The sequence below is a fragment of the Roseococcus microcysteis genome (genome assembly GCF_014764365.1).
GTDB classification, from domain to species: Bacteria; Pseudomonadota; Alphaproteobacteria; order Acetobacterales; family Acetobacteraceae; genus Roseococcus; species Roseococcus microcysteis.
The window spans coordinates 3,674,283-3,783,591 of sequence record NZ_CP061718.1 but is presented as its reverse complement, the minus strand read 5'-3'; the positions used below and the strand labels follow the sequence as shown (position 1 = coordinate 3,783,591).

The 109,309-nt window shown below is 70.3% G+C and carries 112 protein-coding genes, 5 tRNA genes and 4 pseudogenes (2 of these 121 only partly in view); 26 read left to right on the top strand and 95 right to left on the bottom strand.

Annotated features, from left to right (window positions below; all coding sequences use genetic code 11):
• Together ICW72_RS18295 and ICW72_RS18290 are read right to left on the bottom strand one after the other, a co-directional pair.
• On the bottom strand, window positions 1–368 hold the 5' portion of the coding sequence (locus ICW72_RS18295) for a glutathione peroxidase (RefSeq protein ID WP_191083977.1). 181 nt of this gene lie to the left of the window's left edge; the window shows 368 of its 549 coding nt (coding positions 1–368); it begins with the start codon at window positions 366–368; the stop codon falls past the left edge of the window.
• Window positions 361–1,041 (bottom strand): sulfite oxidase-like oxidoreductase, encoded by a 681-nt coding sequence (locus ICW72_RS18290; protein ID WP_223880674.1) that lies wholly within the window; start codon window positions 1,039–1,041, stop codon window positions 361–363. The genes ICW72_RS18295 and ICW72_RS18290 overlap by 8 nt, the downstream gene beginning before the upstream one ends.
• A 214-nt stretch (window positions 1,042–1,255) precedes the next feature.
• Here ICW72_RS18290 and ICW72_RS18285 point away from each other — a divergent pair, with 214 nt between their 5' ends.
• On the top strand, window positions 1,256–1,768 hold the full coding sequence (locus ICW72_RS18285; RefSeq protein WP_184385425.1) for a hypothetical protein: 513 nt from the start codon (window positions 1,256–1,258) through the stop codon (window positions 1,766–1,768).
• 20 nt (window positions 1,769–1,788) lie between these two features.
• Here ICW72_RS18285 and smpB read toward each other — a convergent pair whose 3' ends face one another.
• Together smpB and dapA are read right to left on the bottom strand one after the other, a co-directional pair.
• Complete coding sequence (gene smpB, locus ICW72_RS18280) at window positions 1,789–2,286, bottom strand: SsrA-binding protein SmpB (protein WP_191083976.1); 498 nt, start codon at window positions 2,284–2,286, stop codon at window positions 1,789–1,791.
• On the bottom strand, window positions 2,286–3,167 hold the full coding sequence (dapA, locus tag ICW72_RS18275; protein WP_191083975.1) for a 4-hydroxy-tetrahydrodipicolinate synthase: 882 nt from the start codon (window positions 3,165–3,167) through the stop codon (window positions 2,286–2,288). Before dapA ends, smpB begins: the two co-directional genes overlap by 1 nt.
• 108 nt (window positions 3,168–3,275) lie before the next feature.
• On the opposite strand from dapA, the gene ICW72_RS21145 reads away from it, so the two are divergent.
• From ICW72_RS21145 to ICW72_RS18235, 8 genes are all read left to right on the top strand, one after another.
• Entirely contained in the window at window positions 3,276–5,216 is a 1,941-nt protein-coding gene (locus ICW72_RS21145; RefSeq protein WP_191083974.1) for a lytic transglycosylase domain-containing protein, read from the top strand.
• The gene (locus tag ICW72_RS18265; RefSeq protein WP_408639216.1) at window positions 5,213–5,644 is read left to right on the top strand and encodes a phosphatidylglycerophosphatase A family protein; all 432 of its coding nucleotides are present in this window, start codon (window positions 5,213–5,215) and stop codon (window positions 5,642–5,644) included. The genes ICW72_RS21145 and ICW72_RS18265 overlap by 4 nt, the downstream gene beginning before the upstream one ends.
• Entirely contained in the window at window positions 5,644–6,132 is a 489-nt protein-coding gene (locus ICW72_RS18260) for a CinA family protein (RefSeq protein ID WP_191083972.1), read from the top strand. Before ICW72_RS18265 ends, ICW72_RS18260 begins: the two co-directional genes overlap by 1 nt.
• A gap of 90 nt (window positions 6,133–6,222) precedes the next feature.
• Window positions 6,223–7,206: a S1C family serine protease gene (locus ICW72_RS18255; RefSeq protein WP_184385415.1), complete on the top strand. Its 984-nt coding sequence runs from the start codon at window positions 6,223–6,225 to the stop codon at window positions 7,204–7,206.
• 52 nt (window positions 7,207–7,258) lie between these two features.
• Window positions 7,259–7,561 (top strand): putative quinol monooxygenase, encoded by a 303-nt coding sequence (locus tag ICW72_RS18250; protein ID WP_191083971.1) that lies wholly within the window; start codon window positions 7,259–7,261, stop codon window positions 7,559–7,561.
• Window positions 7,558–8,634 carry an amidohydrolase family protein gene (locus ICW72_RS18245; RefSeq protein WP_191083970.1) on the top strand — a complete coding sequence of 359 codons (1,077 nt, stop codon included), beginning with the start codon at window positions 7,558–7,560 and terminating at the stop codon, window positions 8,632–8,634. Before ICW72_RS18250 ends, ICW72_RS18245 begins: the two co-directional genes overlap by 4 nt.
• Window positions 8,631–9,737 carry an amidohydrolase family protein gene (locus ICW72_RS18240; RefSeq protein WP_191083969.1) on the top strand — a complete coding sequence of 369 codons (1,107 nt, stop codon included), beginning with the start codon at window positions 8,631–8,633 and terminating at the stop codon, window positions 9,735–9,737. The genes ICW72_RS18245 and ICW72_RS18240 overlap by 4 nt, the downstream gene beginning before the upstream one ends.
• Entirely contained in the window at window positions 9,737–10,135 is a 399-nt protein-coding gene (locus ICW72_RS18235) for a Rieske (2Fe-2S) protein (RefSeq protein WP_191083968.1), read from the top strand. Before ICW72_RS18240 ends, ICW72_RS18235 begins: the two co-directional genes overlap by 1 nt.
• A 3-nt stretch (window positions 10,136–10,138) precedes the next feature.
• Here the strand turns inward: ICW72_RS18235 and ICW72_RS18230 are convergent, their stop codons facing one another.
• Complete coding sequence (locus ICW72_RS18230; RefSeq protein ID WP_191083967.1) at window positions 10,139–10,756, bottom strand: response regulator transcription factor; 618 nt, start codon at window positions 10,754–10,756, stop codon at window positions 10,139–10,141.
• Complete coding sequence (locus ICW72_RS18225) at window positions 10,753–13,023, bottom strand: PAS domain-containing protein (RefSeq protein WP_191083966.1); 2,271 nt, start codon at window positions 13,021–13,023, stop codon at window positions 10,753–10,755. Before ICW72_RS18225 ends, ICW72_RS18230 begins: the two co-directional genes overlap by 4 nt.
• A 158-nt stretch (window positions 13,024–13,181) precedes the next feature.
• Between ICW72_RS18225 and gmd the strand changes: the two genes are divergently transcribed.
• On the top strand, window positions 13,182–14,162 hold the full coding sequence (gmd, locus tag ICW72_RS18220) for a GDP-mannose 4,6-dehydratase (protein ID WP_191083965.1): 981 nt from the start codon (window positions 13,182–13,184) through the stop codon (window positions 14,160–14,162).
• Between the two features lie 6 nt (window positions 14,163–14,168).
• Here gmd and ICW72_RS18215 read toward each other — a convergent pair.
• The 4 genes from ICW72_RS18215 to ICW72_RS18200 form a co-directional block, all read right to left on the bottom strand.
• Window positions 14,169–14,244, bottom strand: a tRNA-His gene (locus tag ICW72_RS18215).
• Window positions 14,245–14,321: 77 nt separating this feature from the next.
• On the bottom strand, window positions 14,322–15,389 hold the full coding sequence (locus ICW72_RS18210) for a WD40/YVTN/BNR-like repeat-containing protein (RefSeq protein WP_191083964.1): 1,068 nt from the start codon (window positions 15,387–15,389) through the stop codon (window positions 14,322–14,324).
• A 3-nt stretch (window positions 15,390–15,392) separates the two neighbouring features.
• Complete coding sequence (locus ICW72_RS18205) at window positions 15,393–15,674, bottom strand: MoaD/ThiS family protein (RefSeq protein WP_223880673.1); 282 nt, start codon at window positions 15,672–15,674, stop codon at window positions 15,393–15,395.
• 43 nt (window positions 15,675–15,717) lie between these two features.
• Window positions 15,718–16,911, bottom strand: coding sequence for an aminotransferase (locus tag ICW72_RS18200; protein WP_191083963.1), 1,194 nt, complete (start codon window positions 16,909–16,911; stop codon window positions 15,718–15,720).
• 297 nt (window positions 16,912–17,208) lie between these two features.
• Here ICW72_RS18200 and ICW72_RS18195 point away from each other — a divergent pair, with 297 nt between their 5' ends.
• Window positions 17,209–17,547: a P-II family nitrogen regulator gene (locus tag ICW72_RS18195; protein WP_184385397.1), complete on the top strand. Its 339-nt coding sequence runs from the start codon at window positions 17,209–17,211 to the stop codon at window positions 17,545–17,547.
• A gap of 154 nt (window positions 17,548–17,701) precedes the next feature.
• Window positions 17,702–19,126, top strand: coding sequence for a type I glutamate--ammonia ligase (gene glnA / locus ICW72_RS18190; RefSeq protein WP_191083962.1), 1,425 nt, complete (start codon window positions 17,702–17,704; stop codon window positions 19,124–19,126).
• Window positions 19,127–19,208: 82 nt separating this feature from the next.
• On the opposite strand, the gene ICW72_RS18185 is transcribed toward glnA, so the two are convergent.
• The 12 genes and pseudogenes from ICW72_RS18185 to ICW72_RS18135 all read right to left on the bottom strand — a co-directional run bounded on the left by ICW72_RS18185 (window position 19,209) and on the right by ICW72_RS18135 (window position 38,095).
• Window positions 19,209–19,814, bottom strand: a complete 606-nt coding sequence (locus ICW72_RS18185; RefSeq protein ID WP_191083961.1) for a TetR/AcrR family transcriptional regulator — start codon at window positions 19,812–19,814, stop codon at window positions 19,209–19,211.
• A complete protein-coding gene (locus tag ICW72_RS18180) occupies window positions 19,811–22,876 on the bottom strand; it encodes an efflux RND transporter permease subunit (RefSeq protein WP_223880672.1) in 3,066 nt (1,021 codons plus the stop codon). The genes ICW72_RS18185 and ICW72_RS18180 overlap by 4 nt, the downstream gene beginning before the upstream one ends.
• Before the next feature lie 3 nt (window positions 22,877–22,879).
• Complete coding sequence (locus ICW72_RS18175) at window positions 22,880–23,947, bottom strand: efflux RND transporter periplasmic adaptor subunit (protein WP_191083960.1); 1,068 nt, start codon at window positions 23,945–23,947, stop codon at window positions 22,880–22,882.
• Window positions 23,944–25,422: an efflux transporter outer membrane subunit gene (locus tag ICW72_RS18170; protein WP_191083959.1), complete on the bottom strand. Its 1,479-nt coding sequence runs from the start codon at window positions 25,420–25,422 to the stop codon at window positions 23,944–23,946. Before ICW72_RS18170 ends, ICW72_RS18175 begins: the two co-directional genes overlap by 4 nt.
• Before the next feature lie 160 nt (window positions 25,423–25,582).
• Window positions 25,583–26,998: a M20/M25/M40 family metallo-hydrolase gene (locus ICW72_RS18165; protein WP_191083958.1), complete on the bottom strand. Its 1,416-nt coding sequence runs from the start codon at window positions 26,996–26,998 to the stop codon at window positions 25,583–25,585.
• Window positions 26,999–27,014: 16 nt separating this feature from the next.
• The gene (locus ICW72_RS18160) at window positions 27,015–29,825 is read right to left on the bottom strand and encodes an AsmA family protein (protein WP_191083957.1); all 2,811 of its coding nucleotides are present in this window, start codon (window positions 29,823–29,825) and stop codon (window positions 27,015–27,017) included.
• On the bottom strand, window positions 29,822–33,412 hold the full coding sequence (locus ICW72_RS18155; RefSeq protein ID WP_191083956.1) for a hydantoinase B/oxoprolinase family protein: 3,591 nt from the start codon (window positions 33,410–33,412) through the stop codon (window positions 29,822–29,824). The genes ICW72_RS18160 and ICW72_RS18155 overlap by 4 nt, the downstream gene beginning before the upstream one ends.
• An 83-nt stretch (window positions 33,413–33,495) precedes the next feature.
• Entirely contained in the window at window positions 33,496–34,458 is a 963-nt protein-coding gene (locus tag ICW72_RS18150; RefSeq protein ID WP_191083955.1) for a Bug family tripartite tricarboxylate transporter substrate binding protein, read from the bottom strand.
• A gap of 31 nt (window positions 34,459–34,489) precedes the next feature.
• On the bottom strand, window positions 34,490–35,599 hold the full coding sequence (locus ICW72_RS18145; RefSeq protein WP_191083954.1) for an alpha/beta hydrolase: 1,110 nt from the start codon (window positions 35,597–35,599) through the stop codon (window positions 34,490–34,492).
• Window positions 35,596–35,826: a hypothetical protein gene (locus ICW72_RS20820; RefSeq protein ID WP_223881024.1), complete on the bottom strand. Its 231-nt coding sequence runs from the start codon at window positions 35,824–35,826 to the stop codon at window positions 35,596–35,598. Before ICW72_RS20820 ends, ICW72_RS18145 begins: the two co-directional genes overlap by 4 nt.
• A gap of 83 nt (window positions 35,827–35,909) precedes the next feature.
• A pseudogene (locus ICW72_RS21380) lies at window positions 35,910–36,263 on the bottom strand (class I SAM-dependent methyltransferase); the annotation flags it as partial.
• The gene (locus tag ICW72_RS18135; protein WP_191083952.1) at window positions 36,227–38,095 is read right to left on the bottom strand and encodes an ABC-F family ATP-binding cassette domain-containing protein; all 1,869 of its coding nucleotides are present in this window, start codon (window positions 38,093–38,095) and stop codon (window positions 36,227–36,229) included. The pseudogene ICW72_RS21380 and the gene ICW72_RS18135, both read right to left, overlap by 37 nt.
• 135 nt (window positions 38,096–38,230) lie before the next feature.
• On the opposite strand from ICW72_RS18135, the gene ndk reads away from it, so the two are divergent.
• Window positions 38,231–38,653 carry a nucleoside-diphosphate kinase gene (gene ndk, locus ICW72_RS18130; protein ID WP_191083951.1) on the top strand — a complete coding sequence of 141 codons (423 nt, stop codon included), beginning with the start codon at window positions 38,231–38,233 and terminating at the stop codon, window positions 38,651–38,653.
• Window positions 38,654–38,697: 44 nt separating this feature from the next.
• Here the strand turns inward: ndk and ICW72_RS18125 are convergent, their stop codons facing one another.
• From ICW72_RS18125 to purM, 3 genes are read right to left on the bottom strand one after another with little or no spacing between them, the layout of a single operon-like run.
• A complete protein-coding gene (locus tag ICW72_RS18125; protein ID WP_191083950.1) occupies window positions 38,698–38,856 on the bottom strand; it encodes a preprotein translocase subunit SecE in 159 nt (52 codons plus the stop codon).
• Between the two features lie 13 nt (window positions 38,857–38,869).
• Window positions 38,870–39,550, bottom strand: a complete 681-nt coding sequence (gene purN, locus ICW72_RS18120) for a phosphoribosylglycinamide formyltransferase (protein WP_191083949.1) — start codon at window positions 39,548–39,550, stop codon at window positions 38,870–38,872.
• Window positions 39,547–40,629 carry a phosphoribosylformylglycinamidine cyclo-ligase gene (purM, locus tag ICW72_RS18115; protein WP_269749860.1) on the bottom strand — a complete coding sequence of 361 codons (1,083 nt, stop codon included), beginning with the start codon at window positions 40,627–40,629 and terminating at the stop codon, window positions 39,547–39,549. The genes purN and purM overlap by 4 nt, the downstream gene beginning before the upstream one ends.
• 101 nt (window positions 40,630–40,730) lie before the next feature.
• Here purM and ICW72_RS18110 point away from each other — a divergent pair, with 101 nt between their 5' ends.
• The 8 genes and pseudogenes from ICW72_RS18110 (at window position 40,731) to ICW72_RS21250 (ending at window position 47,547) form a co-directional block, all read left to right on the top strand.
• A complete protein-coding gene (locus tag ICW72_RS18110) occupies window positions 40,731–41,408 on the top strand; it encodes a hypothetical protein (RefSeq protein ID WP_223880671.1) in 678 nt (225 codons plus the stop codon).
• Entirely contained in the window at window positions 41,395–42,003 is a 609-nt protein-coding gene (locus ICW72_RS18105; RefSeq protein ID WP_332308944.1) for a CDP-alcohol phosphatidyltransferase family protein, read from the top strand. Before ICW72_RS18110 ends, ICW72_RS18105 begins: the two co-directional genes overlap by 14 nt.
• Complete coding sequence (locus tag ICW72_RS18100) at window positions 42,003–43,160, top strand: AI-2E family transporter (protein ID WP_223880670.1); 1,158 nt, start codon at window positions 42,003–42,005, stop codon at window positions 43,158–43,160. The genes ICW72_RS18105 and ICW72_RS18100 overlap by 1 nt, the downstream gene beginning before the upstream one ends.
• Window positions 43,157–43,333 carry a hypothetical protein gene (locus ICW72_RS18095; protein WP_191083947.1) on the top strand — a complete coding sequence of 59 codons (177 nt, stop codon included), beginning with the start codon at window positions 43,157–43,159 and terminating at the stop codon, window positions 43,331–43,333. Before ICW72_RS18100 ends, ICW72_RS18095 begins: the two co-directional genes overlap by 4 nt.
• A complete protein-coding gene (locus ICW72_RS18090) occupies window positions 43,330–43,869 on the top strand; it encodes a P-loop NTPase family protein (protein ID WP_191083946.1) in 540 nt (179 codons plus the stop codon). The genes ICW72_RS18095 and ICW72_RS18090 overlap by 4 nt, the downstream gene beginning before the upstream one ends.
• A gap of 10 nt (window positions 43,870–43,879) precedes the next feature.
• Window positions 43,880–46,059, top strand: a pseudogene (locus tag ICW72_RS18085) (RNA degradosome polyphosphate kinase).
• Window positions 46,060–46,063: 4 nt separating this feature from the next.
• Window positions 46,064–46,903: pseudogene (locus ICW72_RS21255) on the top strand (Ppx/GppA phosphatase family protein); the annotation flags it as partial.
• Between the two features lie 137 nt (window positions 46,904–47,040).
• Entirely contained in the window at window positions 47,041–47,547 is a 507-nt protein-coding gene (locus ICW72_RS21250) for a hypothetical protein (RefSeq protein ID WP_332308943.1), read from the top strand.
• Between the two features lie 4 nt (window positions 47,548–47,551).
• On the opposite strand, the gene ICW72_RS18075 is transcribed toward ICW72_RS21250, so the two are convergent.
• From ICW72_RS18075 to ICW72_RS18065, 3 genes are read right to left on the bottom strand one after another with little or no spacing between them, the layout of a single operon-like run.
• Window positions 47,552–48,487 (bottom strand): AEC family transporter, encoded by a 936-nt coding sequence (locus tag ICW72_RS18075; protein ID WP_223880669.1) that lies wholly within the window; start codon window positions 48,485–48,487, stop codon window positions 47,552–47,554.
• The gene (gene gmk, locus ICW72_RS18070) at window positions 48,480–49,121 is read right to left on the bottom strand and encodes a guanylate kinase (protein ID WP_191083945.1); all 642 of its coding nucleotides are present in this window, start codon (window positions 49,119–49,121) and stop codon (window positions 48,480–48,482) included. Before gmk ends, ICW72_RS18075 begins: the two co-directional genes overlap by 8 nt.
• On the bottom strand, window positions 49,111–50,010 hold the full coding sequence (locus ICW72_RS18065) for a YicC/YloC family endoribonuclease (RefSeq protein ID WP_191083944.1): 900 nt from the start codon (window positions 50,008–50,010) through the stop codon (window positions 49,111–49,113). Before ICW72_RS18065 ends, gmk begins: the two co-directional genes overlap by 11 nt.
• Before the next feature lie 39 nt (window positions 50,011–50,049).
• Here ICW72_RS18065 and ICW72_RS18060 point away from each other — a divergent pair, with 39 nt between their 5' ends.
• Entirely contained in the window at window positions 50,050–50,820 is a 771-nt protein-coding gene (locus ICW72_RS18060) for an SDR family NAD(P)-dependent oxidoreductase (protein ID WP_191083943.1), read from the top strand.
• Here ICW72_RS18060 and ICW72_RS18055 read toward each other — a convergent pair.
• The 41 genes and pseudogenes from ICW72_RS18055 to rplK form a co-directional block, all read right to left on the bottom strand.
• Window positions 50,777–51,970 (bottom strand): BaiN/RdsA family NAD(P)/FAD-dependent oxidoreductase, encoded by a 1,194-nt coding sequence (locus tag ICW72_RS18055; protein WP_191083942.1) that lies wholly within the window; start codon window positions 51,968–51,970, stop codon window positions 50,777–50,779. The two genes, ICW72_RS18060 and ICW72_RS18055, sit on opposite strands and share 44 nt — an antisense overlap.
• 33 nt (window positions 51,971–52,003) lie before the next feature.
• Window positions 52,004–52,939, bottom strand: coding sequence for an RNA polymerase sigma factor (locus ICW72_RS18050; RefSeq protein WP_223880668.1), 936 nt, complete (start codon window positions 52,937–52,939; stop codon window positions 52,004–52,006).
• A gap of 54 nt (window positions 52,940–52,993) precedes the next feature.
• Window positions 52,994–53,149, bottom strand: a pseudogene (locus tag ICW72_RS21435) (sigma factor); the annotation flags it as partial.
• Window positions 53,150–53,201: 52 nt separating this feature from the next.
• Window positions 53,202–53,537, bottom strand: coding sequence for a YciI family protein (locus tag ICW72_RS18045; protein WP_191083941.1), 336 nt, complete (start codon window positions 53,535–53,537; stop codon window positions 53,202–53,204).
• A gap of 3 nt (window positions 53,538–53,540) precedes the next feature.
• Window positions 53,541–53,894, bottom strand: coding sequence for a YciI family protein (locus ICW72_RS18040; protein WP_191083940.1), 354 nt, complete (start codon window positions 53,892–53,894; stop codon window positions 53,541–53,543).
• Between the two features lie 139 nt (window positions 53,895–54,033).
• Entirely contained in the window at window positions 54,034–54,456 is a 423-nt protein-coding gene (rplQ, locus tag ICW72_RS18035; protein ID WP_191083939.1) for a 50S ribosomal protein L17, read from the bottom strand.
• A 182-nt stretch (window positions 54,457–54,638) separates the two neighbouring features.
• Window positions 54,639–55,709 (bottom strand): DNA-directed RNA polymerase subunit alpha, encoded by a 1,071-nt coding sequence (locus ICW72_RS18030; protein WP_191083938.1) that lies wholly within the window; start codon window positions 55,707–55,709, stop codon window positions 54,639–54,641.
• Window positions 55,675–56,067, bottom strand: a complete 393-nt coding sequence (gene rpsK, locus ICW72_RS18025) for a 30S ribosomal protein S11 (RefSeq protein ID WP_184385343.1) — start codon at window positions 56,065–56,067, stop codon at window positions 55,675–55,677. The genes ICW72_RS18030 and rpsK overlap by 35 nt, the downstream gene beginning before the upstream one ends.
• Before the next feature lies 1 nt (window position 56,068).
• Window positions 56,069–56,446 carry a 30S ribosomal protein S13 gene (gene rpsM / locus ICW72_RS18020; RefSeq protein ID WP_184385341.1) on the bottom strand — a complete coding sequence of 126 codons (378 nt, stop codon included), beginning with the start codon at window positions 56,444–56,446 and terminating at the stop codon, window positions 56,069–56,071.
• 174 nt (window positions 56,447–56,620) lie between these two features.
• Window positions 56,621–57,274, bottom strand: a complete 654-nt coding sequence (locus ICW72_RS18015; protein WP_191083937.1) for an adenylate kinase — start codon at window positions 57,272–57,274, stop codon at window positions 56,621–56,623.
• Window positions 57,275–57,284: 10 nt separating this feature from the next.
• On the bottom strand, window positions 57,285–58,640 hold the full coding sequence (secY, locus tag ICW72_RS18010; protein WP_191083936.1) for a preprotein translocase subunit SecY: 1,356 nt from the start codon (window positions 58,638–58,640) through the stop codon (window positions 57,285–57,287).
• A 111-nt stretch (window positions 58,641–58,751) separates the two neighbouring features.
• Complete coding sequence (gene rplO, locus ICW72_RS18005) at window positions 58,752–59,231, bottom strand: 50S ribosomal protein L15 (RefSeq protein WP_191083935.1); 480 nt, start codon at window positions 59,229–59,231, stop codon at window positions 58,752–58,754.
• Between the two features lie 91 nt (window positions 59,232–59,322).
• On the bottom strand, window positions 59,323–59,511 hold the full coding sequence (gene rpmD, locus ICW72_RS18000) for a 50S ribosomal protein L30 (RefSeq protein WP_184385333.1): 189 nt from the start codon (window positions 59,509–59,511) through the stop codon (window positions 59,323–59,325).
• Window positions 59,504–60,127: a 30S ribosomal protein S5 gene (gene rpsE / locus ICW72_RS17995; protein ID WP_184385332.1), complete on the bottom strand. Its 624-nt coding sequence runs from the start codon at window positions 60,125–60,127 to the stop codon at window positions 59,504–59,506. The genes rpmD and rpsE overlap by 8 nt, the downstream gene beginning before the upstream one ends.
• A gap of 18 nt (window positions 60,128–60,145) precedes the next feature.
• On the bottom strand, window positions 60,146–60,508 hold the full coding sequence (rplR, locus tag ICW72_RS17990; protein ID WP_184385330.1) for a 50S ribosomal protein L18: 363 nt from the start codon (window positions 60,506–60,508) through the stop codon (window positions 60,146–60,148).
• Window positions 60,508–61,041: a 50S ribosomal protein L6 gene (gene rplF, locus ICW72_RS17985; RefSeq protein ID WP_191083934.1), complete on the bottom strand. Its 534-nt coding sequence runs from the start codon at window positions 61,039–61,041 to the stop codon at window positions 60,508–60,510. The genes rplR and rplF overlap by 1 nt, the downstream gene beginning before the upstream one ends.
• Window positions 61,042–61,053: 12 nt before the next feature.
• The gene (gene rpsH, locus ICW72_RS17980; RefSeq protein ID WP_184385326.1) at window positions 61,054–61,452 is read right to left on the bottom strand and encodes a 30S ribosomal protein S8; all 399 of its coding nucleotides are present in this window, start codon (window positions 61,450–61,452) and stop codon (window positions 61,054–61,056) included.
• 10 nt (window positions 61,453–61,462) lie between these two features.
• Window positions 61,463–61,768, bottom strand: coding sequence for a 30S ribosomal protein S14 (gene rpsN, locus ICW72_RS17975; protein ID WP_184385324.1), 306 nt, complete (start codon window positions 61,766–61,768; stop codon window positions 61,463–61,465).
• A gap of 55 nt (window positions 61,769–61,823) precedes the next feature.
• The gene (gene rplE / locus ICW72_RS17970) at window positions 61,824–62,366 is read right to left on the bottom strand and encodes a 50S ribosomal protein L5 (protein WP_184385561.1); all 543 of its coding nucleotides are present in this window, start codon (window positions 62,364–62,366) and stop codon (window positions 61,824–61,826) included.
• Between the two features lie 128 nt (window positions 62,367–62,494).
• Window positions 62,495–62,815 carry a 50S ribosomal protein L24 gene (gene rplX / locus ICW72_RS17965; RefSeq protein WP_191083933.1) on the bottom strand — a complete coding sequence of 107 codons (321 nt, stop codon included), beginning with the start codon at window positions 62,813–62,815 and terminating at the stop codon, window positions 62,495–62,497.
• Window position 62,816: 1 nt separating this feature from the next.
• Window positions 62,817–63,185, bottom strand: a complete 369-nt coding sequence (gene rplN / locus ICW72_RS17960) for a 50S ribosomal protein L14 (RefSeq protein ID WP_191083932.1) — start codon at window positions 63,183–63,185, stop codon at window positions 62,817–62,819.
• Window positions 63,182–63,445, bottom strand: a complete 264-nt coding sequence (gene rpsQ, locus ICW72_RS17955; protein WP_184385317.1) for a 30S ribosomal protein S17 — start codon at window positions 63,443–63,445, stop codon at window positions 63,182–63,184. Before rpsQ ends, rplN begins: the two co-directional genes overlap by 4 nt.
• A 15-nt stretch (window positions 63,446–63,460) precedes the next feature.
• Window positions 63,461–63,673 (bottom strand): 50S ribosomal protein L29, encoded by a 213-nt coding sequence (gene rpmC / locus ICW72_RS17950; protein WP_184385315.1) that lies wholly within the window; start codon window positions 63,671–63,673, stop codon window positions 63,461–63,463.
• A 5-nt stretch (window positions 63,674–63,678) separates the two neighbouring features.
• Complete coding sequence (gene rplP / locus ICW72_RS17945) at window positions 63,679–64,104, bottom strand: 50S ribosomal protein L16 (RefSeq protein WP_184385313.1); 426 nt, start codon at window positions 64,102–64,104, stop codon at window positions 63,679–63,681.
• A 12-nt stretch (window positions 64,105–64,116) separates the two neighbouring features.
• Window positions 64,117–64,794, bottom strand: a complete 678-nt coding sequence (rpsC, locus tag ICW72_RS17940; RefSeq protein WP_184385311.1) for a 30S ribosomal protein S3 — start codon at window positions 64,792–64,794, stop codon at window positions 64,117–64,119.
• On the bottom strand, window positions 64,795–65,199 hold the full coding sequence (gene rplV, locus ICW72_RS17935; RefSeq protein ID WP_191083931.1) for a 50S ribosomal protein L22: 405 nt from the start codon (window positions 65,197–65,199) through the stop codon (window positions 64,795–64,797).
• A gap of 4 nt (window positions 65,200–65,203) precedes the next feature.
• A complete protein-coding gene (rpsS, locus tag ICW72_RS17930; RefSeq protein WP_184385307.1) occupies window positions 65,204–65,482 on the bottom strand; it encodes a 30S ribosomal protein S19 in 279 nt (92 codons plus the stop codon).
• 4 nt (window positions 65,483–65,486) lie between these two features.
• The gene (gene rplB, locus ICW72_RS17925; protein WP_184385305.1) at window positions 65,487–66,323 is read right to left on the bottom strand and encodes a 50S ribosomal protein L2; all 837 of its coding nucleotides are present in this window, start codon (window positions 66,321–66,323) and stop codon (window positions 65,487–65,489) included.
• Between the two features lie 4 nt (window positions 66,324–66,327).
• Complete coding sequence (locus ICW72_RS17920; RefSeq protein ID WP_191086323.1) at window positions 66,328–66,624, bottom strand: 50S ribosomal protein L23; 297 nt, start codon at window positions 66,622–66,624, stop codon at window positions 66,328–66,330.
• A 35-nt stretch (window positions 66,625–66,659) separates the two neighbouring features.
• Window positions 66,660–67,280 (bottom strand): 50S ribosomal protein L4, encoded by a 621-nt coding sequence (gene rplD, locus ICW72_RS17915; protein ID WP_191083930.1) that lies wholly within the window; start codon window positions 67,278–67,280, stop codon window positions 66,660–66,662.
• 12 nt (window positions 67,281–67,292) lie between these two features.
• Window positions 67,293–67,976 (bottom strand): 50S ribosomal protein L3, encoded by a 684-nt coding sequence (gene rplC, locus ICW72_RS17910; protein WP_191083929.1) that lies wholly within the window; start codon window positions 67,974–67,976, stop codon window positions 67,293–67,295.
• A gap of 10 nt (window positions 67,977–67,986) precedes the next feature.
• Complete coding sequence (rpsJ, locus tag ICW72_RS17905; RefSeq protein ID WP_027285682.1) at window positions 67,987–68,295, bottom strand: 30S ribosomal protein S10; 309 nt, start codon at window positions 68,293–68,295, stop codon at window positions 67,987–67,989.
• 16 nt (window positions 68,296–68,311) lie between these two features.
• A complete protein-coding gene (tuf, locus tag ICW72_RS17900; RefSeq protein ID WP_191083928.1) occupies window positions 68,312–69,499 on the bottom strand; it encodes an elongation factor Tu in 1,188 nt (395 codons plus the stop codon).
• Between the two features lie 50 nt (window positions 69,500–69,549).
• Window positions 69,550–70,026, bottom strand: coding sequence for a 30S ribosomal protein S7 (gene rpsG / locus ICW72_RS17895; protein WP_184385299.1), 477 nt, complete (start codon window positions 70,024–70,026; stop codon window positions 69,550–69,552).
• An 11-nt stretch (window positions 70,027–70,037) separates the two neighbouring features.
• On the bottom strand, window positions 70,038–70,409 hold the full coding sequence (gene rpsL / locus ICW72_RS17890) for a 30S ribosomal protein S12 (RefSeq protein WP_184385297.1): 372 nt from the start codon (window positions 70,407–70,409) through the stop codon (window positions 70,038–70,040).
• Window positions 70,410–70,694: 285 nt separating this feature from the next.
• Complete coding sequence (gene rpoC / locus ICW72_RS17885; RefSeq protein ID WP_191083927.1) at window positions 70,695–74,879, bottom strand: DNA-directed RNA polymerase subunit beta'; 4,185 nt, start codon at window positions 74,877–74,879, stop codon at window positions 70,695–70,697.
• Between the two features lie 85 nt (window positions 74,880–74,964).
• Window positions 74,965–79,152: a DNA-directed RNA polymerase subunit beta gene (rpoB, locus tag ICW72_RS17880; protein ID WP_191083926.1), complete on the bottom strand. Its 4,188-nt coding sequence runs from the start codon at window positions 79,150–79,152 to the stop codon at window positions 74,965–74,967.
• Between the two features lie 175 nt (window positions 79,153–79,327).
• The gene (gene rplL / locus ICW72_RS17875; protein WP_191083925.1) at window positions 79,328–79,702 is read right to left on the bottom strand and encodes a 50S ribosomal protein L7/L12; all 375 of its coding nucleotides are present in this window, start codon (window positions 79,700–79,702) and stop codon (window positions 79,328–79,330) included.
• Window positions 79,703–79,849: 147 nt separating this feature from the next.
• Window positions 79,850–80,365 (bottom strand): 50S ribosomal protein L10, encoded by a 516-nt coding sequence (gene rplJ, locus ICW72_RS17870; protein WP_184385289.1) that lies wholly within the window; start codon window positions 80,363–80,365, stop codon window positions 79,850–79,852.
• A gap of 289 nt (window positions 80,366–80,654) precedes the next feature.
• A complete protein-coding gene (gene rplA / locus ICW72_RS17865; protein ID WP_191083924.1) occupies window positions 80,655–81,353 on the bottom strand; it encodes a 50S ribosomal protein L1 in 699 nt (232 codons plus the stop codon).
• Window positions 81,354–81,356: 3 nt separating this feature from the next.
• Window positions 81,357–81,791, bottom strand: coding sequence for a 50S ribosomal protein L11 (gene rplK / locus ICW72_RS17860; RefSeq protein WP_191083923.1), 435 nt, complete (start codon window positions 81,789–81,791; stop codon window positions 81,357–81,359).
• Window positions 81,792–82,048: 257 nt separating this feature from the next.
• Here rplK and ICW72_RS17855 point away from each other — a divergent pair, with 257 nt between their 5' ends.
• Window positions 82,049–82,930: a DMT family transporter gene (locus ICW72_RS17855; RefSeq protein ID WP_191083922.1), complete on the top strand. Its 882-nt coding sequence runs from the start codon at window positions 82,049–82,051 to the stop codon at window positions 82,928–82,930.
• A 42-nt stretch (window positions 82,931–82,972) separates the two neighbouring features.
• Here the strand turns inward: ICW72_RS17855 and nusG are convergent, their stop codons facing one another.
• The 8 genes from nusG to ICW72_RS17815 all read right to left on the bottom strand — a co-directional run bounded on the left by nusG (window position 82,973) and on the right by ICW72_RS17815 (window position 86,762).
• Complete coding sequence (nusG, locus tag ICW72_RS17850) at window positions 82,973–83,509, bottom strand: transcription termination/antitermination protein NusG (RefSeq protein WP_184385283.1); 537 nt, start codon at window positions 83,507–83,509, stop codon at window positions 82,973–82,975.
• 23 nt (window positions 83,510–83,532) lie between these two features.
• On the bottom strand, window positions 83,533–83,724 hold the full coding sequence (gene secE / locus ICW72_RS17845) for a preprotein translocase subunit SecE (RefSeq protein ID WP_184385281.1): 192 nt from the start codon (window positions 83,722–83,724) through the stop codon (window positions 83,533–83,535).
• Window positions 83,725–83,817: 93 nt separating this feature from the next.
• Window positions 83,818–83,894 (bottom strand) — tRNA-Trp (locus ICW72_RS17840).
• A gap of 56 nt (window positions 83,895–83,950) precedes the next feature.
• Window positions 83,951–85,138: an elongation factor Tu gene (tuf, locus tag ICW72_RS17835; RefSeq protein WP_191083921.1), complete on the bottom strand. Its 1,188-nt coding sequence runs from the start codon at window positions 85,136–85,138 to the stop codon at window positions 83,951–83,953.
• Window positions 85,139–85,212: 74 nt separating this feature from the next.
• Window positions 85,213–85,286, bottom strand: a tRNA-Gly gene (locus tag ICW72_RS17830).
• Between the two features lie 75 nt (window positions 85,287–85,361).
• Window positions 85,362–85,444: transfer RNA gene (locus ICW72_RS17825), tRNA-Tyr, on the bottom strand.
• Between the two features lie 24 nt (window positions 85,445–85,468).
• Window positions 85,469–86,650, bottom strand: a complete 1,182-nt coding sequence (locus tag ICW72_RS17820; RefSeq protein WP_191083920.1) for a polysaccharide pyruvyl transferase family protein — start codon at window positions 86,648–86,650, stop codon at window positions 85,469–85,471.
• A 26-nt stretch (window positions 86,651–86,676) separates the two neighbouring features.
• A tRNA-Leu gene (locus tag ICW72_RS17815) sits at window positions 86,677–86,762 on the bottom strand.
• Between the two features lie 49 nt (window positions 86,763–86,811).
• On the opposite strand from ICW72_RS17815, the gene lipB reads away from it, so the two are divergent.
• Window positions 86,812–87,471, top strand: coding sequence for a lipoyl(octanoyl) transferase LipB (gene lipB / locus ICW72_RS17810; RefSeq protein ID WP_191083919.1), 660 nt, complete (start codon window positions 86,812–86,814; stop codon window positions 87,469–87,471).
• Here lipB and ICW72_RS17805 read toward each other — a convergent pair.
• From ICW72_RS17805 to ICW72_RS17735, 15 genes are all read right to left on the bottom strand, one after another.
• Window positions 87,465–88,418, bottom strand: a complete 954-nt coding sequence (locus tag ICW72_RS17805) for a D-2-hydroxyacid dehydrogenase (protein WP_191083918.1) — start codon at window positions 88,416–88,418, stop codon at window positions 87,465–87,467. The two genes, lipB and ICW72_RS17805, sit on opposite strands and share 7 nt — an antisense overlap.
• A gap of 181 nt (window positions 88,419–88,599) precedes the next feature.
• Window positions 88,600–89,874, bottom strand: a complete 1,275-nt coding sequence (locus ICW72_RS17800) for a DEAD/DEAH box helicase (protein ID WP_191083917.1) — start codon at window positions 89,872–89,874, stop codon at window positions 88,600–88,602.
• 234 nt (window positions 89,875–90,108) lie between these two features.
• Window positions 90,109–90,384, bottom strand: coding sequence for an acylphosphatase (locus tag ICW72_RS17795; RefSeq protein WP_184385269.1), 276 nt, complete (start codon window positions 90,382–90,384; stop codon window positions 90,109–90,111).
• Window positions 90,381–91,082, bottom strand: a complete 702-nt coding sequence (locus ICW72_RS17790) for an ATP12 family chaperone protein (RefSeq protein ID WP_191083916.1) — start codon at window positions 91,080–91,082, stop codon at window positions 90,381–90,383. Before ICW72_RS17790 ends, ICW72_RS17795 begins: the two co-directional genes overlap by 4 nt.
• 9 nt (window positions 91,083–91,091) lie before the next feature.
• Complete coding sequence (locus ICW72_RS17785) at window positions 91,092–93,389, bottom strand: AsmA family protein (protein ID WP_191083915.1); 2,298 nt, start codon at window positions 93,387–93,389, stop codon at window positions 91,092–91,094.
• Window positions 93,386–94,366: an RluA family pseudouridine synthase gene (locus tag ICW72_RS17780; protein WP_191083914.1), complete on the bottom strand. Its 981-nt coding sequence runs from the start codon at window positions 94,364–94,366 to the stop codon at window positions 93,386–93,388. Before ICW72_RS17780 ends, ICW72_RS17785 begins: the two co-directional genes overlap by 4 nt.
• A gap of 93 nt (window positions 94,367–94,459) precedes the next feature.
• The gene (locus ICW72_RS17775) at window positions 94,460–95,341 is read right to left on the bottom strand and encodes an MBL fold metallo-hydrolase (RefSeq protein ID WP_191083913.1); all 882 of its coding nucleotides are present in this window, start codon (window positions 95,339–95,341) and stop codon (window positions 94,460–94,462) included.
• 20 nt (window positions 95,342–95,361) lie between these two features.
• Window positions 95,362–96,231, bottom strand: coding sequence for a 16S rRNA (adenine(1518)-N(6)/adenine(1519)-N(6))-dimethyltransferase RsmA (rsmA, locus tag ICW72_RS17770; protein WP_191083912.1), 870 nt, complete (start codon window positions 96,229–96,231; stop codon window positions 95,362–95,364).
• Window positions 96,215–97,579, bottom strand: coding sequence for a peptidylprolyl isomerase (locus ICW72_RS17765; RefSeq protein ID WP_223880667.1), 1,365 nt, complete (start codon window positions 97,577–97,579; stop codon window positions 96,215–96,217). The genes rsmA and ICW72_RS17765 overlap by 17 nt, the downstream gene beginning before the upstream one ends.
• Before the next feature lie 41 nt (window positions 97,580–97,620).
• Window positions 97,621–100,011 (bottom strand): LPS-assembly protein LptD, encoded by a 2,391-nt coding sequence (locus ICW72_RS17760; RefSeq protein ID WP_223880666.1) that lies wholly within the window; start codon window positions 100,009–100,011, stop codon window positions 97,621–97,623.
• A 114-nt stretch (window positions 100,012–100,125) separates the two neighbouring features.
• Window positions 100,126–101,136, bottom strand: a complete 1,011-nt coding sequence (locus ICW72_RS17755) for an LptF/LptG family permease (RefSeq protein WP_332308942.1) — start codon at window positions 101,134–101,136, stop codon at window positions 100,126–100,128.
• A gap of 13 nt (window positions 101,137–101,149) precedes the next feature.
• Complete coding sequence (gene lptF, locus ICW72_RS17750; RefSeq protein ID WP_191083911.1) at window positions 101,150–102,280, bottom strand: LPS export ABC transporter permease LptF; 1,131 nt, start codon at window positions 102,278–102,280, stop codon at window positions 101,150–101,152.
• Between the two features lie 33 nt (window positions 102,281–102,313).
• Complete coding sequence (locus ICW72_RS17745; RefSeq protein WP_191083910.1) at window positions 102,314–103,747, bottom strand: FAD-binding oxidoreductase; 1,434 nt, start codon at window positions 103,745–103,747, stop codon at window positions 102,314–102,316.
• Window positions 103,748–103,751: 4 nt separating this feature from the next.
• Window positions 103,752–104,351: a cysteine dioxygenase family protein gene (locus ICW72_RS17740; RefSeq protein ID WP_191083909.1), complete on the bottom strand. Its 600-nt coding sequence runs from the start codon at window positions 104,349–104,351 to the stop codon at window positions 103,752–103,754.
• A gap of 5 nt (window positions 104,352–104,356) precedes the next feature.
• Window positions 104,357–105,508: an amidohydrolase gene (locus tag ICW72_RS17735; RefSeq protein WP_191083908.1), complete on the bottom strand. Its 1,152-nt coding sequence runs from the start codon at window positions 105,506–105,508 to the stop codon at window positions 104,357–104,359.
• A gap of 270 nt (window positions 105,509–105,778) precedes the next feature.
• Here ICW72_RS17735 and ICW72_RS17730 point away from each other — a divergent pair, with 270 nt between their 5' ends.
• A complete protein-coding gene (locus ICW72_RS17730; RefSeq protein WP_191083907.1) occupies window positions 105,779–106,654 on the top strand; it encodes a helix-turn-helix domain-containing protein in 876 nt (291 codons plus the stop codon).
• A gap of 7 nt (window positions 106,655–106,661) precedes the next feature.
• Here ICW72_RS17730 and ICW72_RS17725 read toward each other — a convergent pair whose 3' ends face one another.
• From ICW72_RS17725 to ICW72_RS17720, 3 genes are read right to left on the bottom strand one after another with little or no spacing between them, the layout of a single operon-like run.
• The gene (locus ICW72_RS17725) at window positions 106,662–107,303 is read right to left on the bottom strand and encodes a metal ABC transporter permease (protein ID WP_456300169.1); all 642 of its coding nucleotides are present in this window, start codon (window positions 107,301–107,303) and stop codon (window positions 106,662–106,664) included.
• Window positions 107,189–107,545, bottom strand: coding sequence for a metal ABC transporter permease (locus tag ICW72_RS21430; RefSeq protein WP_456300168.1), 357 nt, complete (start codon window positions 107,543–107,545; stop codon window positions 107,189–107,191). Before ICW72_RS21430 ends, ICW72_RS17725 begins: the two co-directional genes overlap by 115 nt.
• 4 nt (window positions 107,546–107,549) lie before the next feature.
• The gene (locus ICW72_RS17720; RefSeq protein ID WP_223880665.1) at window positions 107,550–108,278 is read right to left on the bottom strand and encodes a metal ABC transporter ATP-binding protein; all 729 of its coding nucleotides are present in this window, start codon (window positions 108,276–108,278) and stop codon (window positions 107,550–107,552) included.
• 179 nt (window positions 108,279–108,457) lie between these two features.
• On the opposite strand from ICW72_RS17720, the gene ICW72_RS17715 reads away from it, so the two are divergent.
• Window positions 108,458–109,309 carry the 5' portion of a DUF445 domain-containing protein gene (locus ICW72_RS17715; protein WP_223880664.1) on the top strand. 417 nt of this gene lie beyond the right edge of the window, so 852 of the gene's 1,269 nt are visible here — the first part of the coding sequence; its start codon is at window positions 108,458–108,460; its stop codon lies beyond the right edge, outside the window.

Here is a 109,309-nt window from a genome sequence, read left to right as displayed (position 1 = left end):
CCCCGCACATGGGTCAAGCCCGCCATGGGGAAGGTGATGCCGAACATGGTGTCGCAGAATTCCCGGATACGGTGGGCATCGCCGCTTTCCTGGTTGAAATCCTCGGAGGGGACGCCCACCACCACCAGCCCACGGCCCTCATACTGATCATGCAGACGCTGCAAGGCGGCGTATTGGGGGGTGAAGCCGCAAAAGCTCGCGGTGTTCACCACCAGCAGGACACGGCCGCGGAATTCGGAGAGCGGCAGCGGGCCGCCCTCCAGCGCCTCGAAGCCGAAGTCGAAGGCGGTGGGGTCGGCCAGGGCCGGCACGGCGGCGAGGCTGCCCAGCAGGCCCCCCGCGACCGCCCGCCGTCGTAACTCAGGCATAACGCTCCTCCAGCCAGGGGTCGGCGTTGTTGTGATAGCCGCGCACCTCCCAGAAGCCCGGCCGGTCCTCGGCCAGGAGTTCGATGCGCGTCACCCATTTGGCGCTTTTCCAGAAATAGTAACGGGGGATGACGATGCGCGCGGGGCCGCCATGCACGCGCTCCAGCGGCGCGCCGTTCCAGGTGTGGGCGACCATCGCCTCCTCCGCAGCAAAGACCTCCAGCGGCACGTTGGTCGTGTAGCCATCATAGGAGTGAAAGACGACGAAGCGCGCCTCGGGCTTCGGGCGGGCCAGCATCAGAATGTCGCGCGCCGCCACCCCCTTCCAGCGGTTGTCGTAGCGCGACCAGGCGGTGACGCAATGGATGTCGTTCACCCATTCCTGCTGCGGCAGGGATTGGAAGGCGTCCCAGTCCAGCGCCACCTTCTCCTCCACCAGGCCTTCCACACGCAGGCGCCAGCGTTCGGGCTTCACCTCGGGCTGCACGCCGAGGTCGAGCACCGGAAAATCCTGCACCAGGCGCTGGCCCGGCGGCAGGCGCTGGGCCTGGGGGGTGCTGGTCTCGCCGGTGAGAAGCCGTCCCTCGCGGGCCCATTGCTCCTTGGCGCGGACCAGTTTTTCGCGGAGCGCGCCGTGCAGGACGGCGTCATCGGTCATGGGGTGGTCGGCCATGGCAATTCCTTCGTGGGCGTCCCTCGCCCACCCTGGGGCCGGGCAGGCTCGACGCAATCATGGGTAGCAGAAAATACGGCCGCCACAATTCATTCCATGGCATGCCGTCGAGCTGGAATGATGGGCAGGCCCGGGCCATCACGCCAGCCCCCGAAACACGCAGGAAAATGCGCGCTGGGTTGCAGCCAAAGCCGCCCATCCGCATTTCCTGTTCATGGGCACTCGAACCGAAGACCGCCTCCTCACCGGGGCGGAGCGCGACGCGGTGCGGCAAAGCCGCCACCCTGACATTCAATCCCTGGACCGGGACGCCGTCCTGGCCCTGGCCCGCCGGCTGCGGGAATACCGCGACAAGGCGCGTGACATCGCGCGGGATCGCCGGCGCAGCCAGCGCGGCAAGGCCGAGCCACGCGGTGCCGGCCCCGCCCCGGCCGAGGACGGCGTGCTGCTGAAGAAGCAGGTCTTCGCCGCGGCCATGAAGCGGGTGAACAGCCGCATCGCCGCCCTGCAGTCGGGCGACAAGCGCGCGCAGACCACGGAATTCCTGCGCGAAGCCCTGGCCCGCAAGAAGGCCGCCCCGCGCCACCACCCCAACCCCGGCGCCACCGCGCGCGAAGGCATGAACCCGCTCGATGAAAAGCGCCAGATGACGGATGTGGACCCGCGCCAGGTGGGCAGCGTCTCGCAGCAGGTGAAGAACAACCAGGCCTCGCGCGACACGCGTTGAGAGGCGGCTTGGGGCGGGGGTTAGTCCCGCCCCTTGTCCCGCATGAGCCGCGCCTTGTCGCGCTGCCAGTCGCGCTTGGCGATGTCGGCGCGCTTGTCGTGCAGCTTCTTGCCGGTGGCGAGGCCGATCAACACCTTGGCCCGTCCCTTGTCGTTGAAGCGGATTTCCAGCGGCACGATGGTGGCGCCTTCGCGCGTCGTGGCGCCCGTCAACTCCCGCACCTGCTTCTTGTGCAGCAGCAGCTTGCGCGGACGGACGGGATCCATCTTCGCCATGAAGCTGCCGGCCTGCCATTCGCCGATATGGCAGCCGAAGAGGAACATCTCGCCGTCACGCTCGCCGGCCCAGGCCTCGCTCAGGCTGGCGCGGCCGGCGCGCAGGCTCTTCACCTCGGGCCCCAGCAGCACCAGGCCCGCCTCGATCACCTCGCCGATCTTGTAGTCGAAGCGCGCGCGGCGGTTCAGCGCCGCGGTGCCGTGGCTGATCAGCGGTTTCTTGCGGGCCTCGGCGGTGGCCATCAGTTCAGCAGCCCCACGTCCCGCATCGCCGTCTCGACGCGCGCCGCGGTGCTGGCCGCGATCGGCCCCATCGGCGGACGGCAGAAGGCGGTGCCGCGGCCCAACAGGCTGGCGGCATATTTCACCGGCCCGGGCGAGGTCTCGCAGAACAGCGCGTCATGCAGCGGCAGCAGGCGGTCCTGAATGGCCATGGCCTCGCAGACCTTGCCCTCGCGCCAGGCCTTCTGCATCTCGGCGCAGAGGCGGGGGGCGATGTTGCTGGTCACGCTGATGCAGCCATGCCCGCCGGCGGCGTTGAAGGACAGCGCCGTGTGGTCCTCGCCCGAGAGCTGGATGAAATCCGCCCCGCAGGTCACGCGCTGGTGCAGCGGCCGCGCGAGGTTGGCCGTCGCGTCCTTCACGCCCACGATGTTGGGATGCTTGGCCAGCCGGCCCATCGTCTCCGGCGTCATGTCGATCACCGAACGGCCGGGGATGTTGTAGATGAACATCGGGATGTCCACCGCATCCGCGATCATGGAGAAGTGCAGGAACATCCCCTCCTGCGTCGGCTTGTTGTAGTAGGGCGTGACGACAAGGATCGCGTCCGCGCCCGCCCGCTTGGCGTGCTGCGCGAAATCCACCGCCTCGGCCGTGCTGTTGCTGCCGGCGCCCGCCATCACGGGCACGCGGCCGCGCGCGGCCTCGATGCACAGCTCCACCACCCGTTTGTGCTCGGCATGCGAAAGGGTCGGGCTCTCGCCCGTGGTGCCCACGGGGACGAGGCCTTCCGTGCCCTCGGCGATCTGCCATTCGACGAGGTCGCCGAAGGCGCGCTCATCCAGGCTGCCATCGGCGTGCATGGGGGTGATCAGGGCGGTGAATGAACCGGTGAAGCGCATGTGGCGTTCCTCTCAGCCTCACACCTAATCCCGCGCGGCGCGCGTAACAAGGTTGGGCCGCGGCCATCGGCGGTGGAAGCGGGGGGCGCTTCGGGGGTAGAAGGGGGGATGCGAAGGAATTTCCTGCTTCTCGGCCTGCTTCTTCCCACCATTCCCGGCCCGCTCTCCGCGCAGACCCGCGCCGAGACCGGACGCCAGGCCATCGCCGCCGCCCAGGCGCAGCGCTGGGTGCAGGCGGAAGGCCTCGCCGCCCAGGCCGACCCGCTGGTGGCCAAGCTGGTGCGATGGATGCGGCTGACCACGCGCGGCGCGCCGGCCAGTTCGCGCGAGGTGGTGGAATTCATCGCCACCTCGCCCGACTGGCCCATGCCGCTGACCCTGCGCCGCCGCGCCGAGGAATTGCTGGCCACCGACCCCGATGACGCGCTGGCGCTGCGCCACTTCGAGAACAACCCCGCTTTGACGCTGGATGGCGCCACGCGCCACGTCACCGCCCTGCTCAACGCCGGCCGGCGCGACGCCGCCCTGGATGCCGCCACCCTGGCCTGGGCCGAGGACACCGAGGGCGATGCGGCCGCCGAGCCCGCCTTCCTGGCCCGCGCCACACCCCTGCTGGACGAACTCGCCCATGCCCGCCGCGCGGACCGGCTGGCCTTCGCGCGGGATTTCGCGGCGGTGCAGCGGCTGCTCCCCCTGCTCGATGCCCGGCATCGCGCCATCAACGAACTGCGCCTCGCCTATTCCAACGGCCGTGACGCCGACCCCGCCGCCGCCGCCCGCGACGGCGCCGCCACGCTGGAGCGCGCGCGCATGCTGCGCCAGCGCGACGAGGATGCCGCGGCGGCACAGGCCTGGGCGGCGGGCGCCGTGGCCCAGCGCGGCCTGGATCCTGACGCCCAGCGCGCGAGTTGGAACGAGCGGCACATCCTGGTGCGCAAGCTGCTGCGCCTGAACGAACCGGCGCTGGCCTACCAGGTGGCGGCGCAGCATGGGCAGACCGAGCCCGGCATCGCCCGCCAGGAGGCCGAATTCATGGCGGGCTTCGCGGCGCTCCGCTTCCTGAACGACCCCGCCCGCGCCCTGCCCCATTTCCAGCGCCTGCGCGCGGGCAGCCAGAGCCCCATCACCCAGTCGCGCAGCCTCTACTGGGAAGGCCGCGCCGAGCGGGACCAGGGCCGCGCCCGCGCCCGCTTCGCCGAGGCCGCCGCCTTCCCCGTCACCTTCTACGGGCAGATGGCCTCGCTCGCCTTGGGCGAGACGCCGGAACAGCTTTCCGCCCGCATCAACGGCGTCGCGGCGCCGCAGGCCAGCGCGGCGCAGACCCGAGCCTTCCAGGCCAACGAATTGGTGCGGCTGATCTCGCTGCTGGGCGAGATGGGCGAGGGCCGCCGCACCCGCCCCTTCCTGCTGCGCCTGGTGGATCTGCAGTCGAGCCCCGCCGAATACGCGCTGACCGCGCGGCTCGCCATCGCCATCGGCCAGCCCGACCACGGCGTCTGGGTCACGCGCCGGGCCAGTTCCCAGGGTGCCATGCTGGTACAGGAGGGCTGGCCCCGGCCCTTCCGCGCGCCGCCCAACCTGGCCGAACCGGCGCTGGTCTATGCCATCACCCGACAGGAGAGCAATTTCGAGACGACCGCCGTCTCGCGCTCCAATGCGCGCGGCCTCATGCAGCTGCTGCCGGCCACGGCGCGCGACGTGGCGCGGCGGCAGGGCATTCCGCACCAGCTCTCGCAGCTCATCAACGACCCGGAGCACAACCTGCGTCTGGGCTCGGCCTATATCCAGGAGCGGCTGGAACGCTTCGGCGGCGTGATGGTCTTCGCCGCCGCCGGCTACAATGCGGGCTCGGGCCGGGTGGACCAGTGGCTCGCCACCTATGGCGACCCGCGGCAGGGCACCATCCGCATGCTGGACTGGATGGAGATGATCCCCTTCGCGGAGACGCGGAACTATGTGCAGCGCGTGATCGAGAACGTCGCCGTCTATCGCGCCATGGACCCCGCTACCCGCGCCCTGCCCCACCCCATGGCCGAATGGCAGGCGTGAGCCCCTGGCCGAGGCGCGTCGCCTCGCTGGGCGGCGTGGGCTTCCTGCGGCCGGGGCCGGGCACCTGGGGTTCGGCGGTGGTGCTGCCGCTGGCCCTGCTGCCGGGCTGGGTGGCGCTGGCCGCCTGCGCCGCCTTCACCGTGGCCGGCTTCTGGGCGCTGGCGCGGCTGCCCGAGGCGCGGGAAGACCCCTCCTGGGTGGTGGTGGATGAGGCGGCGGGCATGTCGCTCGCGCTGGTTTTCGCGGATGGGCTGCTGGGCGTGGTGCTGGCCTTCGCCCTGTTCCGCGCCTTCGACATCGGCAAGCCCGGCCCCGTGGGCTGGGCCGACCGCCGGCACGGCGCCTTCGGCGTCATGGCCGATGACCTGGTGGCGGGCGCCATGGCGGCCGTGATCCTCTTGCTTTTCAAGCTTCTGGTGATGGGCTGATGCTGGACCAGGACATTCTGGACGACGCGGCGCGGCTGCTGTCGGAACTCCAGGCGCGGGGCCTGACCCTGGCCACGGCGGAAAGCTGCACGGGCGGGTTGATCGCGGCGGCGCTGACCTCGGTGGCGGGGTCCTCCGCCACGCTGCTCTGCGGCTTCGTCACCTATTCCAACGCATCCAAGGCGGCGATGCTGGGAGTCGAGCCGGGTGTGATCTCCACCGAGGGCGCGGTCAGCGAGAGTGTGGCACGCGCCATGGCCAGCGGCGCGCAATCCCGGTCCGGCGCGGACATGGCCGTGGCCTGTACGGGTGTCGCGGGGCCGGGGGGCGGCAGCGCCACCAAGCCCGTGGGCCTCGTCCACCTCGCCGCCGCGGGGGCCGGGGGCCAGGTGCTGCACCGCCGCTGCGTTTTTCCCGGCGACCGCCAGGCGGTGCGGGCTGCGACGGTGCGTGAGGCCTTCGCCCTGATCCGGGCGTTGCGGGGCTGAACTCCGCCCGAGGCGTGAAGCGTATGGGCGTGGCCTTGCGGCTTTGCTAAGCTCGCCCGATGCAGTCGCACTCCAACGCCCGATGCCCCGATGCCGGACGATGACGATGAATGGGAGGTGCCCGACGCCTTCCAGCCCGACCCTGCCGAATTCGCCTTTCCGCTGCAGGAACGCTTCGACAGCATCGTGACCGTGAAGGCCCAGGTGCCGCCCGACGCCACCTCCGCCGCCGCGCTGGGGGTGGAGCGCGAGGGCTCGGGCGTCTGGATCGACCAGGGCGGGCTGGTGCTGACCATGGGCTACCTGGTCATGGAGGCCGAGACCATCTGGCTGACGGCCCATGATGGCCGCGTGGTCCAGGCCACCCCCATCGCCACGGATTTCGAGAGCGGCTTCGGCCTGGTGCAGGCGCTGGGCCGGCTGCCGGGCATGCCGGTGGCGCCGCTGGGCGATTCCGACAGCCTGAAATTCGGCACGAGCTGCGTGCTGGCCGCGGCCGGGGGGCGAGAACATGCGGTGGCCTGCACCATTGCGGCCCGGCAGCCCTTCGCCGGCTATTGGGAATACATGCTGGACAACGCCATCTTCACCGCCCCCGCGCACCCGCATTGGGGCGGGGCCGGGCTGTTCGGGCCGGATGGGCGGCTGGCGGGCATTGGCAGCCTGATCCTCCAGCAGGGGCAGCCGGGGGGGAAGCGGCTCGACCTCAACATGGTCGTGCCCATCAATGAATTGCTGCCCATCCTGGAGACGCTGCGCCGCACGGGCCATTCCGGTCGGCCGGCGCGCCCCTGGCTCGGCCTCTATGCCACCGAGGATGAGGAGACGGTGGGGGTCGGCAGCCTCGCCAAGGGCGGCCCGGCCGAGCGTGCCGGGCTGCGCCCGCGCGACCGCATCCTGGCCGTGGATGGGCAGGCGGTGAATGACCTCGTCTCGCTCTGGACCGCGGTGCGAGCGGCGGGGCCGGCGGGGGCCGCGGTGAAACTCACGGTGTCGCGCGGGCAGAAGCAGATGGACCTGTCCATCACCAGCAGCGACCGCGCCCGGCACCTGAAGGCGCCCCGCCTGCATTGACGGGCGCGCCCGTCGGGGGCGGAATGGCCCCCAACGGAAAAGGGGAAACGCCATGGCCCGCATCGCGCTGGTGGTGGAATTCACGCTCAAGCCCGGGGCGCATGCCGCCTTCGACGCCGTCATTCGCGACCACGCCGCCGGCACGCTGGCCGATGAGCCAGGCTGCGAGCGCTTCGACGTGCTGCAGCCGCGCGGTGCGGACGGGCAGCCCGACCTTTCGCGTGTACTGCTCTACGAGGTCTATGCCGATGATGCGGCCTTCCAGGCGCACACGCAAAACCCGCGCCTCGCCCGCACCCGCGCCGCCTATGCCGATCTGATCGAGGGGCGGCGCATCCAGGTCTGCGCGCTGTGACCGCCCTTCCCAAGGGCGCGGTGGATGTGGACCTGCACCCGATGGTGCCGGGCCTCGCCGCCCTCGAGCCTTTCCTCGACCCGCTCTGGCGCGACCAGATCCACCAGCGCGGGATGGAGGGGTTCGAGACGCAATCCTATCCGCCCAACGCCCCCAAGACGGTGCGCGCGGATTGGCGCCCGGCCGATGGCTCCAAGCCCGCCAGCACCATCGAGCAATTGCGCGCGCAGGTGCTGGAACCTTGGGGGATTTCGCGCGGGATCGTGACGCCGCTCTATGGCGTGCAGCTCGTCTTCAACGAGGACATGGCGGCGGGCTTCACCCGCGCGCTGAACGAATGGACGCGGGCGCGGTTCCTCGATCAGGACCCGCGCCTGGCCGCCTCCATCATCCTGCCCATGTTCAACGCCGAGCACGCGGTGGCCGAGATCGAGCGCCTGGCCCCCGACCCGCGCTTCGTGCAGGCCATGGTGCTGGTGATGGGCGAGACGCCGCTCGGCCGCCGGCACAACTGGCCCATCTTCGAGGCGCTGGTGAAGCATGACCTGCCCCTGGCCATCCATGCGGGGTCCTCCTGGCGCAACCCGGTGACGTCCCTCGGCTGGGCGTCCTGGTACATGGAGGATTATGCGGCCAACCAGCAGGCCTTCCAGTCCACCCTCGCCTCGCTCATCACCGAGGGCGTGTTTTCCAAGTTCCCCACGCTGAAGGTGGTGCTGCTGGAGAGCGGCGTCTCCTGGCTGCCCGCCTTCCTCTGGCGCCTGTCCAAGACCTGGAAGGGCGTGCGTTTCGAGGTGCCCTGGGTGGACCGCTCGCCCATCGAGATCGTGCGCGAGAACGTCCGGATGTCGGTGCAGCCCTTCGACGCACCGGAGGATGCGGAAACGGTGGACCGGCTGATGAACCACCTGGGCTCGGACGAAATGCTGCTATGGTCGAGCGACTGGCCGCATTGGCAGTTCGACGGGCCGCCGCGCCTGCCGCCCGGCATCGGGCCGGAGCTGATGCGGAAGATCTGCGTGGAGAATGCCCGCGCCACCTACAAGCGCCTCGCCTGGGAGACCGTGCCATGAACGTGATCCGCCCCGAAGCCGCCCCGGGACGCCCCCTCGCCGCCACGCAGGGCCTGGTGGATGTGGACATCCACCCCCGCGTGCGCTCGCTGCACGACTACGACCCGTACCTCTCGGCCGAGATGCGGCACCGGCTGCACAGCTACGGCATCCGCCCGCGGCACGGCTTCGTGAAGGGCACGCCCTATTTCAAGTCGCAGCCGCTGGCCTCGCGCCGCGACGCCTGGACGCCCGAGGGCGGCACCCCCGCCAGCGACCCGGGCTTCACCGCGACCCAGCACCTGGATTTCCACGGGGTGGATGTGGGGGTGCTGAATCCGTTGCAACCCTCGGGCCAGGGGGACATGAACAACGCCTTCTCCACCGCCATGGCCCATGCCGTGAATGAGTGGCAGCTCGACCAATGGGTCGCGGTGGATCAACGGCTGCGGGCCAGCGTCGTCGTCCCCTATGAGGACCCCGAGGCCAGCGCGGCCGAAATCCGCAAGCGCGCCGGTGATGCCCGCTTCTGCCAGGTACTGCTGATGAGCCGCACCAGCCACCCCCTCGGCAACCCGAAATACTGGCCCATCTTCGAGGCGGCGCAGGAGGCGAACCTGCCCATCGGCATCCATGCCTTCGGTTATTCCGGCTGGCCCATGACCAATGGCGGCTGGCCCAGCTTCTACATCGAGGAGGTGAGCGAGCACGCCACCTCCTGCCAGTCGCTGGTCAACTCCATGGTCATCGAGGGCGTGTTCGAGCGCTTCCGGCGGCTCAAGATCGTGCTGATCGAATGCGGCTTCGGCTGGCTGCCCTCGGTCGCCTGGCGGCTGGACAAGCTCTGGCCCACCCTGCGCGACGAGGTGCCGCATTTGAAGCGCGCGCCCTCCGAACAGATCCGCGAACACATCTGGGTCAGCACCCAGCCCGTCGAGGAACCGCCCCGCCCCGAGCAATTGCTGGACTGCATGGGCTGGATCGGCTGGGACAAGATCCTCTACGCCTCCGACTACCCGCATTGGGACTTCGACGATCCGCGCCACGCCATCCCCTCCTACATCCCGGAGGCGCAGCGGGCCGCGATCTATGGCGGCAATGCCCGCCGGGTCTACGGCTTCTGATGCCGCGCCATGTCGTGGGGCCGGTGGAGGAGATTCCCCCCGGCGCCCGAAAACTGGTCGAGGCCGAGGGCAAGCGCGTCGTCGTCTTCAACCTCGATGGCGAGTTCTTCGCGCTGAGTGACCGCTGCCCGCACCAGGGCGGCCCGCTGCACAAGGGCCCCGTCATGGGCCTCGTGGAGAGCCCCTGCCCCGGCGAATACCGCTATGGCCGCGCCGGCGAGATCGTGCGCTGCCCCTGGCACGCCTGGGAGTTCGACATCCGCACCGGACGCTCCCGCTTCGACCCGCGGCGGATGAAGGTGCGCGCCTTCCCCGCCTGCGTGGAAGATGGCGCGACCCTCCAGGCCGAGACCTTCCCCGTGCGGGTCGAGCAGGCCTATGTGGTGGTGGAGCTGTAGAGCCTAGGATTCCTGCGGCACCCCGGCCGCGAGATACATCCGCACCGCCTCGGGCAGGCTGCGCACGCCCAGCTTCTCCATCAGATGCGCGCGGTGGACTTCCACCGTGCGCGGGCTGATGCCGAGCTTGGCGGCCGTGCCCTTGTTGGACTGGCCGGAGACCAGCGCCGCCAGCACCTCGCTCTCGCGCGGCGTCAGGGTCGCGATGCGCGCCTGGGCCTCGGCCGCGCGCGCCTTCTCGTCCACCGCGGCGCGGGCGGCCTCCAGCGCCTCCTCCACCGCGCCCAGGATGCGTTCCTCGGGATAGGGCTTCTCGATGAAGTCGTGCGCGCCGGCGCGCATGGCCCGCACCGCCAGCGGGATGTCGCCATGGCCCGTCACGATGATGACGGGCAGCGCCAGCGGACGGCGGCCCAGCAATTCCATCACGGCCAGCCCGTCGCGCCCGGGCATGCGGACGTCGAGGATGATGCAGCCGGGTTCCAGCCCCGCCTCGGCGGCTTCCAGCAGCGCATCCCCGCTCTCGTGCAACACCACCTCATGCCCTGCCGCCTGGAGCAGCAGCGCGAGCGAACGGCGGATGGCCGCGTGGTCGTCCACCACATGCACCACCTGCCTCATGCGAGGGCCATGTGCAGCGGCAGGTCCAGCACGAATTCGGTGCCGCCCCCGGCCCTGGCGCGCGCGGTGATGCGCCCGCCATGGGATTCGATGATGGTGCGCGCGATGGACAGGCCGATGCCCATGCCCTCGGCGCGGGTGGAGACGAAGGGTTCAAACATGCGTTCCGTCACCTCCTCCGGCAGGCCGGGGCCGCGATCGGCCAGGATGACCCGCGCCATGCCGCCCTCGGCGGTGAGCGAGACAGCGAGGCCGCGCTCCATCTGACCTTCCGTCGCCTCTATGGCGTTGCGCAGCAGGTTCACGAAGACCTGCTGCAGCTGCACCCGATCCCCCATCACGGCATGGCCGCCCTCGGGGACGTCCAGCTCCACGGGCAGCTTCTCCTCCGCGCGGGCGGCGCGGAACAGGGCCACCGTGTCGGCCAGCAGGGGGCCGAGCTCGACCGTGGTGCGCTCGGTCTGGCCGCGATCAATGAAGTCGCGCATCTGGCGCAGGATGGCGGCGGCGCGGAGCGTCTCGGCCGAGGCCTCCTCGATCGCGGAACGGGCCGCGGCCAGGCGCCCGGGGTCGGAGGCCGCCTGGTCGAGCCAGCGCAGAGACGCCCGCTGGAAGTTCGAGGCCGCGGTCAGCGGCTGGTTCAGCTCATGCGCGATGCCGAGGCTCATCACCGTCAGGCTGTCCGCGCGGGCGATGCGACGCATGGCGGCCTCGGCCGCGCGGAGGCGTTCCTCGGCCGCGCGGCGGCGCGTCACGTCGCGCGCCACGCCCACCACGCCCAGCACGCGGCCCGCGCTGTCGCGCCAGGGGGCCTTGATGGTGCGGTAGCAGCGCGTGACGCCGCGTTCGAGCACGATCTGATCCTCGAATTCCATGGTGCGGCCGGCCGCCAGCACGGCGCGGTCCTGGGTGTCGAAGCGTTCCACCACGTCGGGCCGCGTCATCTCCGCGGCGGTTCGGCCGATGCAGTCACGTTCATTCCAGCCCATGGAGCGCGCGGCGGCGTCATTGATAAGCACATAGCGCAGGTCCCGGTCCTTTACGAAGATGGGCTCGGGCACCGAGCGCACGACGGATTCCAGCAGCAGACGATCATCCTCGGCGGTACGGGCGAGATGGGTGGTGCGGGCGGCCGCGCGCTCGGCCCGCGCGGCCTCCTGCCGCAGCGCGCCCTCGGCGGCCGCGATGGTCGCGCCCAGCGCCTCGAATTCCGCGACACGCAGGCCCCCAGGCCGGGGGGCCCGGATGGCCGCCAGCGCCGCCAGCAGGCGGCGGGCAAACTGGCCGGCCAGCAGCAGCCCCAGCGCGATCATGGCGAGCCCCCCGCCCCATTGCAGCAGGGCGGGGCCGGTCCAGCCGGCGGAGAAGCGGGATTCCGCCTGCCCCGCCACCACGACCCAGCCCGCCAGCGGCAATGGCGCGGCGAACAGCACGACCGAGGCGCCCCCCGGCCCCGGCGCGCGCAGGGTGGTCGCGCCCCCAGGCGCGCGCTGGGTGGCAGCGCCCGCCGCCGCCAGCGCCGCGCGCAGGGGGGGCGGTGCCGTCCAGGCGGCAGCATCAGGCGCGAGGCCGTGCGCGGCCACCACGGCGCCGTCCGGGTCGAGCAGCATCAGGAAGGCGTCAGGCGGACGTGTGGCGCGTGCCAGGGCCTCCAGCAGCACCGTTTGCGTCACCGGGGTGGCGAGCGCCCCCAGCACCACCCGGTCGCGCAGCACCGGCACGGCCAGGACGAGCTGGTCCCGCGGCCCCGCTTCCTCTTCGCCATGGCGGCCGACCACCGCCACGCCATCGCGCATCACCTGTGCGAGCGCGGCCGCGGGCACGGGGGGCGGTCCCTCGGCCTCGCCCCGGGTGTGGAGCGGGGGGCGGTCCGACGTGGCGGTGGAGACCAGCGTGATCCAGGGGCCGCGGCCGCCCAGGGCACGGCGCGCCTGCTGGCGGAAATCCTCCTCCGCCGCCGGCCCCGCATCAATCAGCGGCGAGGCGGCCAGCGCCTCCAGCAGCACGGCGCGCGTCTCCACCTGGTCCGCGACGGCCAGCGCCCCCGCGCCGGCGGCGGCAGCGAAGCTGGCTTCCATGCCCGCGCGCAGCCGCGAGGCCAGGTTGAAGGAGGTGATGAGGCCAAGCGCCAGCGCCGGCATCAGCAGCAGCAGCGCCAGCAGGGTGATGTGCCGGGCCAGGCCCGGCGCGGGTTGCGCGTGCCCACCCGCCTCCGCGGGCAGATCCCCCGGCTGGAGCGAAGCGGCTGCCGTGCTGTGGCCCAACATGCCGGCAGAATGCCCGAAACCATGGCAGGGAACCAGCGCGCGGAGGGCCATGTTCCGGCCCGTGGCGGCGGCATGCTACCCTTCCCCCTCAGGGCTGAGCACAACCTTCGCGGACCTTACCGCATGCGGCCGGAGGCCAGAGCATTTTGGAAGCACGTATGAAGACGGCGCTGATCACCGGCATCACGGGGCAGGATGGCGCCTACCTGGCGCGCTTCCTGCTGGGCCGAGGCTACCGGGTGTACGGGCTGCTGCGGCGCTCGGCCTCGGCCGACGTCATCGGCGAAAGGCTGCGCTGGCTCGGCATCGAGCGCGAGGTCGAGATGGTGGATGCGGATCTCGTGGACCTCTCCTCCATCCTCCGCGCGGTGCAGGCGACACAGCCGGACGAGGTCTACAACCTCGCCGCGCAATCCTTCGTGAAGACCAGCTGGACCCAGCCGCTGCTGACGGGGCAGGTGACGGGTATCGGGGCGGTGAACATGCTGGAGGCGGTGCGGCTCGCGGCACCACAGGCGCGCTTCTACCAGGCCAGCAGCAGCGAGATGTACGGGCTGATCCAGGCGCCCATCCAGAACGAGACCACGCCCTTCTATCCGCGCAGCCCCTATGCGGCCGCCAAGCTCTACGCCCACTGGATGACGGTGAACTACCGCGAGAGCTTCGGCATGCACGCCAGCAGCGGCATCCTGTTCAACCATGAGAGCCCGCTGCGCGGCATCGAGTTCGTCACGCGCAAGATCACGGATGGGGTGGCGCGCATCAAGCTCGGCCTCACGCAAACGCTGTCACTGGGCAACCTGGACGCCCGGCGCGACTGGGGCCATGCGGCCGACTATGTGCGCGCCATGTGGCTGATGATGCAGCAGGAGACGCCGGCCGATTATGTCGTGGCCACCGGCCGCACCACCAGCGTCCGCGAGTTCTGCCGCCTGGCCTTTGAACATGTCGGCCTGGACTGGGAAGCCCATGTGACGGTGGACCCCGCCTTCCTGCGCCCCGCCGAGGTGGATGTGCTGCAAGGCGATGCCACCCGCGCGCGGGAGCGGCTGGGCTGGGAGCCCGAGATCACGCTGGAGCGGATGGTGGCGGAAATGGTGGACGCCGACCTGGAGCGGCTGCGGCGTCGGGGGGGCTGAGCAAACTGGGGCGACCAACGGGACTCGAACCCGCGACATCCAAGACCACAACCTGGCGCTCTACCAACTGAGCTATGGCCGCCACAGTGCGGCGAGGGTTTAGGCCGCGGTGCACGGGACGTCAACGCCGCCCCGGCGCGCCACAGGCATGGCGGTGCGTCACGCGAAAGCCAGCGCCGCGATGGGCGGCAGATGCGCGGAGAGAAGCCGCCAGCGCGCGCCGCCCGCCTCGCCCAGCCAGAGGTTTCCGGTGGTGGAGCCCATCGCCAGCCGCCCGCCCGCCGCATCCACCACCAGGGCGTGGCGATAGACGAGGTCATAGCTGCCGGCCGCCGGCAGCCCCTCGCCCAGAGCTTCCAGGGTCGCGCCGCCGTCTTGGGTGCGGGTGACCACGAGTCGGCCCGCCACCGGCACGCGGCACTCGTCCTTCACCGCGGGGGCGAACCAGGCGGTCGCGGGATCGGCCGGATGCGCCGCCACCGCGAAGCCGAAGCGCGACGGGGCGGGTGCCGTCACCTCCACGAAGCTCTCGCCACCATCGGTGGAGCGGAAGATGCCGTTGTGGTGCTGCGCCCAGAGCACCTCGGGCGTGGCGGCGCAGGCGGCCAGCAGATGCACGTCCTGCACGCCCGGGTCGAATGCCTGCGCGGGCGGCATGTATTCGGCGCGCAGGCCCCGCCCGCCCAGCCGCCAGCTGTCGCCGCCATCGCCGCTCAGCCACACCCCGCCGGTGGAGATGGCGATGGCCATGCGGCGCGGATCGCGCGGGTGGATGACGATGGAATGCAGCCCCGGATCGTCATAGCCACCGCCCACCCAGGATGCGCGCTCCGGCACGTCCCAGAGGCCGCGCACGAGTTCCCAACTCGCGCCGCGATCGGCGCTGCGGAACAGCGCGGCGGGCAGCGTGCCGGCCCAGAGCACGCCCGGCTCCGCGCCGGCTGCGAGCGTCCAGATCATGTCGAGCGGCTTGTCGCCTTCCTTCTCCTTCGGCAGGGCTGGCACGCCGATCTCGGTCCAGCTCGCCCCACCATCCTCGGAGCGGTGCAGCTTCGCGCCGAAATGGCCGAGCCGGAGCGCCGCATAGAGCGCGCCGTCGCGCTTGTCGTGCAGCACGGCCGAGACCGGCTCGCCCAGGAAGGCGGGGGTCGGGATCGCCCAGCCCTCGCCCTCGGGCGGGCAGATGAAAAGTCCCTTGCGGGTGGCGACGAGCAGCCGCTCGGACATGGCCTATCCTCCCGAAAGCGCCTGGAAGACGAAGATGTCGTCGCCCTCGCCCACCGGGTCGGCGAGCCCGGCGCGGTCCGCGACGGGTAATTCGTTGACGAAGATCGCGACGTGCTTGCGTAGGCGGCCATGCTCGTCGAGCAGGTAGCCGCGCAGCCGCGGGTTGCCGGTGAAGACATGCTCCAGCACCACGCGGACCGTGTCGCCCGGCGCGTCCATGGCCGGGCAGTCCAGGTGGCGGCGCAAATTGGGCGTGAAGCTGACGCGGGGCATGGTCGTCACCATGCCCCAGTCAACACTTTACTTCAAGGTTTAGTGTTGGGCGCCCCTACCCGGCCGCGCGGGCCGTCCCCGCCCCGCGCGCCGCGACCCAGGCGCCGAGCCGGGCCAGCGCCTCTTCCAGCACCGCGGCGTTCTTGCAGAAGGCGAAGCGGGCATAGTGGCTGGGCGGATTGGCACCGGCGTAGAAGGCGGTGACGGGAATGGCCGTGACCTTGGCTTCCTCCGTGATGGCGCGGCAGAAGGCCACGTCGTCGCCGGTGAAGCCGATGGAGCGGATATCGGCCGTCACGAAATAGCTGCCCATGACGGGCAGGGTCTCGAAACCCAGCGCCTGGAGGCCGCGCGTCAGCAGGTCCCGCCGCTCGGCCAGCTCGCCCGAGAGGCTATCGAAATAGGCGTCGTCCTTGGCCAGGCCCACGGCGACCGCCCGCTGCAGGTTGGGCGGCGTGGTGAAGGTCAGGTTCTGGTGCGCCTTGGCCACGTTGGGCTGGAGCGCCGCGTCGCAGGTGACATAGCCCACCTTCCAGCCGGTCAGGCTGAAGGTCTTGCCCGCGCTGCCGATGCGCATGCAGCGCTGCCGCATGCCAGGCAGCGTCATCAGCGGGATGTGCTTCCAGCCATCATAGGTCAGGTGCTCATAGACCTCGTCGCAGATGGTGTAGCAGTCGTGGCGCTCGATCAGGTCGGCGAGGAAAGCCAGTTCGGCGGCGGTGAAGACCTTGCCCGTGGGGTTCATGGGCGTGTTGAACAGCACGGCCTTGGTCTTGGGGCCGAAGGCGGCGGCAAGCTCGGCGCGCGGCAGCTCCCACTTGGGCGGGGACAGGCGCACCAGCTTTGGCACCGCGCCCAGCAGCTTCACCACGGGCAGGTAGGTGTCATAGAGCGGCTCGATCAGCACGCATTCGTCGCCGGGGTTCAGCACGGCCATGAGGCAGGCGGTGATGGCCTCGGTGGCGCCGGAGGTGACGACCACCTCGCGGTCCGGGTCCACCTCAAGCCCGTAGAAGCGGCGATTGGCCTCGGCGACCGCGCGGCGCAGCTCGGGCACGCCGGTCATGGGGGGGTATTGGTTGCGACCGTCCTTCAATGCCGCGGCGGCGGCCTCGATCACGTCCTCCGGGCCGTCATAGTCGGGGAAGCCCTGGCCCAGGTTGATCGCGCCATGCTGCACGGCCAGGGCGGACATGACCGTGAAAATGGTGGTGCCGGTGGCGGAGAGGAGGTGGTTCATCGGCTGCATGGGCATGTCCTGGCGCGGAGGCGGAGCGGTAAGCCTCCCAGAATGGCCCCGGCCTGCCGGATGTGCAATGCGGGCGCCGCCACGGTTTGCCCGCCCTCTGTGCAGCCTGCCTCCGATGCGGGCTACGGAGCGGCCGGAAGGGGGGGCAAACCGCCCCAACAGCCGATTGCGCCGTGGCATGGCGCGTGCAAAACACCCCATGCCTGGATCGAGCGCGGCGCGTATCGCGCCTTCGACGGGCGCCGGGGAAACGCCGTGGGCCGCCCATCCAGCCCGCGCCATGCGACGACGGATGCGATGAAAAAGATCGAGGCGATCATCAAGCCCTTCAAGCTCGACGAGGTGAAGGACGCGCTGCACGAGATCGGCCTGCAGGGCCTGACGGTGGTGGAAGCCAAGGGCTTCGGCCGCCAGAAGGGCCATACCGAGCTGTACCGTGGCGCCGAATACGTCGTGGACTTCCTGCCCAAGGTGAAGATCGAGGTGATCTGCGCCGATGACATGCTGGACCGCGCCGTGGAGGCCATCCAGGCCGCCGCCCGCACCGGCCGCATCGGCGACGGCAAGATCTTCATCTCGGACATCCAGGAGGTCATCCGCATCCGCACCGGCGAACGGGGCGAAGAGGCGGTGTGAGTTTCCCGCCGCCCGGGCCATCCGGGTGGCGGGCAAGGCTTATCGCAGCACGCCGGCCCTGGGCGCGTCCCTGGTCGGTGGTGTGGCGGCTGCGGGGGCGGAACACCCCCCCGCGGGAACGTGAACAGGGACGCAGGAACAGGACAGAGACGACATGTCGATGAATTCCCCCGAGGCCGTCTCCAAGGTCATGGAAATGATCAAGGAGAACAGCGTGGAGTATGTGGACTTCCGGTTCACCGACCCCCGCGGCAAGTGGCAGCACACCGCCCAGCATGTCTCCACCGTCGAGCCGGACACCTTCGAGGACGGCATCATGTTCGACGGCTCGTCCATCGCCGGCTGGAAGGCGATCAACGAGTCCGACATGATCCTGATGCCGGACGCGGCCAGCGCCTGCATGGACCCCTTCTCGGCCAAGCCGCAGCTGATCCTGTTCTGCGACATCTATGAGCCCTCGACCGGCCAGCGCTACACGCGCGACCCGCGCTCGACCGCCAAGAAGGCCGAAGAGTACCTGAAGTCCACGGGCCTGGGCGACACCGCCTATTTCGGCCCCGAGGCCGAGTTCTTCATCTTCGACAACGTGAAGTTCGGCACGGGCGGCAACTACGGCATCTACCAGCTCGACAGCATCGAGGGCCCGCAGGCCAGCCTGAAGGACTTCCCCGAGGGCAACATGGGCCACCGCCCGGGCGTGAAGGGCGGCTACTTCCCCGTTCCCCCCGTGGACAGCGAGCAGGACCTGCGCGCCGAGATGCTCTCGACCATGATCGAGATGGGCGTCGAGGGCGAGAAGCACCACCACGAGGTGGCGCAGTCCCAGCATGAGCTCGGCACGAAGTTCGGCACGCTGGTGAAGCAGGCCGACATGATGCAGATCTACAAGTACTGCATCCACAACGTCGCCCACAGCTACGGCAAGTCGGCCACCTTCATGCCGAAGCCGATCTATGGCGACAACGGCTCGGGCATGCACGTCCACCAGTCCATCTGGAAGGACGGCAAGCCGATGTTCGCGGGCAATGGCTACGCGGACCTGAGCGAGATGGCGCTGTACTACATCGGCGGCATCATCAAGCACGCCAAGGCGCTGAATGCCTTCACCAACCCGAGCACGAACAGCTACAAGCGGCTGATCCCGGGCTTCGAGGCCCCCGTGCTGCTGGCCTATTCGGCCCGCAACCGCTCCGCCTCCTGCCGCATCCCCTACGCGACGAGCCCCAAGGCCAAGCGCGTGGAAGTGCGCTTCCCCGACCCGACGGCGAACCCCTACCTCGCCTTCGCCGCCATGATGATGGCGGGCCTGGACGGCATCAAGAACAAGATCCACCCCGGCGATGCCATGGACAAGGATCTGTACGACCTGCCGCCCGAGGAGCTGAAGGGCATCCCGACCGTCTGCGGCTCGCTGCGCGAAGCCCTGGGCGCGCTCGCCGCCGACCATGAGTTCCTGCTGGCCGGCGACGTGTTCTCGAAGGACCAGATCGAGAGCTACATCGAGCTGAAGTGGACGGAGGTGTACCGTTTCGAGCACACCCCGCACCCGGTCGAGTTCGAGATGTACTACTCGGTCTGATAAAGACCGGCGGCCGGCACCCCGGCCGCCACCTGAATGGCCCGTCGCCAGGAATGGCGGCGGGCTTTTCTTTGCCCGCGCCTCAGCGCCCGGACAGCATCCGCCGCAACACCGCGGCCATGGCCAGCATCCGTTCCCGCTCGGCGAGGCCGGGCTCCGAGGCCAGCCTCGCGTGGAAGCCATCCGCCATCAGGCCCATCACCACGGCCAGCAGCGCCGGGTCCAGCGCCGGGTCCACCTGGCCCTGGCGTTGCGCCGTGGCCAGCACCTCGCCCAGCCGCGCCTCCAGCCGGCCATGGAACCGGGCCAGGATGGCGGCGATGCGCGGGTTGTGACTGGCCTCGGCGGCGATCTCGGCGCGCAGCGCGCCGCCCAGCCCGCCGCTCGTCGCGTGGTCGCGGGTTTCCACCCCGAAGGTGATCAGCGCGTCGAGGACATCGGGCGCGGCCGCCGCCCGCTCCACCTCGGCCAGGCGCCGGGCGAGGTCATCCTCGGCGATGGCCTCGATGATGGCCTCCTTGCCCGTGAAGTAGTGGTAGAGGTGGCCGGGGCTCATCCGCGCCGCCTGGCAGATGTCCGCCATGCTGGCGCCGCGGAAGCCCTCCCTGCGGAAGCATTCGACAGCGGCGTCCAGCACCTGGCGCCGCCGCTCCTCCCGCAGGGCCTCGTCAAGCGGCCGGCGCGTCATGTGGCGACGGCCGGTGCTCGCCCAGGCGCAGGCGCGGCGAAGAGGATCGCGTAGAGCGCCGGCACGGCGAACAGCGTCAGCAGGGAGGCGAAGGCGAGCCCGGCCATGATGGTCACAGCCATGCTGGCGAAGAAGGCGTCGCCCAGCAGCGGCACCATGCCCAGGATGGTCGTCGCCGCCGCCAGGAAGACGGGGCGAAGGCGGCTGACCGCGCCATCCGTGATGGCCTCCGACAGCGCCTCCCCTTCCGCGATGCGCGTGTCGATCTCGTCCACCAGCACGATCGCGTTCTTCATCAGCATCCCCGACAGGCTGAGCAGCCCGAGCAGCGCCGTGAAGGTGAAGGGCATGCCGGTGGCGAGCAAGCCCAGCGCCACGCCGCAGATGGCCATGGGCACCACCGCCCAGACGATCAGCGGCTGCCGCAGCCGGCCAAACAACAGGACGGAGATGACCAGCATCGGGATGAAGCTGAAGGGCAGCTGCGCGCCCAGCGCCGTCTGCGCGCGCTGGGAGTTCTCGAACTCGCCCCCCCATTCCAGCGCGTAGCCGGGCGGCAGCGGAATGGCCTCGATGCCGCCGCGGATGCGCGCGAAGGCATCGGCCGCCGTCTCGCCAGGGCCCGGGTTGGCCTGCACCGTCAGCGTCCGCACGCGGTTCCGCCGCTGGATCAGCGTGTCCTCCTGCACCGTCTCCAGCCGGGTCATGAGCTGGGAGAGCGGCACATGCGCCTGCTCGGCCGGGCTCCAGACCAGGCGGTCCTGCAGCTGGCCCATGTCGCCGCGCTCGGCCTCGGGCGCGCGGGTCAGGATGGGAATGATGGTGTCGCCCTCGCGGTACTCGCCCGCCCGCACGCCCGAGGTGGCGAAGAGCAGCGTCTGCGCGATGTCGGTGCGGGCCACGCCCGCCACGCGCATGCGCTCCTCCTCCAGGCGGGGCACGGCCACCAACTCGCGCGCGTGCCAGTCGTGCCGAAGGTCGGTGATGCGGCCATCCTGCTCCAGCCGCGCGATGGCCTCGGCGGCCAGGGCGCGCAGCACATTGGCGTCGGGCCCCGAGAAGCGGGCGGCGATGCGCGCCTCGGCGCCGGGGCCGAAGACCAGGCGCTGCACCCGCACCTGCGCGTCGGGGTGGGTGGCGGCGATGCGGCGCGCGAGGTCGCCTTCCATGCGCGTGATGGCCTCCAGGCTCTCGGCCCGGATGATGAACTGGCCATAGCCCGGATTCGCCCGCTCCCCCTGGTAGGTCAGCATGAAGCGCGAGGCCCCCTGCCCCACGAAGCGCGCAACCGAGACCACGCCCTCCGTCTCCAGGATCATTTGGTCAATGGGCGCCATGGCCGCGTCGGTGGCGCGGATGTCGGTGCCCTGGGGCAGTTGGAAATCCACCAGGAAGATGGGCGTGTTGGAATCCGGGAAGAAGCCCTGGCGCACCATGCCGAAGGCCCAGACCGAGGCGCCCGTCAGCAGCACCAGCATCGCCATCGTCAGCCAGCGCAGGCGCAGGGTGCCCACCAGCAGCCCGCGATAGGCGCGGTAGGTGCGGCCGGCATAGGGATCGGTCGCCTCTTCCTTCCCGGCCTTCAGCAGGTAATGGCCAAACAGGGGCGTCACGGTCACGGCCAGCAGCCAGCTCAGCAGCAGCGACATGGCGATGACGGCGAAGAGCGAGAACAGGAACTCCCCCGTCTGATCCGGCGAGAGGCCGATGCCCGCGAAGGCCAGGATGCCGATGACGGTGGCGCCCAGCAGCGGCATCTGCGTGCGCCCTGCGGCATCCGCCGCCGCGTCCCGCGCGGTGCGGCCGCGCTGCATGTTGATCAGCATGCCCTCAGCCACCACCACCGCATTGTCCACCAGCATGCCCATGGCGATGATCAGCGCGCCCAGCGAGATGCGCTCCATCTCCAGGCCCATGATCCGCATGCCGAAGACCGTGCCCGCCACGGTCAAGAACAGCGTGCCGCCCACCACCAGCCCGACCCGCCAGCCCATGAACAAGCACAGCACGCCCACCACGATGGCGACCGAGACGGCGAGGTTGAGGATGAAGTCGTTGATGGCCTCGTCCACCACCTCATGCTGCTGGTAGATCGGGTGCAGCTCGACGCCCAGCGGGATGTAGGGCGCCATGGCCTCCAGCCGCGCGGCCACCGCCTGCCCCACATCCACGATATTCGTGTCCGCGATGGCCGAGACGCCCAGGGTGAAGGCGGGCAGGCCGTTGAAGGCCACGATGCGGGGCGGGTGGCGCACCGGCTGGCGCGAGACGGTGGCGAGGTCGAGCAGCGCGATCTGCTCCGTGGTGCCGGCGCGGCCGATGCGGATGCGCTGCAAGGCCGCCACCGTGTCCAGGCTGGGGCGCAGCGCGAGGCGCAGGTCCCGCTCGCCCACCTGGGTCCTTCCCGCGGAGGCGACGGCATTCTCGTTCTGGATGGCCTGCACCACGGCGTCGAGCGGAATGCCGAGCCGCGCCAGGCGCTCCTGCGTCACCTCGACCAGGATTTCCTCGGCCACCAGCCCAGCCACCTCGACATCCGCCACGCCGGGCACGGTCAGCAATTCGCGCCGCATGAGGCGGGCGATCTCGCGCTGCTCGCGCTCATCGAAGCCGGGCGCGGTGACGGCGTAGTAGAGGCCGAAGACATCGCCGAAATCATCGTTCACCGAGGGCCGCCCGGCGCCCGAGGGCAGCTGCGCCTGGGCATCGCCCACGCGGCTGCGCAACTCGTTCCAGGCCTGGGCGATGGCGGTGGAGGGCAGCGTCGAACGCAGCTCCACATCAATCTCGGACACGCCCGGCCGTGAGCGGGAGCGGACGATGTCGAGCTGCGGCATCTGCTGGATGGCGGATTCCAGCACCTCCGTCACCTCGCGCTCCACCTCCTCGGCGGTGGCGCCGGGGTACTGCGTGGCCACGACGGCGATGCGGATGGTGAAGGCAGGGTCCTCCAGCCGGCCGATGGTGGAGATGCCCCACCATCCGCCCAGCAGGCAGGCCAGCACCAGCAGCCAGGTGTGGATGGGGTTGTCTATGGCGCGGCGCGCGATGTCCATCCGCATGGGCTATTGCGCGTCCATGGGGCGCACGCGCATGCCTTCGCGCAGGCGCGCGGCGCCGGCGGCGACGATCACCTGGCCGGGTTGCAGCCCTTCGGCCACCACCACGCGCTCCCCGGTCACCGCGCCCAGCGCCACCTCCTGGCGACGCACTTCGCCACCCTCCGCTTCCACCAGCCAGACATGGGGCGGTGTGCCGGTGACGATGGCGGCGATGGGCACCGTCAGCTCGGCGGCCGGCGCGGCGCGGCCGGTGTAGCGGGCGCGGACGGCCACGGTCATGCCCGGCAGCACGGCCACCCCCTCCGGGTGCGGCATGCCGAAGCTGACCTGATAGGTCTGCGCGACGGCGTCGGGCTGGGTGCGGTGCTCGCGATAGGTCAGTGGGAAGCGCATGTCGGGGCGCGAGGGCAGGATGGCCTCCACCTCCAGCAGATCCTCCTGGCCGACCACGGCCACCAGGTCCTCCGGCACGGAGATGGCCACGCGCAGCTCCGTCACATCCTGCACGCGCAGCACCGCCGTCCCGGCCGCCACCACGGTGTAGGGGTCCACCAGACGCTGCGTCACCAGCGCGTCGAAGGGCGCGTGCAGCGTGGCGTGCTCCAGGTTGCGCCGCGCCTGGCGCAGGGCCACGTCGCGCAGGTTGAACTGGGCCTCGGCCTCGTCAATCACCGCACGCGCCACCGTGCCGGGGGAGAGGCCGCGGTTGCGCTGCCAGGTGCGCTCGGCGAGGCTGCGCTGCACCTCGGCCTCCTGCACCGCGAGGCGCAGATCCTCGGGGTCGAGTGCGGCCAGCAGGCTGCCGCGCGGCAGGCGCTCGCCCTCGCGCACGGGCATCTCCGTGATGCGGCCGCCCACCTGGAAGGCCACCTCCACCGTCCGCACCGCACCGACGCGGCCCACGAAGGTGCGGGTGCGGATGCCCGCGGCGGGTTCCAGCCTTTCAAGCTTCACGGTCCGCACGGGCTCGGGCGCGGACGCCGCCTCCTCGGCGTCGTCGCAGGCGGAAAGCGGCAGCAGCGCGCCGCCCAGCAGCAGGCCGCGGCGAGGCAAGACGAAACGACGGCTCATGCGCCTACTCCCGGCACACCGGCGCCCAGCGCCTTGTGCAGCCCGACCACGGCCAGGGCCTCGGCCTCGCGCGCGGCGGTGAGTTCGATGCGGACCTGCAGCAGGTCCTGCTCGGCCTGGAGCCGGTCCAGGAAGCCCACCAGCCCCTGTGCGTAAAGCCGCTCGGCCCCCCGCAGGGCGCGCAGCGCGGCCGCCTCCGCCGCCGCCAGCCTTTCGCTTCGTGCGCGCTGGGCGGTGAGGTTGGTCAGCATGCCCTCCACCTCCTCCACCGCGCCCAGCACGGCCTGGCGGTAGGCCAGGGTGGCCTCGGCCAGGGCGGCGCCCCGCGCCTCGATATTGGCGCGCCGCACACCCCAGTCGAAAAGCGGCATGGACAGCGAAGGCCCGCCCGCCAGGAAGGTGAGCGGCCCGGCGGGGTTGAGGAAGGAGGCACCGACCGCGGTGGCCGTCACCTGCAACCCCCCGGTCAGCGTCAGGCGCGGCCACATCTCGGAACGGGCCACGCCCAGTTCGGCGGCAGCGCGCAGCACGGCCAGCTCGGCCGCGCGCACATCGGGGCGCGCGCGCAGCAGGTCGGCCGGCACGCCGGCTTCCACCAGGCCGCGCGCGACAGGTTGGCGGGGTTCGGCCGGGCCAGTGTCCAGCGCGGGGTCGGGCAAGGGGTCGGCGGCCAGGGTGGCGAGGCGCCGCGCGGCCCGCGTGGCCGCAGCACGTGCCAGGGGAATTTGCGCCTCCACCTGTCGCAGCGAACTGCTCGACCGGTCCACGTCGAGGTCGCTGGCCAATCCGGCCCCGCGCCGCTCGGTCGTCAGCCGCACCAGGCTGCGCTGGGCGCGGGCGGAGGCCTCCAGCAGCCAGGCGCGGCGCTGGGCGGCGCGGAGTTCGAGGTAGGTCTGCGCCACCTCGGCCGCGAGGGAAAGGCGGGCGGCCTCGGCCTGCTGCTCGGCGATGGCGGCGGCGGCACGGGCGGCCTGGGTGGTGGCGGTGGCCCGGCCGAAAAGGCTGACCTCCCAGCTCGCATCCAGCCCGCCGCCCCAGGTGACGGTGCCGCGCGGCTGGGACAGGCCCGCGCCCAGGTCACCGCCGAGACTGGGCAACTCGCCCGCGATGCGCCGCTCGCCCCGAACCTGCGCGCCAAGGCCGAGGCCAGGAAGGAACTGCGCCTCGGCCGGCACGAGCTGCGCGCGCGCCTGCGCCACGCGCTGCGCCGCCTGTGCCAAGTCCAGGTTGTCGGAAAGGGCGCGCGCCACCGCGCGATCCAAGAGGGGGTCGTCGAAGCGCGCCCACCAGGCGGCGGGGTCCACGCGGGGGCCGGGGCGGGTGGCCTCGACCTCGCCCACCCATGCCACCGGCAGGGGGCGGGCGGGGGCCAGGGAGGGAAGCTGTGGCATGGCGCAGGCGCCGACGGAGAGGCCCAGGCAGGCCGCCGCGAGCCGCATGGGGCGTGCGCGGGCGGGAGCGCGCGAGAAGGTCATGGAGGGGTGCAACATGCGGGCCTTCGCTGTGCGTGCCCCCAGGGGATACCGGGGCGACAGAAATTAGAATGATCATTCTAATTAACGACCGGGCGCCAAAACAGCAAGGCCCGCCACCGGAACGGTGACGGGCCTGCAAGGTTGCCGGAATTGCTAAGCTTCAGTTGGCCGGCGAGGTGCCCGGCATCTCGCCCAGGTCGAACCACATGCCGGCGAAGGCGATCAGCCCCTCGCGCGCCGGGCCGGGCAGCAAATGCTCATCCGGCCCATGCTGCTGGCAGCCGCCATAGCTGTGCGGCACCCACACGAGCGGCACGTCCAGATGGTCCACGAAGACATCGCCCGGCAGCCCGCCCGAGGAGTTCGGGATAATCTGCACGCGCTTGCCCAAGGACCGCTCCATGCTCTCGGCGGCCCAGCGCACCCAGGGGTGGTTGGGCGGCGTGCGCGAGGCGCGCATGCCCACCCCGGCATTCTCGATCCGCACCTCGGGGAAACCCTGGGCGTCGAGGTGGCGGCGGATGGCGGTCTCGAAGCTGTGCGGGTCCGTGTCCACGGTGTAGCGAATGTGCAGGGCCGCGCGGGCATCGGGCGCCACGGCATTGACCGGGTTCTCCGGCCGGCCGCTGACCATGGCCAGCACGATCAGGCTGTTCCAGCCATAGATCTTCTCCGCCGCCGTGAGGCCCGGCTCGCCCCAGTTGGCGTCAATGGTGGCGGCATCGCCGCCGGCCTCCACCTCGCAGCCGTCGAGCACCCCCTTCACCTCGGCCGGCACGCCGTTGCGGGGCAGCAGGTCGCGCACCAGGATCTTGCCGTTCCGGTCCACCATGCTGCCGATGGCATGCGCCAGCACCACGGCGGGGTCGGTGGTCAGCCCGCCCCAATGGCCCGAATGCACGCCGCCCGCGCGCAGCTTCAAGGCGAGATCGAAGCGGAAGATGCCGCGCGTGCCGGTCGCGATGGTCGGCACGGCCGGCGCCACGCGGGGCCCGTCGCTCGCGATCAGCGCATCGGCCGTCAGCTCCTTCGCGTGCGCCGCCACGAATTCCCGAAGGCCGGCCGAGCCGCGCTCCTCCGCCATTTCCAGCACCAGCTTCACGTTGAAGCCGAGGCGACCGGCGCGCGCCGCCAGCACCGCCTCCAGCGCCAGCAGGTTGATGAGGTGCTGGCCCTTGTTGTCGGCCGTGCCGCGGCCATACCAGCGGCCCTCGCGCTCGGTCAGGCGCCAGGGGGCGAGGCCTTCGCTCCATTGCTCGTCGAGGCCGCGCACAGTGTCGCCATGCCCGTAGAGCAGGATGGTCGGCCGCGAAGCATCCTCGATGCGGGTCGCGATCATGATGGGGCCGAAGCCCTCCTGCGGGTTGGGATGGATGGCGCAAGTGAAGCCCATCCCCTCGAGCCAGGGCTGGATGCCCTGCTCCAGGTAGCGCGTCAGATGCGCCTCGAAGCCCGGCTCCTGCGCGGTGGAGGGAATTTCCACCAGGGCGCCGAGGCGCGCCTTCAGCGTCCCGTCATCGAACAGGGCGGCGGCGCGGGCCAGGGCCTCGCGGCGGCGATCAGGGGCGGTGTCCATGCTGTGGTCCTCGTGTTCAGCGGGGGGCTTCGGCGCGCCACCGCAGGAAGGGGGTGATGTCCGGCCGGCGGTCCGGCACACGGCTTTGCCCCAGGATGTCGAGCCCCGCGGCCGGCGCCCCATCGGGCACGGGCAGTTCCAGCCGCAGCGCCAACCCATCTTCGGCCAGGCCGAAATGCCCGCCAACCCCCAGATGGAGCCCGGCATCCCCGCGCAATTCGCCATCCGTGATCCAGGCCGTGCCCTGATCCACCCGGATGCGCAGCAGCCCGCGCTCCACCGGGGTGGAGCCACCGCCCAGCGCCCGGCGCAGCGCGGCCTCGGCGGCGGCGACATCCTCCCAGCCCAAGGCCGCCACCGCGACGGGGGCGTCGAAGCCGCCCACCACGCCGTCGCGCAGCGCGATCTCGGCCGAGCCGGAGAGGCTGCGCAGGGCCGCGCTGGAGTCCATGCCCTCGGCCGTCAGTCGGAAGCTGCCCGCGAGCCGCCCGGCCGTCACGTCCAGCGGCCGTCCGAAGACGGGGCCGCCCAGCGACACTCCTTCGAACCCGCCATCGAGCCGCAGGCGGCGGGTATCTCCGGAGGGCTCGATGCGGGCTTCCAGCTGCGCCTCGCCGGCCAGCAGCGTGGCGCGGCCATCGGTCAGGCGCAGACCGGTCGCGTCCCCGCGCAGCGCGGCGGAGGCCGCGGTCAGTGCGGGCAGCCCCGGCACAGACACCTGCTCGGCCGTCAGGTCCAGCGCGAGGTCGAGCGCGCCCGCCGCGGCGAAGCGCCACCGCTCCGGCGCCGGCAGGGGCAGGCGTTCGAAGGCCAGGCGGCCCGTGGCGGCGGGGCGGCCTTCCCGGCCGGGGGCGATGCCAAGCTGTCCGCGCGCCCGCGCCGCGCCCGCCACGAATTCCAGGTTCTCGGCATTCCATTGCCCGGGCCGGTGGGCCAGGGCGGCGACGACCGAGAGCGACCCCTCGCCCAGCCAATCGAGCGCGGCGCCCTCGGTGAAACGCCCGAGCAGCCGCGCGGCACCCGGATGACGCAAGGTGAAGCTGCCTTGTCCCGTGCGGGCACCGAAATCGAGGGTGGTCTGCCATTCCAGCCGGGCCTCGGCCAGCTCGGCCTCGGCGCGCAGGGCCAGCGCCTCCAGCGGCCCGGCCCCCGAGGCGCGCAGCCGCAGGGGCTGCGCCGAAAGCCCGGGGTGGTCGAGCCCCAGCATGGCCAGCACGGGGCCGGCCGCGCCCTCGGCCTCCAGCGACATCTCGTGCAGCCGCGCATCGTCCAGCGCGCCCGTCAGGGTGAAGTCGAGCCCCAGATGCCGCGCCGTCAGCCGCCGCAGCAGAAGGCGCCCGCCCTCCGCCGCGCCGTCCAGCGCCAGGCGCTCGAACACCGCATCGCCCAGCGCCAGCCGCCCGAAGCCCAGGCGCAGCTGCACATCGCTGCCCCGCCCGGCGGCGCGCAGGGCCTCCATCACCGCCGGCAAGGCGGGGCCGGATTCCAGCGCGTCGAAATCGAGACCGAGAGCGAGGCGCGGCCGCGCCCCGGCCCGCCAGACGAAGCCGCCTGTCACCGTGGCCGCCCCCCAGCGCGCCCGCAATTCCGAGACGGAGTATTGCGGCCCCTCCACCGCCAGGCGGAACCTTCCCTCGGCGCTGCCCGCCCCCGGATGGAGCGCGGAAGGCCAGCCGATGGCGCCGGCCAGCGCCCCCGCCTGCTCCGAACGGAACGACAAGGCGAGGTCCAGCATCGGCCCCTGCCCGGCCCCGGCCAGCCGCACCTCCGTCCCGCCCGGCAATTCGGCCGCGACGTCCGACAGGGCCAGCCGCTCTCCCTCCAGCCGCGCGGAGGCGCGCAGCCTGCGCAGCGGCAGCGGGCCCAGGCGCGACTGCTCGGCCGCGAGGTCGAGCACAACCGGGATGGCCGGGCTCGTCGTGCCGCGCAGCGCGGCGAGCCAGGGCTCCACATCGAGGCTGGGCGCCGCCAGCGCCGCGCGGAATTCCGAACCGGGCCCGAGGGTGAGGGTGGCGGAACCGCGCACCCGCTGCTCCCCGAATTGCAGCGACATGTTGCGGGCCACGATGCGCTCGACCCCCGCCTCCAGCTCGGCCGTGGCGCGGAAGGCGCCGGGGGGCGCGGGCAGGAGGGCGGCAAGGCGCGGCCCCTCGGCCTCCAGCCGTCCCTCGAAGCCGCCCTCGGCCAGCAAGGCGCCACGGGCGCGCAGGCTGGCCCCCTGCACCTCGCCCAGGAAGTCGAGTGCGGCCACCCCGTCATCGGAGGCGGGGCGCAGCAGGGCCTGGAAGCGCATGGGACGGCCACGCCAGGCGAGGCTGCCCTCGGCCGTCATCGCCTCATGGGGCGCGCCAGCGCGGAGCCGGGCGGTGACGCCCTCGACCACGGCGCCGCCCAGGATGACCTGGCTGTCCTCGATCTCGGCGTCGAAGCCGGCGGGAAAGGCGGGCTGGAAGACGCCGGGCAGCGAGGTCAGTGGCCAGGGCAGGTGGATGACGGCCCCCAGCAGCGCCATCTCCCGCACCTCGATGCGGCCGAGCAGCAGGGCCGGCAGCGCGAGGCGCAGGCGGATGCCCCGCGCCGTCATGCGGATGTCGTCCTCATCCCAGCCGATCAGCAGCCCCTGCGCCTCCATCCGCGGCTGGGGCAGCAGCTCGACCGAGATGGGCCCGGTGATGGCGACGGCGCGGCCCAGCCGTTCGGAGGCGATGGCGGCCAGCGTGCCGCGGTGTCGGTCCCAGTCCAGCGTGCGCGGGATGGTATAGATGGCGACCGCGCCCAGCGCGGCCGCGAAGGCGAGGATCAGCGCGAGGAGGCGCGCGCCCCTCACCTGCCCCAGCCGCCGCCGCCTGGCGTTTCCAGCACCAGCACGTCATCCACGCCGAGATCGGCCTTGCCGGCATTGCCGGGGATGGGCGTGGTGGTGCCGTCCGCGCGCTCCACCCATTGCCGGCCGGGCGCGCCATCGGCGCCGCCATGCAGCCCATGCGGAGCCACGTTGCGGCGCGAGGCCACCACCACCGCCTGCATGGGCCGCAGGAAGCGGATGCGCCGGCGCGAGCCGTCGCCGCCCCGCCACTGCCCCGCGCCGCCCGAGCCGCGCCGGATGGAGAATTCCTCCAGCCGCACCGGGTAGCGCATCTCCAGGATCTCGGGGTCGGTCATGCGGGTGTTGGTCATGTGGGTCTGCACGGCGCTGGCGCCCTCGAAGCCAGGGCCCGCGCCCACCCCGCCGCAGACCGTCTCGTAGTACTGGTACTGCGCGTCGCCGAAGAGCAGGTTGTTCATCGTGGCCTGGGCGCTGGCGCAGGCGTCCAGCGCGGCCAGCAGCGCGTTGCAGGTCATCTGGCTGACCTCGGTGTTGCCGGCCACCACGGCGCGGCCGGGCTCGGGGCTGAGGAAGCTGGCCGGCGGCACGATAATCTCGAGCGGCTTCAGGCAGCCATCATTGAGCGGGATGTCCTCGCCCACCAGGGTGCGGAAGCAGTAGAGCACCACGGCGCGGCAGACGGCGGGCGGCGCGTTGAAATTGTCCGGCCGCTGTGGGCCCGTGCCGGTGAAGTCAATGATGGCGCGACGATTGGCCTGGTCCACGCGGACCTCCACCACCAGCGGCGTGCCGTCATCGGTGCGCGTCTCGAAGCGGCCATCCTTCAGCTTCGCCAGCACGCGGCGGACGCTCTCCTCCGCGTTGTCCATGACGTGGCGCATATAGGCGCGCACCGTGTCCAGGCCGAAGGAGGCGACGGCCGCGCGCAGTTCCTGCACGCCGGTCTCGTTCGCCGCCACCTGCGCCTTGATGTCCGCGATGTTCACGTCCGGCGCGCGGGCGGGGTAGCGGGCGCCTTCCAGCAGGGCGCGGAACTCGGCCTCGCGGAAGCGGCCCTGTTCCACCAGCAGGAAGTCGTCAATGACAACGCCTTCCTCCTCCAGCGTCGCGGAGCCAGGCGGGGTGGAGCCCGGCGTCAGGCCGCCGATATCGGCGTGGTGACCACGGCTGCCCACGAAGAACAGGATCTCCGTGCCGGCTTCGTCGAAGACGGGCGTGATGACCGTCACATCCGGCAGGTGCGTGCCGCCATTGTAGGGGTTGTTCAGGGCCACCACGTCGCCGGGCCGCAGTGTGGCGCCACGGCTGTTGATGACGGTCCGCACGCTCTCGCCCATCGCGCCCAGATGCACCGGCACATGCGGGGCATTGGCGACCAGCGCGCCCGTCGCGTCGAAGATGGCGCAGGAGAAGTCCAGCCTCTCCTTGATGTTCACGCTCTGGCTCGTGTTCTGCAGCACCGTGCCGGTCTGCTCGGCGATGGCCATGAAGAGGTTGTTGAACAGCTCCAGCATCACCGGGTCGGGGCGCGAGGCATCGGCCTCCCGCGCCGCCGCCCGCGCCTCGACGCGGTGCAGCACCAGGTGGTTGAGCGGTGTGACGCGCGCCTCCCAGCCGGGCTCGACGACCGTGGTCGCGATGGCTTCGCGGATCAAGGCGGGGCCACGGATGGCGTCGCCCGCGCGGAGCGCCTCGCGGTCATGCACCGGCGCATCGTGATGCGCGCCGGCCATGAAGACCCGCACGCGGTCCAGCAGCGGGATCGCCTCGCCCGCCGGGCGGGGGGCGAGCGGCGTCTCCGCCACCGCGTCGCCAGGCAGGGTCACCTCGACCACCGCGGCTTCAATGACCACGGGGCGTTCGGGCGTGGCGAAGCCGAAGCGGGCGCGGTGGGCGGCGGTGAAGCGTTCCAGCAACTCGGCGGCGTCGCCCATGGGGACGGGCAGGAAGCTGTCGGTACCGGCATAGCGCAGATGGACGCGGTGCTGGGCCGTGAGGGCCGTGGCGTCAGCCCCCTGGCGCGCCAGCTCTTCGCGGCCCGCCTCCTCCAGCGCCGCGAGGCGCTCGCGCAGGGGGGCGATGGCGGCCTCCTCCAGCGAGGCCTCGATGGCCGCCTCGCGGATCACGGACTGGTCGGCCAGCCCCATCCCGTAGGCGCTGAGCACGCCCGCGAAGGGGTGCAGGAACACCGTCTCCATGCCCAGCTCGTCGGCCACCAGGCAGGCATGCTGCCCGCCCGCGCCGCCGAAGCAGGCCAGGGTGTAGCGCGTCACGTCATGGCCGCGCTGGAGCGAGACCTGCCGGATGGCATGCGCCATGTTGGCGACGGCGATGCGGAGGAAGCCTTCGGCGACCTCTTCCGGCGATTGGCCGATGCGGGCGGCGAGTTCGCTGAACTTCGCCCGCACCGTCTCGGCATCGAGCGGCTGGTCGCCATCGGGGCCAAAGATGGCCGGGAAGTGCGCGGGCTGGATCTTGCCCGTCATGACGTTGGCGTCGGTCACGGTCAGCGGGCCGCCACGGCGATAGGCGGCGGGGCCGGGCACGGCGCCCGCGCTGTCCGGCCCCACGCGGAAGCGCGCGCCGTCATAGTGCAGGATGGAGCCGCCGCCGGCCGCCACCGTGTTGATGGCCATCATGGGCGCGCGCATCCGCACGCCGGCCACCACGGTTTCGAAGGCGCGCTCATACTGGCCGGCATAGAGCGCCACATCGGTGCTGGTGCCGCCCATGTCGAAGCCGATGATGCGCTCGAACCCCGCCATGGCCGCGGTGCGCGCCGCCCCCACGATGCCGCCGGCGGGACCGGAGAGGATGGCGTCCTTGCCCTGGAAGGCGCCGGCTTCCGCGAGCCCGCCGGAGGATTGCATGAAGAAGAGCCTGGGGCCGGCGCCAAGCTCTTCCGCCACCTGCGCGACGTAGCGCCGCAGGATGGGCGAGAGATAGGCATCCACCACCGCCGTATCGCCACGCGGCACGATGCGCGGCAGCGGGCTCGCCTGATGCGAGAGGCTGATCTGGGTGAAGCCCTCCTCGGCGGCGATGGCACCCAGGCGCTGCTCATGCGCCGGATGCGCCCAGGCGTGCATCAGCACGATGGCGACCGCGCGGATTCCCTCCGCATGGGCCGCGCGCAGCGCCGCGCGGGCCGCGTCCTCGTCCAGGGGCGTGATCTCGGTGCCGTCCACCGCCACCCGGCCCGGGATTTCGGCCACACGCGCGTGCAGCAGCTCGGGCAGCTTCACATGCAGGTCGAAAAGCCGGGGCCGCGCCTGGTTGCCGATGCGGGCCATGTCGGCGAAGCCCTGGTTCACCAGAAGCAGGACGGGCTCGCCCTTGCGCTCCAGCAGGGCGTTGGTGGCCACCGTGGTGCCCATCTTCACCGCCTCGACGGCGCCTTCGGGCAGCGGCGCACCGACGGGCAGGCCCAGCATCTGGCGGATGCCGGCCACCGCGGCATCCCGGTAACGTTCAGGATTCTCGGACAGCAGCTTGGCGGTGGAGAGCGTCCCATCCGGGTGCCGGGCCACGAGGTCGGTGAAGGTGCCGCCCCGATCCACCCAGAATTGCCAGCGCCCCGCCACCATTCGCCAACCCCCTGCCTGCCCGCCCGGTTTGAAGCGAGCGGGCGCGGCGCGCAAGGGGGAAGCGCGCCGCGATCACATCCGGTTCAGCTGCTCATGCGGATGCCGGTGAGTTCGGCCATCTCGCGCCAGCGCTGCACCTCTTCCAAATGGAAGGCGGTGAACTCCAGCGGCGTCAGCGGGGCGCTGTTCAGCCCGGCGCGGACCGCGCGCTCGGCCACCGCCGGTTCGCCCAGGGCGGCGATGAAGGCGGCGCCCAGTTGCGCCACGCGCGCCTCCGCCGTGCCGCGCGGCGCGAAGAGGCCGAACCAGGCATCCACCGCCATGAAGGGCACGCCGGCTTCCTCGGTGGTGGGGATGTTCGGGAATTCCGGCAGGCGCATGGGCGCGCCGACCGAGAGGGCCCGCACCCGGCCATCCCGCACGAAGGTCACGATCTGCGGCCAGGTCGAGACGAAGAAATCCACCACCCCGGCGATGGTGTCCGTCACCGCCGGCGCGCCGCCGCGATAGGGCACATGCGTCGCCTCCATCTGCATGCGCCGCACGAAGGTCTCGGCGATGACATGGCTCGCGCTGCCCGCCTGGGAGGAGGCGTAGTTCACCCGCCCGCCATTGCGCCCCATGGCCGCCAGCCCCGCCATGTCCTGCGCGCGGGAATTGGCGGGCACCACGGTGGCATGATGCACGGTGGCGAGCCGCGCCACGGGCACGAAGCTTTCCACGACGTGATAGGGCAGGCTGGGCGCCATCCACTGGTTGGAGGCATGGGTCTGGTTGTGGCCCAGGACCAGGGTGTTGCCATCCGGGGCCGCTCGGGCCGCCGCCTCGGTGCCGATGATGCCGCCCGCGCCGCCGCGGTTGTCCACCACGACGGGCTGGTTGAGCAATTGCCCCGCGCGCTCCCCCACCACCCGGGCGAGGATGTCGGTGGAGCCGCCGGCGGGGGCGGGCACGATGAGGCGCAGCGGCGTGCCCTGGGCCCGCGCCAGGCTGGGTGCGGCCAAGGCGGCCATGGTGGCGCCAAGGCTGGCGCGGCGGGTCAGCATGGAAAAACCTCCCTCGGGGGTCCGGCCGGGTTCAGCCCGGCAGGGTGTTGATGAAGTCGAGCAGCAGTCGCGTCGTGGCCTCAGGCTGTTCCTGCTGCACCCAATGGCCCGCGCCCTCCACCAGATGCACGCCGCGCATGTCGGTGCAGGCGGTGCCGTTCATCCGCGCCAGCGCGCCGGGCGATTGATGGATGCCCCAGTCCGAGGCGCCGGCGATGAAGATGCTGGGCACGTCAATGGTGCGGCCGGTGAAGGCCTCCATGTCGGCGTCGAAGCGTTTCGAGGTGCGGATGCGGTACCAGTTCAGCCCGCCCTGGAAGCCGGTGCGGGCGTATTCGCCGGCGTAGAAACCCACATCCTCCTCGGTCAGCCAGGGGCTGTATTGCGGGGGGGTGTGGGGGGCCACGGTCTGCGCCATGTCCTCGTGCAGGTTCATGACATAGTAGGTGGGCAGCTTCGCCAGTTCCGCGGCACTCCAGGCCGTCAGGGGAACGGGCCTGTTCTCCGCCCAGTCGGCGCTCTTGTGGTGGTAGTAGCCGCGAATGAAGGCGGGCAGGCCTTGCGGCGCGCCCGTCATGTCGCCATTGGCCTCGGGCGTCGAGTAATACCAGTGGTAATGCTTGCGCCCGATGGAAGCGAGCTCGGCCACGATGTCCTGCGCGGGCGGCGGCGTGCCGTCGCGCAGCGCGAGCGGGCCGCTGAAGGGCGCGCTCATCAAGGCGACGGCCGGGAAGATGTCGGGCCGCACCAGCGTGGCATGTGCCGCGACGGGCGAGCCGAAATCATGCCCCACCAGGGCATGCACCCGCTTGTGGCCCAGCGCGTGGACCAGCCCCACCACATCGCGCGTCAAATTCATCTGGCGGAACTGCGCGAGGTCCCCGTCATAGCGCGTGTCGGCGCCCGTGGTGCGGCCATAGCCACGCAGGTCGGGCGCGACGACATGAAAGCCCGAGGCCGCCAGCGGCCGCATCACATGCCGCCAGGAATAGGCCAGCTCCGGGAAGCCGTGCAGTAGCAGCAGCAGCGGGCGGCCCGGCGTCTCATGGCCCGCTTCCAGCACATGCATGGTCAGGCCGTTCACATGGGGAACCATGCGGCTCCGGATGCCATGCGGCAGGGGGATGGGCGAAAGGCTCATGGTCGGCGCTCCAGCAGGACGAGGCCATCCACCTTCGGCGTTCCCCCCCAGTCGAAAATCTCATGCGCGATGCAGGGCATGTCCAGACGGTCGGCCACATGGCGCACCACGTCCACGCTGCCGAAATTCCGCCAGCGGTCATTCTGCTGATAGAATCCGCCCGGATCCTGCATGTTGTTCGAGACGTGCAGCAGGGCGAGGCCGCCCGGCACCAGCACGCGATGCATCTCGCGGATGTAGTGAACACATCCAGCAACTCGAAATGCACCATGGCGTCGTAGCAGTAGAGCGAGGTGTGGGCGCCAATGTCGCAGTCCGCCAGATCGTGGCCGTTGTTGACCACGTACCGCACGCGCGCGTCGCCCGCGAAGCGCTGGCGGCAATGGGTGATGTTGCTCTCGTCCACATCCACCAGCGTGATCTCGCCCACGCGGTCCAGGCATTGGGCGGCGTGGCGGCCATGCCCGCAGGCGAGCTCGATGGTGCGCGAGAGATCCAGCCGCTTGAAGTATTTCAGCACCGGCTTCTCGGGTGACCAGAAGAAGCCCAGCCAGGCCTCGGCCTGGGCATAGTAGGGCGCACCATCCCAATCGCGGTTGGTGCGGGCGCGGATGCTGTCCTGGCGGTTCACGCCGCCTCCAGCGATTCGCTGAGTTCCAGCCATTCCTCCTCCAGCGCGGCCACCTCCTTGGCGATGGCGGCGCGGCGGGCGGTCGCGCGCGCGATCAGGTCCGGCTTGTTGCGGTCATAGAGGCGCGGGTCGGCCAGCGCGTCGTCAATCACGCGCGCCTCGGCGTTCAGCTTTTCCATGGCGGCCTCGACCTCGCGCAGGCGCTGGCGCAGGGGGGCCAGGTTCTGCCGCTGCTCGGCGCGGCCGCGGCGTTCGTCGCGGCGAACGGGGGGCGCCTCGCTGGGCTTGGCGCCGCCGCGCGCGCGCTGCGCGAGATGCGCGCGGTAGTCGTCCAGGTCGCCCTCGAAGGGGGTGACGGCGCCATCGGCCACCAGCCAGAGCCGGTCCGCCACCAGCTCCACCAGATGCGGGTCGTGGCTGATGAGCAGCACGGCGCCCTGGTAGTCGGCCAGGGCCCGCACCAGGGCCTCGCGCGCATCGATGTCGAGGTGGTTGGTGGGCTCATCCAAGATGAGCATGTGCGGCGCCTCGCGCGTGGTCAGCGCCAGCAGCAGCCGGGCCTTCTCGCCGCCCGAGAGCGCCGTCACGCGGGTCTCGGCCCGGTCCGCGTCCAGCCCGAAGCGCGCGAGCTGGGACCGGCATTGCGCGGGGGTCGCGCGCGGCAGGGCCTCCTGCATGTGGGAGAGCGGCGTGCCGTCCGGGTTCAGCTCATCGGCCTGGTGCTGCGCGAAATACCCCACGCGGATGCGCCGGTCGCGGTGCATCTCGCCGGCCATGAGGCCGAGCCGCCCGGCCAGCAGCTTCGCCAGCGTGGACTTGCCATTGCCGTTCGCGCCCAGCAGCGCGATCCGGTCCTCCTGGTCAATGCGGATGTCGAGGCCGCGCAGTACCGCGCGCTCGCCATAGCCCACCACCCCGCGGGCCACGCTCAGGATGGGCGGCGAGAGCTGCTCGGGCTCGGGGAAGGCGAAATGGGTCTCGCTGTCCTCCACGATGGCCTCGATGGGCGGCAGTCGCTCCAGCGCCTTCAGGCGGGATTGCGCCTGGCGCGCCTTGGTGGCCTGGGCGCGGAAACGGTCCACGAAGGACTGCATATGCGCCCGCTGCGCCGCGATGCGCGCGTTCTGCGCCGCCTGCTGGGCCGCGCGCTCGGTGCGGATGCGCACGAAGCTCTCGAAATTGCCGGGGTAGAGCGTGATCCGCCGCTGATCGAGATGCGCGATGGAATCCACGCAGCGATCGAGCATGCCCCGGTCATGGCTGATGACGATGGCCGCCCCCGAGAAGCGCTGCAGCCAGCCCTCCAGCCAGAGCGCCGCCTCAAGGTCCAGGTGGTTGGTCGGCTCGTCCAGCAGCAGCAGGTCGGGCTCCAGGAAGAGGGCGCGCGCCAGGCTCACGCGCATGCGCCAGCCGCCCGAGAATTCCGAAGAGGGCCGCGCCTGCGCCGCCGCGTCGAAGCCGAGGCCCGCCAGGATGGTGGCCGCGCGCGACGGCGCGCTGTCGGCCTGGATGGCGATGAGGCGTTCCTGGATTTCGGCCGCGCGAACGGGCTCGGGGCCGGCTTCGGCCTCGGCCAGCAGGGCGGCGCGCTCGGTGTCGGCGGAGAGGACGATGTCCAGCAGGCTCTCCGACCCCGCCGGCGCCTCCTGCGCCACATGGCCCATGCGGGCGCGGGCGGCGAGCCGGATGTCCCCGCCATCCAGCCCCACCTCACCCAGGATGGCGCGGATCAGGGTGGACTTTCCGGCGCCGTTGCGGCCCACCAGGCCGATCTTGCGGCCCGTATCCACCTGCAGCGAGGCACCCTCCAGCAGCGGGCGGCCGGCCATGCGCAGGGTCAGGTCGCGGAGGGTCAGGACGGTCATGCGCGGGGTTATAGCGCGGGGTGCGCCCCGCCGTCAGCGCGTCCGCGCGGGGAATAAAGGGCTGAGGGCTTGCGCGCGGGGCGGCCTGCCCCTATCCGCCCGGCCAGCGCCACTCCCAACGGCAGGAATAACCCCATGGCCATTGAACGTACCTTCAGCATCCTCAAGCCCGACGCCACGCGCCGGAACCTCACCGGCAAGATCAACGCCGTGTTCGAGGAGAATGGCCTGCGCATCGTGGCGCAGAAGCGCATCCACATGACGGAGGCGCAGGCCAAGAAGTTCTACGAAGTCCACGCCGCCCGCCCCTTCTATGGCGAGCTGGTGTCCTTCATGACCTCGGGCCCCGTGGTCGTGCAGGTGCTGGAAGGCGAGAACGCCGTGGCCAAGAACCGCGAGCTGATGGGCGCCACCAACCCGGCCAACGCCGCCGAGGGCACCATCCGCAAGATGTTCGCCGAGAGCATCGAGGCCAACAGCGTCCATGGCAGCGACAGCGCCGAGAACGCGGCCATCGAGATCGCCTACTTCTTCGCCGGCAGCGAAATCGTCGGCTGAACGAGATCGGGGGGCGGGTGACCGCCCCCCTGACGCTTCGGGGCTCAGCCCCAGATCAGGTAGATCAGCACCAGGATCACCGCGGTCGCGCCCACGGCCCAGGGGATGGACGCCATGAAGGCGTCATAGATGCCCTGGCGCTCGGACATGATGTCCTCGGCCTTCACTTCGACGAACTCGATCTCATGGTGCTGCTGGGCCATCTCAGGGCTCTCCTCAATCCTTGGCGCGATGTGTAGGAAGCGGCGCGTATCCGGGCAAGGGGTTGATCAAGGCCCCCGTCGCGGCCCGGAGCGTTCCCACCACGCGCCCGCCCTCCAGCCGCACCCGTCCGGAGGCCAGCCAGGCCAGCGCCGCCGGGTAGAGCCGGTGTTCCTCGGCCAGGACCCGGGCGGCCAGTTCCGCTTCGGTATCCTCGGGCAGCACCGGCACGGCGGCCTGGGCGATGATGGGCCCCTCATCCACCCCGGGTGTGACCAGGTGAACGGTGCAGCCATGCAGCCGCACCCCGGCGGCCAGCGCCCGCGCATGGGTGTCCAGCCCCGGAAAAGCGGGCAGCAGCGAGGGGTGGATGTTCACCATCCGCCCCTCCCAGGCGCGGACGAAGCCCTCGGTCAGCACCCGCATGAAGCCCGCCAGCGCGACCAGCTTGATGCCATGGGCGGAAAGTTCGGCCTGGAGCGCTGCCTCGAACGCCTCCCGCGTCCGGCCGCGGCTTTCGACCAGGGCGGTGGCCACGCCCCGACCGGCGGCATGGGCCAAGCCCGCCGCATCGGCTCGGTTGGAGAGGACGAGGGCGATCTCAGCCGGATAATCAGGCGCGGCCGCCGCCTCCAGCAGCGCCGCCATGTTCGACCCGCGGCCCGAAATCAGGACCGCGACCTTGGGCCGCGTCATGAAAACAGGCGGCCCCGCATCACCACCTCGGCTTCCTCGCCGCCGCCGGCCTCGATGGTGCCGATGCGCTGGGCGGTCTCGCCGGCCGCGTTGAGCCGTGCCACGGCCTCATCGGCGCGCTCGGCCGCGACCACGATCACCATGCCGATCCCGCAATTGAAGACGCGCAGCATCTCGGCCTCGGCCACGCCGCCGGCGCGGGCCAGCCAGGGGAAGACGGGTGGCGGCGTCCAGGCGCCGGCGTCCAGCACGGCCCGCACACCCTCGGGCAGCACGCGGGGCAGGTTGCCCGGCAGGCCCCCGCCCGTGATGTGGGCGGCGGCCTTCAGCATGCCGGCCCGGTGCAGTTCCAGCAGCGGCTTCACATAGATGCGGGTGGGGGCCAGCAGCGCTTCGGCCAGGGTCTTGCCGGGGGCGAAGGGCGCCTCGGCGTCCAGCCGCGCGCCGCTCGCCTCCAGGATGCGCCGGACCAGCGAGAAGCCGTTGGAATGCACCCCGGAACTGGACAGGCCGACCAGCACATCGCCCGGGCCCACCTCGCGCGGAAGCAGCGCGCCACGCTCGGCCGCGCCGACAGCGAAGCCGGCCAAATCATAGTCGCCGCCATGGTACATGCCGGGCATCTCGGCCGTCTCACCGCCCACCAGGGCACAGCCGGCCTGGCGGCAGCCCTCGGCGATGCCCGAGACCACCTCGGCCGCGTGCGCCACCTCCAGCTTGCCGGTGGCAAAATAGTCCAGGAAGAACAGCGGTTCCGCGCCCTGCACCACCAGGTCGTTCACGCACATGGCGACGAGGTCCACCCCCACCTCGCCATGCCGCCCGGCCTCGATGGCCAGGCGCAGCTTGGTGCCCACCCCATCGGTGGCGCTGACCAGCACGGGGTCGGTGAAGCCGGCCGCCTTCAGGTCGAACAGGGCGCCGAAGCCGCCCAGGCCACCCATGGTTCCCGCACGATCCGTGGAACGCGCGAGGGGTTTGATGCGTTCCACCAGCGCGTCGCCGGCTTCGATATCCACGCCGGCCTGCGCATAGGTCAGCCCATTGGGGGTCGGGTCTTTGTCGTGCGAACTGTTCAGGGTCGCCTCCGATGGGCTAAGTCAACACGGTGCGATGCACCCCGGTCAGGAGGACAGCCGCCTTGGATGCAGGATACAGGACGACCGCGCGGGCCGCGACCATGCCCGCCCGGATGAGGGCGGCGCTGCGGCGCGGCCTGCTCGGCCTCATGCTCACGGCCGTCTTTTGCCTCCCCCTGGCGGCGCAGGACAACCCCCTGGTGCAACGTGGCGTGCCGGCCGAGGCCACGGCCGCCAATGCGGTGGCGGCGCGGGAGCTGGCGCAGGCCTCCGCCGCGCGCATCGCCTTCCAGCGCATGGCCGAGGCGCTGGGCGAATCGCGTGCGGCGCCGCCGGCCTCCCAGCTGGAATCCATGGTGGCCGCGATCATCATCGAGGAGGAGCGCACCACCGCCACCCGCTATATCGGGCGCGTGACGGTGCAGTTCTCGCCGGGCGCCGTCAGCGCGGCGCTGGGCCGGTCCGTGGGCGGCGGCATGGCGGGAGGCCCGGCGCCTGGCACCGGCGGCCTCGCCCTCAACATTCCGATGGCGGCGACCTCCACCATCGAGGCCGAGGCCGTGCTGGGCTCCCTGCCCGCCTGGCTCGAACTGCGGCGGCGCCTGATGCAGTCCGGCAGCGTGGTCAGCGTCGAGGTGCTGGCCATGAACATGGACACGGCGCGGGTGCGGCTGGGGCTGCGCAGCCTGCCCGCCGAGGCCGCTTCCAGCCTCTCGGCCATGGGTCTCTTCGTGGACAGCGGCGGGCCGGTCTGGCAGGTGGGCCTTGGCGGCAGGTGAGCCTGACCCCGGCTCGACCCCACCCGGCGCGCCCGCGCCGGGCCCCACGCATGACCTGCTGACGCTTCCCAACATCATCACCTTCGTGCGGCTGCTGGCCGTGCCGGCCACCATCTGGCTGATCCTGCAGAAGCGGCTGGACCTCGCCTTCCTCGTTTTCATGGCGGCGGGGCTGTCGGATGCGCTGGATGGCTGGCTCGCGCGGGTGCTGAACGCGCGTTCGCAGATCGGCGCGCTGCTCGATCCGGTGGCGGACAAGGCGCTGCTGGTCTCGGTCTATGTGACGCTGGCCGCCATCCAGGTGCTGCCCGACTGGCTGGCCATCCTGGTGGTGTTCCGCGACGTGCTGATCGTGGGCGGGCTGCTGCTGCTCTGGATGGTGGGGCAGCGGCCCGTGATACAGCCTATCCTGGTTTCCAAGGTGAACACCGCGCTGCAGATCGGCCTCGCGGCGCTGGCGCTGTTCACGGCGGGCTTGGGCCCCGCCATGCCGCTGGCGCTGGAGGTGCTGATCTGGCTGGTCGCGGCCACGACGCTGGCCTCCGGCATCGCCTATGTGATCGGCGCCGCGCGGCGCCTGAAGGGCCTCGGCTGATGCCGCCCGACATGGTGACGCGCCTGCCGCCCCTTCCCGCCCCGCCACCCGGACGGGGCCGCGTGCCGCCCACGGGCCCGAGCCGCCGCCAGCGCCTGGCGCTGCTGGCGGGGGTGGGCCTCGCGCTGCTGCTGGGGCTGTGGATGTTCTCGGCCATCCTGACGCCCTTCGTGCTGGCCGCCTGCATCGCCTATTTCCTCGACCCCCTGGCCAGCCGCATGGCGCGGCTGGGCATGCCGCGCTGGCTTTCGGCCATCCTGCTGGTCACGATGCTGCTGCTGCTGGGGCTGCTGGCGGTGCTGCTGCTCTACCCCCTCATCCTGGCGCAGATCGGCGTGCTGCTGACGCGCCTGCCCGGCTACATCGCCACCATCAACGCGGCCCTGCGCGACTTCCTGCTGGCGCTGGAGGAAGCGGCCGGGCCCGAGATGGTGGATGCGCGGCTGCGCGAACTCATCATCAGCCAGGCGGGGACCATGGTGGGCTGGCTCGGCACCTCGGCCACGCGGCTGCTGGGCCAGGGCATGGCGCTGTTCCACGTCTTCACCCTGGCGGTGGTGACGCCGGTGGTCAGCTTCTATCTGCTGCGCGACTGGCCGGGCATCATGGGAAGGCTGGAACGCTGGCTGCCCCGGCGCTCCGCCCCCACCGTGCTGCAGCTGGCGCGCGACGTGGACCGGGTGCTGTCCGCCTGGCTGCGCGGCCAGCTGCTGTGCTGCCTGGCGCTGGGGGCCTTCTACGCCATCACCCTTTCGGCCGTGGGGCTGGAGCTGGGGCTGATGGTGGGCCTCGTCTCGGGCCTGCTCTCCTTCATTCCCTATGTGGGATCGCTCACCGGCTTCGCGCTTTCCGTGCTGCTGGCCATCGGGCAATGGGGCGACTGGAACGGCGTGATCCTGGTGGTGGGCATCTTCGTGCTCGGCCAAGTGCTGGAAGGCTATGTCATCTACCCCCGCCTGCTGGGCGACAGGGTGGAGCTGCATGCCGTCTGGGTGATCTTCGCCCTGTTCGCGGGCGGCGTGGCCTTCGGCTTCCTGGGCGTGCTGCTGGCCGTGCCCATCGCCGCCGCGGTGGGCGTGCTGGCGCGCTACTGGCTGCGCCGCTACCTGGACAGCCCGGTCTATCTCGACCCGCCGCGGCCGGGGGATGGGCCGTGATCCAGCTCGCCCTGCCCCTGGAACTCGCCCCCTCTTTCGCCGCCGCCGACTTCATCGCCGACGCCAGCAACGAGGAGGCGCTGCGCTGGCTGTCCGAGCCCGACCGCTGGCCGCATGGGCGGCTGCTGCTGGCCGGCCCCCCGGTACCGGCAAGACCCACCTGCTGCACATGATGGCGGCCGCCCATGGCTGGGAGCTGCGCGAGGGACCGGCCCTGCGCGGCCTGCCCGAGGCGCCCACCCGCGGCATCGCGCTGGACATGGCCGATGCCCTGGGCGAGGAGGCGTCCCTGTTCCACCTGATCAACGCCTGCGCCGAGGCCGGCCTGCCCTTGCTGATGGCCGGTCGCGCCGCGCCCTCGCGCTGGGGTGTGGCGCTGCCCGATCTGCGCTCGCGCCTCGCCGCCACGGCGGTCGCGATGACCAACGAACCCTCCGACGCCCTGCTGGACGCGCTTTTCGCCAAGCACCTTGCCGACCGGCAGCTGTTCCTCGACCCGGGGCTGGGCGCGCGGCTGCGGCTGCACCTGCCGCGCAGCGCGGCCGCGATGGAGGAGGCCGTGGCGCGGCTCGACAGGGCCACGCTCGGCACCCATGCCCGGCCCACGCTGCGCTCCGCTTTGGCCGCCCTTGCGCCCATGCTCGATGATGATGATGGTTTTGAGACAGCGCCGCCGGACCACCTGCGCGACCATGCCCGGTTGCTGTAGGTTGCCGCCCATGCCCAGCGCCGTCACCCTGCCCCAGATCGCCCCGCCCGCCCCCGAACCCGCGCAGGAGCCCGGCCGCTTCTTCAACCGCGAGCTGTCCTGGCTCGACTTCAACACCCGCGTGCTGGAGGAGGCCGCCAACCCCCAGCACCCGCTGCTGGAGCGGCTGCGCTTCGTGGCCATCTCGGGCTCCAACCTGGATGAATTCTATTCGGTGCGCGTGGCCGGGCTGGTGGGGCAGGAGCGTGAGAACGTCACCACCCCCTCGCCCGACGGTCTCTCACCCACCCAGCAGTTGCAGGCCATCCACCAGCGGGCGCTGAAGCTGATCGAGGGTCAGCAGACGGCCTGGACCACGCTGCACAAGCAGCTGCGCGCCGCCGGCGTCACGCTGCTGGATGCCGATGCGCTGAGCGAACCGGACATCGCCTGGCTGGAGGCCTTCTTCCAGGACCGCGTCTTCCCCGTGCTGACGCCGTTGGCGGTGGACCCGGCGCACCCCTTCCCCTTCATCTCCAACCTGGCGCTGTGCATGGTGCTGAAGCTGGTGCGCGAGGAGGATGGCGGGACCATGCGCGCGCTGATCCCGCTGCCGCCCCAGGTGGACCGCTTCATCCGCCTGCCCAATGGCGAGGAGGGCATCCGCTTCGCGCTGCTGGAAGATGTGGTGACGTTGAACCTGCACCACCTCTTCCCCGGCTTCATCGTGGCCGAGCGCGGGCTGTTCCGCCTGATCCGCGACACCGACGTGGAGTTCGAGGAGGAGGCCGAGGACCTCGTCCGTTCCTACGAGACCGCGCTGAAGCGCCGCCGCCGCGGCCGCGCCATCCGCCTGGCCGTGGATGCGCGCATGCCCACCGACATGATCGAGTTCGTGGCGGAGGAGCTGGACGCCGCCCGCGACGGCATCTTCACGGTGAACGGGCTGCTGGGCGTGGCCGACCTCTCGCAGATGATCGTGGACGATAGGCCGGACCTGCTCTTCACCCCCTACACCCCCGCTTCCCCGAGCGCATCCTGGATTTCGGCGGCGACTGCTTCGCCGCCATCCGCGCCAAGGACATCGTGGTCCACCACCCCTATGAGAGCTTCGACGTGGTGGTGCAGTTCCTCCGCCAGGCGGCGCGCGACCCCTCCGTCGTCTCCATCAAGCAGACCCTCTACCGCACCAGCCGCGACAGCCCGATCGCCCGCGCCCTGATCGAGGCGGCCGAAGCCGGCAAATCCGTCACCGCCATGGTGGAGCTGAAGGCCCGCTTCGACGAGGAGCGCAACATCTCCATCGCGCGGGAACTGGAAGCGGCCGGGGTGCAGGTCGTCTTCGGCTTCGTGGAGCTGAAGACCCACGCCAAGGTGTCGCTGGTGGTGCGGCGCGAGGGGGGCGGGTTGCGCAGCTACGCCCATTTCGGCACGGGCAACTACCACCCCATCACCGCGCGCATCTACACGGACCTCAGCTACTTCACGGCCGAGCCCACGCTGACGCGCGATGCCGCCAAGCTGTTCAACTACATGACCGGCTACGCGCGGCCCGAGGCGATGGAGAAGCTCGCCTTCGCGCCGCTCACCATCCGCCCGACGCTCATGGGCCTGATCGAGCAGGAGATCGCCTTCGCGCGCGAGGGCAAGCCCGCCACCATCTGGCTCAAGATGAACAGCTTGGTGGACCGCGACCTCATTGACGCGCTGTATCGGGCCTCCAAGGCCGGCGTGCATGTGGAATGCGTGGTGCGCGGCATCTGTTGCCTGCGTCCGGGCGTTCCTGGCCTGTCGGACAACATCCGGGTGAAATCCATCGTGGGCCGTTTCCTTGAGCACAGCCGCGTCTATGCCTTCGGCAACGGCCACCGCATGCCCTCGCGCCGCGCGCGTGTGTACATCTCCAGCGCCGACTGGATGGCGCGCAACATGGATTGGCGTGTCGAGACCATGGTCCCGGTGGAGAACGCCACCGTCCATGCCCAGGTGCTGGACCAGATCATGGTGGTGAACCTGCGCGACGCCGCGCAAAGCTGGGATCTGGAGCCCGACGGCACCTGGCGCCGCCGCGCGCCCGATCCGCGGCAATTCTCGGCGCACGAATACTTCATGACCAACCCCTCGCTCTCCGGCCGGGGCAGCGCGCTGTCACGGCCCGTGCGCTCGGCCACCTCCCGCCGCGCCCGACAAGACCGGCTGCATCAGGACTGACTGTATGGATTCGCACATCACCACCCGCATCCGCACCGGCGTGGTGGACCTGGGTTCCAACTCGGTGCGGCTGGTGGTCTATGAGGGGCTCAGCCGCAACCCGCATGTCATCTTCAATGAGAAGGCGGTGCTGGGGCTGGGCCGTGGTCTGCACACCACCGGCGAACTGAACGAGGCCGCCGCCGCCCAGGCCCTCACCGTGCTCGGCCGCTACCACGCCCTGGCGCGCGGCATGGGCGCCGAACCGCTGGAGGTGATGGCCACCGCCGCCGTGCGCGACGCCACCAACGGCGCGCAGTTCCTGGAGGAGATGGCCCGCGTCATGCCCGGCGCGCGCCTCAACGTGCTCACCGGCGAGGAGGAGGCCCGGCTCTCGGCCGAGGGCCTGCTGCTGGGCGTGCCCATGGCCGATGGCGTGCTGGGCGACCTGGGCGGGGGTTCGCTCGAACTGGTGCGGCTCTCGCAGGGGCGCATCACCGACACGGCCTCGCTCCCCATCGGCACCATCCGCCTGGGCGAGCGGGCGGAGGGCGATGCCACCCGCGCCCGTGCCATCGCGGAGGCCGAGCTGAAATCCGTGCCCTGGCTGGGCGCCACGCCGCTGAAGGACCTGTTCCTGGTGGGTGGCACCTTCCGGGCGCTGGCGCGCATCCACATCGTGCAGACGGGCTATCCGCTCAACATCGTCCACCACTACGCCATCCGGCGGGAGGAGGCACGGGACCTCGCGGGCGTCATCATGAACGCGCCGCGCAAGTCGCTGGAGCGGATGCCGGCCGCGCCCAGCAAGCGCCTGGCGGACCTGCCCTTCGCCGCGGTGGTGATGCGCCGGTTGCTGCGTGCCTCGGGTGCGGCGCGGGTGGTCTTCTCGGCGAATGGGCTGCGCGAGGGCTGGTATGCCCAACGCCTCCCCCCCGCGAGCGCGACGAGGACCCCCTGCTGGCCGCCGCGCGTGAGATCGCGCAGCGCAATGGGCGCGACATGGGCCTGCCGCCCGCCCTGCTGCGCTGGCTGGAACCCCTGGCCGAGGAGGGCGAGGCCGACAGCGCCCTGCGGGCCGCCGCCTGCTGGATCAGCGACAGCGGCAGCCGCGACCACCCTGAATACCGCGCCGAACAGGCCTTCCTGCGGCTGCTGCGGCTGCACGGGGTGGGGCTGGACCACCATGCCCGCGCCTATCTCGCGCTGGTGGCGGCGTTGCGCTACGAGGCCGACCCGCTGGCGCCCTTCCTGGCCCCGGCGCGGCTGCTGCTCTCGGCCGCCACCACGCGCCGGGCCGAGACCCTCGGGGCCGCGCTGCGGCTGGGCTACACCCTTTCGGGCGGCGTGCCCTCGCTGCTGGAAGCCACGCACCTCGAACGGCGCGGGCAGCGGCTGGTGCTGCGCCTCGACCAGGGGGCCGGCGTCTTCGCGGGCGAAAGCGTGCTGCGGCGGCTGGACGCGCTGGCGGTGGCGTTGGGGCTGGAGGCGTCGCTGGAGGTGGAGTGAGGCCTCACCCCGCCCGGAATAGCGTCAACAGCGCCGAAAGCGTCACCACCGACAGCACCGTCGAGATCAGCACCGCCGCCCCCGAGCCATCGGCCCCCGTGGCATAGCGCCGCGCCAGCAGGAACGCATTGGCGCCGGTGGGCAGGGCGGCGGTGAGCACGGCGACGGAGGTCTCGAACTCGCTTACCCCCAGCAGGCGGCAGAAGCCCCAGACCAGCAAGGGGAGAGCGGCCAGCTTCAGCACCACCATCACCCCCGTCTGCGCCCAGAGGCCCGCGGCGGCAAAGCCCGTCAGGCTCGCCCCCAGGCAGAACAGCGCGAGCGGGGGCGTGGCGGCGCCCAACATCTCCAGCGTGGTGCGCGCCGCCGCCGGCACCGGCAGGCCAAGGCTGCTCCAGATCAGGGCGAGGAAGACCGCCATCACCACCGGGTTGCGCGCCACACCCGCGAGGGTGCTTCGCAGCAGCATGAGCGGCCGCGCGCCATTGTTCTGCGCCAACTCGGCCACCACTGTCCCGACCCCGAGCAGCAGCATGGCGTGCAGCGCCAGGATGGCCAGCAGCACCGAAAGCCCCGCCTGGCCGAAGGCCGCGGCCACCAGGGGAATGCCCATCATGACCGTGTTGCCGAAGGTGACGTTCAGCCCCAGCGCGTTCGCCGCCCCCAAAGGGATGCCCACGCGCCCCGCGCCCCAGAGGGTGAAGGCATAGAGCACACCGCAGCCCAGGAAGAAGGCCAGCGCCGCCAGCCCCCCGCCCGTGTGCCCCGCCGTGCCGGCGGTGAACAACAGGGCCGGCGCGGCCAGGCTGAAGGCAAAGGCGTTCATGCCCGCGAAGCCCGCCTCCTGGATCCAGCGGCGGCGGGCGGCCAGGTAGCCCATCAGGATGATGGCGAAGATGGGGGCCACCACCTCCAGCACCACCAGGGCCGCCTCATGCACCGAGCAGGGTCTCCATGAAGGCGGCCATGCCGGGCAACCGGTCCCGCTCGGTGCGGGCGGCGTGCAGGATGGCGCGCACGTCGCTCACGGTCCGGTCGAAATCGTCATTGACCAGGATGTGGTCGAATTCGTGCCAGTGTTCCATCTCGTGCCGCGCCGCCTCCATGCGGCGGGCGATCTCCTCCGGCGTGTCCTGGGCGCGGGCGTTCAGGCGCCGTTCCAGCTCGGCCAGCGAGGGCGGGAGCAGGAAGACCCCCACCACATCCTCGGGCAGCTTGGCGCGGAGCTGGCGGTGGCCCTGCCATTCGATGTCGAACAGCACGTCGCGCCCCGCCGCCAGCGCGGCCTCGACCGGCGCGCGCGGCGTGCCATAGGCGCGGCCCAGGAAGCGGGCATGTTCCAGCAGCTCACCGGCTTCGGCCATGGCGTCGAATTCCGCGGCGCTGCGGAAGAAGTAATGGACCCCCTCCTGCTCGCCGGGGCGGGGGGCGCGGGTGGTGGCGCTGATGGAGAGTTCCAGCTCCGGCTCCACGGCCAGCAGGGCGCGGGAGACGCTGGTCTTGCCCGCGCCGGGGGCGGCCGCCAGCACGAGGCAGACGCCGCGCCGGCTGGGTTTGGGGGCTTCACTCGACATTCGCCGCCTGCTCCCGCAGCCGCTCGATGGCCGCCTTGAGGTCAAGGCCCGTGCGCGTCAGCGCGACACTGGCCGATTTGCTGCACAGGGTGTTCGCCTCGCGCACGAATTCCTGCACGAGGAAATCGAGCTTGCGGCCCGCCCCCTCGCCCGCCGCCACCAGGGCGCGGGCGGCGGCGATATGGGCGGCCAGGCGGTCCAGCTCCTCCCGCACATCGGATTTCGTGGCGAGCAGCGCCACTTCCTGCGCGAGCCGCTCCTCCGGGATACGGGCACGGGCCTTGTCGTCGAGCAGGGTGGCCAGGCTTTCCAGCCATCGGTCGCGCTGCTGCGCGGGCTGGGTCGCGGCCTCGGCGGCGGCCGCGGCGCATAGGGCCTCGATCTCGTCGAGAAGCGCCGTGAGGATGGCCGCCAGCCGCGCCCCCTCCGCGCCGCGCGAGGCGAGGAGGCCATCCAGCGCCCGCTCGAACCCCGCCAGCAGGGCCGCGCGGCGGGTGGATTCGGCGGCCTCGTCGGGTTCGGTGGTCTCGGCGCGCATGACGCCGGGAAGGGCCAGCAGGGCCTCGGCGCGAGGGGGCGGCGCGCCCAGGCGCTGGGCCAGTTCCTGCGCCAGCCGCACCGCCTGGTCGAGCGCCACGGGGTCGGGCGCGAGGCTGGGGCGGGCCTCGGCCCGCAGCGCCAGCCCCACTTGGACGTTGCCCCGCTTCAACCGCCGCGCGGCGGCCTCGCGCAGGGCGGGTTCCAGCGCGTCGAAGCCGCCCGGCAGGCGCAGCCGCAGGTCCAGGCCGCGCCCGTTCACGCTTTTCAGTTCCCAGGCATAGGCGGCGCCGTCCGGCAGGGTTCCGGCTTCCCGCGCGAAGCCCGTCATGCTTTGCAGGGATATTGTCATGTCGCGGCTTGTCCCGCGCCGCGCCCCGGGAGTCCAGCGATGCCCTTCGACCATGTGCTGATCACGGGCGCTTCCTCCGGCCTGGGGGCGGCGCTGGCGCGCGCCGTCTCGCGGCCTGGCGCCACGCTGCACCTTGGCGCCCGCCGTGCCGAGGTGCTGGAGGCCGTGGCGGAATCCTGCCGCGCCCTGGGCGCCGAGGTCCATACGCGCTGCGTGGATGTGCGCGACGGCGCGGCCATGGATGACTGGATTCTTCACGCGGGGCGGCTGGACCTGGTCATCGCCAATGCGGGCGTCAGCGCCGGCACGGGCCACGCGACCGAGGCCGCGACCGCCGCGCGCGACATCTTCGAGACGAATATCCTGGGCGCCATGAACACCACCCTGCCCGCCCTGCAGGTGATGGCCGAACAGACGCCCGGCCCCGATGGATGGCGCGGGCATGTGGCGGTGGTGGCCTCGCTGGCGGCCTTCGTGGCCGGCCCCTCCGCCCCCGCCTACAGCGCCAGCAAGGCCACGGTGCAGCGCTGGACCGAGGCACGGGACGCCACCGAGCGCGCGCGCGGCATCCGGCTGCACGCGGTCTGCCCCGGCTTCGTCCGCACCGCGATGACCGAGCGCAACGCCTTCCCCATGCCCTGGCTGATGACGGCCGAGCAGGCGGCGGCGCGCACGCTGAAGGGAATCGAGCGGGGGAAGCTGCGCATCGTCTACCCGCGCCGCCTTTACGTGATCTCGCGGATCGTGGGCGCCTTGCCGCCGGGGCTCAGGAACCGGCTGATGTCGCTGGTGCCGCCCAAGGCGATCTGAGCCAGTCCAGCGCCCCCCGCCCCGCCGCCTGGCCGGTGGCGAAGCATCCTTGCAGCAGGTAGCCGCCCGTGGGGGCCTCCCAGTCCAGCATCTCGCCGGCGCAGAAGATGCCGGGGCGGTCGCGCAGCATCAGGCGCGGGTCAAGCTCCTCCCAGCGCAGCCCGCCCGCCGTCGAGATGGCGCGGGCCAGGCCCATGGGCGCCTCCAGCCGGAGAGGCAGCGCCTTCACCAATCCCGCGATGTCCTCCCGCCGGGCGCCGGCGCGCAACGCCTCCTGCACCAGCCCGGCGGCGACCGGGGCAAGACCCGCGCGGCGCAGCCGGTTGGCCAGGGATTGCGCGCCAGCGCCCAGCCGGGCGCGTAGCGTGGCGAGGTCGAGGTCGGGCCTCAGGTCGAGGCTGATGGTGGTGGGGGTGGCCGCGCGCAGGGTGGCCGCCGCGGCATAGACGACGCCGCCCTCGATGCCGCGCGCCGAGACCATCGCCTCGCCGCGCCAGGACTGACCGCGCGCGTTGAGCGCGATGCGCTTCAGCGGCGTCCCGGCGAAACGCTCCGCGAAGGGTGCGGACCATGCGACCTCGAAGCCCATGTTCGCGGGCGCGAGGGGCGCGACGGCCGCTGCGGGAAAGGCCCCGACCCAGGCGCCGTCGCTGCCCAGTTGCGGCCAGGACGCACCGCCGCAGGCCAGGATGACGGCATCGGCCGCCACTTCGCCCTGGTCGAAGCGCAGGGTGGTGCCCGTCCCGAAGCCCCGCCAGCGCCAGCCGGCCTGGAGCGCGACGCCCAGCGCCTCCAGCCGCCGCAGCCAGGCACGCAGCAAGGGCGAAGCCTTCATCGCCACCGGGAAGACGCGGCCCGAACTGCCGGTGAAGACCGGCTGACCCAGCGCCTCGCACCAGGCGATGAGCGCCTGGGGTGGGAAGGCCTCGATGAAGGCGCGCATGGGCGCGGGATAGCGGGTGAGGAAGCGCGGCAGGGCCTCGCTGTGGGTCAGGTTCAACCCACCCCGCCCCGCCAGCAGGAATTTGCGGCCCGGCCGGGCCATGGCGTCATAGACCGTGACGCGCGCGCCGCCCTGGGCCAGAATCTCCGCGGCCATGAGGCCCGCGGGGCCGGCGCCCACCACGGCGACCGTCTTGGATATTGTCATGCGGCGGACCATCCGCGCGATGGGCGGGCTTGTCTATGCGGATTGGAACAGGCCAGCCAGCAGGAACGCGCGCACGGCGGGATCCTCGGTCAACGCCGCCGCACGCCGTGCCGCCTCCCGCGCGCCTGAGGCATCCCCCAGCAGGGCCATGACACGGGCCCGCGTGGCCCACCAGGGTTGGTGCCGCGCGAGCTCAGGCTCCAGGGCATCCAGCGCCGTGCGGGCGGCAGCCGGATACCCGGCCTCGGCCAGGGCAGCGGCGCGGGCGACCAGCACCCCGGCCGTGGGCGCGATGTCCGCCAAGGCGTCGTAGAGCGCGAGCAGGGCGCCGTCCGCCCGTTGCCCCGTCAGGCGAGCGGAGATGTGGAAGGATTGGATCGCCGCCTCGAGCTGGAAGCGCCCCAAGGTCCCGGCCCTGGCGGCTTCGCGCAACAGCGCCTCCGCCTCGGCCATCATGGGGTGTGACCATAGTGCCGTGTCCTGCTCCGAGAGCGGAACATAGGCGCCACCACTCCGCCTTGCCGGGCGCCGCGCCTCGGCATGGAGCATCATGGCGAGCAGGCCGCGCGCCTCGGGATCGGGGCTGAGAGCCACCACGACACGGGCGAGCCAGATCGCCTCCTCCGCCAATCCGCGCACCGCGGCATCGGCCCCGGAGACATCCGCCCAACCCGTGCCATAGGCGCCGTAGATGCCCTCCAACACAGAGGCGAGGCGGGTCGGCAGCGCCTCCGGCCCTGGCAGTTCGAAGGGGATGCCCGCGGTGCGGATCCGCGCTTTGGCACGAACCAGGCGCTGCGCCATGGCCGCGGGTGAAGTCAGGTAGCAGGAGGCGATGCGCGCCGCATCGAGGCCCAGCACCGTCTGAAGCATCAACGGCGCGCGGGCCTCCGCCGCGATGGCGGAGTGTGCGCAGACCAGCATGAGCTGCAGTCGCCGGTCCGGCAATTCCTCCGGTGAATCGGGCATGGCGAGCCATTCCAGCGCGACACGTGCCCCATCCGCCACGCCGCGGTGGCGCCGGGCATGCCCAAGCCTGCGCCGGGCGACCGTGAGCAGCCACGCCTCAGGCCGATCCGGCACACCCGTCCCTGGCCAATGGCGCAAGGCGGATTGGAAGGCATCGGACAAAGCGTCCTCGGCGGCCGCCACGTCACCGGTGCGGGCGGCCAGCAGGGCGACGAGGCGACCATAGGCCCCCGCGCCGCCTGCTCAGCCGCCCGGGCCGCACTCACGCAGGAGGCGGCAGCAGAGGGCGGATTTCGACCGCCCCGTCGATGGCGCCCGGGCAACGGGCCGCCCACTCCACCGCGGCGGCCATGTCGGGTACCTCGATCACCACGAAGCCAGCCAGTTGCTCAGGGCTGTCGGCATAGGGGCCGTCCTGAACGTGGCGGACGCCATCCTTGAGGCGCAGCGTGGTGGCGGCATCCGGCGCGGCCAGGCGTTGTCCACCCCGCATCACGCCGGCGGTCCTCATCGCATCCATATAGGCGGTCCAGGCGGCGAGGGTGGCGGCGACGCCCATGCGCCCGGGAGGCTGGGCGAAAAGCAGCATGGCCTGCATGGGTCAGCCCCCCGCCGGGAGGATGGGACGGATTTCGACGGCCCCGGCCCCGGCGCAGGGCGCACGGGCCGCCCATTCCAGCGCGGCATCGAGGTTGGGCACATCCAGCAGCACATAGCCGCCCAGTTGTTCCTCGCTGTCGGCAAAGGGGCCGGTCTGCACCAGGCGCTCCGCACCACGCAGACGCAGCGTGGTGCCTGCTTCGGGCGGCAGCAGCCCAGCGCCACCGCGCATGACACCCGCGGCTTGCAGGGCCTCCATGTAGGCGCTCCAGGCACCCCAATAGGCGGGAGCATCCTGGGTCTCGCGGCGGCCTCGCTCGGCGGGCGTCTCCGCGAACAGCATCACGTATTCCATGGTGTCTTCTCCGGTTCAGGGTGAGGGCGAATGCCCTCGACACCATGAGCCGCTGGCCCAGCCTATCTCGACAGGCGGCCATAAAAAAAGGCGAGGGTTGCCCCCTCGCCTTTCTTGCCCGCAGGACGGAGTGTCAGCTTTACGCCGCCTCCTGCGCCTCGTCCTTCTCGGCCACCGGCCCGCTGTCCTGGCCCTTGGCGGCGGGGTCACGGTCCACCAGTTCGATCACGGCCATGGGGGCGGCGTCGCCATAGCGGAAGCCGGCCTTCAGCACGCGGGTGTAGCCACCCTGGCGCGTCTTGTAGCGGTCCGCGATGGTGGTGAAGAGCTTGTCCACCACCTTCTGGTCCATGATCACCGCATAGGCCTGACGGCGGGCGTGCAGGTCGCCGCGCTTGCCCAGCGTGATGATGCGCTCCACGTAGGGGCGCAGCTCCTTCGCCTTGGGCAGCGTGGTCTTGATCTGCTCGTGCTTGATCAAGCTCGTCGCCATGTTGCGGAACATGGCGGCGCGGTGCGTCGAGGTGACGCCCAGCTTCCGATTGGCCATACCGTGACGCATCACACCACTCCATCAGCGCCCATCGGGGCGAACAGTTCGTATCACACCAGCGGCCCAGCCGGGCCACCACTTATTGAGTATCCGGCCACAAGGTGGCCGGCGCCGCCCAACTGCCCTCCCCGCCCACGCACCAGTGGCGCGGCGGAAGCCCAGCGCGCGAAGCGCGCCGGCGCCTGAGGCGGTTAAAACGGCTCTTCGACCTTCTTCGCCAGATCCTCGACGTTCTCGGGCGGCCAGCCGGTGATGGGCATGCCGAGCGCGAGACCCATCGAGGCCAGCACTTCCTTGATTTCGTTCAGCGACTTGCGGCCGAAGTTCGGCGTGCGGAGCATTTCCTGCTCGGTCTTCTGAACGAGGTCGCCGATGTAGACGATGTTGTCGTTCTTCAGGCAGTTCGCGCTGCGGACCGACAATTCCAGCTCATCCACCTTGCGAAGCAGGTTGCGGTTGAAGGGCAGGTCGTCATGCACCTCCTCGCGCGCTTTTTCGCGGGGCTCTTCGAAGGTGACGAAGAGGGCCAGCTGGTCCTGCAGGATTCGGGCGGCGAGCGCCACGGCATCCTCGGGCACCAGCGTGCCATTCGTCTCCACCGAGATCACCAGGCGGTCATAGTCGGTCACCTGGCCCACGCGGGTGGGTTCCACCCGGTAGGACACCTTGCGGACCGGCGAGTAGATGGCATCCACCGGGATCATCCCGATGGGCGCATCCTCGGCGCGGTTCATGGCGGCGGGGACATAGCCGCGGCCGGTGCCGATCATCAGCTCCATGGAGAGCTTGGCGCCATCGTCCAGCGTGCAGATGACCAGCTCCGGGTTCGCGATCTCGATGTCGCCCGTCGTCTGGATCTGGCCCGCCGTCACCTCGCCAGGACCGGTGGCCGTGAGCATCAGGCGCTTGGTGCCCTCACCCTGGTAACGGATGGCGAGCTGCTTGAGGTTCAGGATGATGTCGGTGACATCCTCCCGCGCGCCGGTGAGGCTGCTGAATTCGTGCAGCACGCCGTCAATCTTCACGCCCGTGACGGCCGCCCCCTGCAGCGAGGACAGCAGCACGCGGCGCAGCGCGTTGCCGAGCGTCATGCCGAAGCCGCGCTCCAGCGGCTCCGCCACCAGGGTGGCCTGGCGGAGATCGGCAGAGCCGGACTCCACGAGGAGCTTTTCCGGCTTGATCAGCGATTGCCAGTTGCGTTCGAGCAAAGGGGCAGGCTCCTTGGCGTCAGACCCGCCGACGCTTGCGCGGGCGGCAGCCATTGTGCGGGATGGGCGTCACGTCGCGGATGGCGGTGACGTGGAAACCCACGGATTGCAGGGCGCGCAGCGCCGATTCGCGGCCCGAGCCAGGGCCCGACACCTCGACCTCGACGGTCTCCATGCCGTGCTCACGCGCCTTCATGCCGGCATCTTCAGCAGCCATCTGCGCGGCGTAAGGCGTGCTCTTGCGGCTGCCCTTGAAACCCTTGGACCCGGAGGAGGACCACGCGATGGCGTTGCCCTGCGCGTCCGTGATGGTCACGATGGTGTTGTTGAAGGTGGCAAGCACATGCGCCACGCCGGAGCTGATGTTCTTGCGCTCCTTCTTGCGGGGGCGCGAGCTGGGCTGACGGGCCATCTTACTTGGTCACCTTCTTCTTGCCGGCCACGGGCACGGCCTTGCCCTTGCGGGTGCGGGCATTGGTGTGCGTGCGCTGGCCGCGCACCGGCAGGCCACGGCGATGACGCAGGCCGCGATAGCAGGCCATGTCCATGAGGCGCTTGATGTTCATCGCGTTCTCACGGCGGAGGTCACCCTCCACGCGGAAATCGCGGTCGATCACCTCGCGCAGCTTCATGATCTCGTCATCGGTGAGCTGGTTCACGCGACGCTCATCCGGAATGCCGACGGTCGCGCAGATTTGCTTCGCGTTCTGCGGGCCGATGCCAAAAATATAGCGCAGCGAGATCACCACGCGCTTGTTCGGGGGAATGTTCACGCCAGCGATGCGCGCCACGTTGCAGCTCCTGCAGCCCCCTCGGGGACCGTCCCTTGATGCGCCCGCCCCATGGGAGATGACCCATGGGTGAGCAATTCCTTCGTCCACAAATGCCGAGCGCGGCCGAAGGCTGCCGAACACGACACGCCCCGCCCGCAAGAGCGGAGGCAATAGAGCGAGCCCTGCGCGCCGTCAAGCGCCTGGGCTGAGAATCTTCGACAGCGCCGCCGTCACATCGGCCATCTCGGCCATGCCGTCCACGCTGCTCAACTTGCCCTGCGCCGCGTAGTAGGGCAGCAGCGGAGCGGTCTGCTTGTGATAGGCGGCCAGCCTGGCGCCCACCGTCTCCGCGCGGTCATCCGCGCGGCGGGTGAATTCCGTGCCGCCACAGACGTCACACACGCCGGCCACCTTCGGCGGCTTGAAGCTGTCGTGGTAGCCCTCGCCGCAAGACGCGCAGGTGAACCGGCCGGAGATGCGCTCCACCAGCGCCGCGTCATCCACCCGCAGTTCGATCACATGGTCGAGCGTCAGGCCGTTCTCCCGCAGCACCTCGTCCAGCGCGCCAGCCTGAGGCACGGTGCGCGGGAAGCCGTCCAGGATAAAGCCCTTCTGGGCGTCCGGCCGCTGCACCCGGGCCACGATCATGGCCGTGATGAGCTTGTCCGGCACCAATTCGCCGCGCTCCATGATCTCCTTGGCCTGGCGGCCGATCTCTGAGCCCGCCTTCACCTCGGCGCGCAGCATGTCGCCCGTCGAGATCTGGACGACGCCGAAGCGTTCCTCCAGCCGCTTGGCCTGGGTGCCTTTGCCGGCACCGGGTGGGCCCAGGAGAATCAGGTTCATCACTTCCTCCTCACCGCGGCCTCGGGCCGCGTCCGCCCAGCCGGGCCTTCTTGATCAGGCCCTCATATTGATGGGCGAAGAGATGAGACTGAACCTGCGCCACCGTGTCCATCGTTACCGTCACGATGATGAGCAGAGAGGTGCCACCAAAGTAGAAAGGCACGCCATAATTCGAGATCAATATCTCGGGGATCAGGCAGACAATGACCAGGTAGATGGCGCCCACCACCGTCAACCGCGTCAGCGTGCGGTCCAGATAGTCGGCCGTGTGCTGGCCTGGCCGGATACCAGGAACGAATCCGCCATACTTCTTCAAATTGTCGGCCGTCTCGGCCGGGTTGAAGACCACCGCCGTGTAGAAGAAGGCGAAGAACACGATCAGCGCCATATATAGGCCCATATACATGGGCTGCCCATGGGCCAGTAGGTTCGTGATCCAGTTCAGCCAGCCCTCGGCCCCGGGCTCCGCGCTTAAGCCGGCCACGGTCGCGGGCAGCAGCAGCAGCGAGGAGGCGAAGATGGGCGGGATCACGCCCGCGGTGTTCAGCTTCAGCGGCAGATGCGTCGCCTCGCCGCCGAACATGCGATTGCCCACCTGGCGCTTCGGATACTGGACGGGAATGCGGCGCTGGGCGCGCTCCACATAGACCACGCCGAAGATGACCGCGAGCGCCGCCAGCAGGAAGAAGATGATGAAGAAGGTGGAGAGCGCGCCGGTCCGCCCCAGCTCCAGCGTGGAGATCAGCGCCGAGGGCAGGTTCGCCACGATGCCGGCGAAGATGATGAGGCTGATGCCGTTGCCGACCCCGCGCGCCGTGATCTGCTCACCCAGCCACATCAGGAACATGGTCCCGCCGGTGAGGGTGATGACGCAGGAGATGCGGAAGAACATGCCCGGATCGGCCACCGCCGGCCCCGAGGCCCCGCGCATCGCCTCCAGCCCCACCGAAATACCATAGGCCTGGATGATGGCGATGAAGAGCGTGAGATAGCGGGTGTACTGGTTGAGCTTCTTGCGCCCCGCCTCGCCTTCCTTCTTGAGCTGTTCCCAGGAAGGAATGGCCGCCGTCATCAGCTGCACGATGATCGAGGCGGAGATGTAGGGCATGATGTTCAGCGCGAACACCGTCATGCGCCCCAGCGCACCGCCCGAGAACATGTCGAACATGCCCAGGATGCCGCCGCCATGCTGGCGCAGCATCTCGCCCATGACGGCCGCGTCCACGCCTGGCACCGGCACATAGGTGCCGATTCGGTAGACAATCAGCGCGCCCAGCGTGAACCAGATGCGTTTCTTGAGTTCCGTCGCCTTGGCCAGCACACCGAAGTTGAGGCTGGAAGCAAGCTGATCGGTGGCCGAAGCCATGCGTGACATCCCCCGCTGGTCAGACCGGACGCCGGGCGCACATGGCCCGGGCGCACGCCCATATCAATCGCGCCGCCCCCGCGCGGATCACGCGTGGCGCCGCGCGGCCGATCACTCGGCCGCGGCAGCCTCGGGGAGGATCACCTTGCCGCCCGCCGCCTCCATGGCGGCCAGCGCCGTGGCCGAGGCGCCGGAGACGCTGATCTCGACCGCACGGGTGATCTCGCCACGGCCCAGGAGGCGCACGCCCACATACTTGCCGCTGCGCGCCACGATGCCGGCCTCGCGCAGCATCGCCTCGGTGATCACGCCCGACGCCGGCAGCTTGCCGGCCTCGATCGCCGCGTCCAGCACGCCGATGTTCAAGGGCGCATAATCCTTGCGGAAGATGTTCTTGAAGCCGCGCTTGGGCATACGCCGATAGATCGGGAGCTGACCGCCCTCGAACCCGTTCAGCGACACGCCCGTACGCGCCTTCTGGCCCTTCACGCCGCGGCCGCCGGTCTTGCCCTTGCCGGAGCCGATCCCGCGCCCGATGCGCTTGAACTTGGGCCGCGCGCCCTCGTTGTCGCGCAATTCGTTGAGCTTCATGACACTCTCCAATGACCGGCCGGGTGGGCCTCCGCGCCCTCGCGCCCCGGCCGCCGTTCGGATGATATACCTTGGGGAAGGCTGACCGTGGTCAGCCTTCCACCTTCACCAGATGCGCGACCTTGCGGATCATGCCGCGCACCGCGGGCGTGTCCTCCAGCTCGCGCGAGCGGTTGATCTTGTTCAGGCCGAGACCCTTCAGCGTGTCCTGCTGGCCGGGCTTGCGCCCATTGCCGGACGCGACCTGGGTCACGCGCACCGTCTTCTTCGCATCAGACATTGGCCGCCTCCTGGACCTCGGCACCGTCCTTGCGGGGGCCCAGCAGGTCCGACACCTTCTTGCCGCGGCGGGTCGCCACGCTGCGCGGGCTGGTCGCCCGGGTCAGCGCCGCGAAGGTCGCCTTCACCATGTTGTGCGGGTTCGTCGTGCCCGTGCACTTCGCCACCACGTCGCCCATGCCCAGCGTCTCGAAGACGGCGCGCATGGGGCCACCCGCGATGATGCCCGTACCGGCCGGGGCCGCGCGCAGGATCACGCGGCCGGCGCCGAACTCGCCGATCACGTCATGATGCAGGGTGCGGCCCTCGCGCATCGGCACGCGGACCATGCCGCGCTTCGCACGCTCGGTCGCCTTGCGGATGGCCTCGGGCACCTCGCGCGCCTTGCCGGAACCCCAGCCCACGCGGCCCTTCTGGTCACCCACGACCACCAGCGCGGCGAAGCTGAAGCGACGCCCGCCCTTCACCACCTTGGCGACGCGGTTGATGGTGACCAGCTTGTCCTGCAGCTCGTCGCCCTGGTCGCGCTCGGGCTGGTTGCGATTCTGGTCGCGGTCGCGGCCACGGCCGCGCCCCCGGTTCTCGCCTTCGCCGCCGCTTCGCGGTTCACGTGCCATATGCTCTCTCCCCGCGCGTCAGAAGGACAGACCGCCCTCACGGGCGGCGTCCGCCAGCGCTTTCACGCGGCCATGATACAGATAAGGGCCGCGGTCGAAGACCACGGCGGAAACGCCGGCCGCGAGCGCACGCTCGGCCACCAGCTTGCCAACCGTCACCGCCGCGTCCTTGTCCGCGCCGGTCTTGAGGCTGTCGCGCAGCGTCTTCTCGAGCGAGGAGGCCGCGGCCACCGTGCGACCCGCCGCGTCGTCGATCACCTGCGCATAGATGTGCCGGCCGGAGCGGAAGACGGACAGGCGCGCACGCCCGCCGCCCTTGACCTTGAGCTGGTAGCGGAGCCGCGCGCGGCGCCGTTCCTGCAGAGCAAGCTTCTTGGGCATTACTTCTTCTTCCCCTCCTTACGGAGGATGACCTCGTTGTCGTACTTGATGCCCTTGCCCTTGTAGGGCTCGGGACCACGATAGCCGCGGATTTCCGCCGCCACCTGGCCGACCTTCTGCTTGTCGATCCCTTCCACCTTCACGGCGGTCGGACGCTCGCAAGTGATCTTGATGCCGGCCGGGGCGGGATAGCGGATTTCGTGGCTGTAGCCCAGGTTCAGCACCAGGTCATTGCCCTGCATCGCGGCCTTGTAGCCGGTGCCGGTGATTTCCATGGACTTGGTGTAGCCAACGGAAACGCCCTTCACCATGCCTTCGACCAGGCTGCGCGTCGTGCCCCAGAGGGTGCGCGCGCGCCGGTCCTCGCCGCGGGGGGAGACGGCCACCTGATCGGGGCTGATCTCCACATCCACGAACTCGGTCAGCTCGAGCGAGAGTTCGCCCAGCTTGCCCTTGGCCTTCAGCGTCCGGCCGGCCAGCGTCACCTGGACGCCAGCGGGAACGGGAACGGGATACTTACCAACGCGAGACATGCCGCACCCCCATCAGAACACGCGGCAGAGGACTTCGCCGCCAACATTGGCAGCGCGGGCCTCGGTGTCGCTCATCACGCCGCGGGGCGTGGACAGGATCTGGATGCCGAGGCCGTTGTAGAACTTCGGCAGTTCCTTGATCTTCGAATAGACGCGCCGGCCGGGCTTGGAGACGCGGCTGATTTCCTTGATGGCGGGCTCGCCCTCGGAATACTTCAGCTCGATCTCGATCTGGCTGATGCCGGGACGCAGCTCTTCCACGCGCCAGGCGCGGATATAGCCTTCGCGCTTCAGCACGTCGAGCACATCGGTCTTCAACCGGCTGGCCGGCGCCAGGCACTTGGTCTGGCGCGCGCCATGCGCGTTGCGGATGCGGGTGAGCAGGTCGCCCAACGGGTCGGACATGGACATGGGCCGCTCCTTACCAGCTTGCCTTGACCACACCGGGGAGCTGGCCCTTGTTGGCCAGATCCCGCAGCTGGTTGCGGCAGAGCTTGAACTTCCGATAATTGCCGCGCGGACGCCCGGTCACCTCGCAGCGCAGGCGGATGCGCACCTTGGCCGCGTTGCGCGGCATCTGCGCGAGGCGCAGCGTCGCGTCGAAGCGGTCCTCGATGGGCGCGTCACGGTCCATCACGACAGCCTTCAGGGCGGCGCGCTTCTTGGCGTGCTGCCCCGCGAGCTTCTCGCGGCGCTTGTTCTTCTCGACGGAAGAGGTCTTGGCCATAGGGTCTGTGGTCCTTTGGAACCTGCGGGCTTTCACCCGCGGTTTTCCCGGTTGATCAGTTGGTGAAGGGGAGGTCGAAAGCCTTCAGCAGAGCCTTGGCTTCCTTGTCCGTCTTCGCCGTCGTGACGAACACGATGTCCATGCCGCGCACCGCGTCCACCTTGTCATAGTTGATTTCGGGGAACACGATCTGCTCCTTCAGGCCCAGGGCGTAGTTGCCCCGGCCATCGAAGCCCTTGTTGCCCGGCAGCCCGCGGAAGTCACGCACGCGCGGGAGCGCGATGGTGACCAGGCGGTCCAGGAACTCGTACATGCGCGCCTTGCGCAGCGTGACCTTGCAGCCGATCGCCTGGCCTTCGCGGATCTTGAAGCCCGCGATCGCCTTCTTCGCATGGGTGCGAACCGGCTTCTGGCCCGAGATCATCGTCAGGTCGGCCACCGCCGCGTCCAGCTTCTTCTGGTCCGCCGCGGCTTCGCCCACGCCCATGTTGATCACGATCTTCTCGAGCTTGGGCACCTGCATCGGGTTCTCATAGGAGAACTCCTTCTGCATGGCCGGGCGCACGACATCGGCATAGAGCTTCTGCAGCCGCGCCATCTCGGGCGGAATGGCGACGGCGGGCCCGGGGGCCGCGGGCACCATGTCGCCACGGCGCGAGGAGCCCTCGGCCGCATCGGGCTTCTTGCCCTGGGCCGGCGCCTTGCCGCCCTTGTTCTTCGTCCCGCTCATGCGTCGAGCACCTCACCAGAGCCCTTGGCGACGCGCACCTTCTTCCCATCCTCGAGGATGCGGAAACCGACGCGCGTGGGCTTGTCCGTCTTCGGGTCAATCAGCGCCAGGTTGGAGAGCTGGATCGGCGCCTCCTTGGAGACGATGCCGCCCGTCTCGCCCACCCGGGTCTGCTTGGTATGCTTCTTCACCAGGTTCACGCCCTGCACCAGCGCGCGGCCCTCGGTCGGCGTCACGCGCAGCACTTCACCGCGCTTGCCCTTGTCGCGGCCGGTCAGCACCTGAACCCGGTCGCCCTTCTTGATCTTCGCCGCCATGTTACAGCACCTCCGGCGCCAGCGAGATGATCTTCATGAACTTGCGCGCACGCAGCTCACGCACCACCGGGCCGAAGATGCGCGTGCCGATCGGCTCGCCCGCCTTGTTGATCAGCACGGCCGCGTTGCGGTCGAAGCGGATCGCGGAGCCATCGGAGCGGCGCACCGGGTAGGCCGTGCGCACGATGACCGCGCGCTCGACCGAGCCCTTCTTCACCTTGCCGCGGGGAATGGCTTCCTGCACGGCCACCACGATGATGTCGCCCACCGAGGCGGTGCGGCGCTTCGAGCCGCCCAGCACCTTGATGCACTGCACCCGACGCGCGCCCGAGTTGTCGGCGACGTCCAGGTTGCTCTCGACGGAGATCATGCCTGCGCTCCCTCAGCCACGGCTTCGCCGTTGCGGGCAACGACCGTCCAGCTCTTGCGCTTGGACAGCGGAGGGCATTCCTGGATGGACACCAGGTCGCCTTCCTTGCACAGGTTTTCCTCGTCATGCGCCGCATACTTCTTCGAGCGGCGGATGAACTTCTTGTAGAGCGGATGCATCACGCGACGCTCGACCAAGACGGTGATCGTCTTGTCCATCTTGTCACTGACGACCCGGCCCGTGAGGACTCGCTTCGGCATTGCCGTGGTCTCCTCTTAAGCCTTGTTGGAGGAAGCCGCGCGCGAACGCTCGGCCATGATGGTCTTCACGCGCGCGATGTCGCGGCGGACGGCCTTGATGCGGCCCAGCGCCTCGAGCTGGCCGGTGGCCCGCTGGAAGCGCAGGTTGAACTGCTCCTTGCGGAGGTCCAGCAGCATCCCGTTCAGCTCGTCGCCGGACTTCGCGCGGATATCCACGATCTTCGTCATCGCCCTCAGGCCTCCGCCGCCGCGCCGAGGCGCGTGACCATCTTGGTCCGGATGGGCAGCTTCGCCGCGCCGAGGTCGAGCGCTTCACGCGCCACCTCGACGGGTACGCCGTCAATCTCGAACATGATGCGGCCGGGTTTCACCCGGGCCACCCAGTATTCGGGCGCGCCCTTGCCCGAGCCCATGCGGACTTCCGCGGGCTTGGTCGAGACGGGCACGTCCGGGAAGATGCGGATCCACACCCGGCCCTGGCGCTTCATGGCGCGCGTGATCGCACGGCGGGCCGCCTCGATCTGGCGGGCCGTCACACGCTCGGGCTCCAGCGCCTTCAGGCCATAGCCGCCGAAGGTCAGGGTGAAGCCACCCTTGGCATCACCCTTGATCCGGCCCTTGTGGGCCTTCCGGAATTTGGTTCGCTTAGGCTGCAGCATTGCTCACAATCCTTACCGCTGCGGCGCTTGTTCTTGCGCCCGGCGGTCCTGCGCCATCGGGTCATGGGCCATGATCTCGCCCTTGAAGATCCAGACCTTCACACCGCAGGTGCCATAGGTCGTCTTCGCGGTCGCGATCCCGTAGTCGATGTCCGCGCGCAGCGTGTGCAGGGGCACGCGGCCCTCGCGGTACCACTCCATGCGCGCGATCTCGGCGCCGCCCAGGCGGCCGGAGCAGTTGATCCGGATGCCCAGCGCGCCCAGGCGCATGGCGGACTGCACCGCGCGCTTCATGGCGCGGCGGAAGGCCACGCGACGCTCGAGCTGCTGCGCAATGCTCTCGGCCACCAGGGTGGCGTCCAGCTCGGGCTTGCGGATCTCGAGGATGTTCAGCGACACCTCGGCGCCGGCGCGCACGCTCAGTTCCTTGCGGAGCTGGTCGATGTCCGCGCCCTTCTTGCCGATGACGACGCCAGGCCGCGCAGCATGGATGGTCACGCGCGGCTTCTTCGCCGGACGCTCCACCACCACCTTCGACACGCCGGCGGACTTCAGGCGGTCCTTCAGCGTCTCGCGCAGCTTGAGGTCGTCATGGAGCAGGCGCGCATAGTCGCGGCCGGCGAACCAGCGGCTGTCCCAGGTGCGGTTGATACCGAGCCGGAGGCCGATCGGATTGACTTTATGACCCATTTACGCGGCCTCCGCTTCGCTCTTCGCCTTCGCCACCTGCTGCTCCGCCACCACGATCTTGAGGTGGCTGAACCACTTCTCGATGCGGGAGGACTTGCCGCGGCCACGGGCGTGGAAGCGCTTCATGACGATGGCACGGCCCACCTCGGCGTGGCTGACGACCAGGCGGTCCACGTCGAGCTGGTGGTTGTTCTCGGCATTGGCGATGGCGCTCTCGAGCGTCTTCTTCACCGTCTGCGCGATGCGGCGCTTGCTGAAGGTCAGCGTCGCGACGGCATCCTGCGCCTTCGCGCCACGGATCATCGCGGCCACTTCGTTCAGCTTGCGCGGGCTCACGCGGATATTCCGCGTGACCGCCTGCGCCTCGGAATCCGTGAGACCACGGGGGTGTTGGGGCTTGCTCATCGGCTCAGTTCCGCTTCGCCTTCTTGTCGGCCGAGTGGCCGCCGAAGGTCCGCGTCGGCGAGAATTCGCCGAGCTTGTGCCCCACCATGTTCTCCGTCACCTGCACCGGCAGGAACTTCCGGCCATTGTAGACCCCAAAGGTGAGGCCCACGAATTGCGGCAGGATCGTGCTGCGGCGCGACCAGGTCTTGATGACCTCGTTGCGCGTCGAAGCACGGGCCGCATCGGCCTTCGCCAGGAGGTACCCGTCCACGAACGGGCCTTTCCAAACGCTGCGCGGCATCGGTTCAGCCCTTCGTCGCGTTGCGGCGGCGCACGATATTGCGATCCGTCCGCTTGTTGTTGCGGGTCTTGGCACCCTTGGTGGGCTTGCCCCAGGGCGTCACGGGATGACGGCCGCCCGAGGTGCGGCCCTCGCCACCACCATGCGGGTGGTCGACCGGGTTCATGGTCACGCCGCGGTTGTGCGGCTTGCGGCCCAGCCAGCGCGAACGGCCGGCCTTGCCCAGGTGCTGGTTGCTGTTGTCCGGGTTGGACACGGCGCCGATGCTCGCGATGCACTCGCTGCGCACGGTCCGCACCTCGCCCGACATCAGCTTGATCTGCGCCAGACCCGCATCCTTGCCCACGAGCTGGGCGAAGGTGCCGGCGGAACGCGCGATCTTGGCACCGGCGCCCGGCTTGATCTCGATGTTGTGGATCACGGTGCCCACGGGGATCGAGGCCAGCGGCATGGCGTTGCCCGGCTTGATGTCAGCGCGCTCGGCCGCGATCACGGCGTCGCCCACCTTCAGGCGCTGCGGCGCGATGATGTAGGCCAGCTCGCCATCCTCGTACTTCAGCAGCGCGATGAAGGCCGTGCGGTTCGGATCATACTCGATCCGCTCCACCACCGCGGGCACGCCGAACTTGGCGCGGCGCTTGAAGTCCACCACGCGGTAGGACTGCTTGTGCCCGCCGCCCCGGAACCGGACGGTGATGTGGCCGTGGTTGTTGCGGCCGCCGGAATGCGACTTGCCCTCGGTCAAGCCCTTCACGGGCTTGCCCTTCCACAGGCTGCTGCGGTCGATCAGGACCGTGCCGCGAAGGCTCGGCGTGACCGGGTTGAAGTTCTTCAGCGCCATGGCGTTACGAAAGCCCCGTCGTGAGGTCGATGCTCTGGCCTTCGGCCAGGCGCACCACCGCCTTCTTCCAGTCCGAGCGCTGGCCAGGACGGCCCTTGAAGCGCTTGGTCTTGCCCTTCATCACGAGGGTGTTCACCGCCACCACGCTGACACCGAACAGGCCTTCGACCGCCTGCTTGATCTCGGGCTTGGAAGCATCGAGCGCCACGCGGAAGACATACTGGCCCTGCTCGCTCAGCCCCGTCGCCTTCTCGGTGACGAGGGGAGAGAGGATGGCCTGGTACATCCGCTCGCCCGAAATCTTGGGCGCAGCCTTGGGCTTGCTGATGGACGCGCTCATGCCAGCCGCTCCTTCAGGGCTTCGACGCCGGCGCGGGTGACCACGAGCACGTCATGCTTCAGGATGTCGTACACATTCGCGCCCGCCGTCGGCAGCGCGTCCATGCCGGGGATGTTGCGCAGCGTGCGGGCGAAGATCTCGTCCACCTGCGCATCCACCACCAGGGCCGAGGTCCAGCCCAGCGCCTTCACGCGCTTGGCCATGACGCTCGTCTTGGCATCGGCCTCGCCCGCCGCGGTGTCGAGTACCACGAGCTTGCCGTCCTTGGCCTTCTGGCTCAGCGCCGAGATCAGGCCGAGGCGACGCACCTTCTTGTTCAGCGAGTAGCCATGGTCACGGACCACCGGCCCGTGGACCACGCCACCCGTGCGGAACTGCGGCGCGCGCAGCGAGCCCTGGCGGGCGCTGCCCGTGCCCTTCTGGCGGTAGGGCTTCTTCGTGGTCCCGGAGACCTCGCCCATGCCCTTCGCCTTGTGCGTGCCGGCCCGGCGCTTCGCGAGCTGCCAGTGCACGACGCGCGCCATGATGTCCGCGCGGGGCGCGGCGCCGAACAGCTCTTCCGGCAGCTCCGCGGAGCCGGCCGGTGCGTTGTCCAGCGTGATGACGTTGACCTGCATTGTCCTCGATCCTCAGACCGTCGCCGCGGGGAAAGGCGCGTCGGCGGGGCGCGCGCGCTTCACCGCGTCGCGCACCATGACGTAGCTTCCGGCGGAACCAGGCACCGCGCCCTTCACCAGCAACAGGCCCCGCTCCAGGTCATGCCCGGCGATCTCGAGGTTCTGGGTGGTGATGCGCTCGACACCGAGATGGCCGGCCATCTTCTTGTTCTTGAAGGTCTTGCCCGGATCCTGGCGGTTGCCGGTGGAGCCGTGCGAGCGGTGGCTGATGGACACGCCGTGCGAGGCTTCGAGGCCCGCGAAGTTCCAGCGCTTCATCGCACCCGCGAAGCCCTTGCCCTTCGAGGTGCCCGTCACGTCCACCTTCTGGCCGGGCACGAAATGCGCCGCGGACAGAACGGTGCCGGCCGGCAGCATCGCCTCAGGCGCCACGCGGAATTCGACGACCTTCATCGGCGCCTCGACGCCCGCCTTGGCGAAATGGCCGCGGTTGGGCTTCGACACGTTCTTGGGCTTGGCGGTGCCGAGGCCGACCTGCACGGCGGTGTAGCCGTCGGTCTCCTCGGTCCGCTGCGCCACGACGCGCACGGCATCCACATGCAGCACCGTCACCGGCGTGCTCGATCCGTCTTCGTTGAACAGACGGGTCATGCCGAGCTTGCGCGCGAGCAGACCAGTCCGGGTCTGGGTGGCCATGACCGGATCCTCAGATCTTGATCTCGACGTCCACGCCGGAGGCGAGGTCGAGCTTCATCAGCGCGTCCACGGTCTGCGGGGTGGGGTCGACAATGTCGAGAAGGCGACGATGCGTGCGGATTTCAAACTGCTCGCGGCTCTTCTTGTCCACATGGGGCGAGCGGTTCACCGTGAAGCGCTCGATCTGCGTCGGCAGCGGGATCGGGCCCCGCACGCGCGCGCCCGTCCGCTTCGCGGTGTTCACGATCTCCCGCGTGCTGCCATCCAGCACGCGGTGATCGAACGCCTTGAGGCGGATGCGGATGTTCTGGCTGTCCATGGAAGTGACGCCTGCCTTACTTCGAAATGCTGGCGACGACGCCCGCACCCACGGTGCGGCCACCCTCGCGGATCGCGAAACGAAGGCCCTCATCCATCGCGATCGGCGCGATCAGCTCCACGTCCATCGAGACGTTGTCGCCGGGCATCACCATCTCGACACCTTCCGGCAGCTGCACCACGCCCGTCACGTCCGTCGTGCGGAAGTAGAACTGCGGACGGTAGTTCGTGAAGAACGGCGTGTGGCGGCCGCCCTCCTCCTTCGTCAGGATGTACGCCTCGGCCTTGAACTTCGAGTGCGGCTTGATCGAACCGGGCGCCGCCAGAACCTGGCCACGCTCCACATCCTCGCGCTTCGTGCCGCGCAGCAGCGCGCCGATGTTGTCGCCCGCCTGGCCCTGGTCCAGCAGCTTGCGGAACATCTCAACGCCCGTGACGACCGTCTTCACCGTGTCCTTCAGGCCCACGATCTCGACTTCCTCACCGACCTTGATCACGCCGCGCTCCACGCGACCCGTCACCACCGTGCCGCGACCCGAGATCGAGAACACGTCCTCGACCGGCATCAGGAACGGACGGTCGATCGCGCGCTCGGGCTGCGGAATGTAGCTGTCCACCGCCGCCATCAGCGCCAGCACCGCCTGCTCACCGATCTCAGGCTGCTTGTCTTCCAGCGCGCACAGCGCCGAGCCCTTGATGATGGGGATGTCGTCGCCAGGGAACTGGTAGGAGGACAGAAGCTCGCGCACCTCCATCTCCACCAGCTCGACCAGGTCGGGGTCCGCCATGTCCATCTTGTTCAGGAACACCACCAGCGCGGGAACGCCCACCTGGCGCGCCAGCAGGATGTGCTCGCGCGTCTGCGGCATCGGGCCGTCCGCCGCCGACACCACCAGGATCGCGCCGTCCATCTGCGCGGCACCCGTGATCATGTTCTTCACGTAGTCCGCGTGGCCAGGGCAGTCCACATGCGCGTAATGGCGGTTCTGCGTCTCGTATTCCACATGCGCCGTCGAGATCGTGATCCCGCGCGCGCGCTCCTCAGGCGCCTTGTCGATCTGGTCGTACGCCGTGAACGTCGCACCACCCGTCTTCGCCAGCGTCTTCGTGATAGCCGCCGTCAATGACGTCTTGCCATGATCCACATGGCCGATCGTCCCAATGTTGCAGTGCGGCTTGTTCCGCTCAAACTTCGCCTTGGCCATCGTCGTGCATCCAATCCGAAAGGGGTCTCAAAGGCGCCCAGGGCGCCGAATTACCAGCGGTAGTGGCTGAAGGCCTTGTTGGCTTCGGCCATGCGGTGCGTGTCTTCGCGCTTCTTCACAGCAGTGCCGCGGTTGTTCACCGCATCCATCAGCTCGCCGGAGAGGCGCTCTTCCATGGTGCTTTCGCCGCGCTTGCGGGCGGCGTCGATCAGCCAACGGATGGCCAGCGCCTGGCGCCGCTCGGGGCGGACCTCGACAGGCACCTGGTAGGTGGCGCCACCGACGCGGCGCGAACGCACCTCGACGGCCGGCTTCACATTGTCCAGCGCCTCATGGAACAGCCGCAGCGGGTCGCTGTTGGGGCCACCCTTGCGCTTCAGCGTGTCCATGGCGGCATAGACGATGCCTTCAGCAATGCTCTTCTTGCCGTCATACATCAGCACGTTCATGAAACGGCTGAGGACGACATCACCGAACTTGGGGTCCGGCAGAACTTCGCGCTTCTCGGCGCTGTGACGACGCGACATCTCTCAGACCCTCACTTCGGCCGCTTGGCGCCGTAGAGCGAGCGCCGCTTGCGCCGCTTCGGCAGGCCCTGCGTATCCAGAACACCGCGCAGGATGTGGTAGCGCACACCGGGAAGGTCCTTCACGCGCCCGCCACGGATCAGCACCACCGAGTGCTCCTGCAGGTTGTGGCCTTCACCGGGGATGTAGCTCACCACCTCGAAACCATTGGTCAGGCGCACCTTCGCGACCTTACGAAGCGCCGAGTTCGGCTTCTTCGGCGTGGTCGTGTAGACGCGCGTGCAGACGCCGCGCTTCTGCGGGCAACCCTGCAGGGCCGGAACCTTGTTCTGGCTCCTCCGCGGCTCGCGCCCCTGCGCGATGAGCTGGTTGATCGTCGGCATGACGCCCCTTCGTAACCTTAATCGTTTCCCAGGTCGCGCACCAAACGACACGCGGCCCGGCGGGCGCGCTTGCGCTCCGACCGGGCCACCGCGTCAACTCCGGGCCTGAGCCCTCCGAAAAGGGCGGCGTCCGAAGCAAGGCGTTTGAACCAACACACCCAAAGGAAGCCGAAACCACCCTCGGGCAAGGCGGGTGTGATACGCACCCACCCCGGCGGAGTCAAGTGAACCCCGCCGGTAAAAGCCGGGGCAAAGGTCGTTAACCCCCGCCCCTGGCACAGGGCCCTATTCCGCCGCCGCGGGGCGGCCGTCGGGCTCCGGCAGCGCCGGCGCGGCCGCCGGCAGGCGCCCGCTGTCACGCTGCGCGGCGATGGCACGCAGGCGGTTCATCACCGAGCCCGTGCCCGCGGGGATCAGGCGCCCCACGATCACGTTCTCCTTGAGGCCACCCAGGTTGTCCACCTTGCCGGCCGTGGCCGCCTCGGTGAGCACGCGGGTCGTCTCCTGGAAGGAGGCGGCCGAAATGAAGCTCTGCGTCTGCAGGCTGGCCTTGGTGATGCCCTGCAGCACCGGCTCGGCCCGCGCGGGGCGCTCGCCGAGTCGCAGCCGCTTCTCGTTCTCCGCGTCGAACTCGAAGCGGTCCACCTGCTCGCCGATCAGGAAGGTCGTGTCGCCGGGCTCGAGGATCTCGACCTTCTGCAGCATCTGGCGAACGATCACCTCGATGTGCTTGTCGTTGATCTTCACGCCCTGCAGACGATACACGTCCTGGATCTCGTTCACGAGGTAGTTGGCCAACGCCTCCACGCCCAGCACGCGCAGGATGTCGTGCGGCACGCGGGGGCCGTCCACCAACGGGTCGCCGGCCTTCACATAGTCGCCTTCCTGCACCGAGACGTGCTTGCCCTTCGGCACCAGGTACTCGCGCTCGATCGGCGGCTCGTCGCCCAGAGGCTCGCTCTTCACGATGACGCGGCGCTTGGCCTTGTAGTCCTTGCCGAACTCCACCCGCCCGTCGATGTCGCTGATGATGGCGGCATCCTTGGGCCGGCGGGCCTCGAACAGCTCGGCCACGCGGGGCAGACCACCCGTGATGTCGCGCGTCTTGGAGGATTCGCGCGGCATGCGGGCCACCACGTCGCCGGCTTCCACCATGGCGCCATTGTCCACGCTGAGCACCGTGTCGGGGCTGAGGAAGTAGCGCGCCTCGGCCCCGTTGGGCAGCTTCAGCACCTCGCCCCGCTCATCCTTCATGACGATTCGCGGCCGCAGGTCCACGCCCTTCGCCGCGGACTTGTAGTCCACCACGACCTTGGAGCTGAGGCCCGTCACCTCGTCCTGTCGCTCGACAAGGGTGATGCCCTCGATCAGGTCGGCGTATTCGACGCGGCCCGCCCGCTCCGTGAGGATGGGAAGGGTGAACGGGTCCCACTCGGCCAGCTTCTGGCCGCGCGTCACCACATCGCCATCCTGGATAAGCAGCTTGGCGCCGTAGGGGATGCGGAAGCGGGCGCGTTCGCGGCCATTCGCATCCATCAGCAGCACTTCGCAATTGCGGCTCATCACGATGGGCGCGCCGGAGCTGTTGGTGACGAGGCTGAGGTTCAGCAGCTTCGCCGTCGCTTCCGTCGTGGCCTCCACCGCCGACTGCTCGGCGCCACGCTGCGCCGCGCCACCGATGTGGAAGGTGCGCATCGTCAGCTGCGTGCCCGGCTCACCGATGGACTGGGCCGCGATGACGCCCACCGCCTCACCCATGTTCACCGGCGTGCCGCGCGCCAGGTCGCGGCCATAGCAATGGCCGCAGACGCCCTGCTTGGATTCGCAGGTCAGCACCGAGCGGATCATCACCGCCTCGACGCCCGCCGCCTCCACACGCTCGGCGGCCGCTTCCTCGATGAGCGTGTTGCGGGGGACGATGATCTCGCCCGTCGCCGGGTCGATGATGTCCTCCTGCGAGGTCCGGCCCAGGATACGTTCGCTGATGGAGGAGACGACGTCACCGCCATCCATCACCGCGCGCACGTTCAGCCCGCGCTCCGTCCCGCAATCATCTTCCATGATGATGCAGTCCTGCGCCACGTCCACGAGACGCCGCGTCAGATAGCCCGAGTTCGCCGTCTTCAGCGCCGTGTCGGCCAGGCCCTTGCGGGCGCCGTGGGTGGAGTTGAAGTACTCCAGCACGGTCAGGCCTTCCTTGAAGTTCGAGATGATCGGCTGCTCGATGATCTCGCCCGAGGGCTTGGCCATCAGCCCGCGCATGCCGGCCAGCTGGCGCATCTGCGCCGGCGAACCGCGCGCACCGGAATGCGACATCATCCAGACGGAGTTGGTCGGACGGCCGATCTCCTGCTTCTGGATCTCCTTCATCATCGCGCCGGCGACGGCATCCGTGCAGCGCGACCAGGCGTCCACGACCTTGTTGTAGCGCTCGCCCGAGGTGATGAGGCCGTCGAGATACTGCTGCTCGAACTCCTTCACCTCGGCCTTGGTGGTGGCGATCAGGCCTTCCTTCTCGGCCGGGATCATCATGTCGTTCTTGCCGAAGGAGATGCCGGCCTTCGCCGCGTGACGGAAGCCGAGACCCATCAGGCGGTCGGCGAAGATCACGCTCTCCTTCTGGCCGCAGTGACGGTATACCGCGTCAATCACGTCGGAGATGGTCTTCTTCGTCAGCAGCCGGTTCAGCAGGCTGTAGGGCAGCGCCGGGTGCTTGGGCAGCAGGGCGCCCATCAGCATGCGGCCCGCCGTGGTCACCACGCGCTCCATCACCAGCTGGCCGTCCGCGTTCATCGTCTCGCGGCGGGTGCGGATCTTCTGGTGCAGCGTGATGGCGCCGACCGAGAGCGCGTGCTCGATCTCGGCCAGCTCACCCAGCAGCGGCGCGTCCTTTTCCTCGGTCGCGAGGAATTCCGGCGTCTCCAGGCTGAGGTAGTAGATGCCGAGCACGATGTCCTGCGACGGCACGATGATCGGCTTGCCGTTCGCGGGGCTGAGGATGTTGTTGGTGGACATCATCAGCACGCGCGCTTCGAGCTGCGCTTCCAGGCTGAGCGGCACGTGGACCGCCATCTGGTCGCCGTCGAAGTCGGCGTTGAAGGCGGTGCAGACCAGCGGATGCAGCTGGATGGCCTTGCCCTCGACCAGCACCGGCTCGAAGGCCTGGATACCCAGGCGGTGCAGGGTGGGGGCGCGGTTCAGCAGCACCGGGTGCTCGCGGATCACTTCCTCCAGGATGTCCCACACCTCGGGACGCTCCTTCTCCACCATCCGCTTCGCCTGCTTGATGGTGGAGGCGTGGCCGTACTTCTCCAGCTTCGAGTAGATGAAGGGCTTGAACAGCTCCAGCGCCATCTTCTTCGGCAGGCCGCACTGGTGCAGCTTCAGCTCCGGGCCCACCACGATGACCGAGCGGCCCGAATAGTCCACGCGCTTGCCCAGCAGGTTCTGCCGGAACCGGCCCTGCTTGCCCTTCAGCATGTCGGAGAGCGACTTCAGAGGGCGCTTGTTGGTGCCCGTGATGGCGCGGCCGCGGCGACCATTGTCGAACAGCGCGTCCACCGCCTCCTGCAGCATCCGCTTCTCGTTGCGCACGATGATGTCGGGCGCGCGCAGCTCGATCAGCCGCTTCAGGCGGTTGTTGCGGTTGATGACGCGGCGATACAGGTCGTTCAAGTCCGAGGTCGCGAAGCGGCCGCCATCGAGCGGCACCAGCGGGCGCAGCTCGGGCGGGATCACCGGGACGACGTCCAGGATCATCCACTCCGGACGCGCGCCGGATTCGCTGAAGGCCTCGATCAGCTTCAGGCGCTTCACCAGCTTCTTGCGCTTGGCCTCGCTGGTGGTCTCCTTCAGCTCCGCGCGCAGGCGCGTGCCTTCCTTGCCCATGTCGAGCCCGGCCAGGATCTCCTTCACCGCCTCGGCGCCGATGCCCACGCGGAAGGCGTCCTCACCGAACTCCTCCTGCTTCTGGTAGAGCTGGTCCTCGTTCACGAGCGAGTGCAGCTTCAGGTCCGTCAGGCCCGGCTCCAGCACCACATAGCTCTCGAAGTAGAGAACCTTCTCCAGCTCCTTCAGCGACATGTCCACCATCAGGCCGACGCGGCTGGGCAGGGACTTCAGGAACCAGATGTGCGCGACGGGCGCCGACAGCTCGATATGGCCCATGCGCTCGCGCCGTACCTTGGCGAGCGTCACTTCCACGCCGCACTTCTCGCAGACGATGCCGCGGAACTTCATCCGCTTGTACTTGCCGCACAGGCACTCGTAGTCCTTGATCGGCCCGAAGATGCGGGCGCAGAACAGCCCGTCCCGCTCCGGCTTGAAGGTGCGGTAGTTGATGGTCTCGGGCTTCTTGATCTCGCCATACGACCAGGAGCGGATCTGCTCCGGCGAGGCCATGGAGATCTTGATCTGGTCGAAGGTCATCGCCTGGCCGGTCTGGCCCAGGATCTTCATCAGCTCGTTCATGCCGCCTCGCTCTCTGCCCGGCGCGCACGCCGGGCGTTGAAGGGGTGTGGGCGGGGCGCGTCAGGGCGCCCCGCGAAATGCGAAATCAGGGGCCGCGATTCTCGAGGTCCACGTTCAGGCCGAGGGACTTCAGCTCCTTCACCAGGACGTTGAAGCTCTCGGGGATGCCGGCCTCGAAGCTGTCCTGGTCGCGGACGATCGCCTCATAGACCTTGGTGCGGCCGGACACGTCGTCCGACTTCACCGTCAGCATCTCCTGCAGCGTGTAGGCGGCGCCGTAGGCTTCCAGCGCCCAGACCTCCATCTCGCCGAAGCGCTGTCCACCGAACTGCGCCTTGCCGCCCAGCGGCTGCTGGGTGACGAGGCTGTAGGGGCCGATCGAACGCGCGTGGATCTTGTCATCCACCAGGTGGTGCAGCTTCAGCATGTAGATGTAGCCGACCGTCACCTTGCGCTCGAACCGCTCGCCCGAGCGGCCATCGTGCAGCCAGACCTGGCCCGAGGTGTCGAGGCCCGCGCGCTCCAGCATGCCCTCGATGTCACCCATGCGGGCACCGTCGAAGACGGGCGTCGCGATGGGGATGCCCTTCTTCAGGTTGTCGCACAGCTCGATCAGCTGGTCCTCGTCCATGGGGGCGATGTCGCGTTCGAACACCTCCTCGCCATAGACCTCGCGCAGCTTCGCGTGCAGCTCGTCCCGCACGGCGGAGGAGCGGCGGAAATCCTCCACCAGCTCACCGACCTGGCGGCCGAGATTGGCGCAGGCCCAGCCCAGATGCGTCTCCAGGATCTGACCGACGTTCATGCGCGAGGGCACGCCCAGCGGGTTCAGCACCAGGTCCACGCTCGTCCCATCTTCCAGGAAGGGCATGTCCTCGATGGGCACCACGCGGGAGACCACGCCCTTGTTGCCGTGGCGGCCGGCCATCTTGTCACCGGGCTGCAGCTTGCGCTTCACCGCCACGAAGACCTTGACCATCTTCATCACGCCAGGCGGCAGCTCGTCGCCGCGCTGCAGCTTCTCGACCTTGCTGTCGAAACGCTTCTGCAGCCGCTCCACCGCCGCGTCGAATTCGCGCTTCAGCGCCTCGATCTCGGCCATGGCGGCATCGTCCGCCACCGCAATCTGGCGCCAGGTCGCCTTGGCGAACTGCTCCAGCACCTCGTCGGTGATGACGGTGCCGGCCTTCACGCCCTTGAAGCCGCCGCTGGCCTTGCGGTTCAGCAGACGCTCGCGCAGACGGCCGTAGAAGCTGCGCTCCTGGATGGCCTTCTCGTCGTCGCGGTCCTTGGCCAGGCGCTCGATTTCGGCGCGCTCGATCGCCATCGCGCGCTCATCCTTGTCCACGCCGCGGCGGCTGAACACGCGCACATCCACGATGGTGCCGGACACACCGGGCGGCAGGCGCAGCGAGGTGTCGCGCACATCGCTGGCCTTCTCGCCGAAGATGGCACGGAGCAGCTTCTCCTCCGGCGTCATCGGGCTTTCGCCCTTTGGCGTCACCTTGCCGACGAGGATGTCACCAGGGTGCACCTCGGCGCCGACATAGACGATGCCCGCCTCGTCGAGGTTGCGCAGCGCTTCCTCGCCGACATTCGGGATGTCGCGGCTGATCTCCTCCTGGCCCAGCTTCGTGTCGCGCGCCATCACCTCGAATTCCTCGATGTGAATGGAGGTGAACACGTCGTCGCGCGCGATGCGCTCGCTGATGAGGATGGAGTCCTCGAAGTTGTAGCCGTTCCAGGGCATGAAGGCGCAGAGCACGTTGCGGCCCAGCGCCAGCTCGCCCAGCTCCGTGCTGGGGCCGTCGGCGATGATCTCGCCCGGGCTCACCCGGTCACCCACCTTCACCAGCGGGCGCTGGTTGATGCAGGTGCTCTGGTTGGAACGCTGGAACTTCCGCAGACGATAGATGTCCACGCCCGTGGTCTGCCCGTCACCGCCCGTCGCGCGCACCACGATGCGCGCGCCGTCGATCTGGTCCACCACGCCTTCGCGGCGGGCCGAGATGGCCGCGCCCGAATCCCGCGCCACCGCGGCTTCCATGCCCGTACCCACCAGCGGCGCGTCGCTCTTGATGAGCGGCACGGCCTGGCGCTGCATGTTGGAGCCCATCAGCGCGCGGTTGGCGTCGTCATTCTCCAGGAACGGGATCAGCGCGGCGGCCACCGAAACGAGCTGCTTCGGCGAGACGTCGATCGCCGTCACCTCCTCGGGCTTCACCAGGCGGAAGTCGCCGCCCTGGCGCACGCTGACGAGTTCGCTGAGGAACTGGCCCGTGCCGGCATCCACCTCGGCATCGGCCTGGGCGACGACCAGCTTCTCCTCCTCCATGGCGGAGAGGTAGCGCGGCTCGCCCACGATCATGCCGTCCTTCACGAGGCGGTAGGGCGTCTCGATGAAGCCGTACTTGTTCACCCGCGCGAAGGTGGCGAGCGAGTTGATGAGGCCGATGTTGGGCCCTTCCGGCGTCTCGATGGGGCAGATGCGGCCGTAATGCGTCGGGTGCACGTCGCGCACCTCGAAGCCGGCACGTTCGCGGGTCAGACCGCCCGGGCCAAGCGCCGAAAGGCGGCGCTTGTGCGTCACCTCGGAGAGCGGATTGGTCTGGTCCATGAACTGCGACAGCTGGCTGCTGCCGAAGAATTCACGCACCGCCGCCGCCGCCGGCTTCGCGTTGATCAGGTCATGCGGCATCACGGTGTCGATATCCACCGACCCCATGCGCTCCTTGATCGCGCGGTCCATGCGCAGCAGGCCGACGCGGTACTGGTTCTCCATCAGCTCGCCCACCGAGCGCACGCGCCGGTTGCCGAGGTTGTCGATGTCGTCGATGGAGCCGCGGCCATCCTTCAGGTCCATCAGCACGCGCATGGTGCTGACGATGTCCTGCTTGCGCAGCGTGCGCAGGTAGTCCGGCGCCTCCTCCAGCGAGAAGCCCAGGCGCATGTTCATCTTCACGCGACCCACCGCCGAAAGGTCATAGCGGTCGGCGTCGAAGAACAGGCCCTTGAACAGCGTCTCCGCGGTTTCCGGCGTCGGCGGCTCGCCCGGGCGCATGACCCGGTAGATGTCCATCAGCGCTTCTTCGCGGTTGCTGTTCTTGTCCACCGTCAGGGTGTTGCGGATCCAGGGGCCGACGGACTGGTCGATGGCCAGCGTGGGCAGGCGGTCCAGCCCGGCATCCTCGATGGCGGCGAGCTTGGCTTCCGTCAGCTCCTCGCCGGCCTCGGCCCAAATCTCGCCGGTCTCGTAGTTCACGAGGTCCTCGGCCATGAAGCGGCCCAGCAGGTCGGCGCGCCCGACCAGAACCTCGGTCGTCCCGGCTTCCGCGATCTTGCGGGCGGCGCGGGGCGTCATCTTGGTGTCCTTCTCGGCCACCACGGCGCCGGTGCGCGCATCCACCAGCGGCTCCAGCAGCTTGATGCCCTTGAAACTGTCCGGGTCGAAGGCGCGCGACCAGCCCTTGGGCGAGCGCGTGAAGACCACCTGGCCATAGAAGGCGGCGAGGATTTCCTCTGCGTCCATGCCGCGGATTTCCGCCGGGTCCATCTCCAGGCCCTGGGCCGCGCGTTCCACGCGCTTGGCCTCGGTGGCGGCGCTGTCCAGCGCCATCAGCAGGGTGGAGGCCGGCAGCTTGCGCTTGCGGTCAATGCGGACATAGCAGATGTCCTTGGCGTCGAACTCGAAGTCGAGCCAGGAACCGCGATAGGGAATGACCCGCGCGGCGAACAGGTACTTGCCGCTGCTGTGCGTCTTGCCGCGGTCATGGTCGAAGAACACGCCGGGCGAGCGGTGCATCTGGCTGACGATGACGCGCTCGGTGCCGTTGATGATGAAGGTGCCGTTGTCCGTCATGAGCGGCATGTCGCCCATGTAGACATCCTGCTCCTTGATGTCGCGGACGGAGCGCGCGCCGGTGTCCTCGTCCAGGTCCCAGACGATCAGGCGCAGCTTCACCTTCAGCGGCGCGGCGAAGGTCAGGCCGCGCTGGATGCATTCCTCGACGTCGTACTTGGGCTCCTCCAGCTCGTACTGGACGAATTCCAGACGGCCGCGGCCCGCGAAGTCGTTGATGGGGAAGACGGACTTGAACACCTCCTGCAGCCCGGTATTGGTCCGGCTGTCGGGGTGCGTCTCCATCTGCAGGAAATTGGCGTAGGAGGCGCGCTGCACGTCAATCAGGTTCGGCATCGGCGCAATCTCGGGCAACCGCCCGAAGCTCTTGCGGATCCGCTTGCGTGCCGTGAACGACTTGCTGATTGCGTTCATGCCTGTTCCGCTTTCCTATCAAGGCTTGATGCGCGGACCCATCGCCCGGCATCGGTAGTTTGGCTCCAGCGGGCACCCTGCCCCCCGAAACAGCCAGAGGGGCGGCAACCAGACCCTGATTGCCACCCGCCCCAACCTGGTAGAAACCGCTGCGCCGAAGGTGGCGCGGCGGGAATTACTTGACTTCGACCTTGGCGCCGTTTTCTTCCAGCACCTTCTTGATCTTGTCCGCCTCTTCCTTCGACACGTTTTCCTTCACGGTCTTCGGCGCGCCCTCGACCAGGTCCTTGGCTTCCTTCAGGCCCAGGCCGGTGATCGTGCGGATTTCCTTGATCACGTTGATCTTCTTGTCGCCACCGGCGGCGAGGATCACGGTGAACTCGGTCTGCGCCTCGGCGGCGGGGGCGGCGGCGGCGGCCGGCGCGGCGGCAACGGCCACCGGCGCGGCGGCGGAGACGCCCCACTTCTCTTCCAGCATCTTGGAGAGCTCGGCAGCCTCCAGGACGGTCAGGGCGGACAGCTCGTCAACGAGCTTAGCGAGATCGGCCATATGCGTATTCCTTCGATTTAATAGCTTGACTGTGGCTTGACAACCCCACCGCGCCACGCGGCAGGGCCAGAGTGTTCGGTGGCAGCCTCGGCCCCCTGTGCGGGGAGAGGACGCGCGACCCGGTGCCGGGGCGAAGCCCGGCCGGGATCACGCGGCGTCCTTCTCCGCATAGGCCTTCAGCACCCGCGCCATCTGCCCGCCAGGTGCCTGCAGCACCCCGGCGATCCGCGTGGCCGGGGTCTGGATCAGACCCACAAGCCCCGCGCGCAGCGTCTCCAGAGACGGCAGCTCGGCCAGCGCCTTGACCCCTTCGGGGGCCAGGTTCTGGGTGCCGAGCGCACCGCCCAGGATCACGAACTTGTCGTTCGTCTTGGCGAACTCCACGGCGGTCTTCGCCACCGCCACAGGGTCCGTCGACCACGCAAGCGCGGTCGGACCCTTCAGCAGCGGCGCGATGCCCTGGAAGCGGGTGCCGTCGAGGGCGCGAGTGGCCAGCCGGTTCTTCGCGACCTTGTACGTCGCGCCCGCGGCCCGCATCTTCCGGCGCAGATCATCCACCGCCGCGACCGTCAGACCCTTGTTCTGGGCGACGAGCACGAAGGATGTCTCACCGAAGACGCCGACCAGGGACTCGACGAACGCGCGCTTTTCCGTGCGGTCCAATTCACGTCTCCGTCGGTGGCCGGAACCTTTTGGAAGGGCGCCGGCCGGTTCACACGGGGGTGGCGGGACCATTCCCCCCACCCCGTTCGCCTGTCGTTGCCGGAAAGCCAAGCCATCATTGCCCGGGCCCGTGGCCCAGGAATGGCATCTCGGTTCCCCGTCTCATGCGGGCGGGGCGGACCCCTTCAAGCTGCCCGTTCCCGGGCGGCACCTGCAATCTCCGACAGGATCGGCGGGGGCGAACCCCCGCCTGCGCGGCCAGGCCCCGAAGGCCCCGGCCGAATTCCGTTCAGCCCGCGCCGATGGTGGAGACGTCCACCTTCACGCCCGGACCCATGGTGGAGGACACGGCCACCTTCTTCACATAGGTGCCCTTGGCGCCCGTGGGGCGCGACTTCTGGATGGCGTCCACGAAGGCGCGGGCGTTGTCCAGCAGCTTGTCGGCGTCGAAGCTCGCCTTGCCGATGCCGGCATGGACGATCCCCGCCTTCTCGGCGCGGAACTCCACCTGACCGGCCTTGGCGGCGGTCACGGCACCCTTCACGTCCATGGTGACGGTGCCGAGCTTGGGGTTGGGCATCAGGCCGCGCGGGCCCAGCACCTTACCGAGGCGACCGACCAGCGCCATCATGTCCGGCGTCGCGATGCAGCGGTCGAAGTCGATCTTGCCTTCCTGCACGGCGGCGGCCAGGTCATCGGCGCCCACCACGTCGGCGCCGGCGGCCAGCGCCTCCTCGGCCTTCGGGCCGCGGGCGAAGACGCCCACGCGAACCGTTTTGCCGGTGCCGTTGGGCAGGCCCACCACGCCGCGGACCATCTGGTCGGCATGGCGCGGGTCAATGCCGAGGTTCATCGAGATCTCGATGCTCTCGTCGAACTTGGCCTTCGCATTGGCCTTGGCCAGGGCGATGGCTTCCTCCAGCGGGTAGAGCTTGGCGCCGTCCACCTGGGCGGAGAGGGCCTTCATGCGCTTGGTCATCTTTGCCATGGCTCAGCCCTCCACCACGGTCATGCCCATGGAACGGGCGGAACCGGCCAGCATCCGCACCGCGCTCTCGACGTCGGTGCAGTTCATGTCCTTCATCTTGACCTGGGCGATCTCACGCAGCTGCGTCTTGGTGACGCGGCCCACCATGGCGCCCTTGCCGGGCGTGTTGCTGCCCTTCTCGATCTTCGCCGCCTTCATCAGGAAGTAGGTGTTGGGCGGGGTCTTCGTGATGAAGGAGAAGGTGCGGTCCGTGTACGCCGTGATGACGACAGGCGTCGGGGTGCCCGGCTCCATCTGCTGCGTCGCCGCGTTGAATTCCTTCACGAACTGCATGATGTTCAGCCCGCGCTGACCCAGCGCCGGGCCCACCGGCGGCGAAGGGTTCGCCTTGCCGGCCGGGATCTGCAGCTTGATGTAGCCTGCGATCTTCTTTGCCATGAACCTGTTCAGTCCTCTCGCGTTGTGAGAGACCCGCGGTGCCAGCGGTCCCCCGCCAAGTGGGGCGAGGGCAACCTCCCGCGTTTCTCCACCCCGGCGGCATGGCCACCGGGGTTGAAGCGGGGCGCGTAGCGCGGAACGCGAGGCCTGTCCATCCCTGGCGGCGGCCCGGAATGCGTGCCCCTCGTGGCGCGCATGGGTCGCATCCACCCCCCCTGCCCTGGACGCGGCGCGCGCCCCGGCCCCATCCTGCGGCGGTGAGTAGCATCGCCCCCCCGTCCCGCATCCTCGTCGGCATCCTCTTCATGGTCACCGCGGGACTGCTGTTCCCCGTCATGGGAGGCTTCGCGAAGCTTCTGGGGCAGGACTACTCCTCGCTGCAGATCTCCTGGGCGCGGGCCTTCGGGCACATCCTGTTCCTCTCCGCGCTCTTCATGCCGCGGATGGGGCTGGCATTGTTCCGCACCAAGCGGCCGGGGCTGCAGCTGGCGCGGTCCTCCATGCTCTTCACCTCGAACCTGTGCTTTTTCTACGCCATCGCCTTCATCCCGCTGGCCAAGGCGGCCGCCATCTCGCTGGCGGCACCACTGATCGTGGCCCTGCTGGCCTGGCCGATGCTGAAGGAACGGACCACCTGGGGGCGCGTGATCGCGCTGCTGATCGGCTTCGTGGGTGTGCTGGTGGTGATCCGGCCCGGAACGGCACTGTTCCACTGGGCTTCCCTCTTCATCCTGACCAGCGCCACCGCCTATGGCGTCTACCAGATCCTGACGCGGCTGATCGCGAGTTCGGATTCGCCCGAGACCTCCGCCCTCTATTCCGCCTTCGTGGGCGGCTTCGGCATGCTGGTGGTGCTGCCCTTCGTCTGGCTGACGCCCGCGAGCCTGCTCGATGTGGGGCTGTTCATCGGGGTGGGGGTGCTGGGGGCGCTCGGCCACTACTGCGTCGCGCGGGCCTTCGGCTACGCGCCGGCCAACATCATCTCGCCCTTCCAGTATTTCCAGCTGCTGGGCTCGGTGGCGGTGGGCTGGCTGCTGTTCACCGAATTCCCCGACAGCATGACTTGGCTGGGGGCCGCCATCATCTGCGGGGCGGGGCTGTATATCGGCTGGAGCCAGACGCGGCGGCGGCCGGCGTGACCACAGCCGGGTAAGCCGGCCGCAGCGCGGCCGGCAATTCGGCTAAAGCTTCTCGACCTGCCCGTATTCCAGCTCCACGGGGGTGGAGCGGCCGAAGATGGACACGCTGACCTTCACGCGGCCCTTCTCCTCGTCCACCTCTTCCACCGTGCCGTTGAAGCTGGTGAAGGGGCCGTCGGAGACGCGCACCTGCTCGCCCACCTCGAAGAGCACCGCGGGGCGGCGGGGCTTCTCGGCCCCCTCCTGCACGGCGTTGACGATGCGCATCGCCTCGGCCTCGGTGATCGGCTGGGGCTTGTTGCGCGCGCCCAGGAAGCCCGTGACCTTGGGCGTGTCGCGCACCAGGTGCCAGGTGTCGTCGGTCATTTCCATCTTCACCAGGACATAGCCCGGGAAGAACTTGCGCTCGGCGTCCACCTTCTGGCCGCGGCGCACCTCGGTCACCTGCTCGGTCGGCACCAGGATGTCGTCGATCCGGTCCGCGAGGCCGGATTTGGCCGCCTGCGCGCGAATCTGCTCGGCGATCTTCTTTTCGAAGCCCGAATAGACATGCACCACATACCAACGCTTGTCGGCCATCGGCCTGAACCCCGCTTGCGCTGTCACAGACCGAACACCCAGCCCATCAGGAGCTGGATGATCTGGTCCACGATCAGGAAAAACACCGCCGCGAGCGCCGACAGGGCCAGCACCAGGCCAGTGGTGATGAGCGTCTCCTTGCGTGTCGGCCAGGTGACCTTGGAGGTCTCCTGCCGCACTTCCCGGACGAACTGGACGGGGTCGGGTTTGGCCAAGGTGCTGTGTCCTGAAACGTCGCCGCAATATGCGGCCTCTGAAAGCATGACGGCGGCCGTTGTGCAACGTGCCGCCGCCAAGCAGGTCAAATCTGGCAGGGGTGGAGGGTCTCGAACCCCCAACCTCCGGTTTTGGAGACCGGCGCTCTAGCCAATTGAGCTACACCCCTCCGCGGCAACCGCGCCGGGGGTTATCCCCCCTGCGCGGCCGCGCCGCAAGCGGGCCTTACTTCGAAATGCTGGCGACGACGCCCGCACCCACGGTGCGGCCACCCTCGCGGATCGCGAAACGAAGGCCCTCATCCATCGCGATCGGCGCGATCAGCTCCACGTCCATCGAGACGTTGTCGCCGGGCATCACCATCTCGACGCCCTCAGGCAGCTGCACCACGCCCGTCACGTCGGTCGTGCGGAAGTAGAACTGCGGACGGTAGTTCGTGAAGAACGGCGTGTGGCGACCGCCCTCCTCCTTCGTCAGGATGTACGCCTCGGCCTTGAACTTCGAGTGCGGCTTGATCGAACCGGGCGCCGCCAGAACCTGGCCACGCTCCACATCCTCGCGCTTCGTGCCGCGCAGCAGCGCACCGATGTTGTCGCCCGCCTGGCCCTGGTCCAGCAGCTTGCGGAACATCTCAACGCCCGTGACGACCGTCTTCACCGTGTCCTTCAGGCCCACGATCTCGACTTCCTCACCGACCTTGATCACGCCCCGCTCCACGCGGCCCGTCACCACCGTGCCGCGACCCGAGATCGAGAACACGTCCTCGACAGGCATCAGGAACGGACGGTCGATCGCGCGCTCGGGCTGCGGAATGTAGCTGTCCACCGCCGCCATCAGCGCCAGCACCGCCTGCTCACCGATCTCAGGCTGCTTGTCTTCCAGCGCGCACAGCGCAGAGCCCTTGATGATGGGGATGTCGTCGCCAGGGAACTGGTAGGAGGACAGCAGCTCGCGCACCTCCATCTCCACCAGCTCGACCAGGTCGGGGTCCGCCATGTCCATCTTGTTCAGGAACACCACCAGCGCGGGAACGCCCACCTGGCGCGCCAGCAGGATGTGCTCACGCGTCTGCGGCATCGGGCCATCCGCCGCCGACACCACCAGGATCGCGCCGTCCATCTGCGCGGCACCCGTGATCATGTTCTTCACGTAGTCCGCGTGGCCAGGGCAATCCACATGCGCGTAGTGACGGTTCGACGTCTCGTATTCCACATGCGCCGTCGAGATCGTGATCCCGCGCGCACGCTCCTCAGGCGCCTTGTCAATCTGGTCGTACGCCGTGAACGTCGCACCACCCGTCTTCGCCAGCGTCTTCGTGATAGCCGCCGTCAATGACGTCTTGCCATGATCCACATGGCCGATCGTCCCAATGTTGCAGTGCGGCTTGTTCCGCTCAAACTTCGCCTTGGCCATCTGTGGTCCCGCTCCGCGAATGATCGTTCCTGAAACCGCAACCGCGCGAGCGCCACTCAGCGGGAGCACCACCCTGGAGCGGGTGAGGGGAATCGAACCCCCGTAGCCAGCTTGGAAGGCTGGTGCTCTACCATTGAGCTACACCCGCGCCGAGGCGGACGCCTGCATCACGCCAGGAGCGCCACCCCGTTCGGGACGGCACCCGCTGCTCGCGCCGGGAATATGGAGGGGGCTGGATTCGAACCAGCGTAGGCGCAAGCCAACGGATTTACAGTCCGTCCCCTTTAGCCACTCGGGCACCCCTCCGCACGCGGGCGAGAGCGGACGCCTTCAAGCGGTTTCGCCGCCCCCTGTCAATGCGGGCTGCCGCGCCGGCCCCGCATCCAGCCGATGCGCCAGGCGGTTCTCCTCCAGGAAGGCGCGGTAGATCGTGAAATTCCGCGCATAGGCCGCCTCGAAAGGCGCGAAATCCGCGCCCTCCAGCATCATGTCCAGATCCATGGCGCCGGCGAGCTGCATCTCTATCGCGGGGAGTTCGAACAACTCGGCCATCTCGCGCGTGCGGGTGTCATAGACGATGGGAATGGCGGGGATGCCCTGTTGCAGCGCCATGACATTGCCATGCAGCCGCAGCCCCAGCACCATGTCCACATGGGCCGCCAGATCCTCGGCCCAGCTGTCGATGTCGATATGGGCCGCCATGTGTCGCCCCAGCAGCTGCGCCACGCGGGGGTCGTCGGCAAGGCCGTGCAGGCCCAGCACCTCCCGCAGCCGCTCCGCGCGTCGCGTGGGCGCGCCCAGGGCCAGCAGCATCTCCTCCCGCTCACCCTGGGCGTAGAGACGGCTGCCGGGGCGCCGGGCCACCTCGGCCAGGAGGCGCCGCTGCGCGATCTGGGAGAGGCCCTGGCTCGGCGTGTATTCGCCCTGCAGGTGCCGGTTCAGCGTCAGGCCCAGGCGCCCCGTGCGGGCCTGCACGGGACGGATGGGACGCGTGGGTGCGCCGGATCGGTAAAAGCTCGGGCAGCCGATGATGCGCGTGTTGCGGATGCCGAGCGCGGCCAGCACCTCGGCCGAATACTCGCCCCGCACACCCAGGCTCTCGGATTTCTCCGCCACCAGGCGCCAAAAGGCGACCGAGCCTTCCGGCAGGCTCAGGCGGCGGTAGGAGGCGGCCTGCGCGCCCACCCCCAGTGCCACCACCGGCCCGGTCAGGTGCCGCAGCAGGGGCACCACATGGCCGAAGTCCAACCCCTCCATGAGGTAGTTGGAGCCACGGATGATCGTGATGTCCGGCTGTTCCTTCGGCCAGTGCTTCCGCTCGCCGGCCGCGGCGAAACCCAGCTGCGTGACCTTGGTGGCGGCCAGGTGCCGCAGCGTCGCGTCATAGACCAGCAAGTCGCCGGTGTTGATGCCGCGCGCGCCGAAGAAGGCCTCGGGGTCTGGGATGCGAAGTTCCGCCCCCGCCAGCCCGGTCCGCACGGAGGCGCCGGCATTGAGGACGAAGACATGCATCCAGGGGGGCCCCCTCGGGCAGGGAATGGTGCGGTCAAGAAGATTCGAACTTCCACGGGGTTGCCCCCACTAGCACCTCAAGCTAGCGCGTCTACCATTCCGCCATGACCGCGACGCGGTGGGGGCTGTAGCGCATGATCCCGCCCGGTTCAACTGACCCGATGACGAATCTCTCCTGGACCATCTCCGAGGGCCTGACCCCCTACCCCGATGCGCTCGCCGCCATGGAGGCCCGCGTGGCCGCCATCCGCGCCGGCACGGCCCCGGAATGCGTCTGGCTGGTCGAGCACCCGCCCAGCTACACCGCCGGCACCAGCGCCAAGCCCGAGGAGCTGGTCGAGACGCGCTTCCCCGCCTTCGCGGCCGGGCGCGGCGGGCAATGGACCTATCACGGCCCCGGCCAGCGCACCGCCTATGTCATGCTGGACCTGACGCGGGCGCATGGCACGGTGAAGCCGCGCGACGTGCGCGCCTATGTCCATGGCCTGGAGGAATGGATGATCCGGGCGCTCGACCGCTTCAACATCCGCGGCGAACGGCGCGAGGGCCGGGTGGGCATCTGGGTGGTGAAGCCCGGCAATGTGGAGTGCAAGATCGGCGCGATCGGCGTGCGCGTCACCCGCTGGGTCTCATGGCACGGCATCGCGCTGAACCTGGAGCCGGACCTGTCGCATTTCGGCGGCATCATCCCCTGCGGCATCCGCGAGCATGGCGTGACCAGCCTGCACGACCTCGGCGTGCTGGCCACCATGGAGGAGCTGGACAGCGCGCTGAAATCCGCCTGGGACGAGGTCTTCGGCGAGCCCGAGAGCGCTCAGTAACCCAGCTTCGGGTCCACCGCCTGGGACAGCGCCTCGCCGGCCAGCAGGCGCCGCGCATTCTCGGCGAAGAGGGCGGCCACCACCTTGTCGCGCTCCGGGTGGAGCCCGCCGATATGGGGCAGCACCACGCAGTTGGGCGTGGTCCAGAAGGGGTGGCTCTGGGGCAGCGGTTCCTCGCGGAAGACGTCCAGCACCGCGCCCGCGATCACGCCCTCCTTCAGCGCCTGGACGAGGTCCTCGTCCACGATGGCCGAGCCGCGGCCGAAGTTGATCAGCCAGGCGTCGCGCTTCATCCGCCCGATTCGCGCGGCGTTCATGAGGTTGTCGGTCTCGGGCGTGGCGGGCAGCAGCAGCAGCACGAAGTCGGACTGCGCCAGCACGGCATCCGTGTCCTCCGGCCCGAAGACCTGTTCCACATGCGGCACGGCGCCGGGGCTGCGGCGGGTGCCGATGACGCGCATCTCCAGCGCGGCCGCCTTGCGCGCCAGTTCCACGCCGATGGCGCCCAGCCCCAATATGCCCAGCGTCCTTCCCGCCAAGGTCGTCGCCACGCGCCGCGTCCAGCGCGATTCGCGCTGGTCCATGGCGGCGGCGTGATAGGGCTTCGTGATGTGGAAGAGCGCGCCCAGGATGTTCTCGGGCATCTGCACGCGATGGGTGCCGCGCGCGCAGCACAGTGTCACGCCGGCAGCGAGATCAGGCCGGCCGATCCAGTTCTCCACGCCCGCCGTCAGCGCCTGCACCCAACGCAGCTTGGGCATCCGTGACAACAGGCCGGGTGGGGCGCCCCAGGCGAGCAGCCCCTCCGCCTCGGCCAGAAGGGCAGCGTCAGGCGTCTCGGCCCGCTTCAGCTCCTGGATGCGGAAACGCCCCGCCACGCCGGCCTCTTCCAAGGCGCGGCGATACGGGGCGGTGTTGTCGTGCCAGAGAAGCAGAAGCGGGGCCATGACGTCTCCTGGGTTTTGCCCAGGCTAGCGCCTGATCCGCGGAGGCGGAATCGCCGGAGCGGTGAATCAGTCGCTAAAGCTCACGTCACCTCCCCGCCGGTACCACCTCAGGGACCGCGCGCGAGAAAGCCGCGCTGCTGCGGCGCGCCCGGGCGGCGGCGCCCCTCGCTGCCCGCCGGCTTCACGAAGCTGCGCGGGGCGGAGCTGCGCTCCTCCCGGTGGTCGCCACGCGCCTCGCCGCGGGGGCGGGCTTGGCCGGGCGCTGCGGCCCGGGGCGGCCACGCTGCGGGCGGGCGGGGGTGGCGCGGTCATCCAGCGGGCGGGAGCGGTCCGTGCGGATGTCCGAGGTGTCGATCTTCTGCCGCGTGGTGCGCTCGATGGCGCGCAGCAGGCCGATCTCGTCCGGCGCCACCAGCGCGATGGCCTGGCCCGAAGCACCAGCGCGCGCGGTGCGGCCGATGCGGTGGACGTAGGTCTCGGGCACTTCCGGCAGCTCATGCTGGATGACATGCGTCACATCCGGCACGTCAATGCCGCGCGCCGCGATATCGGTCGCCACCAGGATGGGCGCGCGGCCGGACTTGAACTCGGCCAGGGCGCGTTCCCGCTGGGACTGGCCCTTGTTGCCATGGATGGCATTGGCCTGCAGGCCATCCTGCTCCAGCGACTTCACGATCTTGTCCGCGCCATGCTTGGTGCGGGCGAAGACCAGCACGCGGCCCACGCCGTCTTCCTTGAGCAGCTTGGCCAGCGTCGTGCGCTTCTGCCCGCCTTCCAGGATGATGCAGCGCTGGTTCACGCGCTCGGCCGTGGTGGCGACGGGCGTCACCTCGATCCGCACCGGCTCGCGCAGCATGTCGGCGGCGAGCTTCGCGATGTCGGGCGGCATGGTGGCCGAGAAGAACAGCGTGGTGCGGTCCGTCGGCACCGCGCGGACGACCTGCCGGATGGCGGGCAGGAAGCCGCGGTCCAGCATCTGGTCGGCCTCGTCCAGCACCAGGATCTGGGTGTGATCCAGGCGCGCGGCGCGGCTGTTCATGTGGTCCAGCAGGCGGCCGGGGGTGGCCACCACCACGTCCACGCCGCGGGCCAGCGCCCGCTGCTGGGGCGCATGGCCCACGCCGCCGAAGATGGTGGCGACGGAAAAGCCCATATGCTTGCCATAGGCCTTGAAGCTGTCGGCGATCTGGCTGGCGAGCTCGCGCGTCGGGCTCAGCACCAGCACGCGGCAACCGCCCTTGGGCGGGCGGCCCGGCGTCTCGGCCAGGCGGTGCAGGATGGGCAGGGCGAAGGCGGCGGTCTTGCCGGTGCCGGTCTGGGCGATGCCCAGCACGTCACGGCCCGACAGCACGGTCGGGATGGCCTTGGTCTGGATGGGGGTGGGGGTGGTGTAACCGGCCTCTTCCAGCGCGCGCAGCAGCAGCGGGTTGAGGTTCATTTCAGCGAAAGTGGTCATGATAAATCCAGCAGCGCGGCGCCGCGTCACGGGCCGCGAAGTTCAGGGTGGACACCCCGCGTGGCTGGGCTGATCCGGGAGAGAGCATCGGGAATCCGGCAGTTCGGCTACCTTGGGCGCCACGATGAGAACCGTGGCGCGGCGCCGCTCACGCGGCCGGATCCGGGCGGGGTGCTTCCCCGCTGACCGGGCTCACATGATGCATTGCAGCAGAAAATGCAAGCGCTTTTGAGATTACAGCGTTGGAAGACGTTGGAATCCAGGCTCGCCCGGCGGTTCGGCGAAGCTCTCCTCGATGGCGGTGACACGCGCCATCGGCGGCCCCAGACGGCAGGCCGAGACCACCGCCTGCACCGCCGGGGTCTCGCCGGCCAGCAAGGCCTCCACCGAGCCATCGGCCCGGTTGCGGACCCAACCGGACAGCCCGTGCCGCTGCGCCTCGCCCTGCAGCCAATCGCGGAAGCCCACCCCCTGCACACGGCCGGCGATTCGCAACCGCAACGCCGTCACGGCGCCAGCTCCAGCAGGCGGACGGCCAGGCGGAGGTCCGCCGCCACCTTCTCGCGCCGCTCCTCGGCCATCCAGTCGAGGCCCCATTGCTCCTCCTGGAAGAGCTCATCCAGGATGGAGAGGCGGTGCGCCTCCTCCACCGCCAGCGCGCCGCGCTGCACAGCGAGGCCCAGCACCAGGCTGCCCAGCGCCGGCACCAGCACGCCCAGCGCGGAAAGCCGCAGCGGATCGAGCCGCGCCACCGCGCGCGCCAGGGCGGCGAGGGCCGCAGGCTCCTGCGCCACGGGCATCAGCCCGTCCGTCACCGCCAGCCGCGCGCCCAGCACCTCGGCCGACCAGTCGAGCCAGGGTTGCCAGCCCGCATGCTGCCGGGCGGACAGCACGGGGTCCTCGGCGCGGTAGCAGAGCAGATCCGTCTCGCCATATTTCGCGATGGCCAGCATGGTGGCCTCCGGCGCGGGGGCGATGCGCTCGGCCGCCGTGCCGATGAGGCGCGAGAGGGGCACATCCTCCCAGCTCATCTCGCCATCGCGGGCGCCACCCGCCGCCTGCCATTCGGCGGCCAGCGCCTCGGCCAGCGGGCGGGTCTGCACGGCCAGTGTCCCGCCGCCGGGCAGGCGCACCGGCTTGCCGTCGAGATGCACGGCGAAACCCTCCGCCGCGGGCACGACGGAGGCATGGTCCCAGAAACGCTTCATGCCCGCATCCTACCGCCGCAGAAAACCGCGCAAAAGCTCGTTCACGGCGGGAGGTGCCCCGGGGATGGCGCCCTCGGCCGGCGCGGTTTCGGTGGTGGCGGGCGTCGGGTTGGCGGGCACCGGCCCGTCCCGCCCGCCGCGCGCGATCCGCAGCGTGGTGGCGCAATCGGGCAGCGAGGGCATGCCGCCGCCACCCAGGGCGCCGGCGATGAGGCCCGCCCCCTCCAGCCGGGGCGCCATCAGCCGCCCGGTCACTGGCACCGGGGCGCGGACACGCAGCCCGGCCACGCGCAAATCGGTCAGCAGCCGCATGGCCAGCGCCTCGTCGGCGAGGCGGATATTCCCTTCCCCCGCCACACGCCCCGCCGCGCCGTCGAGAAACAGCGTGGTGACGCGCGCCAGCCCCTGCTCCACATCGGTGCGAAAAGCGAGGCAGGCCAGCGGCGCGCCAGGCGCCAGCAGCGGCGTGAGCTGCTGCAGGGTCTGGCCCAGCCCGCCGCCCAGACGGGCATTGATGACCGCGACGCCCAGGTGCCCCGTCAGCGTCGCGGCCACGGCGCGCAGATCACCGCCCTGCCCGCGCAGATCCATGTCGAGATCGGCCGTCCCGCCCGTGGGGGCCTGGGTGCCGATGGAGGCCAGCAGCGCCGCGAGTTCCAGCCCCTGCCCGCCCCCCGACACCTGCACCAGCGGCACCTGGCCCCGCGCATCGGCCGCGACGCGCAGGGTCAGCCGCCCGCCGGGCACATTGGCGGCGAAGGGGTTCAGCCGCGCCTCACCCGCCGCGTTCACGAAGCGGCCCTCGACGGCGGTGGCAGTCAGGCCGGGTTGCACCAGCTCGGCCAGGATGAAGCGCAGATCGGCGTCGAAATCGCGGAGGAAGGCGAGGTCGAGCGGCGTCGCCGGGATCAGCCGCGCCGGCTCGGCGGGCGCCGGCGCTGGCGCGGCCGGTGCGGGCGTTCCCGCCGGCGCGGCCGGCAGGCGCAGCGCGCCGAGATCAAGCCGCCGCGACTGCACCTGCCCCGTCACACGCGGCCGGTCGGCCCATCCCAGTTCCAGCGCGCCGCCCAGGTCGCCGGCCGAGGATTCGGCGGTAAAGCGGCTGATGGACACGCCCTGCTGCCCACGCGGCGCCACATCGGCGCGGAGCGCGAGCCCTGTCAGCGCCGGCAGCGGCCGGCCCGCCAGGGGCGAAAGGGCGGCCAACTCCGGCACATTCGCTTCCAGCCGCAGCGCCTGCGGCCAGTTCCCGGCGACCGTCATCACCGCCTGGCCCGACGCGATTCGCGCCGTGATCTCGGCCGGCTGGCCCGCCATGAGGGCGGTGGGCGGGGCACGCCACGCCACTTCCAGAGGGGCGCCGCGCCAAGTCAGGCGGGCGGTTCCTTCCAGCGGCGCATCCAGGGCCGGCAGCCTGGCCTCCAGCCCGGCCAGGGTGATGCCCATGGCTTCCCCGCCCGTGGCGCGGAGTTCGAGGTTGGCGAGGCGTGGCGAACCGCCCTCCAGCGCCCCCTCGGCGCGCAGCGACACGCCGGTCAAAGCCGGCAGCGGTTGGCCGACCAGCGGCGAGAGGGCGGCGAGGTTCGGGACATCCCCCGCAATCCGGCCCTGCACATTCGCGCCCTGCCGGCGCCCCTCGAGCGCGAGCCGCGCCCCGGCGGCGGTAAGGTTCAACGCGAAGGGCGCCTCGCCCGCGCCCATCCAGGCCTGGGGCGGGGCTACCTCCCCTTCCAGCGCCAGCGGCGTGGCCCGCCATTCGCCGCGCGCGGCAAGCGCCAGCGGCGCGCCGGCCGAGGGGCTGGTGAGGGTTGCCTCGGCCAGGGTGAAGGTCTCGCCCGCATGGGTCACGCGCCAATCGGCGAGGCGCGCGGCGCGCAGGTCGAGCGTCATGGGCTCCCGGGGCTCGCCGGGGCTGGGCGCGGGGGTGGCGGCCTCGGGCGCCGCCGCGCGGGCCCAGGCGGCGGCATCCAGGCGCAGCACGCCGCCGGTCAGTTCCAGCCGGTCCACCTCCACATGCCCGCGCGTCAGCGGCAGGATGGCCAGGCGCAGCGTGGCATCCTCGATGGAGAGGATAGGTGCGCCATCCGCCCCCGTGGCCGTGATGAGGCTGGCGCCCAGGCTGGGCGTGAGGGCAGGCCGCAGCGTCAGCGGCCCCTCGATGCGGACAGGATGGCCCAGCGCCTGGCTGGCCGCGCGTTCGGCGCGCGGGCGGAAGGCATCGGCGTCGAAGAACAGCATGAAGCCCGCCACCGCCAGCAGCGGCAGCGCGACGACCACGGCCAGCAGGCCGATCAGAAACTTCTTCATGCGAGGCGCCGGGGGGGCTTGGGGGCGGGGTTGTCGAAGCCCAGGAAGCGCATGGTTTCCTCCATGTGCGGCGGGGGCGCGGCCATGGCCTCCAGCACCCCGCCATCAGGGTGCGGCACCCGCAGGGCGCGGGCGTGCAGATGCAAACTGCCCGACAGCCCCTCGAGATGCGCGGCCGTCCCGCCATATTTTCCATCGCCCAGGATGGGCGTGCTGAGCGCGGTGGCGCAGTGGACGCGCAGCTGGTGGGTGCGCCCGGTGTGGGGCTTCATCTCCAGCAGGGCGGCGCGGCGCTTGGCCACGTCCAGCAGGCGGTATTCGGTGGTGGAACGCACCACATCGGGGCCGCGTGCGCCCGGGGGTGCGGCCACCACGCGCTCCCGCCCGCCGCCGCCTTCCTTCATCAGCGGCATCTCGATGGTGCCGGCATGGTGCAGGGGTTCGCCCACCACCACGGCCCAATAGGTCTTCTCCACGTCGCGGCCGCGGAAGGCCTTGGCGAGGAAGGCCGCCGCCTGGACCGTCCGGGCCAGCAGCAGCACGCCCGAGGTGTCACGGTCCAGCCGGTGCACCAGGCGCGGGCGCTCGCCGTCATAGGCCAGCGCGTCCAGCATGCCGTCCAGGTGCTTGGTGATGCCGGGGCCGCCCTGCACGGCCAGGCCCGGCGGCTTGTCCAGCACGATCACGCTGGCGTCCCGATACAGCACGCGCGCCTGGAGCTCGCGCGCGGCGGCCTCCGGGATGGGGCGCGGTTCCGCCTTGGGCGCGGGCGTGTCCGGCATCGGGGGCAGGCGCACCTCCTGCCCGGCGGCGAGGCGGGTGCTGGCCTCGGCGCGCTTGCCATCCACCCGGATCTGCCCGGTGCGGAGCATCTTTTGCAGGGCGCCCTGGGTGAGCGCGGGGTAGCGGCGGCGGAGCCAGCGGTCGAGGCGGGTTTCCGCCTCGGCGGGCGGGACGGTCAGGGTGGCGACGGACATGGGGATGGGTTTAGCGTCTGATCGCCTTCGGCGGTATCGCCGAAGGCGTGAATCAGCCGCGCGCCAGGGCGAAAGCCCTTTCCCCCGCCGCCATCACTCCCGCACGAACTCCCACTTGAAGCCCCGATCCGCCCCCTTCAACCGCCCCACCGTCGGGTGCGCGAAATGAATGGGCAGCATCAGGGTCGGCGTGTCCGCCACCTCCTCGAAGACCCGCCGGCGCGAGGCCTCGGCCTGCTTCGGGTCCCAGCAGAAGATGGTGGAGAGCGAGGGGTCCGTGCATTGCAGCTGGTGGTGCATCATGTCGCCGGCGATGATGGCGCGCTGGCCCCGGCTCTCGATCTTCACGCAGCAATGGCAGGGCGTATGGCCCGGCGTCAGGATCAGGCTGAGGCAATCATCCAGGGTGTAGCTCTCATCCACCAGCAGCGCCTGGCCGGCCTCGACGATGGGCAGGCAGTTCATGCGCCACACGCCGCCCGCGCCGCCGGCCTTCTCGACGCCCTGCGCGTCCAGCGCCTCCCAGGCCGCGTATTCGCCCTTGTGGAAGATGTATTTGGCGTTGGGGAAGGTCGGCACCCAGCGCCCGTCCACCAGTTTGGTGTTCCAGCCGCTGTGGTCGATGTGCAGGTGGGTGCAGAAGACGTAGTCCACATCCTCGGGCGTCAGGCCCTCGGCGGTCAGCGCGTCCATCCAGGGCTGCTTGGGAAAGTCCATGGGCGGCGGATAGCCCTTGTGCTCGCCGGTGCAGGTGTCCACCAGGATCACGTGCTTGGGCGTGCGGACCACGAAGGTCTGGTAGGTGATGACCATCTTGCCGCTGGCGCGGTCGAAGACCTCGGGCTCCAACGCCGCCATGTTCGGGGCCTGGGCCTCGGCGTTCCAGCCCAGGAAGAATTCCTGCGGGGTGCGCCAGGGGCCGTCCCGCTCGATCAGGCTCGTGATCGTCACATCGCCCAGTTGCAGCCGCTTCATGGCGTCATTCCCCCGTTGTTTCAGGGGGTAGCTTGGCCTGCCTCTTCGCCGCGCGCCAGCCATGCCCTGGCCAGCGCGTCGAAGGCGGAAACGGGCAATTCCTCGGCCCGGCGCTCGGGCGCGATGCCGCAGGCGGACAGCAGCGCCTCCGCCTGCCCAAGGGGCTTCAGCGCCCCCCGCAGCATCTTGCGGCGCTGCCCGAAGGCGGCTGCGGTGATGCGCTCCATGGCGCGGAACAGCTCGGGCGGCGGCTGCTCCGCATGGGGTGTCAGCACCACCACGGCCGAATGCACCTTGGGCGGCGGGCGGAAGGCACCCGGCGGCAGGCGCAACCCGATGGAACAGGTCGCCACCCATTGCGACAGCACCGCGAGCCGCCCGTAATGCTCCGTCCCCGGGGCGGCGGTGATGCGGAAGGCCACCTCCTCCTGGAACATCAGAGTCAGGCGTTCCCAGGCGGCGGCCTCGCGCAGCCAACCGATCAGCAGCGGCGTGCCGACATTGTAGGGCAGGTTCGCCACCACCTGGCGGGGGGCCGGGAGTTCCGTGGCACCATGGAAGTGCCGCGCATCCTGCCGCAGCACGGTCAGCCGGCCCGGATGGGCGGCCTCCACCTCGGCCAGGGCGGCCAGGGCGCGCTCATCCAGCTCGACGGCGGTCAGGTGGGCCAGCGGGTGGGCCAGAAGGGCGCGGGTCAGCCCGCCGGGCCCCGGCCCCACCTCCAGCACATGCCGCCCCGCAAGGTCGCCCGGCAACAGGGCGATGCGGCGGCAGACGGCCTCATCCAGCAGGAAATGCTGGCCCAGCGCCTTGCGCGCATCGAGGCCAAATCGGCGGACGACCTCGCCAAGCGGGGTCAGCGACCCCGCCGCGTCACACGCGCTGGTCAATGATGGCGCGGCGCCGCAGCTCCCGCTGCAATTGCCGCGCGACCAGTTCCACGCGGTCGCGCAGGATGGTCTGGCGCGCGATCTCGGGGGTGAATTGCTCCTCCTCCTGGCGCTCCCGGCCGCAGACCATCAGCAGCAGGATGCCATCGGGGGCGATCAGGGGCTCGCTGAAACGGCCGATGGGCAGGGAGGCCAGCACCTGGCGCAGCGGGGGCGGGTTCACGCCTTCGAGGCGAATGGCGCCCGGGTCCAGCGGACGGTCGCTGGTGCGGGGCAGCGCCTCGGCCGCCGCGCAGCCGCGGGTGGCGCCCTGGAGGCGCTGCGCGCGGTCGAGGGTGGCCCGCTGCTGGTCGGTGGGGTTGTTCGGGTCCAGCCGCTCGGCGAAGGGCAGGAAGATCTGCCGCAGCGACACCATGGTGGAGACCTGTGCCGCCTGCCCCGCCTCGCGCCGGGCGCGCAGGGTCACGATCTGGAAGCCGCCGGCCACGCGCACCGGGTTGCTGATGGCGCCGGGGGGCATCTGCGTGACGATCGCGGCCACCTCCGGGTCCAGCCGCTCGGGCACCACCCAGCCCAGGTCACCGCCCTGCAGCGCCGACTGCGCCTGGCTGAACTGCGTCGCCACCACCGGGAAGGGCGAACCGCGGCGAAGCTGGTTGATGATCTCCTGGACGAAGCGCTGGGTCTCGGCCTCCACATCCGGGTTCTCGACCGGGATGAAGATTTCGGCGACCAGGAATTCGGGCACGCCCGTGCGGGCGCGACGGGCGGCGATGAGCTCCGCCACCTCGGCGTCGGAGACCTGGGCCTGGTCGCCCAGCCCCTGGCGCAGTAGGCGCCCCCAGCCGATCTGCACGCGGATCTGATCGTAGAGAACGCGCGGCTGCACGCCCATGCGCTGCAACTGCGCCACCAGCGCGCCGGCGGGCAGGTTGTTGCGGCGCTCGATGTCGGTGATGGATTCCAGGATGTCCTGGTCGCTCACCGGGATGCCGCGGCGCTGCACCTCCTGCATGCGCAGGCGCTCATCGATCAGCAGGCGGAGCATCTGCGGCTCCAGCCGGGTGATGGCCTCCTGCCCGCCGGCCATGCCGATGTTCAGCGCGAAGAGGCGCGCGCGGGAGGCGACCTCCATCTGCGTCACCACATCGCCGTTCACCACGGCGAGGATGCGGTTCATGTTGCCGGGCGCCGCCTGGGCGGCGGGCGCGCGCTGGGCGGCGGCGGGGCTGGCCACCACCCCCAGGGCGAGGGCGGCACCCAGGCCGAGGGCGGCCATCCGGGCGGGGCCCCAGCGGAGGAAGTTGGGGCGGGGTGTCGGTGTGCGGCGCATGTCGGCTGCCGTCATAGAGCGGTTTCGCCCCTGGTGGAAAGCACCGCCCGCCCCGGTCACAGCGCGCGCAGGCTGAAGTCACCCACGGTCTTGAAGGCGATGCGGAACAACAGCGTGGTGTTGCCGCGATACGGGTCGTTGGTGATGGGGTTGAAGCCCAGGCGGCGCTGGAATTGCGCCTGGATGATGCAGCACTCATCCTCATAGCCCGCGGTGCCCAGCAGCCAGGCAGGGCGCTCGGTCCGCAGGTCAAGCTGCATGGACCCGTTGGCCCGCCAGACGCCGCCCGCCCGGGTGCGGTACTCCGCGCCGAGCCCCAAGCCCACCTCGCGCCGCCCGGGGTCGTTCGCGAAGAAGGCCTGGGGCGGCTGGTCGAAGTAGCTGGTCGTGAGGACCACATTGTCCAGCACCCCGATGCGGCCGAGCGACGTGGCCAGCACCGCGTCGCTGGCCCGGTTGCGACCGCTGCGGCCATCGAGCCGCGTGCGCCCCATCACCTCGAACCAGGGCACGGGCGCGAAGGCGGCGCGGCCCACCCAATCGGATTCGCGGCGCTCCAGCCCGGAATTGGCGGGGAAGATGTTGCTGTCGTGGAAGCGGAAGGAGCGGCCGGCGAGGCCCTCCACCCGGCCGCCATTGGGGAAGAGCCAGGAGGCGCGCAGCGCCGCATCCACGCGCGTGCCCCCCTCCTGCCGGTCCCGCCCGGTGAAGCGGTTGAGCTGGAAGAGGTTCGCGTCGGTGAACTCGAAATCCACGCTGTCCTCATTGGGAAAGCGCGTCTGGCGGCCGGTGGCGGGGCCGGTGACGACCTGGACCCGCGGCTCCAGCAATTGCTGGCCCCAGATGCCCACGGGCCGCACCAGCGGCATCCGCCAGTCGAGGGCCAGGCGGAGATTGGCGTCGCCGCGCGTGCCATTGGCGTCGGGCAGCAGGCCCGGCGCGTTCTGCTGGCCATCGGCATGATAGGCGCGCAGGTCGGTCTGGGCGCGGATGGTCCAGATATCGCCCTGGGACCCGAGCATCGGGCGTTCCCAGGCCAGGCGGCTGGCCAGGCGCTGGGTGGCGCTGCCCACCGGCCGCGTGAGCGAAAGCGCGCCCATGTCGAGGGTGAGGTGCCCGCCCAGCACCGTCTGGCGCGGCGCGTATTCATAGAAGGCGTTGGGCGCCACCACCGGCAGCAGGCGCGTATCCTCCAGCGTCCGCAGGCCCTGGTAGGCACGGGCGTCGATGCGCGCGTAATGCTCGGTGCGCCAGAAGCCCTCGGCATAGACTTGGCTGACCAGCACCCGCTGCACGCCGAGGCGGTAGGTGCGCAGATAGCCCTCGCTGCTGGCGCGGTTGATGTCGAAGCCCACGCGCCAGTTCTCGGTCACATGGAACCGGCCCCGGGCCGCGACATGGCCCGCCACCTGCTCATCCTGCGTCTGGCCGAACTCGCTGAGGCGCCGCAGCGTGGAGCGCCGCAGATAGCCGATGGAGCCCTGGAGGTTCACCTCGCCATTGTTGAAGCGGCGGCGATACAGCAGGTCGAGGTTGGGCAGCACCTCGCTGCCCTGCGTCAGGGTGGCCGTGAGGTCCTGTTGCCCGTCAATCGCCCAGAAATAGGGCAGCGCCGCGAAGGCGCCGAGGAAGCGGGTGTAGCCGAAGGAGGGGAACAGAAATCCGGAGGAACGGGGCGTCTGCGGGTCCGGATGCGAGAAGAAGGGCGTGTAGAGCACCGGCACGCCCCCCACCTCGACCACCGCGTCGCGGTAGGAGATGCGCTCGCTCCGGCGGTCCTGCGTGGCGACGCGGGCCCGAAGCTGCCAGAGCGGCGGGCGCGTGGGGTCCGTTTCGCAGAGATTGCAGGCGGAATAGACCACGCGTGCGAGGTCCGTGACCTCGCCGCCGCTGCGCCGGGCGCCCGTCGCGGCCATGCGGGCGTTCTGCACCAGCCGCGCGCGGATTTCGCGCAGCACGCCGTCGCGGAACTGGTCGGCCAGCTCGGCTTCCTCGGCGTAGAAGACCTGCCCATCGGCCTCCAGAAGCTGGACATTGCCGCGCAGGATGGTCACGCCCGTGTTGCGGTCATGGATGAAGGTGTCGGCGCGGACGAAACGCTCACCTTGCCAGGCCTCGACGCGGCCGCGGGCGGTCACGACGCCGGTCTGCTGGTTGAACTCCACCTCGTCGGCGGTGAACACGACGGGCGTGTCCTGGTCCACCCGCAGGCCGGGAATGGCCGGCGTGACAGTGGATGTTCCAGTGGGCGTGCCAGTGGGTGAGGTGGTGGGCGGTGGCGCGCTTTGCTGCGCCTGGCCCGCGGTGGCCAGCATGGCGAACAGCGCGAGGGCCAGCGTGCCCCCGGCGCGGCGCAGCGCCTGGCGCCAGGCGCCCTGGGCCCGTCGCCGGTCGCGGCGCGAGGCGAAGCGCGGCAGATGGCTGCTCACCCGCGGTGGTTGTGCCATGTCAGCCTTCCTCCAGGTGCAGAAGCAGCGCCAGCGCCAACAGAAGGCCGGTCGCGGTGGGGGCCCAGGCGGCGAGCCAGACGGGAAGCGACCCCGCCTCGCCGAATTCCCCGGTCACACGGTCGAGGACATAGAGGGCGAAGCCCGCCGCGACGCCGGTCGCGATCGCGACCGCCGCCCCCCCTGGCGCGAATGCCGCATGGAGAAGCCGGCCGCCAGCAGCGCCATCGCCACCGCCAGGAAAGGCGTGCTCAGCAGCGAATGCAGTTGCAGCCGGTGCCGCAGCGCCGAGAAGCCGGACTGTTCCAGCAACTCGATGAAGCCCGGCAGCGCCCAGAAGGAGAGCGTGTCGGGCGAGGCCACGCTGTCCTCGATGCGGTCCGGCGTCAGGATGGTGGGCAGGGTGATGCTCGGGTGCTGGCTGGGCAGGGGCCGTCCCATCTGGAACTGCGTGACATCCTCCAACTGCCAGTTTCCGCCCGTCAGGCGCGCCCTCGGCGCCTCCAGGCGCTGCAAGGGCTGGTCCTGGCGGGAGAGCCGCCAGACCGTCACCTCGGTCATGACGAAATCGGCCCGGTCGGTGCCGAGCAGCCGGGCCGGACGGCCGGTCAGGATGGCGACCCCCCCGGGCTCGATCCCCGTATCGGCCTGGCGCAGCCACAGCCGGCCGCCGGCCAGCGCCGTCACCCCGCCGCCCGCCCGCAGGAAGGAGGCATCCAACCGCTCCGCCCGCGCCAGCATGGCCGAGGAGAGTGGCGAGATGGCGGTGATGGCCGTGATGCCGGTCAGCAGCGCGACGACGGTGGGCCCGGCCAGGAAGGCGAAGGCGGAGATGCCCGCGGCCCGCGCCACGATCAGCTCCGAACCCCGGGCCAGACGCCAGAAGGCCAGCATGCCGCCCAGCAGAATGGCGAAAGGCAGAAGCTGCATGGCGATGAAGGGCATGCGAAGGGCGGCGATGGTGGCGACGATGCCGAAATGGGCCTCGGGCCGCCCGGCGGCGCGGCGCAGCAGCTCCACGAAGTCGAACAGCGAGACCAGCAGCGTCAGCGCCACCAGCAGGATCAGCGCCGCGGCCAGGAAGCGTCGGGCGATATAGAAGGTGAAGGTATAGGCCGGCGTCATGCCCCGCCCCCGTTCAGCGCGCCCATGACCGCAACCTCCCGCCCAGGCCCGGCATGCCCGCGATGATCCAGGCCGAAACCAGCCCGGGGACGATGGCATGCAGCCAAACCAGCGGCAGCAGCGAATTCTGCCGCGCGGCCGCGCTGCCCAGCGTCAGCCCCACCGCCAGCAGCGCCACCATCACCCCGCAGCCGATGAAGAGCCGGAACCCACCGCCGAAGCGCCGGAATTCCCCCGTCAGCGCCACGGCCAGCGCCAGCAGCGCGAGGCCGATGGCCGTCAGCGGGTTGGCCAGGCGCTGGTGCGCCTCCGCCCGGTAGCGACGGCGGTCACGCTCGGAGACGTCGTCATCGGGGTCCAGCAGCTCCATCAGGCTGCGCTCATGGGCGTTGCGGAAACGGTCACCCTCCACCCGGCTGGTGCGGGCGAGGTCCAGGCTGTTCTCCGCGAAGGAAAGGGTCGTCAGGCGCGGGCGGGTGACGCCATCGGCGCCCCGCACCTGCTCCACCTGCTGCCGCTGCCCGTTGATGAGGGTGACGCGCGGCCCCTGGGGGGTGGAGGTCAGCCGCCCCGTCTCCGCGATGATGGTGACGGGCACCCCCCGCTCGCGCGTGTCATGCACCAGGATGCCGTAGAGGTTGTTGGCCCCATCCCGGGCGCGGGCATAGACCATCAGGTCGCCGCCCAGCTGGCTGAACACGCCATCCTGCAGCAAGAGCCCCGCCATCTGGTTGCGGATCTCGAACTGCCATTCACGGAAGGCCTGCTGCGCCAGCGGCGTAAGCCAGAGATTCAGCAAATAGCACAGCAGCATGGCGCCCGTGGCCACCGCCATGGCGGGGCGGGAGAGCTGCCAGTTGGACAGGCCGGCGGCGCGCATCACCACCAGCTCGCGGTCACCCGCCAGGCGCACATAGGTGAACAGCACCACCACGAAGGTCGTGATGGGCAGGATCAGCCCGAAGAAGCCCGGCAGCAGCAGGCCCGTCAGTTCCAGGAAGACCCAGAAGGACAGGCCGCGGTCCAGCACCAGCTCGATGAACCGCAATGACTGCGTGAGCCACACCAGCGCGGCGAGGCCCACGGTCACGGCGAACAGGGTCAGCGCCAGCTGGCGGACGATGTAGCGGTCAATGCGCCTCATGCCCGCATGGTCTAACAGCGGAAGGCGCCGCGGTCATCCGCCGGGAAGGACCTTCCCCGGATTCATGATGCCCCGCGGGTCCAGCGCCGCCTTGATGGCCCGCATGGCGGCGAGTTCGGCGCCGCCGCGCCACTCCTCCATCATGTCGGTCTTGAGCCGGCCCACCCCGTGCTCGGCCGAGAAGCTGCCGCCCAGGTCGCGCACGATGGCGTTCACGCAGTCCATGATGTCGTGCGAACGATCCAGGAAGGCCGCGGGGTCCATGCCCTCGGGCTGGACCAGGTTCATGTGGATGTTGCCGTCGCCCAGATGTCCGAAGGGCACGGGGCGGCTGCCCGGGATCATCTCGCGGAGCGCGTCGGAACAGCGGCGGATCATCTCCGGCACCTTGGAGACGGGCACGGAGACATCATTCTTTACATTGGCGCCGGTGCGCTTCTGGGCTTCCGGGTGCTCCTCGCGCAGGCGCCAGAGGGAAGCGCGCTGGGCCTCGGATTCGGCGAGGATGGCGTCCTCGATCTCACCCTCGATCAGCGCCGCTTCCAGCACGTGCTCGGCCAGGCTGCGCAGCCCTGCCCCTTCCCGGCTGGCCGTCAGGTCCACCAGCACATAGTGGTTCACGGGGTTGGACAGCGGCAGGGCCGTGCCCTCGATGGTCTTGAACACCATCCCCATGCCCGTGCCCGACATGTATTCGAAGGCCCGCACCGCGCCCTCATCGGCCGCGCGGAAGCGGCGGAAGAGGGAGAGGGCCGCATCCTCGCTCGGCACGGCGCAGAGGGCGGTCACGGTCTCGCGCAGGGCCGGAAACAGCCGCAGCACGGCGGCGGTGATGATGCCCAGCGTGCCCTCGGCCCCCACGAAGAGGTGCCGCAGCGCATAGCCGGTATTGTCCTTCCTGAGGCGCCGGAGGCCGTGGATGATGCCGCCATCGGGCAGCACCACCTCCAGCCCCAGCATCAGTTCGCGCGCATTGCCGTAGCGGACCGTGGTGTTGCCCCCCGCATTGGTGGAGAGCAGCCCGCCGATCATGGCCGAACCCTCGGCACCGAGGCTGAGGGGGAAGAGGCAGCCATGCTCCGCCGCCACCTCCTGCGCGCGGGTCAGCACGAGGCCGGCCTCGACCGTCATGGTCATGTCGAGCGCGTCCACTTCGCGCACCCGGTTCATCCGGGCAAGGCTCAGGATCACCTGGCCAGGCCGGGATTCCGGCGTGGCGCCGCCCACCATGGAGGTGTTGCCCCCCTGCGGGATGACGGCGATGCCGTGCTTCGCGCAGAGCGCCACGCAGGCCGAGACCTCTTCCGTGCTGGCCGGACGCAGCAGGGCCATGGCCTCGCCCGTGTAGAGGCCGCGCCAGTCGGACAGGTAGGGTGCCAGGTCCTCCGGCGACGTCAGCAGGCCCGCGGGGCCCAGGATGGCGCGCAGCGCGTCCAGAGGCGGAAGTGCGTGCAGGTCGTCGGGCATGGCGTCAGCTCATCACGGCCGGCTCGGCCGAACGGTCCCACAGATTCGGCACCACCGTGTTGGTGTAGCCCGAGATGAAGGGCTTGGCCTCACTGGTCTCGGGGTCGAAGGTGTGGCGGGAGATGGCGCCGATGTTGCCGCCATAGACATGGATGGAGATCGAGGCGCTGTCGGTCAGGGCGTTCGTGACCCAGTGCGCGTCATCCTCCCCGCTGCCCACGCCAACCACCTCGCCGGGGGAAAGGTGGTCCACCTGCCCCGCGCGCATGGGCTGCCCCGGCACCGGGTGCATGGTGGTGCTGACCTCGGCCCCCCACAGCATGCCGACCAGCCCCCAGACCTTGTGGTTGTGAATGGGCGTGCGCTGGCCGATGCCCCAGACAAAGCTGACCACCGAGAAACGCTCGAGCGGATCGCAATGCAGCAGATACTGGCGGTAGGTGGGGCCGGGCTTGGCCAAATCCTCCGGCAGCCAGTCGTCATGGGCGATCAGCGCCTTGAGCAGGGCGCCGCCCTCCTCAAGCCACTCGGCCTCGGAGGGAGAGCGGTCCGCCAGCCGGGTCATGGACTGGACGAAGTTCCGCAGGCGATGGATGCCAGACATGGGCTTCAGCCCTCCGTGAGCGCGCGCTTGGCCACCGTCGCCAGGTAGTTGGCGACGGTGGGGATGATGGCGTCGTTGAAATCATAGGCGGGGTGGTGCAACTCCCGGCCATTGTCGGCCGGGCCATTGCCGATCCAGACGAAGGCGCCGGGCACCTCCTTCAGGAACCAAGCGAAATCCTCGCCCGTCATGGCGGGCGCCATGTCACGGCGGATGGCGGTGACGCTGGCGGCGGCGGCGGCGGCCGTCTCGGCCTCGGCCGCGTGGTTGATGGTGACGGGCACGCCGCGGCGGAACATCACCTCGCAGGTGAGGCCATAGGTGGCGGCGATGCCCTGGCCGATCTCGCGCATGCGGGCCTCGATCAGGTCGCCCACCGCCTCGTCCAGCCAGCGGGCGGTGCCGCGGATCAGGGCGCGGGCGGGCACCTGGTTGGTGGCGGTGCCGCCCTCGGCCACGGTGATGCTGACCACGCCGGACTTCACCGGGTCCACCGCGCGCGAGACGATGGATTGCAAGGCCACGATGGCGTGCCCCATGCCCAGCACCGGGTCGCGCGTCATGTGCGGCAGCGCGGCGTGGCCGGCATGGCCGTCGAAGACCAGCTCGAACCGGGCGCCCGCGGCCATGACGGGGCCGGGATGGATGGCAACGGTGCCCGCCTCCAGCCCCGGCCAGTTGTGCCAGCCGAAGATGCGTTCCATCGGAAAGCGCCGGAACAGCCCGTCCTGGATCATGGAGCGCGCGCCCCCGCCCCCTTCCTCGGCCGGCTGGAAGACGAGGCGGATGGTGCCGCTCCAGCCCGTGTCCTGGTGCAGCAGGGCCGCGGTGGCGAGCAGCGAGGCGGTGTGCCCGTCATGGCCGCAGGCATGCATCACGCCGGGCTTGCGGCTGCGCCAGGGCAGCGTCTCGTCCAGCTCCTGGATGGGCAGGGCGTCCATGTCGGCCCGCAGCCCGACCGAGCGGTTGCCGCCGGCCCGGCGCAGGGTGGCGACCACGCCATGCCCGCCCACCCCCGTCTCGATCTCCGTGACACCCATGGCGCGGAGCTGTTCGACGACGAAGGCGGCGGTTTCGCCCTCGTCGAGCGTCAGTCCGGGGTTGGCGTGGAGATGCCGCCGCCAGGCCGTGGCGGCTTCGTGCAGGGAAGCGTTCATGACACAAAGCTTAGAGCAGATCGCCGGCGGCTGAAATCTGCCCAGGCGGCAAAGCGGGGCCGCCGTGCCACATACCATTTTTGAGGCATTCTAGCTGAAACGGCATTTTCTCTCGCCGGCTTCGATGCTATCTTAAAAGGAATACCGACCCTGGGTTGAAAAATGGTGCGTCGCAGCACCCATGGATGTCCGGATCGGGAGTATCGGCACGGTCTCGCCCCTCCGGATGGGCGCGCCCCCGGACGGCATCAGGACGAGGCACAGGCGGGAATGAAGTTCGCGGACATCGGACAGCAATTGCGGGCCTACCGCATGGAATCCGGCATGCGCGCCGAGGAGATCGCGGCGCGCCTCGGGGTCTCCCGCGCCGCGCTCTACCGCTATGAGAAGGGCGAGGTCATCAAGCTCGAGACCATCCGCCGGCTGGCGGAACTGCTGAAGGTCTCGCCCCTGTCGCTGCTCGGCATCGGCATCGAGTATTTCGCCCGCCCCGGCGCCTTCCAGGAACGTCTGCGCGGTCTGGAGGAACAGGCCGACCAGATGCTGCTGGTGGGCGAGGCCTACAGCCTGCCCATCACGGGCGAGGCCTTCGACGGCGCGCTGGCCGAGGCCTGGACCCAGGCCATCCCCGCCGGCACGGACCGCCTGGTGCAGATCGCGGCCGTGGAGCAGTCGCTCGCCACGCTGGCCGCGCGCAAGCGGGCCTATGCCCAGAAGCGGCCCAACCTGACGGCGGTGCTGAGCGAATCGGCCCTGCTGCGCTTCCTGGAGGAGGGTGTGGCCCCCGGCCTGCATGTGCCCGAGGCCACCCGCACCCGCTGCCGCGAGGCCGCCCGTCACGAGGCCGAGAACCTCGCCCGCCTGATGGAGAACGTGCCCATCGGCCTGCAGATCGGCCTCGCCACCGGCACCCCTCCCAGCGGGTCCTTCCTGGTGCTGCGCGGCCGGGACCGCGCGCATGTCGTCACCGCCCCCATCGCGGCCGACACCCCGCCCGCCGCCATCGCGGGCGTGGCCGGCATCACCGCGGCGGAAGAGGGCGTGGCTGTCCACCAGCGCGTGGCGGAGGCCATGTGGCGCGATGCCATGAAGGGCGCCGCGGCCGCCGAGCGCGTGCGGGAATTGCTGGCGCGCAGCCGGGGGTAGGCGTCCTCTACCCCTCCAGGTGCCGGCGCGGCCACCAGCGCGCCGCCAGCCCCTCCACAGGGCCGAACACCAGCGACACCGCCCAAAGCGCGGCCGCCGCCAGCACGATGGCCGGCCCGCTGGGCACATCGGCGTGGAAGGAGAGCAGCAGCCCCGACAGGGTCGCCGCCAGCGCCACCCCGACCGAGACCAGCACCATGGTCCCCACGCCCCGCGCCCAGTGCCGGGCGGCGATGGCGGGCAGCATCATCAGTCCCACCGCCATCAGCGTGCCCACCGCCTGGAAAGCCGCGACCAGGCTGACCACCACCAGCGCCATCAGCCCCAGATGCCAGGCGCTGCCGCGCACCCCGACTGCGCGGGCGAAAGAGGGGTCGAAGCATTCCAGCACCAGCGGCCGCCAGGCCACGGCCAGGAAAAGAAGGGTGGCGCTGGCCGCGCCCCCCATCATCAGCAGCGCCAAATCATCCACCCCGAGCACCGAGCCGAAGAGGATATGCGTGAGTTCCACGGAGGAGCCGCGCCAGGAGATCATCACCACCCCCACCGCCAGCGCGGCCAGGTAGAGCGCGGCCAGCGCCGCATCCTCCCGCCCGCCCGTCGCGCGGGAGATGGCCCCCGCCCCGATGGCGATGCCCAGGCCGGCCACCAGCCCCCCAGCGCCATGGCCGGCACCGAGAGCCCCGCCAGCAGGAAGCCCAGCGCGACGCCGGGCAGGATGCCATGGGCCAGCACATCGCCCGTCAGGCTCATGCGCCGCAGCATGAGGAAGACACCGAGCGGGGGGGCGGAAAGCGAGAGGGCCAGGCACCCCACCAGCGCCCGGCGCAGGAAGCCGAATTCGATGAAGGGGCCGACGAGGCCCTCCCAGATGGGGCCCGCCCAGATCATCGGCTCAGGCGGCGCGGGCGCAGGGGGCGGCGTCGTCCGCCCAGGCCTCGGCCATCATCCGCGCGCGCAGGCGGTTCTGGGCCGAGAGCACCTCCTCGGTCGGGCCGCAGGCCACCACCTCGCGCGCCAGCAGCAAGGTGGTGGGAAATTCGCGGCGCACGAGGTCGAGGTCATGCAGCACGGCCAGGATGCTTCGCCCCTCGCCATGCCAGCGGCGCACCACCTCCAGCAGGTCGGCCGCGGTGCGGGCGTCCAGCGCGTTGAAGGGTTCGTCCAGCAGGATCACGGGCGCGTCCTGCAGCAGCAGCCGCGCGAAGAGCACGCGCTGGAACTGCCCGGCCGAAAGGCTGCCCACCGGCCGCTTCTCAAAGCCCGACAGCCCCACGGCCGCCAGCGCGTCGGACACACGGCCGGGGTTGGCGATGGGGCGGAAAGCCCCCGCCTCGCCCCACAGGCCCAGCAGCACGGCATCCCGGCAGGAAAGCGGGAAGCTGCGGTCCAGCGCCGAGGCCTGGGGCAGCAGGGCCACCTGGCCCGCGCCCTCGATGCCGCCCTCGGCCGGGACGTGCAGCCCCGCGACCGCGTGCAGCAGCGAGGATTTTCCCGCACCGTTGGGCCCGACCAGCGCCATCTTCTGCCCCGGGGTGAGCCGGAAGCTGACATGGTGCACCGCCGGGTGCCGCCCATGCGTCACCGTCAGGTTCCGCACCGCGAGGTCCTGCGTGGCCCTCACGGCCGCATCGCCCAGAAGATCGCGCCCCACAGCAGCGCCAGCAGCGCGCCCACCCAGATCAGGCGGGGGGCGATGCCAGTGGCGAGGTCGAGCGGGTTGGGGGGGAAGCGCATCACGTTATCTCATAACAGCGTGGGGCCCCGTCGCCAATGCGCCCCGCGCCGGACTATCCTGCGTCCATGGCATCCCCTGACGACGAGCTGCGCCGCGCCCTTGCCCGGCACCGGGCCTTTGCGACCCTCCTGCTGGTGCTGATGGCCGTGCTGATGGTGCTGGCCTACCAGTTCCCGGCCGGCTTCTGGCCGGATTTGCTGGCGGCCTCGGCCAAGGCCGGCGTGGTGGGGGGGTTGGCCGACTGGTTCGCCGTCACCGCCTTGTTCCGCCGGCCCATGGGGCTGCCCATTCCGCACACCGCCATCATTCCGCGCCAGAAGGACCGGCTGGGACGGTCGCTCGGCGGCTTCGTGGCGAACCATGTCTTCACCGAGGCGGAGGTGAAGCGGCTGATCGCGCGGCTGGATGTCGCGGGCATCATCGGCACCTTCCTGGCCAACCCCGCCCACACCCGCCCCGCCGCCCAGGCCCTGGCCGAGGCCCTGCCCCGGTTGCTGGACACGCTGGAGGATGGCCGGGCGCGGCGGCTGCTCATGCGGCTGGTGCCGCGCGTCGCGGGTGGCCCGGGCGGGGCCGCGCTGGTCGCCCGCGCGCTGCGGGCTCTGATCGCGGGCGGGCAGCACCAGGCGGTGTTCGACCTGGCGCTGGGCCAGATGAAGGTGCTGCTGGAAGCGAAGCATGACGACCTGCGCGAAGCCATCAAGCGCCGTGTGCGCGACCAGGGCGGCGCCGTGGTCGGCTGGGCCGCCGGCGCCTATGTGGCCGACCGCGTGCTGGCCGCGGTAAACGCCGAACTCCAGCGCATCGAACCCGGGGATTCCGACCTGCGCGCCGCCTTCGAAGCCTGGCTGGAGGCCGAGATCACGCGCCTGGAGACCGAACCCGAGCGCGCCGCTGCCCTTGGGGCCGCCATCCGC

Excerpts from the sequence above, each read along its gene's own strand:
- ICW72_RS18290 (WP_223880674.1), bottom strand. The coding sequence starts at position 1,041 with ATGGCCGACCACCCCATGACCGATGACGCCGTCCTGCACGGCGCGCTC.
- ICW72_RS18285 (WP_184385425.1), top strand. The coding sequence starts at position 1,256 with ATGGGCACTCGAACCGAAGACCGCCTCCTCACCGGGGCGGAGCGCGAC.
- smpB (WP_191083976.1), bottom strand. The coding sequence starts at position 2,286 with ATGGCCACCGCCGAGGCCCGCAAGAAACCGCTGATCAGCCACGGCACC.
- dapA (WP_191083975.1), bottom strand. The coding sequence starts at position 3,167 with ATGCGCTTCACCGGTTCATTCACCGCCCTGATCACCCCCATGCACGCC.
- ICW72_RS21145 (WP_191083974.1), top strand. The coding sequence starts at position 3,276 with ATGCGAAGGAATTTCCTGCTTCTCGGCCTGCTTCTTCCCACCATTCCC.
- ICW72_RS18260 (WP_191083972.1), top strand. The coding sequence starts at position 5,644 with ATGCTGGACCAGGACATTCTGGACGACGCGGCGCGGCTGCTGTCGGAA.
- ICW72_RS18255 (WP_184385415.1), top strand. The coding sequence starts at position 6,223 with ATGCCGGACGATGACGATGAATGGGAGGTGCCCGACGCCTTCCAGCCC.
- ICW72_RS18250 (WP_191083971.1), top strand. The coding sequence starts at position 7,259 with ATGGCCCGCATCGCGCTGGTGGTGGAATTCACGCTCAAGCCCGGGGCG.
- ICW72_RS18240 (WP_191083969.1), top strand. The coding sequence starts at position 8,631 with ATGAACGTGATCCGCCCCGAAGCCGCCCCGGGACGCCCCCTCGCCGCC.
- ICW72_RS18235 (WP_191083968.1), top strand. The coding sequence starts at position 9,737 with ATGCCGCGCCATGTCGTGGGGCCGGTGGAGGAGATTCCCCCCGGCGCC.
- ICW72_RS18230 (WP_191083967.1), bottom strand. The coding sequence starts at position 10,756 with ATGAGGCAGGTGGTGCATGTGGTGGACGACCACGCGGCCATCCGCCGT.
- ICW72_RS18225 (WP_191083966.1), bottom strand. The coding sequence starts at position 13,023 with ATGTTGGGCCACAGCACGGCAGCCGCTTCGCTCCAGCCGGGGGATCTG.
- gmd (WP_191083965.1), top strand. The coding sequence starts at position 13,182 with ATGAAGACGGCGCTGATCACCGGCATCACGGGGCAGGATGGCGCCTAC.
- ICW72_RS18210 (WP_191083964.1), bottom strand. The coding sequence starts at position 15,389 with ATGTCCGAGCGGCTGCTCGTCGCCACCCGCAAGGGACTTTTCATCTGC.
- ICW72_RS18205 (WP_223880673.1), bottom strand. The coding sequence starts at position 15,674 with ATGGTGACGACCATGCCCCGCGTCAGCTTCACGCCCAATTTGCGCCGC.
- ICW72_RS18200 (WP_191083963.1), bottom strand. The coding sequence starts at position 16,911 with ATGCAGCCGATGAACCACCTCCTCTCCGCCACCGGCACCACCATTTTC.
- ICW72_RS18195 (WP_184385397.1), top strand. The coding sequence starts at position 17,209 with ATGAAAAAGATCGAGGCGATCATCAAGCCCTTCAAGCTCGACGAGGTG.
- glnA (WP_191083962.1), top strand. The coding sequence starts at position 17,702 with ATGTCGATGAATTCCCCCGAGGCCGTCTCCAAGGTCATGGAAATGATC.
- ICW72_RS18185 (WP_191083961.1), bottom strand. The coding sequence starts at position 19,814 with ATGACGCGCCGGCCGCTTGACGAGGCCCTGCGGGAGGAGCGGCGGCGC.
- ICW72_RS18180 (WP_223880672.1), bottom strand. The coding sequence starts at position 22,876 with ATGCGGATGGACATCGCGCGCCGCGCCATAGACAACCCCATCCACACC.
- ICW72_RS18175 (WP_191083960.1), bottom strand. The coding sequence starts at position 23,947 with ATGAGCCGTCGTTTCGTCTTGCCTCGCCGCGGCCTGCTGCTGGGCGGC.
- ICW72_RS18170 (WP_191083959.1), bottom strand. The coding sequence starts at position 25,422 with ATGACCTTCTCGCGCGCTCCCGCCCGCGCACGCCCCATGCGGCTCGCG.
- ICW72_RS18165 (WP_191083958.1), bottom strand. The coding sequence starts at position 26,998 with ATGGACACCGCCCCTGATCGCCGCCGCGAGGCCCTGGCCCGCGCCGCC.
- ICW72_RS18155 (WP_191083956.1), bottom strand. The coding sequence starts at position 33,412 with ATGGTGGCGGGGCGCTGGCAATTCTGGGTGGATCGGGGCGGCACCTTC.
- ICW72_RS18150 (WP_191083955.1), bottom strand. The coding sequence starts at position 34,458 with ATGCTGACCCGCCGCGCCAGCCTTGGCGCCACCATGGCCGCCTTGGCC.
- ICW72_RS18145 (WP_191083954.1), bottom strand. The coding sequence starts at position 35,599 with ATGAGCCTTTCGCCCATCCCCCTGCCGCATGGCATCCGGAGCCGCATG.
- ICW72_RS20820 (WP_223881024.1), bottom strand. The coding sequence starts at position 35,826 with ATGCATCGCGTGCTGGTGCCGGGCGGCCTCGCCCTGCTGCACGTCTCG.
- ICW72_RS18135 (WP_191083952.1), bottom strand. The coding sequence starts at position 38,095 with ATGACCGTCCTGACCCTCCGCGACCTGACCCTGCGCATGGCCGGCCGC.
- ndk (WP_191083951.1), top strand. The coding sequence starts at position 38,231 with ATGGCCATTGAACGTACCTTCAGCATCCTCAAGCCCGACGCCACGCGC.
- ICW72_RS18125 (WP_191083950.1), bottom strand. The coding sequence starts at position 38,856 with ATGGCCCAGCAGCACCATGAGATCGAGTTCGTCGAAGTGAAGGCCGAG.
- purN (WP_191083949.1), bottom strand. The coding sequence starts at position 39,550 with ATGACGCGGCCCAAGGTCGCGGTCCTGATTTCGGGCCGCGGGTCGAAC.
- ICW72_RS18110 (WP_223880671.1), top strand. The coding sequence starts at position 40,731 with ATGCCCGCCCGGATGAGGGCGGCGCTGCGGCGCGGCCTGCTCGGCCTC.
- ICW72_RS18100 (WP_223880670.1), top strand. The coding sequence starts at position 42,003 with ATGCCGCCCGACATGGTGACGCGCCTGCCGCCCCTTCCCGCCCCGCCA.
- ICW72_RS18090 (WP_191083946.1), top strand. The coding sequence starts at position 43,330 with ATGATGGCGGCCGCCCATGGCTGGGAGCTGCGCGAGGGACCGGCCCTG.
- ICW72_RS21250 (WP_332308943.1), top strand. The coding sequence starts at position 47,041 with ATGGGCCTGCCGCCCGCCCTGCTGCGCTGGCTGGAACCCCTGGCCGAG.
- gmk (WP_191083945.1), bottom strand. The coding sequence starts at position 49,121 with ATGTCGAGTGAAGCCCCCAAACCCAGCCGGCGCGGCGTCTGCCTCGTG.
- ICW72_RS18065 (WP_191083944.1), bottom strand. The coding sequence starts at position 50,010 with ATGACAATATCCCTGCAAAGCATGACGGGCTTCGCGCGGGAAGCCGGA.
- ICW72_RS18060 (WP_191083943.1), top strand. The coding sequence starts at position 50,050 with ATGCCCTTCGACCATGTGCTGATCACGGGCGCTTCCTCCGGCCTGGGG.
- ICW72_RS18055 (WP_191083942.1), bottom strand. The coding sequence starts at position 51,970 with ATGACAATATCCAAGACGGTCGCCGTGGTGGGCGCCGGCCCCGCGGGC.
- ICW72_RS18050 (WP_223880668.1), bottom strand. The coding sequence starts at position 52,939 with ATGCCCGATTCACCGGAGGAATTGCCGGACCGGCGACTGCAGCTCATG.
- ICW72_RS18045 (WP_191083941.1), bottom strand. The coding sequence starts at position 53,537 with ATGCAGGCCATGCTGCTTTTCGCCCAGCCTCCCGGGCGCATGGGCGTC.
- ICW72_RS18040 (WP_191083940.1), bottom strand. The coding sequence starts at position 53,894 with ATGGAATACGTGATGCTGTTCGCGGAGACGCCCGCCGAGCGAGGCCGC.
- rplQ (WP_191083939.1), bottom strand. The coding sequence starts at position 54,456 with ATGCGTCACGGTATGGCCAATCGGAAGCTGGGCGTCACCTCGACGCAC.
- ICW72_RS18030 (WP_191083938.1), bottom strand. The coding sequence starts at position 55,709 with ATGGCTGCCGCCCGCGCAAGCGTCGGCGGGTCTGACGCCAAGGAGCCT.
- rpsK (WP_184385343.1), bottom strand. The coding sequence starts at position 56,067 with ATGGCCCGTCAGCCCAGCTCGCGCCCCCGCAAGAAGGAGCGCAAGAAC.
- ICW72_RS18015 (WP_191083937.1), bottom strand. The coding sequence starts at position 57,274 with ATGAACCTGATTCTCCTGGGCCCACCCGGTGCCGGCAAAGGCACCCAG.
- secY (WP_191083936.1), bottom strand. The coding sequence starts at position 58,640 with ATGGCTTCGGCCACCGATCAGCTTGCTTCCAGCCTCAACTTCGGTGTG.
- rplO (WP_191083935.1), bottom strand. The coding sequence starts at position 59,231 with ATGAAGCTCAACGAATTGCGCGACAACGAGGGCGCGCGGCCCAAGTTC.
- rpmD (WP_184385333.1), bottom strand. The coding sequence starts at position 59,511 with ATGTCTGATGCGAAGAAGACGGTGCGCGTGACCCAGGTCGCGTCCGGC.
- rpsE (WP_184385332.1), bottom strand. The coding sequence starts at position 60,127 with ATGGCACGTGAACCGCGAAGCGGCGGCGAAGGCGAGAACCGGGGGCGC.
- rplR (WP_184385330.1), bottom strand. The coding sequence starts at position 60,508 with ATGCCCAAGAAGCTTGCTCTGCAGGAACGGCGCCGCGCGCGGCTCCGC.
- rplF (WP_191083934.1), bottom strand. The coding sequence starts at position 61,041 with ATGTCTCGCGTTGGTAAGTATCCCGTTCCCGTTCCCGCTGGCGTCCAG.
- rpsH (WP_184385326.1), bottom strand. The coding sequence starts at position 61,452 with ATGTCCATGTCCGACCCGTTGGGCGACCTGCTCACCCGCATCCGCAAC.
- rpsN (WP_184385324.1), bottom strand. The coding sequence starts at position 61,768 with ATGGCCAAGACCTCTTCCGTCGAGAAGAACAAGCGCCGCGAGAAGCTC.
- rplE (WP_184385561.1), bottom strand. The coding sequence starts at position 62,366 with ATGGCGCGGCTGCAGAAGCTCTATGCCGATGTCGTGCGCCCGGCCATG.
- rplX (WP_191083933.1), bottom strand. The coding sequence starts at position 62,815 with ATGGCGGCGAAGATCAAGAAGGGCGACCGGGTTCAGGTGCTGACCGGC.
- rplN (WP_191083932.1), bottom strand. The coding sequence starts at position 63,185 with ATGATCTCCGTCGAGAGCAACCTGGACGTCGCCGACAACTCGGGCGCG.
- rpsQ (WP_184385317.1), bottom strand. The coding sequence starts at position 63,445 with ATGCCGAAGCGAGTCCTCACGGGCCGGGTCGTCAGTGACAAGATGGAC.
- rpmC (WP_184385315.1), bottom strand. The coding sequence starts at position 63,673 with ATGACGAAGATCGTGGATATCCGCGCGAAGTCCGGCGACGAGCTGAAC.
- rplP (WP_184385313.1), bottom strand. The coding sequence starts at position 64,104 with ATGCTGCAGCCTAAGCGAACCAAATTCCGGAAGGCCCACAAGGGCCGG.
- rpsC (WP_184385311.1), bottom strand. The coding sequence starts at position 64,794 with ATGGGTCATAAAGTCAATCCGATCGGCCTCCGGCTCGGTATCAACCGC.
- rplV (WP_191083931.1), bottom strand. The coding sequence starts at position 65,199 with ATGAGCAAGCCCCAACACCCCCGTGGTCTCACGGATTCCGAGGCGCAG.
- rpsS (WP_184385307.1), bottom strand. The coding sequence starts at position 65,482 with ATGCCGCGCAGCGTTTGGAAAGGCCCGTTCGTGGACGGGTACCTCCTG.
- rplB (WP_184385305.1), bottom strand. The coding sequence starts at position 66,323 with ATGGCGCTGAAGAACTTCAACCCGGTCACGCCGAGCCTTCGCGGCACG.
- rplD (WP_191083930.1), bottom strand. The coding sequence starts at position 67,280 with ATGCAGGTCAACGTCATCACGCTGGACAACGCACCGGCCGGCTCCGCG.
- rplC (WP_191083929.1), bottom strand. The coding sequence starts at position 67,976 with ATGGCCACCCAGACCCGGACTGGTCTGCTCGCGCGCAAGCTCGGCATG.
- rpsJ (WP_027285682.1), bottom strand. The coding sequence starts at position 68,295 with ATGGACAGCCAGAACATCCGCATCCGCCTCAAGGCGTTCGATCACCGC.
- tuf (WP_191083928.1), bottom strand. The coding sequence starts at position 69,499 with ATGGCCAAGGCGAAGTTTGAGCGGAACAAGCCGCACTGCAACATTGGG.
- rpsG (WP_184385299.1), bottom strand. The coding sequence starts at position 70,026 with ATGTCGCGTCGTCACAGCGCCGAGAAGCGCGAAGTTCTGCCGGACCCC.
- rpsL (WP_184385297.1), bottom strand. The coding sequence starts at position 70,409 with ATGCCGACGATCAACCAGCTCATCGCGCAGGGGCGCGAGCCGCGGAGG.
- rpoC (WP_191083927.1), bottom strand. The coding sequence starts at position 74,879 with ATGAACGAGCTGATGAAGATCCTGGGCCAGACCGGCCAGGCGATGACC.
- rpoB (WP_191083926.1), bottom strand. The coding sequence starts at position 79,152 with ATGAACGCAATCAGCAAGTCGTTCACGGCACGCAAGCGGATCCGCAAG.
- rplL (WP_191083925.1), bottom strand. The coding sequence starts at position 79,702 with ATGGCCGATCTCGCTAAGCTCGTTGACGAGCTGTCCGCCCTGACCGTC.
- rplA (WP_191083924.1), bottom strand. The coding sequence starts at position 81,353 with ATGGCAAAGATGACCAAGCGCATGAAGGCCCTCTCCGCCCAGGTGGAC.
- rplK (WP_191083923.1), bottom strand. The coding sequence starts at position 81,791 with ATGGCAAAGAAGATCGCAGGCTACATCAAGCTGCAGATCCCGGCCGGC.
- nusG (WP_184385283.1), bottom strand. The coding sequence starts at position 83,509 with ATGGCCGACAAGCGTTGGTATGTGGTGCATGTCTATTCGGGCTTCGAA.
- tuf (WP_191083921.1), bottom strand. The coding sequence starts at position 85,138 with ATGGCCAAGGCGAAGTTTGAGCGGAACAAGCCGCACTGCAACATTGGG.
- ICW72_RS17820 (WP_191083920.1), bottom strand. The coding sequence starts at position 86,650 with ATGCATGTCTTCGTCCTCAATGCCGGCGCCTCCGTGCGGACCGGGCTG.
- lipB (WP_191083919.1), top strand. The coding sequence starts at position 86,812 with ATGACGAATCTCTCCTGGACCATCTCCGAGGGCCTGACCCCCTACCCC.
- ICW72_RS17805 (WP_191083918.1), bottom strand. The coding sequence starts at position 88,418 with ATGGCCCCGCTTCTGCTTCTCTGGCACGACAACACCGCCCCGTATCGC.
- ICW72_RS17800 (WP_191083917.1), bottom strand. The coding sequence starts at position 89,874 with ATGACCACTTTCGCTGAAATGAACCTCAACCCGCTGCTGCTGCGCGCG.
- ICW72_RS17790 (WP_191083916.1), bottom strand. The coding sequence starts at position 91,082 with ATGAAGCGTTTCTGGGACCATGCCTCCGTCGTGCCCGCGGCGGAGGGT.
- ICW72_RS17785 (WP_191083915.1), bottom strand. The coding sequence starts at position 93,389 with ATGAAGAAGTTTCTGATCGGCCTGCTGGCCGTGGTCGTCGCGCTGCCG.
- ICW72_RS17780 (WP_191083914.1), bottom strand. The coding sequence starts at position 94,366 with ATGTCCGTCGCCACCCTGACCGTCCCGCCCGCCGAGGCGGAAACCCGC.
- ICW72_RS17775 (WP_191083913.1), bottom strand. The coding sequence starts at position 95,341 with ATGAAGCGGCTGCAACTGGGCGATGTGACGATCACGAGCCTGATCGAG.
- ICW72_RS17765 (WP_223880667.1), bottom strand. The coding sequence starts at position 97,579 with ATGACGGCAGCCGACATGCGCCGCACACCGACACCCCGCCCCAACTTC.
- ICW72_RS17760 (WP_223880666.1), bottom strand. The coding sequence starts at position 100,011 with ATGGCACAACCACCGCGGGTGAGCAGCCATCTGCCGCGCTTCGCCTCG.
- ICW72_RS17755 (WP_332308942.1), bottom strand. The coding sequence starts at position 101,136 with ATGACGCCGGCCTATACCTTCACCTTCTATATCGCCCGACGCTTCCTG.
- lptF (WP_191083911.1), bottom strand. The coding sequence starts at position 102,280 with ATGAGGCGCATTGACCGCTACATCGTCCGCCAGCTGGCGCTGACCCTG.
- ICW72_RS17745 (WP_191083910.1), bottom strand. The coding sequence starts at position 103,747 with ATGCCCGACGACCTGCACGCACTTCCGCCTCTGGACGCGCTGCGCGCC.
- ICW72_RS17740 (WP_191083909.1), bottom strand. The coding sequence starts at position 104,351 with ATGTCTGGCATCCATCGCCTGCGGAACTTCGTCCAGTCCATGACCCGG.
- ICW72_RS17735 (WP_191083908.1), bottom strand. The coding sequence starts at position 105,508 with ATGAACGCTTCCCTGCACGAAGCCGCCACGGCCTGGCGGCGGCATCTC.
- ICW72_RS17730 (WP_191083907.1), top strand. The coding sequence starts at position 105,779 with ATGAAGTTCGCGGACATCGGACAGCAATTGCGGGCCTACCGCATGGAA.
- ICW72_RS21430 (WP_456300168.1), bottom strand. The coding sequence starts at position 107,545 with ATGATCTGGGCGGGCCCCATCTGGGAGGGCCTCGTCGGCCCCTTCATC.